Annotated in this window: 115 protein-coding genes, 8 pseudogenes and 1 riboswitch (2 of these 124 running past the window's edge); of the genes and pseudogenes, 91 read left to right on the forward strand and 32 right to left on the reverse strand. The window is 36.5% G+C overall.

What is annotated here, in order from left to right; translation table 11 throughout:
- A protein-coding gene (gene leuS, locus ACIQZI_RS00610) for a leucine--tRNA ligase (protein ID WP_403068075.1) crosses the window boundary here: on the forward strand, positions 1-950 show its 3' portion. Its footprint begins 1,465 nt before the window's first position; only the last 950 of its 2,415 coding nucleotides appear in the window; its start codon lies off the left edge, out of view; the stop codon is at positions 948-950.
- A 416-nt stretch (positions 951-1,366) separates the two neighbouring features.
- Here the strand turns inward: leuS and ACIQZI_RS00615 are convergent, their stop codons facing one another.
- Complete coding sequence (locus tag ACIQZI_RS00615; RefSeq protein WP_403068078.1) at positions 1,367-1,783, reverse strand: GyrI-like domain-containing protein; 417 nt, start codon at positions 1,781-1,783, stop codon at positions 1,367-1,369.
- 414 nt (positions 1,784-2,197) lie between these two features.
- Here ACIQZI_RS00615 and ACIQZI_RS00620 point away from each other — a divergent pair, with 414 nt between their 5' ends.
- The 4 genes from ACIQZI_RS00620 to ACIQZI_RS00635 all read left to right on the forward strand — a co-directional run bounded on the left by ACIQZI_RS00620 (position 2,198) and on the right by ACIQZI_RS00635 (position 6,211).
- A complete protein-coding gene (locus ACIQZI_RS00620; RefSeq protein WP_403068081.1) occupies positions 2,198-2,887 on the forward strand; it encodes a response regulator transcription factor in 690 nt (229 codons plus the stop codon).
- A 3-nt stretch (positions 2,888-2,890) separates the two neighbouring features.
- Positions 2,891-4,240, forward strand: coding sequence for a sensor histidine kinase (locus tag ACIQZI_RS00625; RefSeq protein WP_403068084.1), 1,350 nt, complete (start codon positions 2,891-2,893; stop codon positions 4,238-4,240).
- 77 nt (positions 4,241-4,317) lie between these two features.
- Positions 4,318-4,968 (forward strand): PepSY domain-containing protein, encoded by a 651-nt coding sequence (locus ACIQZI_RS00630; RefSeq protein WP_403068087.1) that lies wholly within the window; start codon positions 4,318-4,320, stop codon positions 4,966-4,968.
- 469 nt (positions 4,969-5,437) lie between these two features.
- Entirely contained in the window at positions 5,438-6,211 is a 774-nt protein-coding gene (locus ACIQZI_RS00635) for a PepSY domain-containing protein (protein ID WP_403068090.1), read from the forward strand.
- Positions 6,212-6,510: 299 nt separating this feature from the next.
- Here ACIQZI_RS00635 and ACIQZI_RS00640 read toward each other — a convergent pair whose 3' ends face one another.
- The gene (locus ACIQZI_RS00640) at positions 6,511-7,455 is read right to left on the reverse strand and encodes an urea transporter (RefSeq protein ID WP_403068093.1); all 945 of its coding nucleotides are present in this window, start codon (positions 7,453-7,455) and stop codon (positions 6,511-6,513) included.
- A gap of 894 nt (positions 7,456-8,349) precedes the next feature.
- On the opposite strand from ACIQZI_RS00640, the gene ACIQZI_RS00645 reads away from it, so the two are divergent.
- The 8 genes from ACIQZI_RS00645 (at position 8,350) to ACIQZI_RS00680 (ending at position 14,301) form a co-directional block, all read left to right on the forward strand.
- On the forward strand, positions 8,350-8,652 hold the full coding sequence (locus tag ACIQZI_RS00645; RefSeq protein ID WP_028392544.1) for an urease subunit gamma: 303 nt from the start codon (positions 8,350-8,352) through the stop codon (positions 8,650-8,652).
- Between the two features lie 85 nt (positions 8,653-8,737).
- A complete protein-coding gene (gene ureB / locus ACIQZI_RS00650) occupies positions 8,738-9,058 on the forward strand; it encodes an urease subunit beta (protein ID WP_062175856.1) in 321 nt (106 codons plus the stop codon).
- Positions 9,058-10,770, forward strand: coding sequence for an urease subunit alpha (gene ureC, locus ACIQZI_RS00655; RefSeq protein WP_403068097.1), 1,713 nt, complete (start codon positions 9,058-9,060; stop codon positions 10,768-10,770). The genes ureB and ureC overlap by 1 nt, the downstream gene beginning before the upstream one ends.
- Positions 10,771-10,780: 10 nt before the next feature.
- A complete protein-coding gene (ureE, locus tag ACIQZI_RS00660; protein ID WP_062175860.1) occupies positions 10,781-11,239 on the forward strand; it encodes an urease accessory protein UreE in 459 nt (152 codons plus the stop codon).
- Positions 11,229-11,915 carry an urease accessory protein UreF gene (locus ACIQZI_RS00665; RefSeq protein ID WP_403068101.1) on the forward strand — a complete coding sequence of 229 codons (687 nt, stop codon included), beginning with the start codon at positions 11,229-11,231 and terminating at the stop codon, positions 11,913-11,915. Before ureE ends, ACIQZI_RS00665 begins: the two co-directional genes overlap by 11 nt.
- 27 nt (positions 11,916-11,942) lie before the next feature.
- On the forward strand, positions 11,943-12,554 hold the full coding sequence (gene ureG / locus ACIQZI_RS00670; protein WP_403068104.1) for an urease accessory protein UreG: 612 nt from the start codon (positions 11,943-11,945) through the stop codon (positions 12,552-12,554).
- Entirely contained in the window at positions 12,555-13,379 is an 825-nt protein-coding gene (locus ACIQZI_RS00675; protein WP_403068107.1) for an urease accessory protein UreD, read from the forward strand.
- A 298-nt stretch (positions 13,380-13,677) separates the two neighbouring features.
- Positions 13,678-14,301, forward strand: a complete 624-nt coding sequence (locus ACIQZI_RS00680; RefSeq protein ID WP_403068110.1) for a PadR family transcriptional regulator — start codon at positions 13,678-13,680, stop codon at positions 14,299-14,301.
- 241 nt (positions 14,302-14,542) lie between these two features.
- Here ACIQZI_RS00680 and ACIQZI_RS00685 read toward each other — a convergent pair whose 3' ends face one another.
- Complete coding sequence (locus tag ACIQZI_RS00685) at positions 14,543-15,763, reverse strand: cation:proton antiporter (protein ID WP_403068113.1); 1,221 nt, start codon at positions 15,761-15,763, stop codon at positions 14,543-14,545.
- Between the two features lie 486 nt (positions 15,764-16,249).
- On the opposite strand from ACIQZI_RS00685, the gene ACIQZI_RS00690 reads away from it, so the two are divergent.
- The 8 genes and pseudogenes from ACIQZI_RS00690 to ACIQZI_RS00725 all read left to right on the forward strand — a co-directional run bounded on the left by ACIQZI_RS00690 (position 16,250) and on the right by ACIQZI_RS00725 (position 25,167).
- Complete coding sequence (locus ACIQZI_RS00690; RefSeq protein ID WP_062175872.1) at positions 16,250-16,537, forward strand: putative quinol monooxygenase; 288 nt, start codon at positions 16,250-16,252, stop codon at positions 16,535-16,537.
- 591 nt (positions 16,538-17,128) lie between these two features.
- The gene (locus tag ACIQZI_RS00695) at positions 17,129-17,980 is read left to right on the forward strand and encodes a helix-turn-helix domain-containing protein (RefSeq protein WP_403068117.1); all 852 of its coding nucleotides are present in this window, start codon (positions 17,129-17,131) and stop codon (positions 17,978-17,980) included.
- Between the two features lie 308 nt (positions 17,981-18,288).
- The gene (locus ACIQZI_RS00700) at positions 18,289-19,008 is read left to right on the forward strand and encodes a YebC/PmpR family DNA-binding transcriptional regulator (protein WP_403068120.1); all 720 of its coding nucleotides are present in this window, start codon (positions 18,289-18,291) and stop codon (positions 19,006-19,008) included.
- A gap of 742 nt (positions 19,009-19,750) precedes the next feature.
- Positions 19,751-20,092 (forward strand): annotated as a pseudogene (locus ACIQZI_RS00705) (malic enzyme-like NAD(P)-binding protein); the annotation flags it as partial.
- Positions 20,093-20,481: 389 nt separating this feature from the next.
- The gene (locus tag ACIQZI_RS00710) at positions 20,482-22,044 is read left to right on the forward strand and encodes a spore germination protein (RefSeq protein ID WP_403068122.1); all 1,563 of its coding nucleotides are present in this window, start codon (positions 20,482-20,484) and stop codon (positions 22,042-22,044) included.
- A gap of 15 nt (positions 22,045-22,059) precedes the next feature.
- Positions 22,060-23,229 carry a Ger(x)C family spore germination protein gene (locus ACIQZI_RS00715; protein WP_403068126.1) on the forward strand — a complete coding sequence of 390 codons (1,170 nt, stop codon included), beginning with the start codon at positions 22,060-22,062 and terminating at the stop codon, positions 23,227-23,229.
- A 10-nt stretch (positions 23,230-23,239) separates the two neighbouring features.
- Entirely contained in the window at positions 23,240-24,325 is a 1,086-nt protein-coding gene (locus ACIQZI_RS00720; protein WP_403068129.1) for a GerAB/ArcD/ProY family transporter, read from the forward strand.
- Between the two features lie 713 nt (positions 24,326-25,038).
- The gene (locus tag ACIQZI_RS00725) at positions 25,039-25,167 is read left to right on the forward strand and encodes a tyrosine-type recombinase/integrase (protein ID WP_403071927.1); all 129 of its coding nucleotides are present in this window, start codon (positions 25,039-25,041) and stop codon (positions 25,165-25,167) included.
- A 225-nt stretch (positions 25,168-25,392) separates the two neighbouring features.
- Here the strand turns inward: ACIQZI_RS00725 and ACIQZI_RS00730 are convergent, their stop codons facing one another.
- Positions 25,393-25,788 carry a LysR family transcriptional regulator substrate-binding protein gene (locus ACIQZI_RS00730; protein ID WP_403068132.1) on the reverse strand — a complete coding sequence of 132 codons (396 nt, stop codon included), beginning with the start codon at positions 25,786-25,788 and terminating at the stop codon, positions 25,393-25,395.
- Positions 25,789-25,994: 206 nt separating this feature from the next.
- On the opposite strand from ACIQZI_RS00730, the gene ACIQZI_RS00735 reads away from it, so the two are divergent.
- The 5 genes from ACIQZI_RS00735 (at position 25,995) to ACIQZI_RS00755 (ending at position 31,349) form a co-directional block, all read left to right on the forward strand.
- Positions 25,995-26,957 (forward strand): S8 family peptidase, encoded by a 963-nt coding sequence (locus ACIQZI_RS00735; RefSeq protein WP_403068135.1) that lies wholly within the window; start codon positions 25,995-25,997, stop codon positions 26,955-26,957.
- Positions 26,957-27,763, forward strand: coding sequence for an endonuclease I family protein (locus tag ACIQZI_RS00740; RefSeq protein WP_403068138.1), 807 nt, complete (start codon positions 26,957-26,959; stop codon positions 27,761-27,763). The genes ACIQZI_RS00735 and ACIQZI_RS00740 overlap by 1 nt, the downstream gene beginning before the upstream one ends.
- Positions 27,764-27,884: 121 nt before the next feature.
- Positions 27,885-28,373: an SRPBCC family protein gene (locus ACIQZI_RS00745; RefSeq protein WP_403068141.1), complete on the forward strand. Its 489-nt coding sequence runs from the start codon at positions 27,885-27,887 to the stop codon at positions 28,371-28,373.
- Positions 28,374-28,711: 338 nt separating this feature from the next.
- A complete protein-coding gene (locus tag ACIQZI_RS00750; protein WP_403068144.1) occupies positions 28,712-30,382 on the forward strand; it encodes a ribonuclease J in 1,671 nt (556 codons plus the stop codon).
- Positions 30,383-30,680: 298 nt separating this feature from the next.
- On the forward strand, positions 30,681-31,349 hold the full coding sequence (locus ACIQZI_RS00755) for a C40 family peptidase (RefSeq protein WP_403068147.1): 669 nt from the start codon (positions 30,681-30,683) through the stop codon (positions 31,347-31,349).
- 425 nt (positions 31,350-31,774) lie between these two features.
- Here ACIQZI_RS00755 and ACIQZI_RS00760 read toward each other — a convergent pair whose 3' ends face one another.
- A complete protein-coding gene (locus tag ACIQZI_RS00760) occupies positions 31,775-32,101 on the reverse strand; it encodes a thioredoxin family protein (protein WP_403068150.1) in 327 nt (108 codons plus the stop codon).
- 424 nt (positions 32,102-32,525) lie between these two features.
- Between ACIQZI_RS00760 and ACIQZI_RS00765 the strand changes: the two genes are divergently transcribed.
- From ACIQZI_RS00765 to ACIQZI_RS00790, 6 genes are all read left to right on the forward strand, one after another.
- The gene (locus tag ACIQZI_RS00765) at positions 32,526-35,753 is read left to right on the forward strand and encodes a DEAD/DEAH box helicase (protein ID WP_403068153.1); all 3,228 of its coding nucleotides are present in this window, start codon (positions 32,526-32,528) and stop codon (positions 35,751-35,753) included.
- Between the two features lie 273 nt (positions 35,754-36,026).
- Positions 36,027-36,239 carry a hypothetical protein gene (locus tag ACIQZI_RS00770; protein WP_403068156.1) on the forward strand — a complete coding sequence of 71 codons (213 nt, stop codon included), beginning with the start codon at positions 36,027-36,029 and terminating at the stop codon, positions 36,237-36,239.
- Between the two features lie 245 nt (positions 36,240-36,484).
- On the forward strand, positions 36,485-36,946 hold the full coding sequence (locus tag ACIQZI_RS00775; protein WP_403068159.1) for a GNAT family N-acetyltransferase: 462 nt from the start codon (positions 36,485-36,487) through the stop codon (positions 36,944-36,946).
- Positions 36,947-37,401: 455 nt separating this feature from the next.
- Positions 37,402-37,956: a nucleotidyltransferase family protein gene (locus ACIQZI_RS00780; protein WP_403068163.1), complete on the forward strand. Its 555-nt coding sequence runs from the start codon at positions 37,402-37,404 to the stop codon at positions 37,954-37,956.
- Positions 37,957-38,667: 711 nt separating this feature from the next.
- Positions 38,668-38,796 (forward strand): hypothetical protein, encoded by a 129-nt coding sequence (locus ACIQZI_RS00785; protein ID WP_403068166.1) that lies wholly within the window; start codon positions 38,668-38,670, stop codon positions 38,794-38,796.
- A gap of 175 nt (positions 38,797-38,971) precedes the next feature.
- Positions 38,972-39,385, forward strand: coding sequence for a YbaN family protein (locus ACIQZI_RS00790; protein ID WP_403068169.1), 414 nt, complete (start codon positions 38,972-38,974; stop codon positions 39,383-39,385).
- A 535-nt stretch (positions 39,386-39,920) separates the two neighbouring features.
- Here ACIQZI_RS00790 and ACIQZI_RS00795 read toward each other — a convergent pair.
- From ACIQZI_RS00795 to ACIQZI_RS00825, 7 genes are all read right to left on the reverse strand, one after another.
- Positions 39,921-41,423, reverse strand: a complete 1,503-nt coding sequence (locus ACIQZI_RS00795; protein ID WP_403068172.1) for a sodium:solute symporter family protein — start codon at positions 41,421-41,423, stop codon at positions 39,921-39,923.
- Entirely contained in the window at positions 41,420-41,698 is a 279-nt protein-coding gene (locus ACIQZI_RS00800; RefSeq protein ID WP_062175919.1) for a hypothetical protein, read from the reverse strand. Before ACIQZI_RS00800 ends, ACIQZI_RS00795 begins: the two co-directional genes overlap by 4 nt.
- A 140-nt stretch (positions 41,699-41,838) precedes the next feature.
- Positions 41,839-43,221: an LLM class flavin-dependent oxidoreductase gene (locus tag ACIQZI_RS00805; protein ID WP_403068176.1), complete on the reverse strand. Its 1,383-nt coding sequence runs from the start codon at positions 43,219-43,221 to the stop codon at positions 41,839-41,841.
- A 160-nt stretch (positions 43,222-43,381) separates the two neighbouring features.
- On the reverse strand, positions 43,382-44,050 hold the full coding sequence (locus ACIQZI_RS00810; protein ID WP_062175923.1) for a carboxymuconolactone decarboxylase family protein: 669 nt from the start codon (positions 44,048-44,050) through the stop codon (positions 43,382-43,384).
- A 207-nt stretch (positions 44,051-44,257) separates the two neighbouring features.
- A complete protein-coding gene (locus ACIQZI_RS00815) occupies positions 44,258-45,550 on the reverse strand; it encodes an O-acetylhomoserine aminocarboxypropyltransferase/cysteine synthase family protein (RefSeq protein WP_403068179.1) in 1,293 nt (430 codons plus the stop codon).
- Between the two features lie 25 nt (positions 45,551-45,575).
- A complete protein-coding gene (locus tag ACIQZI_RS00820; RefSeq protein WP_403068182.1) occupies positions 45,576-45,776 on the reverse strand; it encodes a hypothetical protein in 201 nt (66 codons plus the stop codon).
- A gap of 1,160 nt (positions 45,777-46,936) precedes the next feature.
- Positions 46,937-48,313, reverse strand: a complete 1,377-nt coding sequence (locus tag ACIQZI_RS00825) for an aminotransferase-like domain-containing protein (protein ID WP_403068185.1) — start codon at positions 48,311-48,313, stop codon at positions 46,937-46,939.
- Positions 48,314-48,473: 160 nt separating this feature from the next.
- On the opposite strand from ACIQZI_RS00825, the gene ACIQZI_RS00830 reads away from it, so the two are divergent.
- The 3 genes from ACIQZI_RS00830 to ACIQZI_RS00840 all read left to right on the forward strand — a co-directional run bounded on the left by ACIQZI_RS00830 (position 48,474) and on the right by ACIQZI_RS00840 (position 51,745).
- Complete coding sequence (locus ACIQZI_RS00830) at positions 48,474-49,376, forward strand: DMT family transporter (RefSeq protein ID WP_403068188.1); 903 nt, start codon at positions 48,474-48,476, stop codon at positions 49,374-49,376.
- Positions 49,377-49,571: 195 nt separating this feature from the next.
- On the forward strand, positions 49,572-50,183 hold the full coding sequence (locus ACIQZI_RS00835; RefSeq protein ID WP_403071931.1) for an FMN-binding negative transcriptional regulator: 612 nt from the start codon (positions 49,572-49,574) through the stop codon (positions 50,181-50,183).
- A 365-nt stretch (positions 50,184-50,548) separates the two neighbouring features.
- The gene (locus tag ACIQZI_RS00840) at positions 50,549-51,745 is read left to right on the forward strand and encodes an ABC transporter permease (RefSeq protein ID WP_403068191.1); all 1,197 of its coding nucleotides are present in this window, start codon (positions 50,549-50,551) and stop codon (positions 51,743-51,745) included.
- Positions 51,746-52,107: 362 nt separating this feature from the next.
- On the opposite strand, the gene ACIQZI_RS00845 is transcribed toward ACIQZI_RS00840, so the two are convergent.
- The gene (locus ACIQZI_RS00845; RefSeq protein WP_403068194.1) at positions 52,108-53,292 is read right to left on the reverse strand and encodes an acyl-CoA dehydrogenase family protein; all 1,185 of its coding nucleotides are present in this window, start codon (positions 53,290-53,292) and stop codon (positions 52,108-52,110) included.
- Positions 53,293-53,880: 588 nt separating this feature from the next.
- Here ACIQZI_RS00845 and ACIQZI_RS00850 point away from each other — a divergent pair.
- From ACIQZI_RS00850 to thiE, 8 genes are all read left to right on the forward strand, one after another.
- Positions 53,881-54,756, forward strand: a complete 876-nt coding sequence (locus ACIQZI_RS00850; protein WP_403068197.1) for a transporter substrate-binding domain-containing protein — start codon at positions 53,881-53,883, stop codon at positions 54,754-54,756.
- Between the two features lie 351 nt (positions 54,757-55,107).
- Positions 55,108-55,815 carry an amino acid ABC transporter permease gene (locus ACIQZI_RS00855; protein ID WP_403068200.1) on the forward strand — a complete coding sequence of 236 codons (708 nt, stop codon included), beginning with the start codon at positions 55,108-55,110 and terminating at the stop codon, positions 55,813-55,815.
- Between the two features lie 12 nt (positions 55,816-55,827).
- Positions 55,828-56,541 (forward strand): amino acid ABC transporter permease, encoded by a 714-nt coding sequence (locus ACIQZI_RS00860; protein WP_403068203.1) that lies wholly within the window; start codon positions 55,828-55,830, stop codon positions 56,539-56,541.
- A gap of 22 nt (positions 56,542-56,563) precedes the next feature.
- Positions 56,564-57,319 carry an amino acid ABC transporter ATP-binding protein gene (locus tag ACIQZI_RS00865; RefSeq protein ID WP_062175951.1) on the forward strand — a complete coding sequence of 252 codons (756 nt, stop codon included), beginning with the start codon at positions 56,564-56,566 and terminating at the stop codon, positions 57,317-57,319.
- Positions 57,320-57,501: 182 nt separating this feature from the next.
- Positions 57,502-57,606: riboswitch (TPP riboswitch) on the forward strand.
- A 154-nt stretch (positions 57,607-57,760) separates the two neighbouring features.
- Positions 57,761-58,282, forward strand: coding sequence for an energy coupling factor transporter S component ThiW (gene thiW / locus ACIQZI_RS00870; RefSeq protein WP_403068206.1), 522 nt, complete (start codon positions 57,761-57,763; stop codon positions 58,280-58,282).
- Positions 58,251-59,048: a bifunctional hydroxymethylpyrimidine kinase/phosphomethylpyrimidine kinase gene (thiD, locus tag ACIQZI_RS00875; RefSeq protein ID WP_403068209.1), complete on the forward strand. Its 798-nt coding sequence runs from the start codon at positions 58,251-58,253 to the stop codon at positions 59,046-59,048. Before thiW ends, thiD begins: the two co-directional genes overlap by 32 nt.
- A gap of 13 nt (positions 59,049-59,061) precedes the next feature.
- The gene (gene thiM, locus ACIQZI_RS00880) at positions 59,062-59,883 is read left to right on the forward strand and encodes a hydroxyethylthiazole kinase (RefSeq protein WP_403068212.1); all 822 of its coding nucleotides are present in this window, start codon (positions 59,062-59,064) and stop codon (positions 59,881-59,883) included.
- On the forward strand, positions 59,864-60,502 hold the full coding sequence (thiE, locus tag ACIQZI_RS00885; protein ID WP_403068215.1) for a thiamine phosphate synthase: 639 nt from the start codon (positions 59,864-59,866) through the stop codon (positions 60,500-60,502). Before thiM ends, thiE begins: the two co-directional genes overlap by 20 nt.
- A 559-nt stretch (positions 60,503-61,061) precedes the next feature.
- Here the strand turns inward: thiE and ACIQZI_RS00890 are convergent.
- Positions 61,062-62,282, reverse strand: a complete 1,221-nt coding sequence (locus ACIQZI_RS00890) for an ATP-grasp domain-containing protein (RefSeq protein WP_403068218.1) — start codon at positions 62,280-62,282, stop codon at positions 61,062-61,064.
- Positions 62,283-62,444: 162 nt separating this feature from the next.
- Between ACIQZI_RS00890 and ACIQZI_RS00895 the strand changes: the two genes are divergently transcribed.
- The 12 genes and pseudogenes from ACIQZI_RS00895 to ACIQZI_RS00950 all read left to right on the forward strand — a co-directional run bounded on the left by ACIQZI_RS00895 (position 62,445) and on the right by ACIQZI_RS00950 (position 71,043).
- Positions 62,445-63,488 (forward strand): YheC/YheD family endospore coat-associated protein, encoded by a 1,044-nt coding sequence (locus tag ACIQZI_RS00895; protein ID WP_403068221.1) that lies wholly within the window; start codon positions 62,445-62,447, stop codon positions 63,486-63,488.
- A 580-nt stretch (positions 63,489-64,068) separates the two neighbouring features.
- Positions 64,069-64,428, forward strand: a complete 360-nt coding sequence (locus tag ACIQZI_RS24265) for a hypothetical protein (protein ID WP_483878411.1) — start codon at positions 64,069-64,071, stop codon at positions 64,426-64,428.
- Positions 64,397-64,477, forward strand: a pseudogene (locus ACIQZI_RS00905) (VOC family protein); the annotation flags it as partial. The gene ACIQZI_RS24265 and the pseudogene ACIQZI_RS00905, both read left to right, overlap by 32 nt.
- A gap of 156 nt (positions 64,478-64,633) precedes the next feature.
- Positions 64,634-65,404 (forward strand): isocitrate lyase/PEP mutase family protein, encoded by a 771-nt coding sequence (locus ACIQZI_RS00910; RefSeq protein ID WP_403068224.1) that lies wholly within the window; start codon positions 64,634-64,636, stop codon positions 65,402-65,404.
- 22 nt (positions 65,405-65,426) lie between these two features.
- Positions 65,427-65,999, forward strand: coding sequence for a bifunctional transcriptional activator/DNA repair enzyme AdaA (locus tag ACIQZI_RS00915; RefSeq protein ID WP_403068227.1), 573 nt, complete (start codon positions 65,427-65,429; stop codon positions 65,997-65,999).
- Positions 65,999-66,907, forward strand: coding sequence for a DNA-3-methyladenine glycosylase family protein (locus ACIQZI_RS00920; RefSeq protein WP_403068230.1), 909 nt, complete (start codon positions 65,999-66,001; stop codon positions 66,905-66,907). The genes ACIQZI_RS00915 and ACIQZI_RS00920 overlap by 1 nt, the downstream gene beginning before the upstream one ends.
- Positions 66,900-67,376, forward strand: a complete 477-nt coding sequence (locus ACIQZI_RS00925; RefSeq protein WP_403068233.1) for a methylated-DNA--[protein]-cysteine S-methyltransferase — start codon at positions 66,900-66,902, stop codon at positions 67,374-67,376. The genes ACIQZI_RS00920 and ACIQZI_RS00925 overlap by 8 nt, the downstream gene beginning before the upstream one ends.
- Positions 67,377-67,823: 447 nt before the next feature.
- Positions 67,824-68,277: pseudogene (locus ACIQZI_RS00930) on the forward strand (IS5/IS1182 family transposase); the annotation flags it as partial.
- A gap of 238 nt (positions 68,278-68,515) precedes the next feature.
- Entirely contained in the window at positions 68,516-69,244 is a 729-nt protein-coding gene (locus tag ACIQZI_RS00935; RefSeq protein ID WP_403068236.1) for a metal-binding protein ZinT, read from the forward strand.
- A gap of 261 nt (positions 69,245-69,505) precedes the next feature.
- Positions 69,506-69,660 (forward strand): annotated as a pseudogene (locus ACIQZI_RS00940) (tRNA 2-thiouridine(34) synthase MnmA); the annotation flags it as partial.
- Between the two features lie 98 nt (positions 69,661-69,758).
- A complete protein-coding gene (locus ACIQZI_RS00945) occupies positions 69,759-70,043 on the forward strand; it encodes a DUF3219 family protein (protein WP_403068239.1) in 285 nt (94 codons plus the stop codon).
- 19 nt (positions 70,044-70,062) lie between these two features.
- The gene (locus tag ACIQZI_RS00950) at positions 70,063-71,043 is read left to right on the forward strand and encodes an LLM class flavin-dependent oxidoreductase (RefSeq protein WP_403068242.1); all 981 of its coding nucleotides are present in this window, start codon (positions 70,063-70,065) and stop codon (positions 71,041-71,043) included.
- 182 nt (positions 71,044-71,225) lie between these two features.
- On the opposite strand, the gene ACIQZI_RS00955 is transcribed toward ACIQZI_RS00950, so the two are convergent.
- Positions 71,226-71,591 carry a hypothetical protein gene (locus tag ACIQZI_RS00955; RefSeq protein WP_403068245.1) on the reverse strand — a complete coding sequence of 122 codons (366 nt, stop codon included), beginning with the start codon at positions 71,589-71,591 and terminating at the stop codon, positions 71,226-71,228.
- An 86-nt stretch (positions 71,592-71,677) separates the two neighbouring features.
- Positions 71,678-71,869: pseudogene (locus ACIQZI_RS00960) on the reverse strand (DUF3311 domain-containing protein); the annotation flags it as partial.
- A gap of 286 nt (positions 71,870-72,155) precedes the next feature.
- On the opposite strand from ACIQZI_RS00960, the gene ACIQZI_RS00965 reads away from it, so the two are divergent.
- The 13 genes and pseudogenes from ACIQZI_RS00965 (at position 72,156) to ACIQZI_RS01025 (ending at position 81,765) form a co-directional block, all read left to right on the forward strand.
- Positions 72,156-73,343, forward strand: coding sequence for an amidohydrolase (locus ACIQZI_RS00965; RefSeq protein ID WP_062176003.1), 1,188 nt, complete (start codon positions 72,156-72,158; stop codon positions 73,341-73,343).
- Between the two features lie 678 nt (positions 73,344-74,021).
- Positions 74,022-74,411, forward strand: coding sequence for a VOC family protein (locus tag ACIQZI_RS00970; protein ID WP_403068249.1), 390 nt, complete (start codon positions 74,022-74,024; stop codon positions 74,409-74,411).
- A 127-nt stretch (positions 74,412-74,538) separates the two neighbouring features.
- On the forward strand, positions 74,539-74,928 hold the full coding sequence (locus tag ACIQZI_RS00975) for a YybH family protein (RefSeq protein ID WP_403068252.1): 390 nt from the start codon (positions 74,539-74,541) through the stop codon (positions 74,926-74,928).
- A 340-nt stretch (positions 74,929-75,268) separates the two neighbouring features.
- Positions 75,269-75,847: a histidine phosphatase family protein gene (locus ACIQZI_RS00980; RefSeq protein ID WP_403071938.1), complete on the forward strand. Its 579-nt coding sequence runs from the start codon at positions 75,269-75,271 to the stop codon at positions 75,845-75,847.
- Positions 75,848-76,204: 357 nt separating this feature from the next.
- Positions 76,205-76,483, forward strand: coding sequence for an ArsR/SmtB family transcription factor (locus tag ACIQZI_RS00985; protein WP_403068255.1), 279 nt, complete (start codon positions 76,205-76,207; stop codon positions 76,481-76,483).
- A gap of 100 nt (positions 76,484-76,583) precedes the next feature.
- Positions 76,584-76,967 (forward strand): VOC family protein, encoded by a 384-nt coding sequence (locus ACIQZI_RS00990; RefSeq protein ID WP_062176008.1) that lies wholly within the window; start codon positions 76,584-76,586, stop codon positions 76,965-76,967.
- A gap of 213 nt (positions 76,968-77,180) precedes the next feature.
- Positions 77,181-77,339 (forward strand): annotated as a pseudogene (locus tag ACIQZI_RS00995) (sugar O-acetyltransferase); the annotation flags it as partial.
- Between the two features lie 329 nt (positions 77,340-77,668).
- The gene (locus ACIQZI_RS01000) at positions 77,669-78,166 is read left to right on the forward strand and encodes an SRPBCC family protein (RefSeq protein ID WP_403068259.1); all 498 of its coding nucleotides are present in this window, start codon (positions 77,669-77,671) and stop codon (positions 78,164-78,166) included.
- Between the two features lie 163 nt (positions 78,167-78,329).
- Positions 78,330-78,782 carry an SRPBCC family protein gene (locus ACIQZI_RS01005; RefSeq protein ID WP_403068262.1) on the forward strand — a complete coding sequence of 151 codons (453 nt, stop codon included), beginning with the start codon at positions 78,330-78,332 and terminating at the stop codon, positions 78,780-78,782.
- 397 nt (positions 78,783-79,179) lie between these two features.
- The gene (locus ACIQZI_RS01010) at positions 79,180-79,917 is read left to right on the forward strand and encodes an extracellular solute-binding protein (RefSeq protein ID WP_403071941.1); all 738 of its coding nucleotides are present in this window, start codon (positions 79,180-79,182) and stop codon (positions 79,915-79,917) included.
- 14 nt (positions 79,918-79,931) lie between these two features.
- Positions 79,932-80,402, forward strand: coding sequence for a COG4315 family predicted lipoprotein (locus tag ACIQZI_RS01015; protein ID WP_403068265.1), 471 nt, complete (start codon positions 79,932-79,934; stop codon positions 80,400-80,402).
- An 85-nt stretch (positions 80,403-80,487) separates the two neighbouring features.
- On the forward strand, positions 80,488-81,042 hold the full coding sequence (locus ACIQZI_RS01020) for an RNA polymerase sigma factor (protein ID WP_403071944.1): 555 nt from the start codon (positions 80,488-80,490) through the stop codon (positions 81,040-81,042).
- Positions 81,043-81,765 (forward strand): anti-sigma factor domain-containing protein, encoded by a 723-nt coding sequence (locus ACIQZI_RS01025; protein WP_403068268.1) that lies wholly within the window; start codon positions 81,043-81,045, stop codon positions 81,763-81,765.
- 90 nt (positions 81,766-81,855) lie between these two features.
- Here ACIQZI_RS01025 and ACIQZI_RS01030 read toward each other — a convergent pair whose 3' ends face one another.
- The 4 genes from ACIQZI_RS01030 to ACIQZI_RS01045 form a co-directional block, all read right to left on the reverse strand.
- Positions 81,856-83,802, reverse strand: a complete 1,947-nt coding sequence (locus ACIQZI_RS01030) for an FtsX-like permease family protein (protein WP_403068271.1) — start codon at positions 83,800-83,802, stop codon at positions 81,856-81,858.
- Positions 83,789-84,553, reverse strand: coding sequence for an ABC transporter ATP-binding protein (locus ACIQZI_RS01035; protein ID WP_062176037.1), 765 nt, complete (start codon positions 84,551-84,553; stop codon positions 83,789-83,791). Before ACIQZI_RS01035 ends, ACIQZI_RS01030 begins: the two co-directional genes overlap by 14 nt.
- A 102-nt stretch (positions 84,554-84,655) precedes the next feature.
- The gene (locus ACIQZI_RS01040) at positions 84,656-85,660 is read right to left on the reverse strand and encodes a sensor histidine kinase (RefSeq protein ID WP_403068275.1); all 1,005 of its coding nucleotides are present in this window, start codon (positions 85,658-85,660) and stop codon (positions 84,656-84,658) included.
- Positions 85,653-86,348, reverse strand: a complete 696-nt coding sequence (locus ACIQZI_RS01045) for a response regulator transcription factor (protein ID WP_062176044.1) — start codon at positions 86,346-86,348, stop codon at positions 85,653-85,655. The genes ACIQZI_RS01040 and ACIQZI_RS01045 overlap by 8 nt, the downstream gene beginning before the upstream one ends.
- Positions 86,349-86,688: 340 nt before the next feature.
- On the opposite strand from ACIQZI_RS01045, the pseudogene ACIQZI_RS01050 reads away from it, so the two are divergent.
- Positions 86,689-86,775, forward strand: a pseudogene (locus ACIQZI_RS01050) (hypothetical protein); the annotation flags it as partial.
- Positions 86,776-86,909: 134 nt separating this feature from the next.
- Positions 86,910-87,479, forward strand: a complete 570-nt coding sequence (locus ACIQZI_RS01055) for a hypothetical protein (protein WP_403068279.1) — start codon at positions 86,910-86,912, stop codon at positions 87,477-87,479.
- Positions 87,480-87,581: 102 nt separating this feature from the next.
- Here ACIQZI_RS01055 and ACIQZI_RS01060 read toward each other — a convergent pair whose 3' ends face one another.
- Genes ACIQZI_RS01060 through ACIQZI_RS01070 form a run of 3 tightly spaced genes read right to left on the reverse strand, consistent with a single transcriptional unit; the run spans position 87,582 to position 89,124 of the window.
- Complete coding sequence (locus tag ACIQZI_RS01060; protein WP_403068282.1) at positions 87,582-88,373, reverse strand: DUF817 domain-containing protein; 792 nt, start codon at positions 88,371-88,373, stop codon at positions 87,582-87,584.
- Between the two features lie 45 nt (positions 88,374-88,418).
- Positions 88,419-88,637, reverse strand: a complete 219-nt coding sequence (locus tag ACIQZI_RS01065) for a helix-turn-helix domain-containing protein (RefSeq protein WP_062176053.1) — start codon at positions 88,635-88,637, stop codon at positions 88,419-88,421.
- A 10-nt stretch (positions 88,638-88,647) separates the two neighbouring features.
- The gene (locus ACIQZI_RS01070; RefSeq protein WP_403068286.1) at positions 88,648-89,124 is read right to left on the reverse strand and encodes a DUF2975 domain-containing protein; all 477 of its coding nucleotides are present in this window, start codon (positions 89,122-89,124) and stop codon (positions 88,648-88,650) included.
- 450 nt (positions 89,125-89,574) lie between these two features.
- On the opposite strand from ACIQZI_RS01070, the gene ACIQZI_RS01075 reads away from it, so the two are divergent.
- Positions 89,575-90,567 carry an NADPH:quinone oxidoreductase family protein gene (locus ACIQZI_RS01075; RefSeq protein WP_403068289.1) on the forward strand — a complete coding sequence of 331 codons (993 nt, stop codon included), beginning with the start codon at positions 89,575-89,577 and terminating at the stop codon, positions 90,565-90,567.
- A 271-nt stretch (positions 90,568-90,838) separates the two neighbouring features.
- On the opposite strand, the gene ACIQZI_RS01080 is transcribed toward ACIQZI_RS01075, so the two are convergent.
- The 6 genes and pseudogenes from ACIQZI_RS01080 to ACIQZI_RS01105 all read right to left on the reverse strand — a co-directional run.
- Positions 90,839-91,168, reverse strand: a complete 330-nt coding sequence (locus ACIQZI_RS01080) for a tRNA-binding protein (RefSeq protein WP_403068292.1) — start codon at positions 91,166-91,168, stop codon at positions 90,839-90,841.
- A 294-nt stretch (positions 91,169-91,462) separates the two neighbouring features.
- Positions 91,463-92,374, reverse strand: coding sequence for a DMT family transporter (locus tag ACIQZI_RS01085; RefSeq protein WP_403068295.1), 912 nt, complete (start codon positions 92,372-92,374; stop codon positions 91,463-91,465).
- Between the two features lie 330 nt (positions 92,375-92,704).
- Positions 92,705-92,923 carry an EamA family transporter gene (locus ACIQZI_RS24270; protein ID WP_454212817.1) on the reverse strand — a complete coding sequence of 73 codons (219 nt, stop codon included), beginning with the start codon at positions 92,921-92,923 and terminating at the stop codon, positions 92,705-92,707.
- 33 nt (positions 92,924-92,956) lie between these two features.
- Positions 92,957-93,103 (reverse strand): hypothetical protein, encoded by a 147-nt coding sequence (locus ACIQZI_RS01095; protein WP_483878412.1) that lies wholly within the window; start codon positions 93,101-93,103, stop codon positions 92,957-92,959.
- 41 nt (positions 93,104-93,144) lie between these two features.
- Positions 93,145-93,318 (reverse strand): hypothetical protein, encoded by a 174-nt coding sequence (locus tag ACIQZI_RS01100; RefSeq protein WP_403068298.1) that lies wholly within the window; start codon positions 93,316-93,318, stop codon positions 93,145-93,147.
- Between the two features lie 243 nt (positions 93,319-93,561).
- A pseudogene (locus ACIQZI_RS01105) lies at positions 93,562-93,681 on the reverse strand (hypothetical protein); the annotation flags it as partial.
- Here ACIQZI_RS01105 and ACIQZI_RS01110 point away from each other — a divergent pair.
- Positions 93,646-93,828 carry a pyridoxamine 5'-phosphate oxidase family protein gene (locus ACIQZI_RS01110; RefSeq protein WP_403068301.1) on the forward strand — a complete coding sequence of 61 codons (183 nt, stop codon included), beginning with the start codon at positions 93,646-93,648 and terminating at the stop codon, positions 93,826-93,828. The pseudogene ACIQZI_RS01105 and the gene ACIQZI_RS01110 overlap by 36 nt on opposite strands.
- Before the next feature lie 407 nt (positions 93,829-94,235).
- Here the strand turns inward: ACIQZI_RS01110 and ACIQZI_RS01115 are convergent, their stop codons facing one another.
- Entirely contained in the window at positions 94,236-94,937 is a 702-nt protein-coding gene (locus ACIQZI_RS01115) for a Crp/Fnr family transcriptional regulator (protein ID WP_062176070.1), read from the reverse strand.
- A gap of 289 nt (positions 94,938-95,226) precedes the next feature.
- On the opposite strand from ACIQZI_RS01115, the gene ACIQZI_RS01120 reads away from it, so the two are divergent.
- The 11 genes from ACIQZI_RS01120 to srtB all read left to right on the forward strand — a co-directional run bounded on the left by ACIQZI_RS01120 (position 95,227) and on the right by srtB (position 106,627).
- The gene (locus ACIQZI_RS01120; protein WP_403068304.1) at positions 95,227-96,174 is read left to right on the forward strand and encodes an ABC transporter substrate-binding protein; all 948 of its coding nucleotides are present in this window, start codon (positions 95,227-95,229) and stop codon (positions 96,172-96,174) included.
- 39 nt (positions 96,175-96,213) lie between these two features.
- On the forward strand, positions 96,214-97,287 hold the full coding sequence (locus ACIQZI_RS01125) for a FecCD family ABC transporter permease (RefSeq protein WP_082674929.1): 1,074 nt from the start codon (positions 96,214-96,216) through the stop codon (positions 97,285-97,287).
- Positions 97,272-98,081: an ABC transporter ATP-binding protein gene (locus ACIQZI_RS01130; RefSeq protein ID WP_403068309.1), complete on the forward strand. Its 810-nt coding sequence runs from the start codon at positions 97,272-97,274 to the stop codon at positions 98,079-98,081. The genes ACIQZI_RS01125 and ACIQZI_RS01130 overlap by 16 nt, the downstream gene beginning before the upstream one ends.
- Position 98,082: 1 nt before the next feature.
- Positions 98,083-98,412: an antibiotic biosynthesis monooxygenase gene (locus tag ACIQZI_RS01135; RefSeq protein WP_403068312.1), complete on the forward strand. Its 330-nt coding sequence runs from the start codon at positions 98,083-98,085 to the stop codon at positions 98,410-98,412.
- Positions 98,413-98,438: 26 nt separating this feature from the next.
- Positions 98,439-99,389 (forward strand): ferrochelatase, encoded by a 951-nt coding sequence (gene hemH, locus ACIQZI_RS01140; RefSeq protein ID WP_403068315.1) that lies wholly within the window; start codon positions 98,439-98,441, stop codon positions 99,387-99,389.
- Between the two features lie 109 nt (positions 99,390-99,498).
- On the forward strand, positions 99,499-100,272 hold the full coding sequence (isdC, locus tag ACIQZI_RS01145; protein WP_403068318.1) for a heme uptake protein IsdC: 774 nt from the start codon (positions 99,499-99,501) through the stop codon (positions 100,270-100,272).
- 18 nt (positions 100,273-100,290) lie between these two features.
- Positions 100,291-102,591: an NEAT domain-containing protein gene (locus ACIQZI_RS01150; protein ID WP_403068321.1), complete on the forward strand. Its 2,301-nt coding sequence runs from the start codon at positions 100,291-100,293 to the stop codon at positions 102,589-102,591.
- Positions 102,592-103,121: 530 nt separating this feature from the next.
- Positions 103,122-104,015 carry a heme ABC transporter substrate-binding protein IsdE gene (isdE, locus tag ACIQZI_RS01155; protein ID WP_403068324.1) on the forward strand — a complete coding sequence of 298 codons (894 nt, stop codon included), beginning with the start codon at positions 103,122-103,124 and terminating at the stop codon, positions 104,013-104,015.
- Positions 104,016-104,039: 24 nt separating this feature from the next.
- Complete coding sequence (locus ACIQZI_RS01160; RefSeq protein WP_403068327.1) at positions 104,040-105,017, forward strand: FecCD family ABC transporter permease; 978 nt, start codon at positions 104,040-104,042, stop codon at positions 105,015-105,017.
- Positions 105,007-105,780: an ABC transporter ATP-binding protein gene (locus ACIQZI_RS01165; RefSeq protein WP_403068330.1), complete on the forward strand. Its 774-nt coding sequence runs from the start codon at positions 105,007-105,009 to the stop codon at positions 105,778-105,780. Before ACIQZI_RS01160 ends, ACIQZI_RS01165 begins: the two co-directional genes overlap by 11 nt.
- Positions 105,781-105,886: 106 nt before the next feature.
- Complete coding sequence (srtB, locus tag ACIQZI_RS01170; RefSeq protein ID WP_403068333.1) at positions 105,887-106,627, forward strand: class B sortase; 741 nt, start codon at positions 105,887-105,889, stop codon at positions 106,625-106,627.
- 279 nt (positions 106,628-106,906) lie between these two features.
- On the opposite strand, the gene ACIQZI_RS01175 is transcribed toward srtB, so the two are convergent.
- Together ACIQZI_RS01175 and ACIQZI_RS01180 are read right to left on the reverse strand one after the other, a co-directional pair.
- Positions 106,907-107,038, reverse strand: coding sequence for a hypothetical protein (locus tag ACIQZI_RS01175; protein ID WP_403068336.1), 132 nt, complete (start codon positions 107,036-107,038; stop codon positions 106,907-106,909).
- 104 nt (positions 107,039-107,142) lie between these two features.
- A complete protein-coding gene (locus ACIQZI_RS01180; RefSeq protein ID WP_403068339.1) occupies positions 107,143-107,838 on the reverse strand; it encodes an AraC family transcriptional regulator in 696 nt (231 codons plus the stop codon).
- Positions 107,839-108,027: 189 nt separating this feature from the next.
- On the opposite strand from ACIQZI_RS01180, the gene ACIQZI_RS01185 reads away from it, so the two are divergent.
- The 8 genes from ACIQZI_RS01185 to ACIQZI_RS01220 all read left to right on the forward strand — a co-directional run.
- Entirely contained in the window at positions 108,028-108,723 is a 696-nt protein-coding gene (locus tag ACIQZI_RS01185) for a FadR/GntR family transcriptional regulator (protein ID WP_062176099.1), read from the forward strand.
- Positions 108,720-109,931: a CynX/NimT family MFS transporter gene (locus ACIQZI_RS01190; RefSeq protein ID WP_403068342.1), complete on the forward strand. Its 1,212-nt coding sequence runs from the start codon at positions 108,720-108,722 to the stop codon at positions 109,929-109,931. The genes ACIQZI_RS01185 and ACIQZI_RS01190 overlap by 4 nt, the downstream gene beginning before the upstream one ends.
- Before the next feature lie 177 nt (positions 109,932-110,108).
- The gene (locus ACIQZI_RS01195; protein ID WP_253722313.1) at positions 110,109-110,378 is read left to right on the forward strand and encodes a hypothetical protein; all 270 of its coding nucleotides are present in this window, start codon (positions 110,109-110,111) and stop codon (positions 110,376-110,378) included.
- Positions 110,379-110,839: 461 nt separating this feature from the next.
- Complete coding sequence (gene abc-f / locus ACIQZI_RS01200; protein ID WP_403068346.1) at positions 110,840-112,471, forward strand: ribosomal protection-like ABC-F family protein; 1,632 nt, start codon at positions 110,840-110,842, stop codon at positions 112,469-112,471.
- Positions 112,472-112,810: 339 nt separating this feature from the next.
- Positions 112,811-113,371, forward strand: a complete 561-nt coding sequence (locus ACIQZI_RS01205) for a YdhK family protein (RefSeq protein WP_403071950.1) — start codon at positions 112,811-112,813, stop codon at positions 113,369-113,371.
- Between the two features lie 84 nt (positions 113,372-113,455).
- Positions 113,456-114,001, forward strand: a complete 546-nt coding sequence (locus ACIQZI_RS01210; protein WP_403068349.1) for a hypothetical protein — start codon at positions 113,456-113,458, stop codon at positions 113,999-114,001.
- A gap of 271 nt (positions 114,002-114,272) precedes the next feature.
- Entirely contained in the window at positions 114,273-114,773 is a 501-nt protein-coding gene (gene tpx / locus ACIQZI_RS01215) for a thiol peroxidase (RefSeq protein ID WP_403068352.1), read from the forward strand.
- Between the two features lie 509 nt (positions 114,774-115,282).
- On the forward strand, positions 115,283-115,343 hold the 5' end (the start) of the coding sequence (locus ACIQZI_RS01220; protein ID WP_403068355.1) for a methyl-accepting chemotaxis protein. It continues 1,925 nt past the right edge of the window; 61 of the gene's 1,986 nt are visible here — the first part of the coding sequence; its start codon is at positions 115,283-115,285; its stop codon lies beyond the right edge, outside the window.

The following is a 115,343-nucleotide window of genomic DNA, read 5'->3' on the forward strand; positions in this document are numbered from 1 at the left end:
TGCCACAATGGGCAGGTAGCAGCTGGTACTTCCTACGTTATATCGATCCGAACAATACAGAAGCGATTGCTGATCCGGAAAAGTTAAAAGAATGGATGCCAGTCGATATGTATATAGGTGGAGCTGAGCATGCGGTCCTTCATTTATTGTACGCCCGCTTCTGGCATAAATTCTTGTACGACATTGGCGTTGTTCCAACATCTGAACCATTCCAAAACCTTTTCAACCAAGGAATGATTCTTGGAGAAAATAATGAAAAAATGAGTAAATCAAAAGGGAACGTAGTAAACCCAGATGATATCGTCGATAGCCATGGTGCTGATACTCTACGTCTATATGAAATGTTTATGGGACCTTTGGAATCATCGATTGCTTGGTCTGAAAATGGACTTGATGGCGCCCGTCGTTTCCTTGACCGTGTTTGGCGTTTGCTTGTTAATGATGACGACACAATCACTAACAAAATTGTCGATACAGATGACAGCGGCAAGCTTGAGAAAGTGTATCATCAAACGGTGAAGAAAGTTACAGAAAACTACGAGACTTTGAAATTCAACACAGCTATTTCACAATTAATGGTCTTCATCAATGAGGCATACAAAGCGGACACACTTCCGAGACCGTATATTGAAGGTTTCGTGAAAATGTTATCACCGGTTGCCCCACATATTGCTGAAGAACTTTGGGAAAGACTCGGGGCTACAGAAACAGTCACATACGAAACATGGCCTGCTTATGACGAAGCAAAAATGATCGACAATGAAGTCGAAATTGTGATCCAAATTAACGGAAAAGTGAAAGCAAAACTAATGGTACCAACAGACACAACGAAAGAAAAGTTAGAAGAAATCGCTATGGGCGACGGCGCAATTAAAGAACAAATTGATGGAAAAACCGTACGTAAAGTCATTGCGGTACCGGGTAAACTTGTTAATATCGTTGCGAATTAAGTAAAAACTGACTCACTTTCAGACTGTATTTAGTCTGGGTGGGTCGTTTTTTTGTTTTTATATGATTAAATCATCGGTGATGGTTTTTCTTAAGGGGGCATAAAAACATCCATGAGCACCTGCTCTAAAACTAAAACAATGAAAAAAGTTCAGGTTCTCACATTGTATCACCTTATGAAGGTGGCGGCGGGAAGTTGATTTTGCGAAGCCCCGCCCCTTTTCCACAGAAAAAAGCATCCCGTAATAGACGTGAATGGAATGCTTTTTAAATGAATGTTTTAAGCGCTTCTTCGTAAAGTGATAACCTTGAATTTAAAGTGTGAAGGGAATCATCTGGTAGCTAGTGAAGATTGAAGATATAAATAAGATGAGATTTTTATCTTATAGGGCGTATCGGTTTCATAAAATTGACAAGACTATTCAATCGGCATCCAAACCTCAATCACATTTTCTGTTGCTCCTACTGGATAAATATACTTCTCAAAGTTTGGTGAAAATCTAAATTGGATATCTGATCTTTCATGCAAAGCTTGGAATGTGGGTTTGATTCCTGGAATGCCGCCCTCCACTGTAGCAACGATATAGCGTCCTGCCTCTATTTTCACCTTTTCCCTATTGGAATCTTCTGCTAAATCTTGAATGCCTGCAAGATAGTGTAGTTTCCCTTCACGATCAAAATCGATGCAGACACCGTAAAACGTATCAACTGGAATGTTATCTGTTTTTAAGGTTGCATTTAACTTGTCCCATATTTGCGGGATTTCAGCGGTAGTACCTACGTGTTTATAGCCTATTACCCAAAAACTTTCAATCGTTTCAATCCTCGTTTTCATCACAATCTCCTCCTTATTCCTTATGCAACTTTCCAATCTCTATGGTATACTTCCCATTTTAGCATAACAAAAAGCTGAGGACATGGGGACTTGGTCTTCGCTACTTATTAATAAAATCAGTCTACTTAAACAGGTATACTGATAAAGCATCTAAAATTCTAGCTCCGCACCGCCACCATTGTGATTAAGCGAGTGTAGCGTGCTACAGGGTGGATCCTTCATAGTAAATGGTGGCGTTTTAACGCCATATTCGTTTTGTAGGAAATGTCCGTCAGGTAAGTTTTGGAAGTTCATTTAACTTGTCATACGACAAATAATAAATCAGGATTCATTATGAAATACTAAAAATCAAAGGTGATAAAATGTATGGTTTTCCTTTTTATCTTACGAACCTTTGAGAGCAGGAGGATACCAATGAGTAAAGGGAAAATATTGATCGTCGAAGATGAAAGCAAAATTGCCCGTCTCATTCAATTAGAACTCGAGTATGAAGGATATGAAACAGGAACTGCGTATACAGGATTAGATGGGTTCAACATGTTTCAACAAGGACAATGGGATCTTCTTTTATTAGATGTAATGTTACCTGAATTAAATGGACTTGAAGTGTTAAGGCGCATTCGAGCAACCGATGACCAAACGCCCATTATTATCTTAACGGCACGTGATGCACTGCCTGATAAAGTAAGCGGATTAGATTTAGGCGCCAACGATTACATTACAAAGCCGTTTGAAATTGAAGAATTACTTGCACGTATTCGCGTCTGGCTGCGTCTTCCATCGGCATCACCAGAAGACATGACTCCTACATCTCTTAAAATTGGCGATTTAACGATTGACCCAAAAACACGTGAAGTACGACGAGAGAATCAATCGATTGAGCTAACGCCAAAAGAATATGATTTACTTATCTATTTAATGGAAAATAAAAATCAAGTCTTAACGTTTGACCAATTGTTAACGAATGTATGGGGATTTGATTATTTCGGTGATTCCAATGTTGTCTATGTATACATTCGATATTTACGAAAAAAGATTGACACACCATTTCCAACTCCTTATATTCACACAGTTCGTGGTGTTGGATATATGTTAAAGGAATAATATATGAAGCTGCAAACTAAAATCATTCTCACATCAACCCTTTTAATATTTATTCTTTTGGTCGTTGCTAATAGTTCGGTTTATTTTATTTTTAAAAAAACGATGACTGATAACGCCATTGAACGGCTTCAAGTGGAAAGTAAAAATATTGTAGAAGGATTAAAACCAGCAAGTAATCCAGCGAGTAATCCAGCCACTTTATTACGAGCGTATTTACCTCCTAATGGAATGGTTCGTATACTTCCGCCAAAAGGTAAACCGTTGCTTATCGTTATTAGAGACCAAACTGAACTTAATGTTCTGCCCTATTCATACAAGTCATCTGAACAAACAACCGTAGAAAACATTGAAAATCATTTATACGCCATTTCACACTCACCGATTATTTGGACAAATGGTGATGTCGTGACGCTTGAAGTGACGGAACCATTAGAAGATGTTGAGGATTCTTTACAAATTTTAAAATTCATTTTATTTGTCGCTTCTCTTGTTATTTTAATCCCAACTATCTTGGGCGGTCGTGTATTAAGTCAAGTCATCTTACGGCCGATTAAATCCCTTATTCAGACAATGGAAGAGATTCAGGCATCACGGACTTTCAAAAAAATCAGACGTGATACAAAATCAAATGACGAACTAGATAAAATGGCGAATACATTTAACAATATGATGGATTTATTGGAGGAAAATTATAAAAAACAGGAGCAATTCGTATCAGATGCTTCCCATGAATTAAAAACGCCACTTACCGTTGTAGAAAGTTACGCAAATATGTTAAAGCGTTGGGGAATGAAGCGCCCTGATATTTTGGAAGAAGCAATCGAAGCCATTCATTCCGAGGCCATTCGAATGAAGCAGCTAACGGAACAAATGTTACTCCTTGCTAAAGGCGATGAACAATGGGAGATGCATATAGAGGAAGTGGATGTAAGTTTAGTCTGTAGGGATACAGCAAAGCATCTACAGTTTGCCTTTAAGAGAACGATTTCGATTGATGTACAAACAAATAATCCGATCATTCGTGCAGATGAAAAAAAGATCAAACAGTTACTCTATATTTTAGTAGATAATGCAATTAAATATAGCGAAAAATCCATTGACATTACGATTACTCGCCTTGCTTCTTCCTTATTTATCGCTATTAGGGATTATGGTATTGGGATTCCGAAAGAAGATCTAGCACATGTATATGAACGATTTTTCCGAGTAGATAAAGCAAGGACGAGAGAAACAGGTGGAACAGGATTGGGATTGCCTATTGCAACAAGAATTGTCGCTGCTCATAACGGGAAGATTCATATGGATAGTGAAGAAGGAAAAGGTACAACAGTCACAATTGAATTACCACTTTAAATTTTTTAAGGGGATTCTCAGACTTCTCTAAGAATGCTATGTTACACTATGTTTCAATAACATTTGGAGGTGAAAGAATGAAGAAGAGCGCATTGATAATATCCTTCATTCTAATCATTGGTTTAGGTGGCTGGTACGGTGTTAAAGAAGCATTTACTACTCCGAGTTCTATCCTTCCAGAAGAGAATGTCAGTCAGATGATCCAACAGAAATATGGAGGAACAATTGAGAATATTAGTGTTTTTCAAGAAAAGGATAAGCTCAATTATTCCATTAAATTGCTAAAAGATCAGATTTCATATCAGGTAATTGTCAATGGACAGACAGGTGAAGTACTTGCAATGGTAAAACAATCGACTTCACAAAAGCCTACGGAGCAAATTCCTACAGAGCAAACGCCGGTAGCGCAAAACCCTGCAACACCAAAAATAAATCAGCAGGCACCGATCGCTAAATCAAATAAAAACAATCAAACAAGTCCTTTTTCAAGCGATGCTGTTCAAATTACAATAGATCAAGCGATAGAGATTGCTTTAAACAAATTTCATGGAACGATTCATGAAGTCGAATTAGAGGAAGAAGATGGCCAGCTTGTTTACGAAGTTGAAATCAAGCAATCGGAGAACAAGAAAGTAGAAGTTATAATTAATCCTTACTCTGGGAAAATTGAGTCCATTTCAGTTGATACGAACAATGACAAGGACAAGGACAAGGACAAGGATGATTAAACGTGTAGCGTTCTGCTACACGTTTTTTTGCGGGAGAAAAAAATACTCTTTTTAGTTAAACTCTTCTGTTTTAAGGGATTTTTAAACTTGTTCTTTAACAGAAGATAAAATGGTTTCTAAATATAAATCAAGCAAGTCGGTGATCGACAAAACTTCATTGATTTTAGATAAAGATGTTTATCAGCAGCAGTTTGGCAACTATTAGACATTTAATAATAAAAACTATGAATGCCGTTTTTCTGTGGAAAAGGGGCGGGGCTTCGCAAAATCAGCTCCGCACCGCCACCTTCATCAGGTGATACAGTTCTTAGATCCTGAACCTTTTTCATCGTAGGGTTTGGACCAGACGCTCATGGTTGTTTTTTATAAAATTTTTTTCTTTTCTAAGGGAATTCTAAGATTCTCTTTCATAATCTTTAAACTTGAGACGTTATGATATAACTAACAAACAAGCAGGAGGTTTTAAACGATGAAATTAGCAACAACGATATTAACTGGAGTTTTAGTTGTAGGTGGATTAGTAGGAGGAGCTTATGCAATGGCAGCAAACCAACCGTCAACTGAAAATATGAATAGAGTATCGAAAACAATTAGTATAGATAATGCAAAAGAGATAGCTTTAGGCGTATCTAAAGGAGGTCAAGTAACGCAGATTCATTTAGATCCAGATAACGGAAGAAAAGAATACGAAGTAGAGATTCTCAATCAAGATACAGAATATGACGTGGATATTGATGCATTGACAGGAAAAGTATTAAAAGTCGAACAAGATGTTCAGGATAAAGCTGATATTGATGACGAAGATATAAGAACACTTCAAAATGTATCGGCAACAATTTCAGAAGAAAGTGCAAGGAAAACAGCGTTACAAAGCGTGAAAGGGACTGTAACTAAAACAGAATTGGATAACGATCACAATCGTTTAGTCTACGAATTTGAACTTATGACAGACGGCAACAATGAAGCAGAGGTTAAAGTAGATGCAACTACTGGAAAAGTAATAAAAGTTGAAATTGATGAAGATATAAGCGCACTTCAAAACGTATCGCCAACAATTTCAGTAGAAGATGCAAAAAAAACAGCGTTACAAAAAGTGAAAGGGACTGTAACTAAAACAGAATTGGATGGCGATGACCATCGCATAGTTTACGAATTTGAAATAATTACAGACAATAGCCGTAAAGCAGAAGTTAAAGTAGATGCAACTAGTGGACAAATTTTAAAAGTTGAATTTGATGATTAAGTGATCAATGTGTATCCTAAACAAAATCATATAGGGAATTATTAAAGAGAGGAAATATTGAGGAGCTTCATATGCTGGGGACAAAATGCATGAATGACATTTGTTTTCTCGAACTATACTAGGAGATATTTGTAGGAGACATCACCTTCCTAAAAGAAATAAGAGGGAGATACCAATAGAATAGATAAGAATTTATCCTCAAAAAAAAGGGTGTCTCAAAGTGGAAAGGCAGACCCTTTTGAGACACCCTCTTTTTAGAGGAAATGAATGAGTTATTTTAGTAACAGGATTCTTCTTTATTACAATTTAGGGAGAACTTTCTTTGCCCCTAAGAACATCCAAGTAGTGAGAACGAAAGGCATTGTCAGTGCTGGAAGTCCATAAGGTAATAGCCAAGTCGTTACACTTGCTGTAATAGGTACGGTTAAACAAGCTGCGCATATACCTGATATGGATGCAACATGTTTACCTTCATGTTTAAATACAATCGCTACGGCTAAACTAGTTAAAATGGCATTATAGCCATAAAGACCCATGAAAATTAAGGAATGTTCTCCACCTAGCCAATATGATGTGAGCAAAGCAACGGCATTACCTAAAATGGCAAAGAGACCAAATTTCCAACCAGCCCAAAATACGGCAATAAATAATAGGGCACCACAATAGGGATTATCCAGGAAAAACACTTGTCCAATTCCAGTAAAAGTCCCTTCCAACCAATTTACCTTTCCTGCTATATTTAGTTCCCAGTGTGCTAAATCTTGAGGCACTAATGCGGTACTTAATTGGATCGCCTCAAATCGATAAGAAACAAGGAGTGTAAACCAAGTCACTATTATAAAAGGGAACGTAAGAATTGGAATCCCTGTATTTCTCATAAAATGCATCATGGCAGCTGTTAAAATCGCCGCTACAGCAGCACCAATTAAAACGATAATCCATTGATTGGCTCCTGTTAAAAACAATGTTAGTGCAAGCCCCGTTAGTACAGAATTATATCCAAATAAACCTTGATTCACACTAGCCTCATCGGCTCCTCCCAATTTGCCAATCAGGGTACCAATAATGGCGGATATTAGAGCAATCAATCCCAAATAATACGAATAAAGTGTAAGGGATAGTAGAATGATTAATCCAGTAATAACATTCTCAATCAAGATAACTTGAGAAATTCCTTTCAATGATGCCGAAATTAACGAAAGAAACGTTCCCTCTGTTAATGTAGCATTGTTGTTCTTTTGCATAATACTCACCTCTCGCTGGAATTTTTGATCGTTTTAAATCCACTTGAATCTTTTTCATAAACTTTAAGAAAAACCATTATCCTCTGACACATAACATGTTTCTGTCATGTATCAATATCGATTCAAAGAGAGGGCTAATGTAAAAAAGTACGAACTTACATAAAAACGATTGATAAATCTCATTTTTTTAAAAGATTTTCTGAGATTTTATCATTATATCAGAAAAATAATCTAGCGATCTTCCATTTGAAAAATTTTCGAGTTAAAAAATCTTCCATTTTTCTTCAATACCTTCTTTTTTCTTCAATACCTCCTAACCAAAGTCCATGATTTTTTCATATGAATAATCAATAAAAGAGCAAGCGTCTAAGAATGACTAAGTTCCTTACTTGTCTAGTATTTATCCCGCATTAACGGGCAGTCAAGACCCCACCTCAAGGCTTAGAGGAATCGTAGGTGGGGGACAACTGCCGTAAAACCCTTTCACTTTATTTGCCCGTTCTTCCCTCTCAGTCTAATGAGTGGTTGCTAGTGTGAGAAATTAAAAATACATAAAAAAAATATATGAAACTTGATATATATATAAATTATGATATATGATTGCATCAAGGGAATCAAACATTTATCGACAACAAACGACAAAATAATCAGATAATTTCCGAATGTTTTACTTTTTTTAACAAAAAATGTATGGTATTTGGTTTTTTATTACATTTGAAAATATAGTAAAAAGATGGAAAATCTAAGGGTTTCAACAACGAGAACACAGAATTATCGGACAACGTTATTAAGAATGTTCGATTCCCTTTTTTTGCATCAGAACAAAAGTGGTTCTTTATTAAGGGGAGCTTTGCCCTCGGATGAGTCACTACATAATATCAAGGAGGTTTTACTATGAAATTATTACCACGTGAGATAGACAAGCTCATGATTGTGGTGGCTGGTGATCTTGCTAAGAAACGAAAAGATAGAGGATTAAAATTAAATCATCCAGAATCAGTAGCTCTTATCACGTACGAAGTGTTAGAGGGAGCAAGAGATGGAAAAACGGTGGCTGAATTGATGGAATATGGAGCAACGATTTTGTCACGCGAAGATGTGATGGAAGGTATCCCTGAGATGATTCACGATATTCAAGTAGAAGCGACTTTTCCAGATGGAACAAAATTAGTAACGGTTCATAATCCTATTAGATAAAGTGAAGCCTCCATCCGTGAGGTTTTTTCATCGCCGACTGATGATCAGTTTAACTAGGATAGAATGCGACAGGAGGAATCATAGAATGATACCAGGACAATACATTTTAAAAGAAGAAGACATTATGATCAATGAAGGTAAAACATTAAATACACTTTCAGTCATCAACACAGGCGATCGTCCAGTCCAAATTGGATCTCACTTTCATTTTTATGAAGTAAATGAGGCGCTTCAATTCAATCGAGAAGAAGCATTCGGAAAACGTTTGAATATTCCTGCAGGTGCAGCGGTTCGTTTTGAACCAGGCGATGAAAAAGAAGTAGAATTGCTTAGTTTTGCTGGGGAACAACGTGTGTATGGATTTAATAATAAAGTGGATGGATCTGTTCGAGGAGGGCGTAAGTAATGAGTTACAAAATGTCTAGAAAGCAATATTCACAAATGTATGGTCCGACTACAGGGGACTCAATTCGTTTAGCAGATACAGATATCTTAATTCAAATTGAGAAAGATTATACAACGTATGGAGAAGAAGTCGTGTTTGGCGGCGGAAAAGTAATTCGTGATGGAATGGGACAACATCCTCTTGCAACGAGAGCAGATGGTGTGCCAGATCTAGTGATTACAAATGCAGTAATCCTGGATTATACAGGGATTGTTAAAGCAGACATTGCCATCCGTGACGGGAAAATCGCTGGAATCGGGAAAGCAGGAAATCCTTTAGTGCAAGATAATGTGGATATCGTTATTGGTGCTTCCACAGAAATCATCGCTGGAGAAGGATTGATTGTTACAGCTGGTGCGATCGATACCCATGTTCACTTTATTAATCCAACGCAAATCGAAACGGCATTATCTTCTGGTACGACGACATTAATTGGCGGCGGAACAGGTCCAGCCGCTGGATCAAAAGCGACAACTGTTACTCCTGGAGAATGGAATATGCATCGTATGCTTCTTGCAGCGGAAGGAATGCCAATCAACGTTGGGTTCACAGGTAAGGGACAAGCGGCATCCGAAGAGCCTCTTATCGAGCAAGTTCGCGCTGGCGCAATCGGCTTAAAAGTTCATGAAGACTGGGGTGCAACAGCTTCAGCCCTTGATTATGCATTACGCGTAGCTGATAAATATGACGTTCAAGTAGCGGTCCATGCAGATACACTGAATGAAGGTGGATTCATGGAAACGACAATGGCTGCCATTAAAGATCGAGTGATTCATATGTACCATACGGAAGGTGCAGGTGGCGGACATGCTCCTGACTTAATCAAATCAGCAGGCTATGAGAATGTTCTTCCATCTTCTACGAATCCTACTTTACCTTATACGGTTAATACGGTCGACGAGCATTTAGATATGTTAATGGTCTGCCATCATTTAAATCCATCAATTCCTGAAGATCTTGCATTTGCTGATTCACGGATTAGAAAAGAAACGATTGCAGCAGAAGATATTCTTCATGACATGGGGATCATTAGTATGGTCAGCTCAGATGCACAAGCGATGGGACGAATTGGCGAGGTTGTTTTACGTACTTGGCAAGTAGCAGACAAAATGAAAAAACAACGCGGAATCTTGGAAGGCGACAGTGAGTTTTCTGATAACAACCGTGCAAAACGTTATGTGGCTAAATATACGATCAATCCTGCCATTACACACGGAATCTCTGAATATGTTGGTTCAATTGAAGTCGGAAAAATTGCCGATCTAGTTCTTTGGTCACCAGCATTTTTCGGTGTGAAGCCTGAAATGATCCTGAAAAATGGCTTTGCTGTAGAGAGCTTAATGGGAGATGCAAATGCATCCATTCCAACACCGGAACCGGTGATTTACCGTCCGATGTATGCACAGGTTGGAAAAGCATTAGCGAAAAGCTCGATCACATTCATTTCTCAAGCAGCATTTGATGATAAAGTGCATGAGAAACTTGGCTTGGAAAAAATGGTTCTTCCAGTTCATGGTATCCGAAATTTAACGAAAAAAGATATGAAACATAATTCTGAAACGCCTACTATCACTGTTGACCCACAAACATATGAGGTAACCGTAAACGGTGAACTTATTACTTGTGAACCTGTTGACACTGTACCGATGGGGCAACGATATTTCCTATTCTGAGGTGAAAGCATTGATTATCGAAAAAATTGTGACCAATATTGAACAAATGGCAAAAGAAGATTTAGACAAGCGCCATAAAGAAAAGGTCTATCTTGAAAGTGCTCATTTAGTGAAAAGAATTCAAAGAGTGACAACAGATCATGGCACGGAAATTGGGATTCGTTTAAAAGACCCTCGTGATCTTGTTGCTGGTGATGTTTTATTTATGGATGATAAAAACATGATTATCATCGACGTCTTATCGGATGATTTAATCATTATTAGTCCACGTTCATTGCAAGAAATGGGAACCATTGCTCATCAATTAGGGAATCGTCACTTACCTGCTCAATTTGAAGAGGATGAGATGCTCGTACAATACGATTATCTTGTAGAAGAATTGCTACAAGAACTGAAAATTCCTTTCAGACGGGAAGACCGGAAAGTGAAACAGGCATTTCGTCATATTGGACATAGCCATGAATCCTAATATTCTTTCCTTATTTCAATTATGCGATTCAAACCTTCCAACTGGTGGCTTTAGTCATTCATATGGTTTGGAGACGTATATTCAAGAAGGTAAAGTACATGATCAAGCAACGTTTGCAAAATGGCTTCATGTTTACTTGAACGAGCAGCTCATCTATTCAGATGGGCTTGCTTCTCATCTCGTATATGAGGCTTTAGAGAATAATGACTTCCAAAAAATATGGAAGTTAGACCGAATGCTGACCGTTCAAAGTTTGCCGCGTGAAACTAGGGATGGTACCCAAAGAATGGGTGAACGTATGTTAAGTCTTGTGGAAGCTTTATATGATGTGCCTGTACTATCCGAATATAGAAATCGTATCAAGGAGAAGAAATCCTTTGGACATTCTAGCATTGTCTTTACGATCATCGGCCATCATCTTGGTGTTCCAAAGTCTACGACTACTCTCTATTATTTATATTCCGCTATTTCAAGCTTGATTCAAAATGCGGTTCGGGCCATTCCGTTAGGTCAGACTGCAGGTCAGAAAACAATTCAAGAGTTTCAAAAAGAGTTAGTGAAGGCAACTGAGAAAATTCAGGATCTGGATGAAGCGGATTTTGGTATTACTTCACCAGGTTTAGAATTAGCTCAAATGAAACATGAACGTGTAAATATTCGTATTTTTATGTCTTAATTATTGAAAAAAAGGAAGTGTGTTTTAATGGAACCCATTAAAATTGGCGTAGGCGGACCTGTTGGAGCAGGGAAAACGATGTTAGTAGAAAAACTGACTCGACATTTAGACGGTGAAATTAGCATGGCGGTTGTGACGAATGATATTTATACAAAAGAAGATGCTAAATTCTTAATGAATAATGGAGTCCTGCCACAAGATCGTATCATTGGCGTTGAAACAGGCGGATGCCCGCATACAGCGATTCGTGAAGATGCATCGATGAACTTTGCAGCGATTGATGAATTAAAAGAGAAGCATCCAGATGTTGAACTTATTTTTGTTGAAAGTGGCGGCGATAATCTTGCAGCGACGTTCAGCCCTGAATTGGTTGATTTCTCTATTTATATTATTGATGTGGCTCAAGGGGAAAAAATTCCGCGTAAAGGTGGACAAGGTATGATTAAATCTGATTTATTCATCATTAATAAAACAGATTTAGCGCCATACGTTGGTGCAAGCCTTGATGTTATGGCGTCAGACACGAAGGTTAACCGTGGGGATAAACCGTTTGTTTTCACCAATTTAAAAGATAATTCGGGCCTTGACCAAGTGATCGATTGGATTAAGAAGAATGCACTTTTAAAAGGATTGGAATAAATGGAAAACTGGACAGGGACTCTGCGTTTAGATGTGGAAGAACGTCAAGGTAAGACCGTTGCTAAAAATGTGTATTTCCAGGGCGCGTTGAAAGTCATGCGCCCGATATACCATGATGATTCTGGACAAGCCTGTTACTATATATTAAATCCGGGCGGCGGCTATTTAGATGGAGATCGCTATCAATTGCAATTTTCGTTGAAAGAACAAGCGAAACTAACCTTGACCACACAATCAGCTACAAAAGTTTATAAAACGCCTAATCAACATGCCTATCAGGAAACGGAATTTATTCTGAAAAAAGGCAGTTATCTAGAATATATTCCTGATCCACTTATCATGTATCGTAATGCTCGATATAAACAAAAAAATGTGATTCGGATGGAGCAAGGTGCTACGCTCATTTATTCAGATATTATTACACCAGGATGGTCACCTGATGGCGACCAATTTAGCTATGATCAGCTTCAATTAATGAATGAAGTCTATATGGATGATGAGTTAGTGATGTATGATCATATCAAATTGAATCCAGCTGTTCAAGATATGAAGGAGATTGGCTTCATGGAAGGATACACCCATTTAGGTTCGATGATTGTAATTGGTGAACAAACAAACGCCGAATTACTTGACCGGCTGTATCAGTCAATGGACCATAACGAACAAGAATATAAGCTTGGACTATCCATGTTATCAGTAAAGGGCTTTACCATTCGTGTACTAGCAAACAAAACGCAAACGATAGAAAGAATATTTACTGAATGCCATCAACTGATTAGTGAAGAATGGTTTAACACGAAACCTTCTTTTTTAAGGAAGTATTGATTATTAGGACTCGGCAATCAAAAAGGTTGCCGAGCTTTTTTAGGTAGATCAAAGGATTTTAAATGGTAGAATATGAACGCCATGTGATTAGTCGTTGGTAAGTTTGGTAGTCACGATTCGTGTATGAACGAAAGAATGTACCGAACGCTTAAATGAACTGCGGGTGTCATAAGTAAATTATTTGGTATATACTATATGTGTATTTTAGAGAATAATGAAAGGGTTTTTAATCTCTGGATCAAACAAATAGTTTTAGTTGTGCAACATTAAGGTTGCTCCTATTTATGAATGGGGGGATATGATGAATACTCTTGGATATGCAATACTCAGTGCACTCGGTAGAAAACCATGCTCGGGATATGAATTAGCGCAGTATTTAGATGCGGTATGGCCTGCAAAACATAGTCAAATTTATCCTCGTTTAACCAAAATGGAACAGAACGGGCTTCTTATATTTGAAGAAGTTATCCAAACTGGGAAACCGGATAAAAAAATATTTTCGATTACAGATAAAGGTAGAGAAACGTTAGAAAAATGGGTTATAGAATCTCCATCTGATCCAATTATGAGAGATGAGTTTCTGATTAAGGTAAATTCCATTTGGTTATCGGATGAGGAAAATGCGAAAAAATTAATTCAGGATCGAATTTCAGATCTTGAACAAAAAGTTGCTTTTCGAACAGATACAATAACAGAGTTGGAACAAAAGCATCGGGGAGATACGATGTCTAAGCATTTTGGCCGCTATCTACTCTTTAATCGACGGAACATGATGGACAAAGAGGAGATTTCTTGGTGTCAATGGGTTTTAAATCTAATTGAAAAATCAAATTTTAATATGAGCAAACTAACGTTATGGATGCTCGGTGCTGGCAAGCTTAATCTAATCATTCAAAACATGATTTTTGTCAGTGAAATCTAAATGCCTCATGTAGGAAGTGTTCAAGTCATTTATGTAACCATTCATTTTAAATCTATTTGTTGAACTAACAGGTGCTTAATTTGAATAAGGTTTAAGCAATGATCTTCTACTAAATTACCTACACTTAATAGAAACTAATATGTTATTCCATTAAAGAGAGCAATTCCAGTATAGAAATTGCGCTCTTTTTTTATGTGTAGGATTAGAATCTTGATTAAGAATACCGTTTGTTACTAACTCTTTATACCTGAACCTTTGTTTTACGGTATAAAGACCATTTTACTAATGGGGAAGTAAGGGCAGTGGTAATAACCGCAATAAGGAACAAAATACTATAATCCGTATTAGAAATTAATTTACTACTTAAACCTATGTTGGCAAATATTAAGATCATTAATCCCCGTGCATTCATTAAAGCCCCTATAGCACTGGATTCCCCCCAACTATAACCTATTATTTTTGCATAAATCATACAGGCAAAATATTTGCTTATAAATGCCGTCCCAATAAACATTAAAACGATGACTAAATGATTACTACTTGTAAAAGAGCTTAGGTCAACATTAAAACCAGAACTTACGAAGTAAATAGGAACCAAAAGTGTATTTACAAAATCTGAGATTTTAGTATCTAACTCTTTGGTGACTCTATCTAATCTAGGTACGATTAATCCTGCTATAAATCCTCCAAAAATAGCATGAAGTCCAATTTTTTCTGATACAAGACTGCTACATAAAAAAATAAAAATAAATAATGCAAAAAATTCATTATTTAAGGTATTGTACTTATTTGAAACAATATATTTTAAAATGGGCCTGATAACAAAAAACATGACTAAAAGGTAAATAATCATATAAATGCTCATGCTCATACTGTTAACTGAAAAATTTAGGCTAGCAATGGAAAGGATAATTGGCAGCATGATCCATGCTAGACAATCATCTATACTTGCACCTAAGACAACAAATCTCCCTAACTTTGTTCTAATCATCTTTTGTTGATCTAAAATCCGTACTAGTACGGGAAAGGCAGTTACAGAGATACTAGCTGACATAAACAAAGAATAGATTAATTGAGTGGTAAATGTTTGTTCTAAATAAGGATAAATATGCCAACCGATTATAAATGTCATAAAAAAAGTAGGAATGATCCCCACCAGTGCAAGTTGTATAGCGTTTTTTATTAGCTTATCTTCTATCTTTTCTTTACCTACTTGAATTCCTATTATAAACATATATAAAGATATTCCGAGCTGACTTAATAGGAACAAATGTTCTTTTGTTTCTTTATTGAACAACCACTCTTGGACCCCAGGGAACAAGGCACCTAAAAATGAAGGACCTACTAAAATACCGCCAATCATCTCCCCAACTACTTTGGGCTGGCCAACCACTTTTGCTAGAGTACCAAATAACTGAGAAATAATTATTACAATCAATAAACTCAATAAGAATTGAAACAAAACAGACACTCCTTTTCCTTACTATTGAAAAAGTATATCTGGACTAGTCCAAAAAGTCTATCAAACTTGGGCATGCTCAAAAAGTGAGCATTTGGTAGAACTTTTCAATGGGCACAGAAAGCTCGATCTGTAAGGATACTTTCGAGAAAGTGCGTTTGGTCATAGCAAGAGCAATCGATTGTTCCCGCGTTCTTCCTTATATGGCCACCACAAGGTATATGTGAACTTGGGTATATATCAAACGATTAAATCTTTTCTCATCAGATTACATATTGTAAAGCTGTATCGAAAATCATGTTAAAATAATGAAGATGAGCTAGATTCTGTAATAAGACAATCATAAAAAAACATTCATAAGCATCTGATTTAAAGCTCAAAGATGAAAAAGGTTCAGGTTCTAAAACTTGCATCACCTAATGAAGGTGGCGGAGCTGATATTGCCAAGCCCCGCTCCTTTTCCACAAAAAAAGAGGAGGCGTTAATAAAATGATTAGAGTTGTATGTAAAGCCAAACTAAAACCAGGTGTAAAGGTTGAGGAATATTTAATAATGGCTAGTGAAGTTGTTTCAGAAACCAGAAAAGAAAAAGGTTGTATAACGTACACACTTCATGAAGATATCAATGATCCGACCATCCTTACTATGATCGAAGAATGGGTGGATGAAGAAGCTATAAATCAACACAATAAAAGTGAACATGTTTTGAAAATTGTTCCAGAGCTTAGAAAACTTCGAGAAAGTACAGAAATCAACCTTTATAGAGAAGTGAAATAATTTTCATAATCATTTATTTTTAACTATGGTCATAAGAACTACTAGTTTACTCTATTAAAGGAGCTTGAATAGAACAAAGATCACAGAAATTATCAACTTTTTTATAAAAATCAAAACGTAAAGCTGCTAGACATGAATCCATTTTGATAAAAAGATTTTTCAAAATGGATTGTTTTTATCCCGGTTTAACAGGCTGTAAACCCCCACCTCAATTTTTGTGAGAGAATTAAGAAATAAATAGGTGGGGGATAAACAGCCTGTAAATCCCCGATTGGTTCAACTAACCATCAGTGGGGGATGAAAAAAGCCCCCACTGATGGAAGTTTCACTTTATTCATCAAAAAATATGGATTTGCAAGGTATTTTGGATCAAACTTTATTTCAAAGCAACAGCCGGCTTATAAATAAATAGCGAGGACGATGCAGATGCAATTGTGTATTTGGACCAAAGCCAAGTGCTTTATAATAGCCTTGGCTATTTGCAATTCTTTCATATTATTAGAAAAACTTTAAAAAATTTTTTAGACGATGCTACTTTTTTTGTTTTTGCCCTTATAAAGAGAGTGACAACATAAAAAAGGGGCGAGAATAATGGAGAGACTAAATTTTGAAACGATTAAACATTATCAATCATTCGAGACGATTGAAGAAATGGATCAATCCGTTCGGGGATTCTTGTATAAGCACAAAGCTGAATTATCAGAAGGCACTAACAACGTCTTAACCTTCATTTGGAGACATTCCGTGAAGGTTATTGGTGTAAGCTTTGCTAAATACGATTATATCGCAACAAACGTTGAGCTAAGTCGAAGAACAGTCATTCGCGCCGTTAACAAGTTAGAGCAATTAGGAATCATTAAAAAAATTCCGACAGCGAAAATGAATGGTAAACAAGGCGTGAACATCATTGTCATCCAAACTTTTCAACAACTAGATGATTTGAAAAATAATATGTCACCCCAAGCTGTCACCGTACCTGTCACTCCTAATAAAACAGAGAATAAGCAAAGCTCACTCTGTGAGATTAAAACAAAACCTAATAACGTAACCGAACAGGGGAATCGATCACAGCAGGCTGAAGAATCTATCTCTCAAGAAAAAGTAGATCCAAGCATCCAACAAGAGTTAGACGAAAGCTATTTACCTGAATCGGTTCATAAGGAATTTGTCCAAGCTGCCAAGCCCTTTTTCAGTGCATCTGCCATCTATAAACTTTGGAACCGAGTGCTTATTGCCTATAAAAAAATCAATCTCGATTGCCCGTTAGAAAATGTGATAGAAGAAGTCGTCAACGCCTTTAAACAAACAATTTTTGCGAAACAAATTGGGAAAATTCGCACCTCGTTTGAAGGGTATTTCTATGGGGTTCTTTATGCCAAACTGATTGTAGAAAAAAGACGTGAAAACAGACATCTGCTGCTTGATTTTATAGGGGAAGAATGAATGAATAGAAATCAAATCTCCATACAACCTGAATATTTTTAGTAAGATAAAACGATTCCAGCATCATGAACGAAGAGATTCTTTTCTGTGGAAAGCCTCATGTTTTTTTCATTAAAACTCGAAACAACTTATATAATTGTTGTATAATATAAGCTGGTAATAAGGCATAAACTTCTATTAGGATGGTTCGTCAGCAATAGGAAAGCGTAACGAACATCTTATCGTTATTTTGTAAAAATGTTTTAAGCAGTCGCATAGTTCATATGTATAATTTAGTATAGATTCAAAGTAGAAAGAGAGTGGTCATCATGGGCCGTAAATGGAACAATATTAAAGAGAAAAAAGCGTCAAAGGATGCAAATACGAGTCGTATTTACGCAAAGTTTGGGCGTGAAATTTATGTAGTAGCTAAGCAAGGTGAGCCAGATCCAGAATCGAATCAGGCTTTAAAAGTAGTACTTGAGCGTGCCAAAACGTACAATGTGCCAAAAGCGATTATTGATCGTGCCATTGAAAAAGCCAAAGGTGGTTCTGATGAAAATTATGACGAACTTCGTTATGAAGGTTTCGGACCTAATGGTTCTATGGTTATTGTCGACGCACTGACAAATAACGTGAACCGTACTGCATCAGATGTTCGTGCTGCATTTGGTAAAAACGGCGGTAATATGGGGGTCAGTGGATCTGTAGCTTATATGTTTGATGCAACAGCTGTCTTTGGCCTTGAAGGGAAAACAGCAGATGAAGTGCTTGAACTATTAATGGAAGCAGATGTAGATGTACGTGACATCGTAGAAGAAGATGAAGCGGTTATCATTTATGCTGAACCTGATCAGTTTCATGCTGTGCAAGAGGCGTTCAAGAATGTTGGAATCACTGAATTCACTGTTGCCGAACTAACGATGCTTGCGCAAAATGACCTAACGCTCGAAGCAGACGCACAAGAGCAATTTGAAAAAATGATTGATGCATTAGAAGATTTAGAAGACGTTCAGCAAGTCTACCATAATGTAGATTTAGGTGAATGATACATGAAAGCAGAGGCTGTCCCATCATAAAGGGTTCAGACCCCACATCTATTTTATATCGTTTAAATGAATGACAACGGTATATAGAATGTGAGGTCAAAACCTTTTTGGGCAGCCTCTGCTTATTTAATTTGGATAGACCTCGTTTTTAATACAAGGTACATAATGCAGAGTTATAACACTTTGAATATTAAAATAGCGTTAACATGTCTCTTTAGGAAATCCCTAACAATTAAAAATGGATAACACCGCTAATAATCTCCGAAATGAAAACTTGATTCGAAATAAATTTTACACATACTTACCTCATTTTAATGTTGTCAACTTGGTACCAAGTTAGGATAAAGTGAAACTTCTATCAATGGAGTCATATTGCCCGTTAAGAGTGGGGTAACCCGAGTCAAGCAATTTGAATGGGGGAGAATTAGCAATGAAGGTTGAATTACATTGTCACACGAATATTTCAGATGGGTCTTGTTCGTTTGAAGAGGTATGAGAATTTGCGGCAAATGAGGGAATTCTCCATTTAGCAATTACGAATCATGATACAACGTATGGTTTGTAGGAAATGGTGGAAAAGGGAAAAGAAACTGGGCTAGAAATCATCCCTGGTATCGAAGTTTCAGGTTATGATTTTGCAAGAGGTAGACGTGTGCATCTATTAGGCTATTATGTGAATTATGAACATAAGGCGCTTTTCGAGCGTTGTCAGCCATTGATCGAAAAGCGACATGCAGCATCCGAAGAAATGGTTCGTTCCATGAATCGTGATCCTATAATATTTGCTATGGCTAACCCCACGCCTGAAATTATGCCGGATCGTGCAAAAGCTGCTGGAGCATTAGTCGTAGGTACAGGACGTTCGGATTTTCCGAATCAGGTGAACAACGTACTCGCATTCCCTGGTATGTTCCGAGGTTCTTTAGATGTACGAGCTAAGGAAATTAACGAAGAAATGAAACTGGCAGCAGTTTTTGCAAACGATGCAATGGAAACGGGTGTTTCGCAAAAAAATATAGATGTAGCTGAAATTAAAAAGCGCCTATTAGCCTTAACGGAAGAAAAACAAAATGACCTTGTATAAAACTAGTAGAAATTTCAACCTGATCCACTTACTTAATTAATTGTTATAGTAAATAAGGTGTTACTCCGAGTAATGAATTAGATATACAGATTGTTATTTCGAAATGTGTTCCTCTTTTTAGACTGTTGAGAAAATTTTTCTCAACAGTCTATTTGTGTTTATCGAACATTATAAGACAGAAACTCGGTGTTTCCAGTTTGTGTACTAAAGATAACAATAATAGCATTGTCCATTCTCACCTTATCGAGGCGTTCTTAAACGGTTCGCAGTGTTTTCCAACTGAAAGATAATTTATAAGAATGGTAACAAAATTACAGTTACAGGGTCTTAATGTGTATACGTTGTCACTGATTGGGAAAATTACATTGTGAAGCAAGGGAGGTTAGAGAATGAAAAAAATGGGGAAATGGGAAAAAATACAAAAAAATAAAAAAATAGATTCTCTACCTGCTCATATTAACAAAGATATGTTAAGCTCAGAAATTTCAACAAACGAGAAAGTGTTAAAAGAAAGTTTTCAAAACTGTTCTGATTTTGTCATACGACCAATTTATATATCCGGAGAAACTAAAATCTTTGTGATATATGTGGATGGATTAAGTGATGCAAAGACGCTTGACGAATTATTTTTAAAACCAATGATGTTTGAAGGACTTCCGGAAGGAATGGGAGAAGTTCATCAAATTGGACAAATTTTGAAACAACACCTTGTCGCGATCTCTCAAGTTACCACTGTTTCGAAAATGAGTGAACTTGTTGATGGTGTGTTGAAGGCAAATGTCGGGATAATAGTTGATGGAGAAACAGATGCTTTACTGGCAGAATTGAAAGGATACGAAAAACGAGGTATTGAAGAACCATCGACCGAAGTCGTTATTCGTGGGCCGAGAGATGGATTTATTGAAAATTTAAGGACTAATACAAGTCTTTTACGTAGAAGGATACGGAGTACAAGCCTAAAAACGGAACCAATCACGATTGGTGAATTCTCACAGACTGATGTAATAATTGCTTATATTGATGGTATTGTTCAGGATTCCATTTTGGATGAAGTTCGTACGAGATTAAAGAGAATACAAATAGATGGGGTGCTGGAGTCGGAGTATATTGAGGAATTTATTGAAGATAATCCTTATTCTCCATTCCCGCAAATCCAAAATACCGAAAGACCAGATATTGTAGCAGCGAGCTTGTTGGAAGGGAAAGTTGCCATACTCGTGGATAACACCCCATTTGCCTTGGTGCTACCGATGACATTTTGGAGTGGGTTCCAAGCTGCGGGGGATTATTATGAACGGTCTATGTATGCGACTTTCATAAGGATTATTCGTTTTATATTATTAAATGTATCCATATTTTTTCCATCAATCTATGTTGCCCTAACCACATATCATCCAAAACTCATTCCGACCAGTCTACTTATCAGCATTGCTGCTTCCCGTGAATCTGTTCCGTTTCCAGCCGTAATTGAAGTACTTCTCATGGAATTTATGTTTGACGGTCTTCGCGAAGCAGGCATTAGGTTACCCAAACCCGTTGGTTCAGCTGTCAGTATTGTGGGAGCGCTCGTTATCGGTCAGGCAGCTGTACAAGCCGGGATTGTTTCTGCCCCGATGGTGATTGTTGTAGCCACGACTGGTATAGCTGCGTTTGGCATACCACGCTATAGTTTCGGAAATGCTTTTCAAATGATTCGGTACGTCATGCTGATTCTAGCAGGGTGTCTTGGCTTTTACGGAATTGTCATAGGTTTTATTGCTCTTACTATTCACCTTGTCAATCTTCGGTCGTATGGTGTTCCTTATTTCAGTCCGGTTGCTCCACTCATTCCAAGGGATTTAAAGGATATCGTGGTAAGGGCACCTAGATGGGCATTTAATTATCGTCGTGAATTTTTTTCTGGTCGAAATAAAAAGCGCATTCCAAAAGGACAAAAACCTAGTCCAAAATAGGGGGAGGAATAGTAAATGAACAGACGACTGATTTGTTTTGTAATCTACTCTTCCCTTTTGTTCACATCAGGTTGTTGGGATCGGGTTGAGATAAATGATCGTGCCATTTGGATAGCAACAGGATTGGACGCTATAGAAAAAGAGGGCATTCAATTGAGCGGTCAAATATTAATTCCCTCCAGTATGAATCCCCAAAATGGGGGAGGAGGTAATGGAGAAAAAAACTTTTTATTAATTTCAGCCATAGGGAAAAATGTAACCGATGCAACACAGAATATACAGATGAAACTTTCAAGGAAAGCATTTTATGGACAACGTAGGGTTCTTTTATTTGGGGAGGAATTTGCGAAACTAGGCCTCAAAAATCAGCTTGACTTTACTATCAAGGACTCGAATGCCAGCTTGCGGACCGATGCATTTGTTGTGAAAAAAGGTACAGCAATAGACATGCTTAACCTATCCTACCCATTAGAAAATATTCCTGCTGAAGCGCCATTAAAGGAACACGTTCAAGCTGGGGGGATGAATGATACTTCATATTTACATTTCCTCAAAGCAGCGAACAGTAAGGGGATACGCCCAAACCTACCTGCGATTGAAATTGGGAATTTTCAAGATGGTGAAGGCGTAGGTAAAAAAGGTGAAAAGTCCTATCAGTTGACAGGAAGTGCCATTTTTGATCAAGATCTTAAATTGTGTGGGTATTTAAACATGGATGAATATAGAGACCAGCTTTGGATCATGGAGATCCTGAAGAAACGTTCGCTTACTATTCTAATAGAGGATGGCAATGTCAGTTTGGATTTAGACAAAATGGGAAGCAAAGTCATACCAGAAATCAGCAGAAATAAAAAAATAAAATTTACCATTGTATTGACTGGAGAAGGAGCTGTGATCGAAAATAATACAAATTTAGACTTAACGCAACCCAAAAACCTTGAGTTCATACAAAACGAATTTAATAAACAATATAAAAAGCAAGTTGTTCATACCATTACAAAAGTTCAAACGGAATACGGAACAGATATTTTTGGGTTTGGTGAGGTAATTCATAAACAGATACCGCACCAGTGGGGAGATTTAATGAATGATTGGGACAAAAAATTTTCAGATGCTGATGTCACTGTGAAAGTAAACTTGACCATTCGACGAGTAGGAATGTCAGGTCCATCCTTAAGAAAGTGAGATCAAAAAAATGAAGATCTCAGGAGTCCAAATATTTTGGATAATGTTCACTTTTGTTTCAGGAAATATGCTTATAACGACCATGGGTACAGCAATTAGAGACGCGAAACAAGACGCTTGGATTTCCTATCTAATCGCCATTATTTTCGGGGTATTGATTGTCTTTGTCGCAACCAAAGTGAGCCTTTTGTATCCCAATCAAACCTTAATTGAATACAGTAAAACCATTTTAGGTAAGTGGATAGGAAACATTGTTGTGATTACATATCTTTTCCAATGGTACTCGGTGATTGGCTATAATTTAAGACAATTTGCTGATTTCACAATCACAATGTTGCTCCCAACAACACCTTTATGGGTGTTGATCTTGACAATGCTTTTGTTAGTTATCTATGTCACTGCAGGCGGAGGAATAGAAGGAATTGGCCGATGTAGCGAAGTTTTCGGGATAATACTGGTTTTTTCAGGAGTAATAACATTCATCCTAGCTGTTCCAAATCTCGATTTTAGCAAAATACTACCTTTATATTCAGATTCAGGATTGCGTCCGATACTTAAAGGAACTTTGTACCTTGATTCTTATTTGGGGGAGTCTGTTATGATGATGATGTTTGTTTCATTCATGGCTCAACCACAGCAAGGACCCTCAAGAGCAATATGGGGAGTTGCTCTTTCTGGATTGGCGCTATGTGCAAGTTCAATGGTTGTACTTATGACTTTAAGTCCTGAGGTAGCAGATAAACTAAAATATCCTGTTATAGATGCGATTGGATTTATCTCCGTAATGGGGTTTATCCAAAACGTAGATCTTTTAGTCCTATTAATCTGGATGCTAAGTAGTTTTATTATAAATTCATTGTATTTCTTTATGGCCAGCTACGGAACAGCTCAATGGCTTAAAATCAAAGAATGGCGAAAAACTATTTGGTTTGTGGCTGCTTTTTCATTCGTATATGCCTTAATCTTTCCCAATGTCACAATAACTGAAGTGGAATATATAAATAAGTATTGGATTCCTTTGGTGTTTCCAGTCAATATTATCGGAATTCCTCTTTTATTATGGATTGTGGGAAGTATACGAAAAAAGAAACAGTAGATTCCCCTAATTCATTCTTATAGATCAGATTAAAGTCTTTTTAAAAAGTCGAAGAAAGCACCGCTCACTTATGCGGGCCAAGATGTGGAAGTGAGTCTTTTTAGGATCATTCTTAAATAAGAATTTGCTTTTTGAAATGAAAGCTTAAATGACATTGACCATTCTCCAACAATGGACTGTAACTACTAGTGTCAGAGGGATAATTACAAGTTCCTATTACCTGAGGTGTGATCATTGGAATTACGTTCGGGGTACAGTGGATTATTAAGGTGGATGAAAATATGTTAGGGTCCAAGGGTTTTATAAAATTTTTGATAGAAGGAAAGACGTGTCTGATAGCAGAGAAATCGTTTATATGGACCCAGTTGATGGAGAATACGAAGGCACGATTTAACTAAACTATCCGAAAAGAGGATTACCTGTATACGACATTCTCTATCGAATTTATAAGATACAAGTGGATTACGGAAATCCGATGTTCCAATTAAACAATTAATGTTTTATCTTTGAAGTATTCTCGCTGCTCCCTGTGGCTATATGATACTAAGACGAATGAGACAATGAAGATCCTTGCTTGTATATCACTGAAAGAAGATCCAAAATAAGTATGAGCTTCGACTCCTTTTGAGTTATATCGTTAAGCGTATATCAAGTTGTGCAGGAATAAAAAAGAGTATTCATTTGCTCAATTACGACGTACAGATGCGACTCACATGATCAAAAACGGTGCAACTATTGAAGTAATCCAGAGCTTACTTGGACATGAGAACAGTGAGACCACAAAAATATATGCGCAGCTAATCGGTAAGTTGAGAAACGATTTTTATAGTAATAATTTTTGAAAGCTACTTAAATTAAACTAAATCGAAATCGAGGCGCCCATGTATATATGCGCGTTTGGGTGTATTGGGCCATTTTCCATAAGAAGTGGTTGATAAACCTCCCTTTACCACTTAGCCATTAACCACGTTTGAGTGCGTCATAAACGAATTTGTTTCAACGATGAATAAAATCCTTCATAAAAAGAAACTTAAAGATTAAAAAAACTCACAGATAAAGTGTTCAATTTAACTTTGTTTTTCATAAATTTCTATTAAAGCTTTCTCATTCATACTAAGATAACGTTTCCTGTTATATGTAAACACTAATGTACGAGTAGGATTTGAATCTAATCTCATATAAGCAAGGGAGGTTAGATAAGCACTCCAATGAATAATCATTTCAAGAACTACTGTTAGACCGAGCCCATGCCCGACAAGAGACTGAGCTGTTTCAATACTACTTGTTTCATAAGCAATCTGTGGTTCAAATTTACCCCTCGCACATAATTCTAATACTGTACGACGAAAACCATATTCTTGTTTCAATAAAATAAATGGACAATTTGCAAAAAACTCAATAGGTAAGGCATTTTGTTTGATCAATTTAGTAGAAGACATTCTCTGTTTTATTTTTTCTGGCATCCATTGTTGTGGTTCTTTTGGTAATACAAGATAAAGTGTCTTTTGTATGTATTTTTATATTTTCTATAATGTAGAAAAATATCCCTGAAATAGAAACGTTTGTTCTTAAATGAGCCGAAAGACTCTTTTTTAAAATTTTGTAATTGTTAAAATAATGGTAACAACCAAGATAATGCTACGAATTCATCCTATCAGGAGGGGTAATAATGGAGCGAAAAGTACGATTGATTCCGTATCAGGTAGATGCATTGGTTGAGAAGGTTGCAGAGGTGCCAAAGGGAATTGAGCTTATTCAGGCTCCAAAGCTGTGGGAGAAGTCAAAAGGAAAGGGCATTACGGTTGCAATTTTGGACACCGGTTGTGACGTGGACCATCCAGATTTGCAAGGGCGGATTATTGGCGGACGGAATTTTACGGGAGATGATCATAGCAACCCTGATATTTTCACCGATTATAATGGTCATGGGACGCATGTAGCAGGTACAATTGCGGCTGTTGAAAATGGAGTGGGTGTCGTTGGTGTTGCGCCAGAAGCGAATTTATTAATTTTAAAAGTACTAGATCATCAAGGTTCTGGTCAGTATGAGTGGATTATTAACGGAATCAATTATGCAGTAGAGCAGAAAGTGGACATCATTTCTATGAGCCTCGGTGGTCCAGATGATGTACCTGAATTGCAGCAAGCGATTCAGAATGCTATCGCAAAGCAAATCCTCGTTGTTTGTGCAGCAGGAAATGAGGGAGATGGTCTAGATACAACGGATGAATTAGGCTATCCTGGTTGCTATAATGAAGTAATCAGCGTAGGTTCTGTAGATTTGAATCGTCGTTCTTCTGATTTCACTAACTCGAATAAAGAAGTAGACTTAGTGGCACCTGGCGAAGAGATACTATCCACCTATTTGGATGGGAAATATGCAAAGTTGAGCGGAACATCAATGGCTACGCCTCATATATCAGGAGCACTGGCGTTAATCAAGGAACTTTCGAATAAAAGCTTTGAACGAAATTTGACTGAGCCGGAGCTCTATGCACAACTCATCAAGAGAACTGTTCCGTTAGGCCATTCACCAAAGCTTGAAGGGAATGGGTTATTGTATCTAACAGCTGTGGAACATTTAAAGGAAGTCTTTAGTGAAAAATTAACTTCACAAGTGTTGAGTAGCTGATGGGGGAGTTAACCCTGCTAGCCCATGAGTGGAAAACGATTCAAGCGAATTACTTTAGGAATCTAGAAAATCGACCGTACTATGATGATGAGACAGATAATGAAATGAAGAAAGACTATTATTCTCGCATAGCCTTTGATCATTATTTGAAAAAAAATCTAATTATGTTGCTTCAAGAAACACATAGCAATGAACTCAGGTACACCCCGCATCGTTTTTTATATCCTTGGGTAGATCTTCAGGAAAATGGTGAGCTGAAAAGCCTCTATTCAGGAAAAGGAATGAATCCGCTATCTGTCATAGAAGAGGACCTTATCCTTCATGAAAACCGGGAGAAAGGCCGGATCAGCGTATTTTCAGGAGTAAACCTATTAAACTGCGAGCATGTTGTTCCACAATCTTGGTTCCTTAAGAAAGAGCCAATGCGTGGAGATTTGCATCATCTATTTGCCTGTGAGCCAAGCTGTAATAGTAGCCGTAGCAACTATCCGTATGATGATTTTCAGGATTATGTACCTGAGGCAAGAATTTCAGGTGTGAAGGACGGATGCGGTAAATCAGATTCAGGCAAATTCGAGCCTGAATACGGAAAAGGCATTGTCGCTAGGGCTACGCTCTATTTTCTAACTCGCTATCCAAATACGATTCAGCAAGAGCTGACGAATCTTCCACTTTTGCTAGAATGGCATAATCGATTTCCAGTATCACGATACGAAATGCATCGCAATCAAGCTATCCAAGAACTACAGGGGAATCGTAATCCGTTTATTGATTATCCTGAATTGGCGGAGCAGATCCTAAAGTGAAACTTCAAACAGTGGGGTTTTCTTCATTCCCCACTGCTTTTTGTTATGGAGCATTCATTTTAGTGTATGATAGGCTGTATAGGTTTCTAAAATGTAAATCGAGCAAAAGGGAGGAAGAAAAATGTTAGCTAACTTACAAAAAGGTGAACATGGGTATATTGCTCGATTTGAGCGACATGAAAAACACTCCGTTGAAAAGGTTTGGTCAATGTTGACTGAAAACGAGAAGTTAGCAACTTGGTTTTCCGAGCTTCGAATTGATGAGCTTCGTAAAGGTGGTATCATTAAATTCGATATGCAAGATGGCACTTTTGAAGAGTTTACGATTATAGATCTTAAGCTGAAATCGGTATTGGAATTTACGTGGGACAAAGATCTTGTTCGGTTTGAATTGTATCCGGAACAGGATGGTTGTAAATTAGTATTGATTGAAAAAATTGAAACCATCACGGATCATACGCCAAGGGATCTTGCTGGCTGGCATGTGTGTCTTGAGGTTATTCAGGCATTACTGGACGGTAAAGAAATAAAATCTCGAGGAGAATTATGGAAACAGTGGCACGAGAAGTATGTAGTGGCTATAAAAGAAGTATCTGAAATTCAAGTATAAGTGATATTAATTAATAGTAGATTATACATCTAACACTGGCCGTGTCTTCGGTTGGTGTTTTTTATTGCGAAATGCTTCGTTTTATTTACAGACTGAAAGTTGGTATGAAATGTATGCGTTCTAGCTTGTAAATCATAAATCAGGCTCGTAAAATGCTGATTCTGGCACGTAAATCGGAATTCAGGTGGATAATTTTAATCAGCCGGTACCGAAAGCAACTGTTTTAGTGGACAAGTCTAAAGTTTCCTTTATTCTAGGAAGCTCGAGCCTTCAACCCACTGATAAAGGAAAACCAAAGGGGCATACTACGTTTATATTTAATATGGGAGGATATAAATGTGAGTACAAAAGAGAATGCATTATCTATCTTCGCCTTAGGCGGCTTGAATGAAATCGGGAAAAATATGTATGCAATCGAATATTCAAACGATATCGTGATTATCGACTGTGGTAATAAGTTTCCTGATGAAAGTTTATTGGGAATAGATTTGATTATCCCTGATATATCTTACTTAGTAGATAATAAAGATAAAGTCAGAGCTTTAATTGTCACACATGGACATGAAGATCATATCGGCGGGATCCCCTTCTTTTTAAAAAAGTTGAATGTACCCGTTTATGCCACACGCTTCACACTAGGATTAATTGAAATCAAATTAAAAGAACATAAACTTCTAAGAGAAAGCGAACTTGTTGAAATCAACTCAAACTCAAACTTGAAAATCGGTGAAATGAGTGTAAGCTTTTTCAAAGTGACCCATAGTATTCCTGATTGCTTGGGAATGGTCTTTCACACACCAGAGGGTAATATAGTACATACGGGGGACTTCAAGTTCGATTTAACCCCTGCGACTAATGAGCATCCGGATATTCATAAGATGGCTGAAATCGGCAAAAAAGGAGTCTTGCTTCTATTGTCTGAGAGTACAAATGCAGAACGGCCTGGTTTGACCCCATCGGAGCAAATGGTAGGTGATCATGTGGAAGCTATTTTCATGAAAGCTGACCGCAAAGTTATTATTTCTACCTTTGCTTCAAATATTAGCCGCGTTCAGCAAGTCGTGAATGCAGCCCAAAAAACAAATCGAAAACTTGCACTGCTTGGACGAAGTATGGTTAATGTCGTAGAGGTTGCTATGAAACGTGGTTATTTAACAGTTCCTGATGGAATGTTAATTGACCCGCGGGAAATCAATGAAATGGCTCCTGAAAAAGTGGTTATTTTATGCACAGGGAGTCAAGGAGAACCATTGGCTGCTCTTGCCCGCCTTTCCACTGGAAACTTTCGCGGTGTCGACATTTTACCTGAAGATACGGTTATCTTTGCAGCAGGTCCAATCCCTGGAAATGAACGAAATGTCACGAGTATCGTCGACAACCTGTTTGCACTTGGAGCTAAAGTGATTTATGGATCAGGAAGTACATCCGGAATGCACGTTTCTGGCCATGGGTATCAAGAAGATTTAAAACTAATGCTCACATTAATGAAACCAAAATATTTTATTCCTATTCATGGTGAATTTAGAATGTTACATCATCATCGTTTGTTAGCTGAATCCGTTGGAGTAGAGCAAGGAAACACGTTTATTATCAATAACGGCGATGTCGTTGATATTGAACATTCCATCGCCCGTCATACCCGGAAAATCCCGGTTGGGAATACCTTCGTAGACGGAGGGGACGTCGGTAATGTTGGGGAATTTGTGTTACGTGACCGCAAACAGCTTTCAGAGGATGGAATGCTCATGATTGTTTTAACTATGAGCAAAGCAGAAGGAAAACTGATTTCTGAACCCGATACCATTTCTCGTGGATTTATGGATAAGGATTTCTCGGAACTCCGAAAAGATGTTAATCGACTTACTACAGAAATTGTTAACGAGTTGCTAGAAGCAAATCGAATTTCAAAGAATGTATTGAAAAAACAAATAAAAAAGTCAATCCGACAATATGTATATACACAGACTAAGAAAAATCCAATGATTGTTCCTATACTTATTGAAATTTAATTGGGGGAAGTTTAAAAAAAGAATGAATTGATCTTCAACAATCGGGCGCATTTCTCAAATGAGGAATGCGTCTAGTTTCATTAAAGAAATTATAAGATAGATAACAATAAAATATGTCGAAAGTTTGGAGTGACGCATAGAAATTGTAGTAATTTCGAATACTCTTTAGTCTTATATAGAGGGAGTTACGCGTATTTTGTCATTTTTGCAATGAAAATGTAATCTTAGTTAAATATGTCTGTCACTTTAGGATGATAAAATCAAAGAAAAAGAGATTTTATCGGAGGAAAAATAGTAAATGAAAAAAATTATTGCATCATTTGTTGTGACCGGCATATTGCTTTCAAATCCAATAGCTAGTCATGCTGCATTGGGTGATCAAACATTAAAACGCGGAATGACACATACAGAAGTTAAACAATTACAAGAGGTTTTAAAGAATAAAGGATACTTCACGAATCAGAAAACGACAACATATTTTGGAACAGCTACTGAAAGTGCAGTCAAAAAGTTTCAACAAAGCAAGGGAATGAAAGCGGATGGCATTGTCGGTGCAAATACATATAAAGTATTGGGAGTAGCAAAACAGCCTGTAAAAGCAGCTCAAGTGAAATCCGGCGAATTGGTTAAAGTAGCGAAAAAACAGTTGAATGTCCGGTATGTATGGGGAGGAACTACGCCTAAAGGTTTTGATTGCAGCGGATTCCTAACTTATGTCTTTGAAGAAAGTGCGGATGTTAAGTTACCAAGAACTGTCTCAGGTATTTATAATAAGGGAGTAAAAGTATCCAAACCACAAGTTGGTGATTTAGTCTTTTTTGAAACCTATAAGTCTGGTGCTTCACATGCGGGGATCTATGTCGGGAATAACCAATTCATTCATAGCTCCTCATCAAATGGAGTGAGTATTAGCTCTATGAATAATAGTTATTGGTCTAAAAGATATATAGGAGCCAAAAGAATATAATGAAGTAGATATTGATGCTAGTCTTTTTATAATAAAGACTAGCTTTGTTTAATTTATTGTTTGTTTTTAATTTGTCCTCGTATTCAGAAAGATTGCCTATTATAGGCGGGAGAATACTTCGAGCGTTTAGGACACAGGGTTCGTTTCATTAAGTCAATCTTCTTCAATTGGACACATGATGAGGGCTTTATTCCTTTGCAGGGCTCAATTCCCCTATTCTTAATGGGAAAAGCACGGTTAACCCTGCCGATTATTCTACAGTAGGTTTTCTAAAACATTAGTATTCAAGTACCTTTAATATCTATGTATAAACTAAGGTAAACGTACTAACATAACTTTTAAACCAAGAAAAAGAGTTTATAGTTTCAAATGCCAATGGCAAAAGGAAAGCCAGGGCAAGGTTCACTAGAAAGGTAATTGTGAAATTACCGTTTCAATTCCTTTTCATATAACTGAAGTATACGCTCTATTTCATCGAATCGAACAAATCGAGAAACTCTGTATATTTCCTTACCTTCCACAAACAGAAGTAGAGTAGCAGCAGAGAAAATCATATATTCGGATGTAATTTCTGGCACATCTTCATTAAATACATATACCCCTTTGACACGGGAGTGTGATTTCAATAGTTCAATCACCTTACATTGAACAGACTCACATACACCGCAATTGTCTGTCTTAGATAACAGAATCACCAATGGTTTTTCTTGAATAGCTTCCTTAATTTGATTTAAATTCATCATTTTTTCCATACAATCACCTAACGCCCCTAAACAATTTGAATAGCACTGATTATATCTACTAACTACAAGAAATACAAAACTTAGCCATCCACATGTTTGCCTCTAATGGATTTTCACAAAGCAAAGTTCTCAATTTTTCTTTGAAAGAGTAGCAGGCTTTAGATGTTACCGCTTCCTTATTTTTTACGATATGAATGGGTGAGTACTGTTAATCACTCCTTAGATATAAAGTTAGATGTGGATTTTGGTGGTATCTTAATAAACTGTAGTTAAAAAATTTTACCTTATGATACAATCGTGATAATTAGATTTTTTTCATAATCATGAACGCATGCAAAATTTCAAACATGTACAATAATTACTTATACAAAAATACCAAATTCACATAGTTAAGATAACAGAAGCGGCATATCCTTAGGAAGGGGCACAGCATTTGAATATAAAAGTAAGTCAAAAAATGATTAAAGAAATGTGTGGTATGGTCTCCTTCAAAAGAGGAGACTCTTTTTATCGAGCTAAAAAAGTAATATTTGAACAATATAGTCCCGAAGTTTGTGAAGCAACGGTTACAGGCATGGAAGATTTTCATGTCACCATTGAAAAAGGTAAGCATGGTGAGCTGCACACGAAATGCAGCTGTCCAACGCTAGCTTCCTTTCAAAAGGATTGTCAACATATTGCAGCTGTTTTACTGTCGATTAATGAACATCAGCGTCAAGGGACAATGCCCATTGTCCCGAGCGAGCGTCCATCTGACACGTCAACAAATCAAGCGCTGGCAGAAGATTTAATGACGCTTTTCAATGATCGATCTAAACCATTAAGTGGCCATCAGCTTCACTTTGAAAAAAGAAAAATGCTCGATGTCGAAATTACCTGTCAACCCGTCGTGATAGGAAAGGGTGGATACATGTTTGGAATAGAAGCCAAGATTGGTCCGACCCATGTACAAAATATTCGGGACTTTTTGAAGCAAGTGGAAGCGTGTAATCCATGCTGGCTTTCCGATGCATTCACATATGATCCAAACCTACATTGCTTTCAAAAAGAGACAGATGCTGTAATTTGGCAGCTCATTCAAGTAATCGATGATGAAAAGGTGTACTTGGATGCAGCGCCTGAGAAAGTAGATTCTGTAAGCAATCATCATCTATTACTGATTCCTCCATCTTCTTGGGACAGGATTTTGCCAATTCTAGAAAGAGCACCATTGGTGAAACTAGCGTATGACGGGAATACGTTTGACGATCTTCGCTTAGTGAGTGAACCTGAACCTCGTTCTTTACAGTTTGACTTTGCAGAAACGGAGGGCAAAGGCTATCAACTGAAAATCAAAGGCTTGGATCAGATGATTGTGTTGAATTCGTATCGGTCTGTATTATCTGATGGAAAGGTCATCCAATTGGAAAGTGAAGATTGCAAACGTCTTTCGGATCTAAAACAAATGCTAGAAGAGCAAGGGACGAATCGAATTCCGATCCTTAGAGAGCAATTAGACTTTTTTCTGGACAAAGTGGTTCCAGGTTTAAAAAAACTAGGTGATGTTCAAATAGCTGGAGCGATTTCTGAACGGTTTGTGAAGAAACCACTGATTGCCAAGTTATACTTGGATCGTCTGAAAAATCGCCTGCTTGCTGGGCTAGAGTTTCACTATGAACATATTGTATTTAATCCATTGGACAGTCGGGAACTCCAGGCAGTTTCCATGCTTATAAGGGATGTTGCGAAGGAGGAAGCGATACTAAAGCTGATGGAGGATAGTTCGTTTGCTAAGACCGACGGTGGATATTTTTTACAAAATGAAGAGTTAGAGTATGAGTTTTTGTACCATGTCGTACCCAAACTTCAAAAATTGGTTCAAATTTATGCAACTACGGCAGTGAGAAATCGGATTTCTAAAGAGAATGTTCGTCCTCAAATTAGGGTAAAGGTCAAAAAAGAACGGACCAATTGGCTGGAATTCAAATTTGAAATGGATGGTATTCCCGAGAAACAGATACGTGAGATTCTAGTGGCCTTAGAGGAAAAACGGAAGTATTATCGTTTGCGAAACGGCTCGCTACTCTCATTGGAAACAAGGGAATTTGCAGAAATTAACCGCTTTTTGCATGCACTTCCGATTCAGAATGAAGATCTGGAAAGTGGCTTGAATGTACCAATCGTTCGGGGACTTAGGCTTCTTGATTCAGTTGATGATAGCCATGCGTTCACATATGAGGAGTCATTCCGACAGTTCTTGGCAAATATCCGTGATCCTGGCAGTCTGGAGTTTGAGGTGCCAAAGCGTTTAGAGTCCATCCTGCGAGACTATCAAAAAAGCGGCTATAAATGGATGAAAACTCTTGCCAGCTATGGATTCGGCGGGATTCTCGCAGATGATATGGGATTAGGTAAAACGCTGCAAAGCATCACATTTATTTTATCGGAGCTATCTAACATTCGTAAAAAGAAGAGCCCAGCGCTTATTGTTTGCCCATCATCTTTGACGTATAACTGGCTAAGTGAAATCATGAAATTTGCTCCGGATGTCCAAGCTCTTGTCGTTGATGGGAATAAAAAAGAACGTTTCAATATACAACAAGATATAACGGCTATGGATGTGATCATCACCTCGTATCCATTGTTGCGTAAGGACATTATGTGGTACGAGAAACAATCTTTTCACACCGTGTTTTTTGATGAGGCTCAAGTTTTTAAAAATCCTGTAACACAAACTGCGCGGGCGGTGAAGAAGATACAAGCAGATTATCGCTTCGCCCTCACTGGCACACCTGTTGAAAATTCACTAGAGGAGCTGTGGTCTATTTTTCACGTTGTTTTTCCTGAACTATTCTTAGGGTTAAAGGAATACAGTAACCTCTCAAGAAAAACGATTGCCCGACGGATTCGACCATTTATGCTTCGTAGGTTGAAAGAGAATGTACTTCCAGAGCTTCCTGAAAAGGTCGAGTCGATGGAATCCGTGGAATTACTTCCAGATCAGAAGCAATTGTATGCAGCCTATTTGGCGAAGCTCAGACATGATACATTGAAGCATCTGGACAAGGACACACTTCGGAAAAATCGAATGAAAATCCTGGCTGGTCTGACTCGGTTACGCCAGATTTGTTGTCACCCAGCTTTGTTTGTGGACGGATATAAAGGGAAATCCGCGAAATTTGAACAGTTGATGCAGCTTATTGAGGAATCAAAGCTTTCTGGCAGAAGGGTGCTGATTTTCTCGCAGTTTACGAAAATGCTTGAGCTTATAGGTAGAAAATTAACGATTCAAGACCTACCGTTTTTCTATCTTGATGGGCAAACTCCTTCAGAAGAGAGAGTGGGAATCTGCAATCGATTTAATGCAGGCGAACGAAACTTTTTCCTTATTTCCTTAAAGGCAGGCGGTACAGGACTCAATCTAACAGGGGCAGATACCGTTATCCTATATGACATTTGGTGGAATCCAGCAGTCGAAGAACAAGCGGCAGATCGCGCCCATCGTATTGGTCAAACAAATAGTGTACAGGTTATCAAACTTGTTGCTCGCGGCACAATCGAAGAAAAAATGAATGAACTGCAAGAGAAAAAGAGACATCTGATTTCAGAGATCATCGATTCTGAGGAGAAAATATCGTCTACACTTACTGAAGAGGACATTCGGGAGATATTGGCGATATAGAGGAGATCGGCTCTATAAGAGCTCCTACCGACAAAACGCGGATATTAGATCGTAATTACATTATTTAGAAGATAAAACCCTGATTTTTCTACGCTAAGGAGAAAAATCAGGGTTTTATCCCGGTTTAACAGGCTGTAAAACCCCCACCTCAATTTTTGTGAGAGAATCAAGAAATAAATAGGTGGGGGATGAAAAAAACCACTGATGGAAGGTTCGCTTTATGACTTTCTACAATAAATGATAATTCTTATAATATGAAAGGAGCGCTCATAATTGAATAAAAATAAACGAAATATGCTTATCGCAATATCTGTAAGCATCGTTATTCTAATAATAGGTGGTGTACGGATTAATCAAATTGAAAGGAATTACCAAGCGAACAAACCTATATTAGAGGCGTGCATAGATAATGGAGGTACTGTGGTGATACGGCAGAAACATTTCTGGTCACTCACCTCAGCTACTTGTGATGGTTATGAACAATAAGGTTGTCTGAAAAATAATATAATCGTTTAAAAAAACAAAAAAACTCTTTAAAAATGAAGACCCGATACTCACTATTGAGATTGTGAATAAATGTACTTAAAGTAATGTTGCAGAATAGTTGAAGAAGAATATCCATAAATAAGTAAAAATTATTGAATATCATATAATAATTACAATTAACTTATGTTGTGAATTCAGTTAGCATAGAAATTAATAAAAGGTTTACTAATAAGAGAGGGATTTGATTGAAGACAGAAATAAGGTTTAGAATGGCTACTAAAAAAGATTTAGATAGTATTGTTGAAATGCTTGCTGATGATGTTTTGGGAAGTAAACGTGAGCGTTATGAGCATCCACTTCCTAATAGTTACATAAAAGCATTTGAGGCTATTACATCTGACCCTAATAACGAGTTAGTAGTGGCTTGTGACGGCAATGAAGTGATTGGGGTACAACAAATTACTTTTACACCTTATATAACACATCAAGGTGGATGGAGAGCTACTATCGAAGGAGTGAGAACATCAGCTTCTGTAAGAGGTAAGGGTGTAGGTACTGAACTTATAAAATGGGCAATTCAACGTGCAGAAGAACGTGGATGTCATTTAGTACAACTGACAACTGATAAAAAAAGACCAGATGCGTTAAGGTTATATGAACGGTTAGGTTTTAAAGCAACGCATGAAGGTTTAAAGTTGAAGCTTTAATAATTTTTTTAAAATTATCGGTGGCGTATCTACAATAAGCAGATACGCTTTTTTACTTAATGCTAAGTATTCTTTAATTGAGGAAATTGCTTCTTACCATCCCAAATCAGTGAAAGAAGAATTTGCATAAAACACCCCTTTTTTATGAAGCTACCAGGCTTCTTCAGAAACCGAAAATGCTGACTCATCAACAATGTATAAAACCATGTATAAACGATAAATACGAACACAAACAAACCTCTTGAGCACCAAGGGGGTTTATATTTCGGAAGTTCCGAAAATTGACTTTATGTAAACTAGTTTTGTATAGAGTATTCATCTAATAATTTGAGATCTTTTTCAAGTAACGGGCAGGATAGTTGAATATGATGTTTCTAATTTATAAAGCTAAATTCACAAAAAGTTTTACGGTATAATGTTCAAAAAAAAGTAAGTATGAATAAAGGAGAACTAATGTGACCAATTACGAAAATCGGTTGATAGAAATTATAAAAAATGACGACTACATAATATCTTTATTAAAAGCCGTTGAAAAGTTAAATTTAAATGATGCTTGGATTTCTGCGGGACTCATTAGAAATAAAGTATGGGACGTTTTACACAACATTAATACACCAATAAATGACATTGATGTTATTTATTTCGATAGCACGGATACATCGTGGGAAACAGAAAAAGATTTAGAAAAAAAATTAGAAATTATAGTGCCTAACCAGCCTTGGTCAGTAAAAAATCAAGCAAGAATGCATTTGAAAAATGGATTTGAGCCTTATAATTCTTCCTTTGATGGCGTTGCTCATTTTACAGAAATACCTACTGCAATAGCTGTGAAAATGTGTAATAGTGAACTTAAAATAATGGCTCCATATGGACTAGAGGATTTGTTTGAAAAGATTGTTAAACCTACTCCATACTATCAAAATGAAAGCGAGTTACGTTCAATATATACTGAACGTATGCAGGAGAAAAAATGGGATACAATTTGGATAGATTTATCTATAGAAGCTTAATGTTATTCTTCAGAATGGAAACTAGGTAGATTTGTGAATTATTACACTTAAACTATCGGGTGCTTTAATTCAATAAGCAGCTAAAAGGATCCTCCAGTCGAAGATCCTTTTTTAATACCCATAAGGGTGATTATGTAAACTTTTCTTGAAATAAAATAAGAAGAGTTTTTTAATCTAGCTTATTAAGCTAATGGGTGACATCAGTTCAAGAAGAAGACCCTTTTGGTGGTCTTTTCAATGTGCGAAAATATGCAAAATCATACATTCAGAAAAATCCCTTCTTCAACTAAAGTAAGCAGGTTAGCTTAAGTAGAATCGGTAATTTTTAGGGATTAAATATAAGAGGAATAAATGGTAAAATTATTATAAAGTTAAGAAAATATTTAAGGAGAATAATTTGATACCTATCATGAGCCAATTTATAAACAGAATATTTAAAGACAGAATTAAAAAAATAGTAATTATCCAATTTATTTTGCTGATTCCATTATTGGTGGTTTATTCCTTTATTACTAATAGCATTAATTATCTCTATAATGGACTATTTCAAATTATTTTTGCTTTAATTATTATTTTAAATAGTGTTGAACAATTCATTTTGAAAAAGAAAGGTTTGAGCATCTCTTTTTTCATTTTAGGTATCCTTTTCGTTTATATATCAATTCAAAGTTACAATTTATACCTTTTGAGAAATTAGGTATTGACGAGGATATGGATGATACAGAACTAAATAAAGTAATAGACGAAATTTTTCAAGCTTGGGTTTGGGATAAACTTAATATTTCTTATAGTATAGTTATAGGTGAGGAAAATGCCCATAGTACAGATGATACTCAGTAACAAAAGAGCAATTACATATTTAACTAACAGGGGCAATTGTGAAACAATGGTAGTCGCTTCTTGTACTATTGGTGCAGGTTAGTTCAATAAGAAAATGGTAAGATACTAATCAGTGATGTTGAATCAATTGGACTATCTCTTTACGTTATAAGGGAGTAGAATATAAATAAAAAAGGTGATTACAATTAAAAAAGTAAAAAGTATCCTGTTTTTGTTTCTTGGATTTATATCCCTTGTGATTGGGGTTGCAGGGACTGTGTTACCTGTTCTACCGGGTGGTCCGTTTTATTTATTCGCTGCTTTTTGCTTTGCAAAAAGTTCTAAGTCGATTGAAAACTGGTTCAAAAGCACCTCATTATATGAGAAATACGTTGAAGCATTCCTACAAAAAAAAGGGATGACTCGAAAAGAGAAAATCAGAATCAATTTAATTGCCGATTTCTTCATCGTAATTTCTGTATTTTATGTGGACATCCTGTTAGTGAAAATCCTGTTGGTAGTGAGCGCCCTTTATAAACATTATTATTTCATTAAAAAAATTAAAACAATTAAAACAATTGACCGAAACAGGACGAAACAAAGAGCATGAAACTAGTTTTCTTACAGGGGCAGTAAAAAGAATTATGGCCTAGGGTTACCTTTCAATCCTGATTATTTGGACAAGGATTTCTCAGAAGTGAATGTAGACGGATAAATACCCCCGTGTTTGAAGAAATAAGGTAAGTAGATGAGAAGACTAGCAAATATGAAAGTCCATGATATGTTACAGGCATATGAACGGCTAACAGGCTCACAGGAAGCACCTAAGTTCATTCTATACTGATAAAATGAGAGTGCATCTGTAAACCTCGCTTGTTGTTGGGCGGTACTTTCAACTATAGAGGATACAGATGTTTTTTGTATTTTTTTATTGGTCAAGAACAGATTTACTTTGGTGTTGAGTCATTAATTTAACCATATAAACCTTGTTAAAAGAGCAAATAGAAAAAACGTGTTTTGAAAGAAGATTGATCAAAACACACTTTTAATATATTTCAATTGGTTCATTCTTTATAAAAAGTTGATCGAAACTTAAATAATTATTCTCATTTTAATCTCTTTATTTTGAAATATGTTTGTTATTTCTATAAAACAACGGAATTTGGCTTTGATGAAGGATCGCTTACATTTTTTGTGTAGGTGACCTCTGTGTCTTCCCATAATTTTTCCACAAAAACACTTGGGCTTTTCATATATCCGGCAACTATCATTATGATAAAGCTTAGAATTAAGCCATAAACACCCGGCTGCCAACCCCAACTATCAATAAAGATTGGATTAAAGAATCGAAGGAACATAGATAATGCCGTACCTGCAATCAAGCCTATTATTGCTCCTTCTTTATTAGCGCGTTTCCAGAACAATCCCAAAATAACAACTGGAAAAAGCAAGGTTATTCCATCATAAGTGAATAACGCAAGAAAAACCATTAACCCTAAATCAGCGGTACCGAAAAGTAAAGAAATAAGTGAAATAACAACAACAGATATCCTTGCTATATTTACTGCTCTTTTATCTGAAATGTTACTATTTATTACTTGTGCCATATCTCTCGACACAGTTGTGCTAATTGCCTGTAGTATACCACTAACGGTTCCAACACTACTTGCCATAATTATTACACCTAGCGATCCGAGTGCTATAGGACCGGATTCACTAGCTATCCATAAAAAAGCACCTTGCACATCAGAAAGAGCTTGATCGTAAGAATGAATAAATATAGCAGTAATGACAAAAATAGAAAAGAATATTGCATATATAATTGGTGCGAGCAAAGCAGAAACCTTTATTGTCCGTATGCTATCACTTGCAAATAACTTATTGTATGCCCATGGCCATAAAAACCCACCTAAACCGCTTAAAATCACAATTGATGTCCAATATGGAGTTGGTGGGTCCCAACTAGGACCAGGATAAGTAAGCATCTCAGGATACTCATTAGCTACCATTTCAAATCCTGACGCAAAACCACCAAAATATTTATATACGAAGTAAATCATCAAGGCAGTACCACCAAATATTAATAATAAACCCTGAAAAACATTCGCTGTTATTACGGACCTCATACCACCCAGTGAAACAAATACAGTAACTACTACTATTCCTATGACCATACCCCAAAACTGACTAATCAGGCCATCGGTAGCATATGCAAAAACATACCCCTGAGTTACTATTTCAACTATCAGCCAAGGAATCGTAAATACAATACCCCAAATTCCAGTCAGCATTTGTATAGACTTACTTTGATACCTAAATCCTAATAATTCAGATTGAGTTTTAATTCCATACTTCGCCCCCCATATATATGTTTTGGGTGCAACGTAATACATGACAATCATTGTTATTATTGCATATGCTGCACAATATAAAGCGGTATATCCATAAGTGATAGCCATTCCCGCCCAAGCCGTATACATAGCTCCAACAACCCATGTTGCTAAAACTGAAAAGGTTAAAGCAAAAAAACCAAAAGACCGGTTTGCTGTTGCATAATCTTCAAAAGAACGAACACCTAAATTTTTCCGAATGATGAATAGCATAACTGCAAAGAAAAGAAAAATCATTAATAAAGGAATTATATTCAACGTTTCTCACCACCACTAACGTTACTATGATCTATCGGCGTAACTTCAATATCTAGTTCACCTAATTTACTCTCAATAAAAAATTGTATACCTAGCCCTGTACATAAAAGAGCAATACATAAAAAAAGATAAAATAGTGCAAACGGTAATCCGAGGGTCCACGGCTCGATTTTATTGGCCAAATCAAATAGTCCTGGGAATGTCATACAAATAGTTATTAAAGAGTAGTAAATTAAAAATATGATATTTTTTCTTTTACTAATGATATCGAGCATTTAAATAATCCTCCGAGGAAATAATATTCTTACTATTAAAAAGTTAATTTAAGAGGGGATTATGGTAGAAAACTGTAATCCCCGCTATTTTCATTTGTATGGCTTAATAAAATGCTTATTCTAATTCTCTATACACATTCTTATACTTCTATTTTCGAGTGAATCTCTCGATATTGAGCTGCAGTATGATGGTCTGGTAAACGGTCATATCCAAACAGATTGTTACGGAAAGTGCCTTCTTCGTACTCTTTTCTTACGAGGCCACGCTCTTGTAAAATAGGAACGACGCCATCCACAAATTCTTCAAAGGTTCCAGGTGTGATTGCATAAGAAATATTAAATCCATCAATCCCAACTTCATCGATCCACTTTTCCATTGTATCTGCGACTTTTTCTGGCGTACCTACTTCAACATGACCGACAGAACCAATACCTACGAAATTAGCTAATTCTCTTACTGTCCATTGTTTATTCGGATCAACTTTTGTAAAGTTTTCAACTACAGACCTCATTGCATCATTATCTACATATTCAATTTTGTCATCTGGGTCATATGCTGAAAAGTCAATGCCCGTCCATCCACCTAATAGTGCCAAAGCGCCTTCGTAACTTATATGTTTTTTGTAGTCCTCAAATTTTTCTTCTGCTTCTTTCTGTGTGCGACCTAATATTGGTGTAAGTGATGAAAGGATTTTGATTTCATGTGGATTACGTCCGGCACGTTTTGCTTCTTCTCGTATGGAATCTACAGTTTTTTTCGTAATTTCTGCTGTCGGAGCACTAATAAATACAAGCTCAGCATGTTTAGCTGCAAACTTTTTTCCTCGGCTTGAAGCTCCAGCCTGAAAAATAACTGGTGTTCTTTGAGGAGAAGGCTCACTTAAATGTGCTCCAGGAACATTAAAGTATTTTCCTTCATGTCTAATGTCATGTACTTTTTCCGGATCTGCATATATTTTTCTTTCCTTGTCTACGAGAACAGCATCTTCTTCCCAACTACCCTCCCACAGTTTATAAACTACTTCCATGTATTCATCCGCAATTTCATAGCGTTCACTATGACTTATTTGCTGATCTAACCCGGTATTCACAGCAGCACTATTTAAATAAGAAGTAACAATATTCCAACCTATACGACCTTTCGTTAAATGGTCTAGTGTCGACATACGTCTTGCGAAAATGTATGGATGTTCATAACTTGTAGAAACTGTTAAACCAAAACCTAAATGTTTTGTCACTTGAGCCATAATAGGAACTACAAAAGCAGGGTCGTTAACTGGGACTTGGGCCCCTTGTCGAATTGCTGCATCACGTGAGCCTTGATAAACATCATATATCCCTAAAACATCTGCTAGAAAAATAGCATCAAATCGACCCTTTTCTAATACTTTAGCCAAATGTGTCCAATAATCAGTATCTTTATAGGTTGAGGATTTATCATTAGGATGCGTCCATAATCCTGGTGAATAAAGTCCAGCACAATTCATATCAAATGCATTTAAATAAATCCTTTTTTTTGTCATGTTATTAGTTCCTAACTTTTTAATTTATGATCACTGTCTTTCTAAGTAGACCTTAGGTGTTTTTCCTGGCATTAATTCTTTCCTGATTAAAAGCTGCTTTTTTTATGCAGATCTAACCCTCTATATCACTCTAATAAACGAATGTACATGATAGGAACGATTAATATGAATTTTCTGAATCAAATGCATTTAAAGCATTAACACTGTGAGCCAATGCTGAACCTGCTTTTAAAGCTGTTGCGACCATAATGGATTCAGCGACTTCTTCTTTAGTTGCATTTGCACGCTTTGCTCCTTTTGTATGAACGTCAATACAATATGGGCATCCTGTTGTGTGAGCAACTGCAACGGCGATTAATTCCTTTTCTTTAACGCTTAATCTTCCTTCTTTCATTGATTTTTGATCAAAATCAACAAATGAGCTAAAAATATCTCCATTTAGTTTTGAGAATTCTTTTAATCTGCTAAAGTAAGAGGCTTTGTATAAATCTTCGTCACCATTTCCATCATAAGCGTTTAAAGCATTTACACCATGAGCTAGTGCTGAACCTGCTTTTAATGCAGTGGCAACTAAAATCGCTTCTGACAGTTCTTCCTTAGAAATATCTTGTGATTTTCCGTTTTTTACATGAACCTCGATGCAGTATGGACACCCTGTTGTATGAGCTACGGCAATGGCGATTAATTCTTTTAACTTTTTTGTTAATTTCCCTTCTGATAACGCAAGTTTGTCAAATTGTACAAAGGCTTTGAATACTTCTGGTGCTAGGTCGCTTAATTCTCCAAGGCGATTGAAATAAGACTTATTATATAATCCATCATTACTCATCATTAATTCCTCCTAATATATATCTTAGTTGATGAAACTTTCTTTATTTTTTTCATTATTTGTAATAGAATGCAATCTAGTAACTGGGGTCACCATATATATCTACTAAGGGTCGGCTCTATTTTCAGTTCATCAAAGAACCGACATTAAAATCATACTAAAGCTAGGGCTTGTTATATTTAACAAAATATTAATAAAGTCTATTATCTATAGTATTAATACCTGTTGTGCTTTTACAATTGCTTGATCTAAATCAGAAATAATATCTTCTACTGCTTCTAGGCCAATAGATAAGCGAATGAGCTCTTCAAATACGCCTGCAACTTTTAATTCTTCAGCAGATAATTGTTGATGGGTCGTAGAAGCCGGGTGGATAATTAACGATCTTGCATCCCCTACGTTTGCTACATGTGAGAATAACTCTACGCTATCAATTAAGCGACTACCTGCTTCACGACCACCCTTAATGCCAAATGTCAAGATAGAGCCGTAGCCATTTTTCAAGTATTTGTTGGCAAGTTTATGTGATGGGAAGTTTTCAAAAGCATTATAGTTTACATATTCCACCGATGGGTGATCTTGTAAATATTTAGCCACTTTCAGTGCATTATCGTTTTGTTTGGTAACACGCAAATGAAGGGTTTCTAAACCTTGTAGGAAATTAAATGCTGCATCCGCACTTAATGTTGGACCGAAATCACGTAATAATTGAACACGCAGTTTTGTGGCAAATGCAGCATCCGCTGTGTCTATTCCATAACGTAAACCATGGTAGGATTTATCTGGTTCTGTAAAGCCGGGGAAACGGCCTTGTGTCCAGTCAAATTTACCCGCATCTACAACTACCCCACCAATTGTTGTACCATGTCCGCCAATCCATTTTGTTGCTGAATGTACGACTACATCTGCTCCAAAGTCAATTGGGTTTGAGCCATATGGTGATGGAAAAGTATTATCGATAATTAACGGTAAGCCATACTCATGTGCAATATTTGCTACTGCTTCAATATCTAAAATATTTAAACTTGGGTTACCAACTGCTTCTGCATAAATAGCTTTTGTTTTTTCCGTAATTGCTGCACGGAAGTTTTCTGGATTTGTTTCATCCACGAATGTTGTTTTAATACCATAATTAGGTAATGTGTTCGCGAATAAATTATATGTACCGCCGTAAAGTGAGCCAGCTGCAACGATTTCATCGCCTGCTCTAGTAATGTTTAAAATAGAAAATGCGATTGCAGCCATCCCTGATGAAAGTGCTACTGCAGCAGTTCCTTTTTCTAATAATGCTACACGTTTTTCAAATACGTCCACTGTTGGATTCATAATACGTGAATAAACATTACCTGGTTCCTGTAATGCGAAAAGACGTTGCGCATGGGCAGTATCTTGGAACTCATAAGCCGTTGTACGGTAAATCGGTACAGCGATTGCTCCTGTTACAGGATCAGGCTGTTGCCCACCATGTAATAATAGAGTTTCTGGTTTAAAATGTGTCATTGAATAAATCCTCCTAGTTAGATATTTAAGATTTGACATTACGGTAGCTAATTAATTTAATTGTTTCATTAAGACCTTCTTGATTAATATTTGTAGCTACTATTTTTGCCCCATGTTTTTCAAATAAAATAGCGTCTTCTCTACCTCGCCCATTCGCAGCTTCAGTAATAATAGCCACCTTATTTATTAATCTACTCATTCTTGTATTCCATACAATAAATTTCATAATTCGCTTTAGCCCCATGAAATACAAAACGATTATAAAACACTAAGTTAATATATCCTATAATTCATAGTTGAAAACTTTGTTTAAGGATATAACAATTCTATTGTTCGACACAATAATTATCAATTAATTTTAAATATTCCACCACTTAATAGTTTTGTTAATCTTTAAAATTATAGAGCCGAGGTGCAGCCCGATTTACCACGTCTGGATATCTCGCAGCCCATTCATACGTTTGTTATGCTCCCATGGATCAACCGCAAACAAATTATAATTCAGAAATTATTAACTTTTTCAGTATATTTAATCTCCCTTCGCGTTAAACAAAATTCAAAATTCAAATATTTATGTACCCAAGAAGAGAAGTAATTACAATAAACGATTCTCTTCTTAATTAGATGTAAGTTAAGTATGACATTGGTAAATCGATATAGCATAATACCTGAATTCTATCTCTTGGTATAGCTTTAAACTATATCTATAATTATTATTCTGCGATCACTTCATAAATATTGTTATTCCTCCTATTAAAAATAACTTTTCAACAATCTCCCTTTAATTGAATAATACAGTTGGAGTTTAAGGGTCAAAAGAAAACCCTATATTAATGCAGGGTTTATCAAATTTTGTTTTAAATTATCAAACAAAGAAGATAGGTGGGGGGACAAACTGCCCGTAAAGGTCCGATTGGTGAGATATAGTGAAACTTCCCTTTGTGTTTTTCAAAGGTTTAGTTGAGGCCCACAGGATGTGGGGCACACAGACGTTGCCGCAGGACGCGGCGCACTTAGTCTGTGATTCATTGAATCGGGTTCGTAGTGTCGCTTTATCTTTGCTGCGCGAAGGTATTAGCGACACTAGAACGGGATTAACAATCAGTGGGGAATGAAGAAAACCCTCACTGATTGAAGTTTCACTTTATCTATATTCTGAGTGGGCGTAGGAAATGGATCGAGTTTGAAATCGCTGGTTTAAATGAAAATTTACCTAGGGAGTGAACGTGTTCCTATCCTGTGGGAGGATTTTATTTAAAAGTTTGGAGATTTGGAGAGTAAATCTCCCTCAAATAATTCCTCAAATTCTTAGCCACATAAACAACTGTTTTGAGAATACTTTCTTAGCGTTGGAAATGCAGAGTCCTGATGCTACCCTTACCTATACTAAAAGAGTAAAAAGTTATTTGGAGCAATATGATTTTTTCTACTGTCAATTAAAGCAATGCAGTGAGCCAATTGCTCTACCCCTCGTTTAATTTGACTCTCGTCCACTTGAGAGATGCTTAATCGAAGGAGATTTTCCTTTTTATATTCTGGTAAAAACATTCTAGAGGCATCATCAACATATATATGCTGCTCGTTTAGCATATGAACTACCTGTTTTGCTGTCACATGCTCGGGCAAACTGATGGATAGATAGAACCCGGAAGTCGGTTTAGAAAAATGAGTATTAGCTGGTAGCAATAAGTCACATGCTTCTTTTAGGGTTTGCATTTTAGTACGGTAGACCTCTTTTACTTTTTTGAGATGGCTAGTAAACATCCCACTTTTTAAATAGATTTCTAGCGCACCTTGAGAAAGTGCTGAACTATTAAAATCCGAACTAAATTTATATCGTAAAAAATTGTTAATCATTAATGTAGGAAGAACGACAGTAGCAATCCTTAACCCTGGGAGAAAGATTTTCGAAAAGCTTTTAATATAAATGACTCTCCCAGAAGGATCAAAAGAAAATAAAGGATCTGATTTTGCATTTGGATCAAGGTCTCCTAAAAAATCATCTTCCACTATATATACATCGTATTTTTCAGCTAACTCAACGATTTTTTTCTTTTCGTTATTCGAGTAACAATGTCCAAGTGGATTGTGAAATCTCGGAATAATATAGAAAAATTTTATATCATTATTTCGAAAAATGTATTCCAGACGATCAAGATCAATGCCTTCCATCGATAACTCAATTCCAAAAGTATTGGCTTGTTGTAGATTGATGGACTCAATGAAGCCGAAATAAGTAGGCTGTTCAATTAGAATATTGTCTTTTCCATTTGGAAATGGCATGGAAACTAATAAATTAAGGGCTTGCTGTGATCCAGATACAACGACTACTCTTTCAGGTTGAGTGAACACCTGTAAATTCTGCAAATATTTCACGACCTGTACGCGTAGTGAGTACAGCCCTTGTTGATCGGAGTATGTAAAAAGCTCTTCTTTATATTGTTCAATTGCTTGATTCATACAATGTTGAAATTCAACATAAGGCATAATGCTTTTATCTGGACCAGCAGATAAGAAATCAATTACCTCATTTTCATTCTTCGCATTTTGAAATTCATTTACAACATAGTAGCCGCTTTTAGGAACAGAATAAATTAAATGCTCTTTTTCTAGTTCACTGTAAGCTTGAATGACCGTATTTTTGCTACATGAAAAATACTCAGATAACTGACGAACAGAAGGGAGTTTACTACCTGCGATGAGCGAGCCATCTGCTAGTCGAAGCTTAATTTCTTCCATTATTTTTATATATTTGGGGCTCATATATGGATTCTCCTTTAACTGAACCAGGACAGATGGGTAAAAGAATGGTTTATTTTATAATGTGTACCTATTAGTATTTTAATTATATTAGAACCATTTTTCAAGAAAAGTAAAAAATGGTACAGCTGTAATACAACATAAAGAGATAGGGGTAGGACAGATGCAAAGAGAAACCAGAGAGAAATTTGGATTATTGTTAGGATTAGTCGGTGTCATTTGTTTTAGTCTAACGCTTCCGTCTACAAGTATTGCAGTAGAGTATTTTGGGACTACGGTTGTCGGTTTAGGAAGAACAGTTGTTGCTGCTATTTTAGTAGCTGTGGTATTAATTGTTCGAAAAGAAAAGCTCCCTTCTTCTCGCCAATTCAAAAGTCTACTTATTGTTGCTGTGGGTGCAGTTTTAGGGTTTCCTCTTCTCACTTCTTGGGCAATGGAATCCTTGCCTGTTTCTCATGGAGCTGTGGAATTAGCCCTGTTACCATTAGCAACAGTCGGATTTGCTATGTTTAGGGCAGGTGAAATCCCTTCTCGCAAATTCTGGATTTCCAGTATAATCGGCTCTTTAGCTGTTATTATGTATGCCCTTCATCTTGGATTCGGTCAATTGCAATTTGCTGATTTAGCTTTACTCGCAGCAGTGATTATACTTGGACTTAGTTACGCAGAAGGTGGGAGATTAGCGAAAGAATTAGGTAGCTGGCAAGTGATTGCTTGGGCAATTATGATAGGTGCTCCATTTTTTATTATTCCAGTTGGGTTAAACCTTACAACCGAAATGCTCCATGCCCCAATACATGCTTGGATTAGTTTTATTTATCTCGCAGTGGTGAGTCAATTTCTAGCATATGTTGCCTGGTATAGCGGAATGGCTATGGGAGGAATAGCAAGAATTAGTCAGCTTCAATACTTACAACCATTTTTGATGATTCTATTTGCAACAGTATTTCTAGATGAATCCATCACAGTGTTCACGCTTGTAATAGCAGTGATTGTTGTCTTTTCTGTTATATTGGGCAAAAATGCTCCGGTATCAAAAAAAGGAGCTGTATTAGAGAAAAACTAACTGCCTGTTCAATTGGGATAGCTAAATAATTAAATATGAAAAGATATGAATCGTATGGCATATAGATTATGGAATGACCGAATTGTATTAGATGAAGAAGTTGTGATTGATAAAGAGGATCGTTGTAAAAAACGGTTATCTTATAGAATAATAATAAATTTAATGATAAGAAATGATTCTGAGAGGAGAAAAAACATGTATATTCCTGCACAATTTAAAATTAAAGACGAAACACTTGCTTTTGACATTATGAAGGAACATAGTTTTGCGACTCTTTTTTCTCAACATAATGGAAAGCCTTTTGCGACTCATTTACCGTTAATTTTGAACAAGGATCATTCATACTTATATGGACACTTTGCTCGTCCTAATCCTCAGTCGAAAGATATCCAAAATCAAACCGTTTTAGCTGTTTTTCATGGTCCGCATTGTTATATCTCCCCATCTTGGTATGAGACGAATAAAGCAGTACCAACATGGAATTATGTGACTGTTCATGTTTACGGAGAAGTCGAACTATTAGAGGATGAACATGAGTTAATGAACTCCTTAGATGATATGGTATTGAAGTATGAAGCTCCTGACAGTTCATACAGTTTACAAGATGTAGATGCTGAGTTTCTCGCTGGTATGAACAAAGGAGTTCAAGGATTCAAAATAAAAATCAACAAAATAGAAGGAAAAGCAAAGTTAAGTCAAAACCATCCATTGAAGAGAAAAGAGTTAATTGTTAATCAACTGGAACAGATTTCAAATACAGATGAGCAACAGATTTCATTATTAATGAAAGCAAACCTAAAAAAATAAGGTTGAATGTTACTACACGAACGGGAGTGTTGATCCAATAAGGATTAACGCCCTTTTTGTTGAACTTCTTTAGATCAATTCGTTGACGGAATATATGAGGTAATAAAAGTTTATGACGGAGATGTGTTTACATTAAAGGGACACTTATAGAACATTTTTACTAAAAGTACAGAGAAAATCAAACTAGTTTTAACAAGCCAAACTAAAAAGTCGGTTCCTTACGCGTAAGGAATTCGACTTTTTTTAGATTGAAATCTGCTTAGCGTATATCTCCGCGTTTTGTCGGTAGGACCCTTAATAATCATATTCAATATTGCGCATAACTAAGTGTAAATAAGTGAATGCGAAATATGGGGGATGAAATCGTGAAGCAATTATACAAATTAAGTTCTACTTGGTTTCCAATTTGGTTAATTTCATTACTCATGTTCATTATGGTAAGTGTTTACTTACCTGTTTTTAGTGGGGCGAATCAAAATTTAATAGATGTTCCTTTAATCGTTGTGAACGAAGATAGAGGCCATATGGGAGACGCTATTTTATTAAAACTTATAGAAAAGCAAAATGGAAATTCTTTTAAATGGGAAATCGCTAATAATAAGCAAGAAGCATTGAATGATTTAAAAAATGACAAAGCTTATGGTGCATTAATTATTCCTGCAAATTATTCAAAGGGTCTTTCTCAAGTACAAGAATTACTACTTTCAGGCAATGGCAATGGGAAAGCAGCAACGTTAGAAATTTTATTAAATGAGGGGGTTGGTCAATCAGCATCTATGATTGCTAGTAATACACTTCAAGCAGTTGCTTCTGCCACTTCTGAGGCGCTCAGCAGGAACTTTAAGAATGAATTAAATGAAAAAGGGATTACTCTATCCCCTGACAATGCCTTACTATTAGATACTCCTGTTAAGTTTACTATGAAAAATGTACTGGGGCTTCCGGTTAATCTAAATAAAGGAATGACTCCATTCGTGATGGCCCTTATTATTTCTATTACAGGGCTCATGGGAGCAAATATGATTCATGGATATCTTATGAGGGGAAACGGTATTCTAAAAAAGAATGAATCTTCATTAAGTGAATCAAAAATTCTGACGTCCGAATTGATATTTGGTGCAATTTTATCCTTTTGTGTCTCAGTTATTTTGCAATTATCGGTATTCGGATTTTTTGGAAGCTCCCATGCTACTAGCATACGGATTATTTTCTTGTTCACCTTTTTCTGTTGTATAACCATGTTCTTCTTATTTAAATCGCTTGCCCTGTTATTCGGTGGTTGGGGAATGTTGGTGATGTTCCCGGTAAATATTATGGGGATTTTTTCAAGCGGTGGAGCAATCCCTCTGTCAACCTTGCCAGTTGTTCATCGAATATTTAGTTCCATTCTACCTACTAGATATATGGTAGATGGAATGAGGGCGTTGCTTTATTATAACGGCAGAATGCAAGCGGGACTCGGAACAGCGTTATGGGCACTATCGATTTACTTTATTATTACTTTGGCTATCGTCATTACATTCATTAGAAATACGAATAGAAGACAAGGGCAAATAAGCTGATGAAAAGTCATTTGTTTATCATTCAAGGTTTCCCAAGTTGGTAGTAATGGTTTGCCTTAGCTTGACCTATAAAAGTAAATCTTTTAACAGCTGGTCTTACTGTCCTATAATCCAGTATCGATCCTTCCATTAAAAAATAATAGAAAGATCCCTCTGAATCGAGTGAATCAGGGGGATAACTTTTGCGTGAAAATAGTGATTAAGCGTATGTAACGGTTTTCTGTGAGGTATCCATTGCATGCTTTTTCTGATAACGCTGAAAAAACCAGATTGTACTAGCAAGCCAGAATCCATTAAAAAAAGAGCCTGGGGCCCCAATTGCAAAAGCAATTATGTAACTGATGCCAGACTCTTCCTACTAGTTATTTTGATGGTACATGTTGACTAAAATTAGCTTGATCTTGTTCAATAGCGGATAGTGCTAATCTTTTTATTGTTGCGTCATCCATTGGCGGATTGTGCAGTCCAGCTCTTACATCTCGATAGTATCTTTGTAAAGGATTAGTACGTTGAAGGCTTTTTGCACCGACAATCCGCATGGCTTTATCGACAATCGTAATCGCTGAATTTGTAACAATATGCTTAGCAGCCCCAAGCTCATTTGTGAGATGAACTCTTCGGGCTTCATCATCATAAGCCTCTGCAACGCTATATAAGAAATGTCTTGCTTTCATTAATTCTAAATCAATTTCTCCTAGAAGTTGTTGGACATTCGGTAGCTGGCTAATTGGTCCGTTTAGACTATTTGGCGAGTGAGATTTTGCAAATTGTACTGCGTAGTCACGAGCGGCTTGTGCAATTCCAAGATAACAAGCCGGAATGTGAAGAATCCAACCATTGATTGGACCTCCACTTGGCGTTTCGGGAAGCTCAACAAGTTTGGCATCATCAACTTTAACATTTTGAAGAACAAGATCATGGCTACCTGTCCCTCTCATGGAAATTACGTCCCATGTTTCATCAATGGTTAGTCCTTCTAAATCCTTATGAAGGAGAAAGAATCCAACCTTTTGTTGTTCTTCAATCCATGCAGATACAAGAAAATAAGTTAATACCGGAGACATCGTTGTGAACGTTTTCCGTCCAGTAATAACCCAAGAACCATCTTTTTTGACTGCGGTTGTTCCAGGGCGACCTCCTCTAGTTGGACTTCCTGTTTGCGCTTCACTGACAGAACGATTCACTAATGCACCGTTTTGAACTTCCCCAGCAAAGAAGGACAAGTTCTCATCATTCCAAAGTTTTTTCTCAAATAGTTCTCCAACAGCCCCCAGATTCCAGCCGATAGATAGTCCTGTGGTCGCATCAAAACTGGCCAGTGTTTCCTGAAAAAGGATCATGTCATAAACGGTTATCCCTTCTCCACCGTAAGCTTTTGGTAGCGTAAGACTTGTGTACCCCATATTCACTAAGTCTTGAATATTTTCTTTCGGAAACATTGCCAATTCATCAATTTGTGCAGATTTACTTTTAAACGTTGCTGCTTTGTCATGTAGTTTTTGTAACCATTTGTTTTGAAAGTCAGTTTTTATAAATAAATTAATCATGCTTTCCCTCCTGCTGGGTCTCATTAGATAAGTAGTCAAGGCGAAGTTTTTTATTAGTTGTCTATGTAAATAGATTAATTCGTATTATTCCTATTGGTTTAAATGATAACTTTGCAAAATTATACTGTCAATAAATTTAAAAAGCTTTATCAACATTCTAAATTTAATATCTCGTAAAAACTATACATCTAGGACTCATGGAAGTTTCATTTTATAGAAAATTCAAATAACTGATTGACTTTCAAATAGTATCAATCTATTATGTAAATAACTCATTTTCATACTTTACACACCTAAATAGTATGAATTAAACGGTAAAAGGTGGTGCGGCTATGTGCGGACAAAAGGTATGGCAAAACCTTCATATAAAATTAACTAGCTATGAAGAACGATGTTGTAGCTAAAGTTCGATGCAATAGTAAGATCATGAATAAAAAACATCGATGAGCGTCTGCTCTGAAGCCCGACGATGAAAAAGGTTCAGGTTCTAAAAACTGTATCACTTTATGAAGGTGGCGGTGCGAAGCCCCGCCCCTTTTCCACAGAACAAGCAATCATATAACAAATGATAAAAAGGGGATTTATATTATGAAAAATAAAAAGTTTTTACAAATAGTAGCAACAGGTTTAGCGGTGGTAACTCTATTAGCGGGATGCGGATCAAATGCATCATCTGGTACAGAATCTGACACTACAGCAGGCAATGACTCAAAAGTCAAAAAAGTAAAAGTAGCCTATGACCAAGCGTCAAAACCAATGACTTGGTTAGATGAAAACGGAAATGCAACAGGATATGATGTAGAAGTTATGAAATTGGTGGATGAATTACTACCAGAATACGAATTCGAATACGTTGGAACGTCAAGTGACGACTTATTAGTAGGGGTAGAACAAGGTAAATATCAAGTAGGTGTTAAAAATGCTTTCTGGACACAGGAAAGAACGGAGAAATTTATCTTTCCGAAAGAATTCATAGGGTTGAGCAGTGCAGGCCTTGTGTTAACGAAAGAAAATGAAAAGATTAAAACTCTATCAGATTTTGCAACAGCTGGCTATTCGCTAGCACCCATTGCCGCTAACAACGCGCAATATACAATTGTGGATGAATATAATAAAGCCAATCCAGATAATCAGGTGAAATTGAAAGCTGGAGATGCATTTACAGTGGACGTGGTTCAATGGGTAAATGAAGGTCGTGTAGACGGTGGTGTAATCATTGAGAGTGCATTTGAAAAGCAAGTAACAGCTGAAGATGGTCCTTATCATAATCTAGTAAATGACGTTGTTTACAATGAGTTCGCAGTCATCAAAACTTGGCCATTGTTCAATAAAAAAGAACAAGAATTTGCAGATGCTTATGATGAAGCAATTAAAAAGCTAAAAGAAGAAAAGAAGACAAATGAGTTAAGTTCAGAATTCTATAGTAGAGATTTGTTCGAGGTATTAGATACTGTAGAAAGATAATAACAGTGTGATCGAACATAGTCTTAAAAAAATTCAATCATTCAGACTAAAACTTGTCACTTTCTTATTTTAGGTTGTTGGGTGTGATACCCAATAAATCTTACTAATTAAGAAGTGACAAGTTTTTGTTTGCAGACATGGGGACTTAGGCTTCGCGACTTATTAATATATACAATCTACCTCGTAAATATACTTACTTTATTAAGAAAGTATTACAAAATCCAGCTACGCACCGCCGCCATTGTGATTAGGCGAGTATAGCGTGCTATAGGATTAATCCTTCACGGTAAATGGTGGCGTTTTAACGCCACTCGGGTTTTGTATGTAAGAAAAAGAAGAGGGTGGTAGAGCATGGAAAAGTATTTTGATGTTACATACATAGTAGAATCATTACCAATGTTACTTCCATTTCTTAAAGTGACATTTTTGGTAGCTGGTCTATCGGTTCTTTTCGGGACCCTCTTAGGTTTCATTCTAGCAGCAATGAAAATAGGGAATAGTAAGATTGCTAAGAAAATCGCCTATGGATATACAACCATATTACGATGTACCCCGTCCATTGTTCTGCTATTTCTAACGTATTATGGGATTCCAGCCATTGCAGGTAATTTTGGGGTCAACTTAAATGATGTTGATAAGATAGTCTTTGTTGTCATAACCTTCTCGCTTCAATTTGCAGCTGCTATGTCTGAGGTAATTAGAACCTCGTATGAATCAATCGACAAAGGGCAATTTGAGGCGGCAGTAAGTGTAGGCTTAAGTCCTTCACAAGCGTACAGAAGAATTATTTTTCCACAGGCTTTTGTCGTCGCATTACCGAACTTTGGTAACAGCTTACTTGAGTTGATGAAAGAAGGGGCTTTAGCTTATACAATCGGGCTGATCGATATCATGGGAAAAGCAGAGCTTATTATCGGTGCGAACTATAATACGCATGCCTTAGAAATCTATCTTGCCTTAGCGGTGATTTATTGGATCCTTTCGATTGCGATTGAACAACTATTTTTAAAATTAGAAAAGGTGTTTAGTAAAGGAAAACAAGTGATTAAAACTACATAAGGGGGTGACAGTGTGTCGGAAGGTCTAAATTATCAGTTTTTAGTGGATACATTTTTTGTTGCCTTATCTGGGGTGCCTATAGCACTGATTATTACGATTGTATCATTACTGATTGCTTTGCCATTAGGTTTTTTACTTGCCTTAACAAGAATCAATCGGATTCCGGTTTTAAATCGTTTTGCACAAATATATGTTTCATTTGTAAGAGGAACACCTGTCATTATTCAAATATTTATCATCTATAGCAGTGTCCCTTTATTGCTTGCTTCGATATTTGAAAAATATAACATCAACATGAATGTGTACGATGTCAATCCAATTTGGTACGCTTTCATTGTTTTCTCATTGAATACGACAGCGATTCTTATCGAAGTGTTCCGTTCAGCTTTAAGCACAGTAAGCAAGGGACAATTGGAAGCAGCTTATTCTGTTGGATTAACGAATGTGCAAGCATTTAGAAGAATCATCATTCCACAGACATTAGTTGTCGCCTTACCAAATATTTGTACAGCAACAGTCAATTTAATTAAAGCAACATCTTTAGGGTATGCCATGTCTCTGCAAGAAATTACATTAAGAGCCAAGGTGGCAGCCAATGTCGGCTACAATTATGTTGAGGCTTATATTGATATCTTCCTTGTCTACTTGATTTTATGTAGTTTAGTAGAGTATTTATTTAAGGTATATGAAAAACGATTAAGAAGGTATAAAGCAGTAAATGTCTGAAATGAAATAGGAGGTGGATATGATGTTAGAGATTACAAATATCCATAAATCGTTTGGTAATAATGAGATTTTAAAAGGCGTGGATTTACAAATAGACAAAGGGGATGTTGTGGTAATCCTTGGACCAAGTGGCTCCGGAAAAACAACATTACTTCGCTGCATTAATTTTCTTGAAAAAGCAGACCAAGGGCATGCCATTTTTGGCGATATTGATGTCAATCTTAAAACAGCGTCCAAAAAGCAAATTCATGAAATTAGGCAGAAAGTGGCCTTTGTATTTCAAAATTATAATTTATTTAATAATAAAACGGCATTGGAAAATGTAACAGAAGGGCTGATTATCGGAAGAAAAGTGGCAAAAGATGAGGCGATTGAAATTGGCAAAAAAGCATTGGATAAAGTAGGCCTGGCAGAAAAGTATCATGCATACCCGAGTGAATTGTCAGGTGGGCAACAGCAAAGGGTTGGTATAGCAAGAGCGGTCGCTTTAAATCCAGATATCATTCTATTTGACGAACCAACCTCTGCACTAGATCCAGAACTAGTCGGTGAAGTGTTGACCGTCATGAAAAATATTGCCAATGAAGGAACAACGATGCTAGTCGTCACGCATGAAATGTCGTTTGCGAAAGATGTAGCCAATAGAGTGATCTTTATGGATGCCGGCGTTGTAGTAGAAGAAGGAACACCTAAAGATATTTTTGTGAATCCAAAAGAAGAACGAACAAAGAAGTTCTTAAAAAGGGTTTTGCCGGAGGATTATATCTTTTACATTTAATAACATTATTTGTAGGGCTTTTTCTGTTGAAAAAGGGGCGGAGGTATTACTGCCCGTTAATGCGGGATAAATAAGCGCTACATGAATCCAATTTTCCTATCTCGCCTTAAAAAAATATCAATTTCAAATTTTCAGGCATTGCATTTTTGTTCCAGCGTGGTATGATGACAGTAATTAAATATACATTGCACTAGGGGAGTCTTTAAGAGGCTGAGATGGAACGTTGTTCTAGACCCTTTGAACCTGAACCGGATCATGCCGGCGGAGGGAAGTGGAGATATTAGCTCAGTTAGTTTATATGTGGATATCTACCCCTTTCCTACTTTCAGGAAGGGGGTTTTTGGTTTTATTTCAGAGTGTGTGGCTTTTTAAAACAAATCACTTAAAATGCTCCAAACTATTTTGGCCAATGTATGGGGCACACAAAAAGGAGATGAAACGATGAATTCTATTAGAAAGCTCACACTTACTGCCATGATTACAGCATTAACAGCACTGACTAGTTCCTTTGTCTTTATTCCGATGGGCTTTGCCAAAATCTTTCCGATCCAACACTTAGCGAACGTATTAACGGCCGTTATGTTAGGTCCTGGCTATGCCATTGGTCAAGCTTTGCTCGTCTCTATTATTAGAAACATGGCTGGAACGGGTTCTATCTTTGCTTTTCCAGGGAGTATGATGGGGGCTTTGCTTGCAGGACTATTATTCAGGTATACAAATAAGATTGGTTTCGCTTGTGTAGGTGAGGTCATAGGTACCGGGATTATCGGAGCGCTTGCCTGTTATCCACTTGCCCTGTTGTTTTTAGGGAAAAAAGTGGCTTTGTTTGGCTTTTTACCAGCGTTTTCAATTAGTTCTTTAGCAGGAGCAAGTATTGCGTTTATTTTATTAAAAGTGTTCTTGAAAAATAAATATTTGGAGGGGTTACTCTATGAAAACAGCACTTACAATCGCAGGCTCTGATTCAGGAGGAGGAGCGGGAATTCAAGCCGATTTAAAAACATTTTCTGCCCATCATGTGTTTGGCATGTCGGTTATCACAGCTGTCACCGCCCAAAATACGGTAGAGGTTCGTTCGATTCAAACGATGAGCCAAGAAATCATTCGCGACCAAATATCTGCCGTTTTTGACGATATTGAAGTTCATGCTGTGAAGATTGGGATGCTCGGTTCGGCCGAAACGATCGAAACGGTTGCCGAAATGCTTGATACATATAAACCTCAGTACATTGTCCTTGATCCAGTCATGATTGCTAAAAGTGGGGATCAACTTCTGGAGGAGGATGCTGTAGAAGCGTTGAAAAAGCGCTTGCTCCCAATGGCTACGCTCGTTACTCCTAATATACCAGAGGCGGAAATGCTAGCGGGAATAACGATTCAATCTAAACAAGATTTATATGAAGCATGCCAGATTATCGAGCAATTAGGAGCGAAGGCCATCTTGTTAAAAGGAGGACACTCTGCCGGAGATCCAAATGATCTTTTTTATGATGGGACAAATTATTCATGGTTGAATGGTGAAAGAATTCATACGAAAAATACACACGGGACGGGCTGTACCCTTTCATCAGCCATTGCGGCAAACTTGGCAAACGGACTTGAAATCGAGGATGCCATCCGTCAATCAAAAGAATATATTACGCAAGCTATCCGTGACAGCTTTGCCATTGGGAATGGCCATGGTCCAGTCAACCATTTCTATCAATTTCAGAAAGTACACCAATCATAAAAATTTGGAGGGAATGACTGTGCAAAATAGAATCGAATTATTATTCAAGAAAGTCCGAAGTGCCAATCCGCTTGTTCATCATATAACCAATTCGGTCACAATCAATGACTGTGCGAATAGTACCCTTGCCATTGGCGGCTCTCCTGTTATGGCATCTAGTGTCAATGAGGCCGCAGATATGGCGAAAATTGCAAATGCACTTGTCTTAAATTTAGGGACGCTTAACGCCGATTCCTGTGAAGCAATGATTTTAGCTGGAAAAGCTGCTAACTCTGCACATATCCCGGTCATTCTTGATCCTGTTGGCGCTGGGGCAACACCTTATCGAATCGAGATGGCTGAGAAGATTCTTCATGAAGTGAGGATGAGCATTATTAGAGGGAATGCCAGTGAAATTTATAGTTTAATAGGAGGGAAAAGTCAGACGCGAGGTGTTGATTCAGGTACGGTATCTCTAGCAGGAGCGGACCTTGCTGCGCGGGCAGCGGTAGAACTAAACAGTACAATCGTTGTAAGTGGTAGAACAGATGCAATTAGTAACGGTGAAACGACTGTTTTAGTGAACAATGGCGATCCGATATTGACGAAAGTGACAGGAACAGGCTGTATGGCGACTTCATTAATTGGTTGCTTTGCAGGGGTTACAGATCAGATGCTTGATGCAGCAGTAGCGGGAATTTCCGTCATGAGTATTGCTGGTGAATTAACTGCAAAGAAGCTATCAGAAGGAGAAGGAACTGGGACTTTCCGAATGAAATTAATTGATACGATCTCGCTGATGAACGGAGCGACTTGGATGAAGGAGGTACAATTACATGAGTATGCTACGAGATAATCTTAGCCTCTATCTTGTCACAGAGGAATCGATCCCGCTTGGAAAGCTTGAGCAAATTATTGAAGAGGCCATTCTTGGAGGAGTTACAGCTGTTCAATTAAGAGAAAAAACAGCCGATGGAAAAGTCTTTTATGAAAAAGCGTTAAAAATTAAACAATTACTTGCGGCTTATTCCATTCCACTTTTCATAAATGACCGCGTTGATATTGCGCTTGCAGTAGAAGCAGAAGGCATTCATATTGGGCAAAGTGATATCCCTTTATCTGTCGTAAAGAAACTAGTTCCTGTGTCTATGAAGATAGGTGTCTCTGTTAAAAATGTCCAACAAGCCTTGATTGCTGAAGCAGAGGGAGCTGATTATATTGGGGTAGGTTCAGTCTTCCCAACTGTAACAAAAAAGGATGCTTCAATGCTACAGCATGGAGCACTGAAAATGATTTGCCAAGCTGTTGCCATTCCAGCTGTCGCGATTGGAGGCGTAACCTCTGCCAATCTTCCACAAATTCTCGATAGCGGTATTTGTGGTGCAGCGATTGTATCGGCGATTATGAAAGCAGATGATCCGAGAGAAGCAGCGGAAATTTTAAAAAAACAAATGATGACAGCAATAGTTCTCTAATAATTTGGCAGTTCGATTATATATCGTTTATATGACATGGTAAACGATGTATAGAGTGTGAGGTCATAACCTATAAAATAACTTTTGTCTCTTTTGCATTTCACCAAGTTAAAACAAGCTGATAAGAATCACATGTATATGATCCCTTTCGCTGTAACGCCAGTGCTATTACTATTACTGAAGAAATCACTAAAAATAAAAAATGCGAAAGTCTATGAAAATGACTTTCGCAAAAGGATAAGCTTTTACAAACATAGGTATGATGCTCATGTCTTTTTATATTTTACATCTACTTACTATTTTTTTTAGTACTAGAATAAACCGATCATAACCTCTAACTTCATTTACATTAGAAGCACGGAGTAAATCCTAGACGTTTTAATCATTATGAGACAATTTAATTTTCATTTGATTCATAGGGATTCATGTGAAAATTGAAGCACTATATTTTGAATAACTCCAGTTAGACGTTTTAGTGGCCTATATAGGCTGTCCAATTTGTAAAAGAGAAATGGAACTAAAGGCGATTCTTGTTTCTTTCAGGTTTTGCCCGTAATCATTATAGTTTTTCAATATTAAAACGAATCTCTTTAGCTGCTGCTATCGCCATTTGTTTCGCTTCTTCTTTATTATATGAGGAGGCTAACACGTATCCATAACGATCTCCCATCGATAAAGGGGGCCGTAATATCTTTCCTTTGCGTGGTTTTATAAACACTTCTTGCACCCCTGGATATTTACTAGCACGATTTTTCCCGGTAACACTAACCAATTTACCCTCAATATCTACAGTTAGATACTGTACATACACGTACTTACGATGTTTGATTGTAAGATTCGGCTGATTACCTAAAAATAACTGAATGGTTTCTTCTACTAAATTAATGCCATATCCCACCTCAATCAAGCGATTCATGGCACCGCCAGAAATTCTAGGGTTAATCTCGATTAATTTCCATCTCCCTCGAACGAGACGCAATTCGAGGTGACACGCACCGTTTTTCATGTCAAAAGCTTCTACAATTGTACAAACTGTTTCATAGAGATGATCAAAAAACTGTTTGTCCATATAAGCTAACAAGCTATATCCTGTTACGATAAAACGTTCTTGGAACGTAATTTCTTGTTCAATAACAGCTACGATAGTAATAGTTCCATCGTGTACTAATGTTTCAACTAAATACTGAGGGCCTGTTAAAAATTCTTCGATTAAAATAGGTGTATCATTATACTTATTTAATAGTTTATTTATTGCTAAGTTTAGTTGAAAGATGTCATTTGCCAGTAAGACATCTTTCGATCCAGCTGAAATAGGAGATTTCACTATTAATGGTAGATGATTTTTTTGTTCCTTAAGGAAATCTTTTGAGGAATCTTCTGGTGTATAAACGGTAAAGTAAGGTGAAGATCGGAGGCTTTTAAGAAGATTTCTTGTTAAAACTTTATCCTCCATATTCAGGATTGGATTTGTAGAAACAACGCTTGTACAGAATTTTTCTTCTAAAGCTGCTGCGATGTTTACATAGGGATCTACGAAACTTAAGATTGCCTGTATCACTAGTCCGCGATTTTGTAATTTTTGAATCCCTTTTGTTAACGCCTCAAAATCAGATAGCTCTGTGAAGATCATTTGATGAACATCGGGAAATTCCAATCTTTGATCAATAAAATGCTGTCTATTTGTAAATAGCACGGTTAAATAGCCAAGACGCTCTGCAGCTTTTATAGCTTCTCTGCTGGATCCTGATTTATTAGAGCTAATAAAGATAATCGTATTCATAAAGTCATGTTACCCCACCTGTCTCTGCTGTTTTAAATCTATACTCATAGAATATATAAGTTGGTCTAATATTGTTCTCAATAATTTGAAAAATAGGAATAAAGATTAGCCCTGTTTTATATTTTTAAAGAACAGCATTTTATAAAGGTGGGATAAACGGTTATGACATTAATTGGCATGCTTCACCATCGGGAGGATCCGCAAAAAGTGAGAAGAGCTTATGCTTACTCAGCAGTAGCTAAAGCGGAAGGAATACCCTTCTTTTACTTCACGCCTGGGAAAGTAAATATGAAAGACCGAACGATTAATGGGAAAATATATGAGAACGGAATTTGGCAGGAAAAGCAGTTCCCTTTCCCTGACGTTATCTATAATGCCAGCTATCCTTTAACGGATAAAGCAGAAGAAATCGTGGATTTTTTAGCAGAAATCATTCCTTTTACAAGTCATTCAGTTGGTGATAAATCATATGTTAATAAGCTGATAAAAAAAGGGGAAATGTTTGCACAATATCTTATCCCTTCTATGGATTTAATAGACGCTAAACGATTTATGCAAATGGTCCGTCTTTATCCAAAAGTAATTATGAAACCAGTATCCGGGAATCAGGGAAAAGGGATCGTTTTTATTGAAAAGGAAGGAAATGATAAATACAGAGTGAATGAAACTGGGGACATATCTATTTATACTAAGCAAGAATTGGTCGAATTCACAATTCGAAAGATTCAAGAACAACAGTATCTAGCTCAACAGTTCATTTCCTGTCAAATTAAAACGGGCCAAGTATATGACTTCCGATTGCATGTACAAAAAAATGGCGAAGGAAAGTGGGTCATTACCTCAATATATCCACGCATAGGAACTATAGGAAGCATTGCACCAAATATCGGAAGTGGGGGGTATACTGGTTATCTGGATATTTTTTTACAAAAAGAATTCAATGATTCTTGGTATAATATAAAAAAAACACTTGAATATTTCGCAATAAGTTTTTCGAACCACTTTGATTCTTTGTATGATGATGTGTCATTGGATGAATTAGGGATTGATGTTGGAATGGATGAAAATCAAAAATTGTGGTTATTTGAAGTGAATTGGAGACCAGGTGCGCCAATCATATTTAATTGCGAATTAGATGTAGCGAGAAATACGGTTCAATATGCTAAATATTTAGCTGAAAATAGCCAACGTAATGTAAATGAATGACCATTATAACTTCTTAAGAAGAATCAAGATTGCTTGATGTTCTTATATACTTTTGTTAAAGCATTTATCTTCTGGATAGATGTTTTTTTACATGGCCGTTTACATAAACTTCGTTGCTTTTAAATTATATTTATACTACTATCCTGGGATGATTTCCGTTACAGGTACTCGCTTCCTGTAGGAGTCTCACTCCTTTCACTCCAATCAATGGTAGTGCCAAAATCAACAACGAGCATTTAAATAAAACCGCCCTTTATTATCAAATAATTCCATTTTGGTGCTCTTTTAAAAAATGGCTTGATACAACAGCTTATTTACAAACGATGGCAATTTAAATGAACAATAAAAATGAAAAAAGCACCCATTCGTCGTAAAAAGCGTTCCTACCTATTGAAGAATATTCGGGGTTTATTTAAGTATATTATTTTTTAAAATTTATTTAATAATATATATGAATCAATTTCATAACTCTGAGCCCTTGTAACTTAAGTGTTTTAATGTAATAAAAAAGGAGAACCTCCCCAAATGACGAGATGAGTAAGTGACTAAATTAACTCTCGAATCAAGAGGAGGTCTCCCTTTGTCCCTTATACGACAACAATCCTTATTTGACATGCAAGTTTTATTCGATTTAGAACCTACCCAACGTTTTAATTCGGTTTTATCAGGCATTGGTATTCATCCAATCCTTGATATTGTGATGAAAAAGTCTCGATTCGGACCTAAACAATCACTTAATTACTTCGCGATGATCTATTCGTTAATCATTCGAATCCCCGAGCGCATTCCTTTCATAAAGGACCTAGTAAAGCGTTTCTCTACAGATTTACGATTTAAGGTTGATTGTGGATTCCGGGTATCAGATGAGATTCCATCTGAGGCTTCCTATTCGAGAATGATCACATTGATTGGTGACAATACCTTCTGGCAGAGTGTTTAACTTTGCGGATAATGAAGGCAATTACTTTGCTGTTTTGGAGAGAAAGTGAATGTAATCAAATAAAAAGTGCCAGTACTCATCGAATTTAGAATCATTCGAGTACCTGGCATTTTTTTCTTTGTAGACCATAAGCGCAAGAATGAGGACGCAATAGGCGTAGGCTCCTTGTTAAAATAGAGGTAAACAACCATTAGGAGGAGTTAGAATGACTACCATTCAGGAATTCAATAAATTACATTCGTCAAAAGAAATGTTATTTTTAGGAAATGCATGGGATCTGTTATCTGCTTTAACGCTCGAGAAGGCAGGATTTAAAGCAATTGGTACAACAAGTTGGGGAATTGCGAACTCGTTTGGATATGCAGACGGTGAATTAATTGATTTTGAAAGACATCTTGGAGTCATCAAAACGATTACAGCAAATGTGAAAATACCTGTTTCCGCAGATATTGAGGCAGGCTATGGGGAAGACAAGGAAACGATTATTGAAAATGTTTTAAGGACGGCTGATGTTGGGGTTGCTGGCATCAATATTGAGGATTCATGCAAGAAACAAATGGGGCTCAGAACAATGAAAGAACATTGTCATCTTTTATCAGCAATCAGAATGGCATTAGATAATCATGGATATCAAGATTTTTATATTAATGCTAGAACCGATACATACTTTCAAACAGAAAATCCTTTCTTTGAAACGGTAAATCGTGCAAAGGCCTATGTAGAGAGTGGAGCTAGTGGAATATTTGTCCCTGGGTTGATTGACTATGATGAGATAAAAGAAATCACTTTGACAGTACACGCTCCAATTAATGTATTGTCTTTACCAGGACTTACAAATTGTCATGTGCTGCAGGAATTAGGCGTGCAACGTTTTAGCTTTGGTAATGCATTATCTGATAAAATTATTTCCTTTTTAGACAGCAATGCTGCACAATTAATGGAGTCAAAAGATACCTCATTGTTATATGAGGACTGACTTAGAAAGGGCGGGGAATTCAATGGAGGATACACTCAATCTTTCTTTTGATGAAATGTGGGATAAAGTCATGGCTTGCGATCAAAAGTATGATGGATTATTTTTTACGGCAGTGAAAACCACAAAAATATACTGTCGACCATCGTGTAGATCTAGAAAGCCGAAAAAGATAAATGTGGATTTCTACTATGATATCAACAAAGTTGAGCATGCTGGTTTTCGTGCTTGTAAAAGATGTCGGCCAGAAGTCGATCATTCCCCGCATGCTGAACTGGTCAGAAATGTAATTGCCTTCTTAATCAATCACTATAAACAAAAGTTGGTGTTACAGGATATTGCGAATCATGTCGGTGTAAGCCCTTTTTATCTTGAACGCTTGTTTAAGCAGGAAACGTTAGAAACTCCGCGTACTTATTTGGAGAAAATAAGAATTGATAAAGCAGCCTATCTTCTTTGCAGTGCAAATCGATCAAATCTTGAAATTTGCTATGAAGTTGGATTTCAGAGTCCCTCAAGTTTTTATAAGGCGTTTCGTCGTTTGAAGAATTGTTCACCAAGTGAATATCGTATTCTCGCCGAAAAGGAGCTACTGTAATGCAATGGAGCAATCACGGATCATTTATTGAGATACATCCACCGAAGGAATTCAATTTTGAAGAATGCCTAGTATTCTTGGGCAGGTCTCATAAAGAAGTGTTACATCAAATTAGAGATGGTTTATTATATAAGCTGATAAAAGTAAATGGAGAATTAATCTTGTGTAGAATTGGTTTCACTCAAGATGTAATTCATGTAGACTTTCCCATTCATCCATTGTCTATCACCAGTCATGAAGAAGTAGTAGCGTATATATGGGAATGGTTTGATTTGGATCAAGACTTGAGCCTTTTTTATGAAGTAGCTAACCAAGATAAGATATTGCAACAAATTCACAAGAGATATTATGGATTACGGATGATGTGTATACCAGACTTATTCGAAGCGTTGACTTGGGCAATAATGGGGCAACAAATAAATTTAACATTTGCGTACAAATTAAAGCAGCGCTTTGTTGAACACTTTGGGGAATGTCTTACTTTTGAAGGAAATCCTTTTTGGCTATACCCAACATATGAAAGAATCGCCACCTTAGGGATAGAGGAGTTAAGAACACTTCAATTTACTGTTAGGAAGGCTGAATATGTTATTGGAGTTGCCAAGGCCATGAGAAATGGCGAATTAACAAAAGAAATGTTGCTGCAAGAACCAGCGTATCAGCAAGCACAAAAGTCTTTACTGGCGATAAGGGGAGTGGGAGCATGGACGGCGGATTATGTGCTGATGAAATGTTTACACCATCCATCTGCCTTTCCGATAGCAGATGTCGGTCTTCATAATGCTTTAAAGCTTCAATTAGGGCTTGAGCGTAAACCGACAATAGCGGAAATTAAAGAAGTGGCAACAAATTGGGAAGGTTGGCAAGCGTATGCTACCTTTTATCTCTGGAGGTCTTTATATGAATAAATTAGATTACAAATCTCCGATTGGCGTAATAGAGATAGTGGGCTCAGAGGAAGTGGTTAGTTCTATTATGTTCGTTGAGAGGGATGAAATCATCAATACGGTAAACTATGAAACACCCAAGGTCTTAGTGGATTGTTTTAATCAATTGGATGAATATTTTAAGGGTGAGCGTCATGTATTTACATTCTCTTATAACTTTGAGGGTACAGAATTTCAAAAAACGGTATGGAACGCTTTGACAACTATCCCTTACGCCGAAACAGGGTCCTATAAAGATATTGCTGTTGCCATTAAGAATGAAAAATCCGTCAGAGCAGTAGGAACTGCCAATGGCAAAAATAGATTAAGTATCGTCATTCCTTGTCATCGAATTATCGGTTCAAACGGGAAATTAACAGGCTATGCAGGTGGTTTGTGGAGAAAAGAATGGCTGCTTCAGCATGAGAAGTCTTTTAAAAAGGTAGATTGAAGTTAGGTAATATAACCACAAAAACGACTAAGAAAATACTTTTTAGTCGTTTTTGTATTGGATGAATGGTCCATATGCAGAATGGCCAAACATTACGAATGTCATTGAAAAAGCAAAACATACATTAAATGAATCAATTTCATAACTCTGATTCCTTGTAACTCAAGTGTTTTAATGCAATAAAAAAGGAGGACCTCCCCAAATGTCGAAATGAGTAAGTGACTAAACTAACTCACCAATCAAAAGAAGGTCTCCCTTTGTCCTTTATATGACAACAATTCCCATTTGACATGCAAGTTTTATTCGATTTAGAACCTACCCAACGTTTTAAATTGATATTCATCCAATCCCTGATATTGTGATGAAAAAGTCTCGATTCGGACCTAAACAATCGCTTAATTACTCCGCGATGATCTATTTGTTAATCATTCGAATCACTGAGCGCATTCCATCATTACCTATAATAAAAAGAACGAGCCGGAGTCAATGGGATTTGATAAGTATTTCGTACCGACATGCGTGCGGGAACACTCCTATCGGTACGAGAGCTTCGATGCGAAGTACAAAATGCTGAAATACACACGACCAATTGAATGTCAGAAGTGTCCATTAGCCAACGACAGTCTATGTCAGAAGGTCTATAAAAAGGAAATCACAGATGATCTCAGACGTTATACAGCACCTGCAAGAGGGTCGGTGAAATGGGATGAAAAAATCTATAGAACGAAGTTCCATTGAACGTGTAAATGCTTATCTCAAAGGCTACATTCTACTAGATCAGATATATCCTTGTACAGGAGAGAAAGCCAAAGTTCATTTCAACTTGGTTCATATTGCGTACAATGCCAGTAAACTTGCAGTTGATCGACTCAACCATCTTCAACTATCCACAACGGCGTAATCGGAAATTTCATTCGTTTTTTTAAGAAATCATTTCAAATTCTATTTCTTTATGATTTTTTAAAAGTACGCATTATGAAATCGATTCATATCGATCTTTTATTAAATAAAAAACACAAATCAAAATCATTTCGTTTTATATTGACGGAATATTTTAAACGTAGTATATTCATAAAGTATAAATAGTAATTGTTACGATTTATATCGATTATTAAAATGGAAAAGGAGATCGTTTATTTATGAAAAAGGAACTTATCAAATCAATACTTGTGTTTTTCTTATTAGGTATAGTCCTTACAGGCTGTCAAGAAAAAGTAGATACACCTGTCGAAAATGCTTCCTCAGATTCTGAACCTACTTCTTCTGATTCTAATTCTGGATCTACAGAAGATACCAATCATAACCATCATCACGATGATGAAAAGCAGAAAGAAGTATATTCAGGAATATTTGAAGATGACGAAGTTGAAGATAGAGAATTATCAGATTGGGAAGGAGATTGGCAATCAGTCTATCCATACTTATTAGATGGAACTTTAGATGAGGTCTTACAGAAAAAAGTAGAAACAAACAAAGATAAAACCTTTGAAGAGTACAAAGAATATTATAAAGTTGGGTATGAAGCAGACATTGAACGAATCGTGATAAAAGATGATACGATGACATTTTATAAAAATGGAGAAGGAAAAGCAGGAGAATATAAGTATCATGGATACGAAATTTTGACTTATGAATCCGGAAATAGAGGTGTTCGTTATTTATTTGATTTAGTTGGAGAAGTAGATGGTGTACCAAAACATGTTCAATTCAGTGATCATAGTATTTATCCAACAAAAGCAGAACATTACCATATTTATTTTGGAGATGTAGATCATAGCATTCTTTTAAATGAATTAGACAATTGGCCAACCTATTATTTTTCTAACCTAAGTGGAGAAGAAATTGCAGAAGAAATGAATGCACATTAATTTTTTTCGTTATTTTCCTATTTTAGTTCGATAGAATAAAATAGAGCTTTAGAAAAAAGCAATATTAACAGTTTCTCTCAAATACATATTTAACAGCAAATGAAGAAACGTCATTTTAAAAAAGTTAGATTAAAATGGCGTTTTTTTATTTGCTCAATTTTTATATCGATCTCAACTTAAAATAGTTATTTTTTTCAATTCCTCTTGGGATTTTTTCTCATACAGATAGGTAATGATGTGAAGAAGCTAAGGGCATAACAAAAAGTCTTTACTTATTTTCTTGAAGAATATGATGTGGGATAACATCCAATCCGGATGTTATGTGCAATAAAGAAATAAAAATTAAAGTTTTCCTCGATTATGGGCTAAGTCTTGGAGCAGGTTATATAGCAACTGGTCAATATGAGCGTGTAGAAAACGACAAATGCATATCACACGCTTCATTTCTAAGCTATAGAGTTCATTAACTGGTTAAGGATGTGTTATTATTTTTTGGGAAAGGGATGATGATGAAATGGTTAAGGAAATTCAACTAAATGATACGAAAATCAAAATCACACAATACGAAGAGGAAAAAGAAGAAAATGGAATTCGAATTTCGGTAACTTTTAATGTTACAAGTGACGACTACCATGACATAACAACACTTCTTTATAAAGGAACATTTGATGTAATAGTACCCGAGAAACATCTTGAGTTCCGCGGAACGATCCAAGAATATTCAACATCTATTACAAATCTATACGAAAAAGGACAAATTGGCGAATTTAAACTGACTTTAAAAGAAGGAACAAAATAGAAAAGGGGAATTTCATTTTATGAAATTAAGCATTTTAGATCAATCTCCCATTTCAACTAATCAAACGGCACATGACGCACTACAGGAATCAATGAAACTTGCACGAATAGGGGAGACATTAGGATATTCACGTTATTGGATTGCTGAACATCATGCATTGCCAGGGCTTGCATGCTCCGCACCCGAGGTGATGTTAGGTTATATTGGAGCTAACACAAAAAATATACGAATTGGCTCTGGGGCGGTTTTATTGCCATATTATAAGCCATATAAAGTGGCAGAAACCTATCACTTGTTATCCACTCTATTTCCAAATCGAATTGATGTGGGAATCGGGAGGGCACCGGGTGGTCCTGCTGAAGCATCAAATGCATTATCAGACAACTTTTTGGAAAATGTTTATAAAATGCCCGATTTAGTAAAAGAATTAATTAAATACATAGATAATGAGGAGTCCATATTACCTGCTTCTCCGTTACCGCAAATTAGTCCTGAACTTTGGATGTTAGGAACGAGTAAAAAAAGTGCAAATTTTGCAGCGGAAAATGGTTTAGCTTATTGTTTCGGACAATTTATGAGTGATGAAAACGGGGAAGAAATCATCCAACAATATCGTCATTCATTTCAACCAAGAAAAAAAGGCCAAAAACCTTACGTCATTATGGCTTTATCAGTAATTTGCGCAGAAACTACTCAGAAGGCAGAAGAAATTGCCTTAAGTTCGATTACTTGGCAACTACAAAACGAGAATAGGAAAGGGAGCCGGGGTGTTCCTTCTGTCGATGAAGCTAAAGAATTTCAATTAAATCCACGTGATCAAGAGTCAATTGAAAGAATAAAAAAGAAAATGATTATAGGCAATCCGAATGAGGTGAAAAGTAAGCTAATAAAGATTCAATCCCATGTATTAGCAGATGAAATCATGATTGTAACCATCACTTATTCACCAAAGGATAAGCATCAATCATATCAATTAATCGCAGAACAATGCATCAAATGAAATAGTTGAACAATATAGAAAGGAGGGTGCTCTTTTATAATATCTGTCCCCCTTAATTAATGGTTAACTTCTCATTTCATGATTAATTATCGAATAAATAATTTTCTTACTTGGACTGTTATCACCATTTTATTAATAAATTGAACAGTTCCACTTAAATCATTGAATATCCAATCTATTCATCAAGCGGATTGTGAATTTTCTTTTCTGGTATCTGCTGTTACTTTTTTGTTTGTAAAAAGACTGACAATGACTGTTATGACAATATTTATTGTTAAAGCAATTATCCCAACGTTTAAATCTTGAATCACTTGTGGGAATGATGGAAACATCGTCGCGATCGTCCCTTGTTTAATGGTAATGTATGCCACGGTAATAACGCCAAAAATCATCCCAGTTGCAGCACCTTGTTTGGTTACAAAGTTATTTTTCATAAAGCTAAAAACAATCGCTGGGAACAATTGAGTGATAAAGCTGTATGCCATTAACAGAAAGACAAAGATCGTCCCAAAACCACGTCCCCCAACAGACCATTGCTCCAAATCCATGTTTTTTCCTTTTCTCGCTTGAATACCTAAAACAATTGAAAATAGTAGAAAGTCGAAAATAATGAAAATAGCTGCATTCGTGATGTATCACCTTCTTTATTATTTGGGTCAAGTTTAAAGATAATGGCCATAATGACAGATGTAAGGACGACCCACATGACAATCCAAAATAAAATGAATGGCATTCCAAGCACATAAGGTTCGATTTTGTTAACAAACGGTAACATACCTAACATCCCGATAAACGGTATGAGAGATAGTAGATGGATAAATTTCATGCACATTTCCTCCCTGATTTTTTTGATAAGTAATTCATCTACTCTACTATATTATCAATACTATAAAAATATTATATCGATAAAAATTCTGAATTATTCAAATACATTTGCGGTAAATATTATTTTAAAATATACTTTACGTAGAGTCATGATCTTCCAATTGGATGTAGTAGGCTAAATCACTGTGTAAAAGGGTTTTACTTGCTTACTTTTGATTGTCATTCAAACAATGAAAAGTTTACTAGGAAGATCATACTGAATCATACATAAGAAGGAGAAGGCGAATATGAAAAACGATTTAATGAAAATGTTAGAAGCTCGTAAAGAAGAAATGATCCAAATTCGTCGTTATTTACATGAAAACCCAGAGTTGAGCTTTAAAGAACAAAATACGGCTCAATATATTATTGATTTTTATCAAGGGAAAGACGTCGACATCCAAACGAATGTGGGGAATGGGTATGGCATCATCGTGACGATTAAAGGTGAAAAACCAGGAAAAACGATTGGATTGCGAGCAGATTTCGATGCACTACCGATTATGGAAGAAACGGAACTTCCGTTTAAATCGAAAAATGATGGTGTCATGCATGCATGCGGCCATGATGGACACACAGCTTATATGCTAGTACTTGCCGATTGTCTCATTCAATTAAAGTCATTGCTTTCAGGTACGATCAAAATTATCCACCAACATGCTGAAGAAGTACCACCAGGTGGAGCAAAAAGTATCATGGAATCGGGATTACTAGATGACTTAGACGCAGTTTATGGAGTCCATTTATTCCCGGATAATCCAGTGGGCCATATTGGATATCGAAGTGGGTATGCGATGGCTGGGAGAACGTATTTCAAATTAGCTATCCAAGGTGTTGGCGGTCATGGCTCCTCACCTCATTTAGCAAATGATGCGATCGTTGCTGGTGCTCATTTTGTTACTGCTGTACAAACCGTCATTAGCCGTCGATTAAATCCTTTCGATATGGGAGTCGTGACCATTGGTTCATTTGATGGCAAAGGTTCTTTTAATGTCATAAAGGATCGGATCGAATTAGAAGGTGATGTCCGCTACATGACAGAAAAAACACAAAAGTTGATTGAGCAAGAAATTCACCGTCTTGTCCGCGGTATCGAAACTGAATTTGCTGTTCAATGCGAACTTACTTATACAGCTGATTATCCGCCTTTAATCAATGATCCAGAAATCACCAAAGCTGTTGTGACAAGTCTTCAAAACAGTAAAGAACCAGAAATTAGGGAAATAAGCGAATACCCAATGTTCTCTGGCTCAGAAGACTTTTCTTATTATGTAGAAAAGATTCCAGGTACTTTCTTTTACATTGGCTGTAAACCTCAAGGAGTAGAGAAGGTGTATTTCAACCATCATCCGAAATTCGATATCGACGAAGATGCCCTTCTCGTTGCAGCAAAATCTGTTGGGGAAGTAGTTTGTAGTTATTTTGAATTAGATTAATATAAAGTCATTTAAAAATCTAGATGTTCACAAAGTCACAGACTAGACTTCATGAACGTCTTTTTCTTAGAGGAATGTTTGTAGGTACTATGATCTTACTTTCGCAATCTTTTCATGAATATGGGACTGATAACAACGCCAGTTATGTTACTTCGTTAAAGGACCATTTAATAGAGTAACTTCTATTGGATAGAGCAAGCACTTTTTTTATCTTCACGAAACATATTATTATATGTGTTCTTGAATAACGGATACTTGCGACCAGACTATCAAACTAACCTAGAAAATAGACATAGATATTAGTCGGGATAAGAGATAATTATATAGAATCTAACCAGTTCATCAGAAGCGTTTATATAGGTGCGTTCAGTATTTGCGTTAAATTTAATAGTTTCATCAGTGTTTAATACAAACTTCTCACCTTAAACATTGAGCGTAAGTATACCACGTTGTATAAGTACATATTCTTCACCTATATGCTTTTCGGATATATGACTAAAACAAGGTTTAAGGTCTATAGTGAAAAGTTCAAATTTTTTTTCTGAATGAAAGGGGAAAACGGAATATACAAGATAATTTCCATCAACATCAATCAATGGGTTCAGTTGATTGATGTTTACTTAGCCACAAAACGACTAAGGTAAAAAAAAAATTGGTGAAATGAAAGAAGTGAAGATTTTGATTAAATATAAATGCCTCCATCATGTTAGTCTTACTGTGACAGATTTGGAAAGAGCAAAAGAATTCTATGGTAAAACATTATGTTTAAAAGAAATACAGCGTCCTGATTTTGATTTTCCAGGTGCTTGGTATGAAATAGAGGGACATCAACTTCACTTGATAGTCGATCCCTCTTCACAGACGATTCGTAAGGATAAAAGCTTATCCAGCAGAGAAGGTCACTTTGCTCTTGGAGTTGAGAACTACTATGACACTCTTAAATGGTTAAAACAGAATGAAGTTGAAATCCTTGAAAAACCAAACGGAAAAAGTGGATACGCACAAATTTTCTGTGCCGATCCAGATGGTAATTTGATTGAACTAAATGTTAATCAAAAAGATCGATAAGTAGGCAAAGATAAAGGATGCCATTACTGGCTCTTTTCTTATTGAAGTAACGGGGCAGTTTAGTGGAACAAGGATATTAGAACTTAATTGGAGAATTTAAAATTATAAAGATAAGGAGTGGTGTAATTTGGAACACGAATTAAAGGAGTTTATCAAGAAGTGTGATAAAGCAATAAAGCAGGAAGATTTTGATACTCTGAAGAATTACTATACTGATGATGCGATTCTGGTAGTAAAACCAGATATGATTGCACGAGGAAAAGAGGAAATCAAACAAGCATTTATTAAAATTGCGAAATATTTTAATAACAGTCTTGTCCCAGCACAGGGAGAAATGATTATTTTAGAAGCTGGAGATACTGCATTAGTTATTTCCCAAACGCTACTTGAGGCTGATAAAAATGAAACGGAATATTCTATGGATAGAAGGTCAACCTATGTGTTTAAGAAAAATTCACAAGGCGAATGGCTTTGTGCAATCGACAACTCATATGGTACAGACTTAATCAATATGTAGACTTTTATGCTATTGTTTATGCGTATAATCTGCATTTTTGTTATGTCGAAAAGTTCCTTTTATATGTAGCAAAGATAGTTTATCTCGTTTAACTAACGGGTGATTCGTATTATAAGGTTAGCCAGTTTTTACTGGTTGACCTTTTTTAAATAGAATCTATTATATCAGTAGCCAGGGAAGGACATACGGGTGTGTGGGGCATTCGTTCAGTTAAGAAAGTCTGCTACGGTAGCTTTTTTCTTATTCGACTAACGGAGCAGTTTAGTTAAAGAAGGAAAATATAAACATTAAATAGGAATATTCAAGGATGAATTTAAATATAGGGAGTGGAAATCTATATATGACTAAAATTGGGATTATTCGTCACGGGAGTACACCTTGGAATAAGGGAGGTAGAGCACAGGGGAATTCTGATATACAATTGAATGAAGAGGGGTTATCAGGTGCACATCAGCTTGCAGAACGATTAAGAACAGAAGAGTGGGATATAGTTTATTCTAGTAATCTATTAAGAGCTCAACAAACGGCTGAAATTATAGCAGATAAAATTGGGATACAAATACATTTGGATTCTAGGCTCCGCGAAGTAGGTGGAGGATTAATTGAGGGAACCACTGAAGAGGAAAGGGTTTTAAAGTGGGGGGGGAAATGGTGGGAATTAGATTTAGGAATTGAAAGTGATGATAGTGTTATTGCTAGAGGTCTTTCATTAATTGAAGAGGTTAGCAACAAACATATTAATCAAAATATATTAATCGTTAGTCACGGTTCATTCATTAAACAGATTTTAAAAGTGCTAGTACCTCATTTTAATATTGAAGAATCTCTAAGTAACACGTCTTTCACTTCTCTGGTAAAGTATGAGAATGGATGGGATTGTGATTTGTATAATTGTACAAAACATTTAATTGAAAGCTAATTCTTAACTTAGTATTTACCTATATGTTAAGAGTTTGTAGTTCAACTAAAGGGTACTATAGCATGATATAGGGGTGCTACGGCAGACTTTTCTTATTTAAGTAGCGGGCAGGTTAGTTGAAGAAGAAACGTGTAAAAGATTAAAAAACATACAAAGTGCTTATTAATTTAACTAGTGTGTTGATCCAACGAGGATTAATGCACTTTTTTGTTGAAATTCAGTTTATATTACTTTAATGGTACAACTACAAATATGTGACTTTAACTTGTTAAGATTGTATGATACAGTTCCTTTATCACGCAACCATACAGTTGCGTATGTTTGACAAGCAACCATACAGTTGCTTATACTCAATATATGAATGGGAACAAAGACGCTATATTCAAAGCACTCGGCGATTCGACTCGGCGATTGATATTAGACGAACTATCTGAACGTAACGAGTTGACATTGTATGAACTTACGGTACGTCTTATTATGAAGCACGACCTTTCCATTTCCCGACAAGCGATTGCTAAACATCTTTCTGCATTGGAAGATGCAGGACTCGTAAAATCAAAACGAAAGGGAAAATATAGAGTACTAATGTTCAACAACGAACCACTTAAAGATTTGCTAAAAGGATGGATAGAGTAATTTATTTAAAAACTTCTGACGAATGTAGGGGTTTTTCTGCCTGGAGCTAAATTGTTTGCAGAGCACCAACGTGGTAAATATCAAAGGAGGCAAAAGAAGTATGAAAATCATTGTTACCAGTCTATTCGTACAAGACCAAGACAAGGCACTGGAATTTTATTCAGAAAAGCTGGGATTTGTAAAAAAGCATGACGTTCCCATGGGGAAATTTAGGTGGATTACGCTTGTTTCTCCCGATGATCATGACGGTACCGAGCTTTTACTCGAACCGAATGAGCATCCTGCTGCCAAAGAGTATCAAAAGAAGATATTTGCGGAAGGCATCCCAGCAACAATGTTTGGCGTTGCAGATATTCATAAAGAGTACAAACGATTATTGGAAAACGGTGTGAAGTTTACTATGGAGCCGACAAAAATGGGCGAAGTCACAATAGCTGTCTTCGACGATACATGCGGCAACCTTATTCAGATAGCGCAGAAGTAACTTTGTCGAAATAGATATAACTTAGTTCTAAACGACTTTATTGTTATATTTTAAATTCGGTGAAGTGTTATTATCAACAATTAAACAACTTTATCCCGGTATTACAGCCTGTAAATTCCCGATTGGTTCAACTAACCCCCACTGAGGGAAGTTTCACTTTATGTAAACCCTGTCCTAATATAGGACGGGGTTATATATTTTTAAGGGTTAAAAATAAATGATATTGTTGTCATTGGCGGTAGTTGTGTGATCCTGCCTGGTGTCAATATTGGTGATAACCCAATTGGTGCTGCTGGTTCTGTTGTTACAAAAGATGTTCCTGCTAATACGATAGTAGCTGGAAATCCAGCAAAAATCATAAAAAATATTTAATTTACAGACTTCCCATATGAGAAAGCCCACTTCTTTAGAGGTAGGATGATAGTGAGGTCGAACCAGGCGTTTCTTAAGATACGTAAGTGGTTCGACCTTTTTTATTTTATGTTGTGTTAAGCAAAAATCAATAACTTCCTATTATATAGCCAATCTTTTTATGCATATTTATTGCGTACGGAACATTTGTTCTGTTATAATCATCCTATAAACATAAAAAGCTGAAAGAGCTCGTACCAGAGTCGCTAAAAGGTTTGGAATGAATGGTAAAGATTAAAGAATTGGAAGCAAAAAAGAAAGAACATGATATTACATAAAGGAGTATGAATATGAACAACTATTCAACAACCACTTTAACAATGGTAAGAAATTTTGATGTAGTATCTGAAAGCGTTTTTGATGCATGGTTAAATCCTGACATGATGAGAAAATGGTTCTTTACATTGGAAGGGACAAATAAGGTGGCACAAAATAATCCCAAAGTAGATGGTACTTGGGAAATTGTTGATCAACGAGGTGGAAAAGACTATCGAGCGATCGGGGAGTATCTTGAAATTGACGCTCCAACAAAATTAGTGTTTACTTTTAAAATGCCACAGTTTAGCGATACAGTAGACACGATTACAGTTGAGCTAAAAGAACTTCAACAAGGTTGTGAAATGACATTTTCACAAAATATGGTCGTTCCACATGAAGAAAATTGGACAAAATCTGATATCGAAAAAGCGCTTGGAGAGTATCACGATCAAACTGAACATGGCTGGAATTTAATGTTCATGGGACTTAAGGAATTAGTTGAGACAGGAAAAGTTAGCTATACAGGCTAAAAATCACTGAAAGGTGTGTCAGTGAACTAGATTATGGATAAATGGAAATGGGTGGCGTTTCTACAAGATGTGGAGACGCTTTTTTATGGTAGAGTTAATCTATTATAGAAATTTCGATGTAAATCGATTGAAGTGTATAGAATGTTGATAGAGGTGATTTTCAATGAAAAAATGGACAAAAGACATAGAAATAAACGCTCCAATTGAACAGGTTTGGAAGTTTCTTGATGGTTCTTTAGAGAATATGCAAGAAATCATGCCTCAAGTAGTTGAGAACAAACCTATTAAAATAACTGAAGAAGTGGTTGGCAGTGTATATCGCCAAAGTTATAGAGAAGGAAAACGAATAGAAGAGTATGATGTAGAAACATTAGAATATTCGAATGCACCTAATAAGAAAAAGCTAAAAGTAGGTTTTACACTTGCTAATATGTTTGAAATTACCGCTTTTTATGAATTAAATAGAATGAATGATAATCAGACTTCCTTTAAATATACAGTAACTAATCGTCCGTTAAAGTGGTTTGTGAAAATATTTTTATTGTTTGCTACCGAAAAAGTGGTCGTTGAATTTTTAGAACGTGTTAAAAATGTAGCTGAAGCGAAAAACTTGTAAATAACCTGACATTCATCCCCCCTTATCATTGGGCTTGCCCCTTCAGAAGATAAGAGGGGGTCTTTTTTTTTCAAAACAATATGATGTTAAAGCGCGACCTTTTACCATGAAGGATTAATCCTGTAGCACGCTACAATCGCCTAATCACAATGGTGGCGGTGCGGAGCCGGATTTTGAAGCTTTCTTAGTAAAGTACGTATATCTGAAAAGTAGGTTGTCTAGATTAGTAAGTCGCGAAGCCGGGTCCCCATGTCCTTTATACAAAATAATAAAAAATTCATTTTTTTTCAAACCGTTTGGAAGTTTGTCTCGTTACCTATAGTATAAACAGATTTTTCTGAAAGGAGAGTAGAAAGGCGTGAAGAAGAAGGTTATCTTTCTTGGATGTATAGTATGTATGCTTATGTTGTTAGGCTTTTCAGCAGTCATGGATTCTAAACGGAGTCTTGCAAAAAACGATGTTGTAAAAGTATATGGACCAGGTGGGCCCCTTGGACCAATGAAGGAGTTGGCGGATCGGTTTACGAATGAAACGGGGATAAAAGTTGAAGTAACTGCGGGGCCTGAAGCAAAATGGATTGATCAAGCCAAACAGGATGCCGACATGATTTACGGCGGGTCTGAGTATATGTTGACGGATTTCATACTTAAACATCCGGGCATTGTAAATGAAAAAACCCGTACTGAATTGTATCCGCGAGCAGCTGGAATTTTAGTTAGAAAAGGAAATCCTAAACAGATACACTCTTTGGAAGATTTAACGAAAAACGGTGTAAAGATTGTCGATGTGAATGGAGCGGGTCAACTTGGCTTGTGGGAGGATTTAGCAGGAGGAAAAGGGCTTATCTCTGGAATTAGCAAGAATATTAGGGTATCAGTTAAATCGAGTGCTGAAGCGATCGAACTTTGGGAGAAAAATTCTAAATATGATGCCTGGATTACATATGAATCTTGGCATTATCGTCTTGCAGATGTGACTGAACTGGTTCAGCTTCCAGATGAAGAAAAACTTTATCGAGGAACGCCAATTAGTATAACAAGTAAGACGGACAACAAGAAAGAAGCCAAACTATTTATTAAATATTTAAAATCAGAAGCCTCTCATCAAGTGTTTCAAAAATGGGGCTGGAAGTGAAGGAGTAGAGTTAAATGAAGAAATGGATGTTTATGTTAACGTTAGTTGCAAGCGTACTGTTTTTAGCAGCATGTGGAAATGATACGAAAGATTCTACTAAGGAGGATCAAGCGGTTGCCACCACAGCTGATGAGACTACTCCGAGTCTAAAAGTATTGGAAAATGAAAAAGTAGGAAAGTATTTGGCTGATTCTAAAGAAATGGCACTGTACTATTTTAAAAAGGATGAAGCAGGAAAAAGCAACTGTTCGGGTGAGTGTTTGGAAAATTGGCCGCCCTTCTTGGGGCAGGATTTTAATGTACCAGAAGGCTTTGACAAAAAAGACTTTGGAACAATTAAAAGAGAGGACACTGGTGCAGAACAGGTTACTTTCAAAGGAGTCCCGCTCTACTATTTTGTAAATGATCAGCAAGTAGGAGATGTCAATGGAGAAGGAGTCAAAGATGTTTGGTATATTGTAAATAAGGAAACGGTTTTACCATAATACGAAAACAGGGGGAACGATCAGACTCGTGATTGTTCCTGTTGTTCGTTTTCAAAAATTATTTGGCGAGGAGTTGCAGGTGCGATTGAAAGAAAAACTTGATCAAGAATTAATGGCATTAGTAATTAAAAAGCATCGTCCTGCTCTGGAGGAACTTTATGACCGATATATTAAATTAATCTATGGCTTCGTTATTAAATTTACTAATGGAAATGAAGAAAAAACAAAGGAGATCGTGCAGCTCGTTTTTTTAAAGCTTTGGACGACAAAAAGTAGTTTTAGCCCTGAAAAGGGGAACTTCGTGAATTGGCTGTTAACGGTTACACGGAATGTATGTGTCGATTATGTTCGTAAAGACAGTATTCATGTTCAGAATAACCAACAAATCGGGATGAGTCAGTCAATTGACATAGAAGATCCAAATAATGATATCGAAAATGGACTGATTAACAGTGAAATTACGAAAGCCAAAAATAAGTTAAGCAAGCCACAAAAAAGACTAATTGATTTATTATATTGGAAAGGGTATTCGCTTACGGAAATTGCTAAAATTGAAAATGAACCGATTGGAACGATCAAGAGCAGACTTCATCAGTCACTCAAGCAGTTGAAGAAGTATTTGGAAGTAGGTGATTTGTAAATGAAAATAGAATGTGATAACCTGCTTTCATTTTTAACAGATGAATTGGAAGAAAAAGAAAAAATAGCATTCAGAGAACACTTAATGAACTGCCCAGAATGCGCCAGGGAGTATGATCAAATGACGGAAGCCTGGAAATCATTAAAATGGGATTTTGAAGAAATTGCTCCCCCTGATACGCTTAAATCGGATGTGATGAATTTTGTTTTTGAGGGAGCTAATGAAAATCCTGTGCGCAAGGTGAAGAAATGGGGCCATTTTTTCAGCAGGCAGTTCACACCAGTCACTTCAGGACTCTTCTTGGCTACTCTAGTTTTAGCGATTATCCTGTTTTATTCCAATATGCAATTAAAAAAAGAACTCCTAGCGACCGATCGACCGGTAAAGGTTGAAACAACATTTTCTTTACAGCCTACCGATCAGACTGCTGTAAATATGAAAACTGCCGGAGCTGCATATATCTTGCAGCAAGGTCATGAAAAAAGTTTAGTCGTCCAGATTCAAAATTTACCTGCATTACAAGAGTCTGAGGTTTATCAAGTGTGGCTTTTGAATAATGGTGAACGGACGAATGGCGGCACATTTAAGCCTGATGAAGCTGGTACAGGGTCATTGACTTACAAGCTTCCAGCAAATGATCGATTCAATCAAATCGGCATTACGAAAGAACCCGATCCAAACGGTACACAGCCGCGAGGGATAAAAATAGTTGGATCTTCTTGATCATGAAAGAAGGGTTGACTACACACTCTATACATTGTCTATTGTGTCCATATAGTAGAGGTGGAGATCAGCCCTTTTGTTTTTGACCTATTAGAGTGCGTCTTTAATGACCTTTTTGTAATAAAAAACGGATAGAATGCCAAAAATCGAATACAAGGCGGTATAAAGGACCATAACGATAATCATCGGTGTCCAAACTTCAGAGCCAAATAAAAACCAACCCGATTGAACGGCAAAATAGCTATGGAATAACCCAATGACTAAAGGAATGCCGAAATTAAAGATTTGTTTAGCTTGGATTCCTTTTAATAAGTCTCCCTCTGTGAAACCAAGTTTTCGTAAAATCGTGTAATTTGGTTTTTCATCTTCACTTTCATCCATTTGTTTAAAATACAGGATACATCCCGAGGTAATCAGAAACGTTAATCCTAAGAAGCCAACGATAAACATGATGAGCCCCATATTTTGTTTCTGATTGTTACTTGTTTCAAGGCGAGAATCATTTTCACGATTATCGCTAAATTTCATTTTTTGAAAAATTTCGTTTGCTTTTTCAATCGTTGCTGAATCTTTCATATCAATTCCGATATAAATCGTAGATTCTTTTTGAATGTCTGGATTTATATCATGTTTTAAGCGCTCGTATACCGTTTTGTCGACAATGGCAGTAGGTAGCCCGCCATTGGTGAAATATGTTGAAACGATCGTATCTTTATTTAATCCGATATAGTTTTGCGGTATGATTTCATGTTGTCCCTTCAATTCAATGGGACCAGAGTCTTTTAAAGACATAAATTTCTGTAGCAGATCACTAAACCCGCTAAAACGAACTTCTGTAGCTGACAAATCGATATCTTTCACGTCCTGGTCACTAACAACAGGTAGGGTCATGACATTCGGATCAAAGTCCATTCCCTCGAGACCTGTCTCCAATATTTGCTTAATATTTACATCCACTTGAATAACATCCACGATTTTTTCGCTAAACTTCATTTTATTCGCCTGTAATGCTTCTTTAAATTGTCCTGCATCTTTTTGATTCGCAAATGAAAAGTCGTTAGGGACATAGTTCTCGGCCATTTTTTCTGCAGAGTAGTAGGAAATGTAACTTAACGATAATAAACCAATCGCAAGGGCAGATACGACCGTAATAATAGTCAATAATAAAGCGTTTGATTTCATGCGAAACATAATCGATGATAGGGACAATACTTCATTAATAGTTAAGTAACCGTTTTTCTGTTTGCGAATGATATTGAGAATAAAACGGACAGAACCTTTATATAAAAGATAGGTTCCGATAATGACCGATGCTAGAATGATGGTCATAACAAGAAATAGTTCATTCATCGTTGTGAAGTCGCCCTCAAATAATTTAGATGAAAGATAATAGCCGATTATGATCAAAATCATGCCCGTGATCCCGATGAACATTTCAAGAAAAGACACTTTTTTTACTTTGCCTTCTGTCATGGAAATGGTTCTAAATAAAGATAAAATGGTCTGTCTTTTAATAAATGCATAATTCATCAACATAATAAAGCAATAGATGACACCAAACACAACAAGTGTTTGGATGAGTGCTTGAACAGAAAACTGAAGGGTTGCGATTGCTTCAACACCGGTAATTTTAAATAAAATCATGATGATTAATTTAGATACGGAAAAGCCAAGAAAAATTCCTACCATTAATGAACCGAAATAGAGGATAAAGTTTTCCATACTAAGGATGCGGAATATCTTGCTTTTCGTCATGCCGATTAATTGAAATAAGCCAATTTCTTTACTGCGTCGTTTAATAAAGATGCTATTGGCGTACAAGAGAAAAATAGAAACAATCGCGACAAGTAAGATGGAAGCTGTTCTGATAGCAGCTGCTCCTTTAATCGATCCTTTTGTTTGATCCATCGATGGGTCATATTGCAATGTGACAAAGGCGAAATAGAGTGCGGCACTAAAGATTAAGGCAAAAACATACAGGTAATAATTCTTAAGATTCTTCTTCAGATTTCGAAAGATGAGTTCATTGATGTTCATGTTGCACCCCGCCTAATACACCTTGTGTCCTCATGATGTCATGAAAGAAGGTCTGTCTTGTTTCTTCGCCTTTATTTAGTTGTGTATAAATTTGTCCATCTTTGATAAAGATGACTCGACTGCAATAACTAGCGGCAACAGGATCATGCGTAACCATAATAATCGTTGCTTTGCGTGTTTGATTTAATTCGCTCAATTTGTTTAATAAGTCGGAAGCGGATTTTGAATCGAGTGCACCAGTCGGTTCATCAGCAAAAATAATGCTCGGTTCATGGATAAAGGCTCGCGCGGCGGAGGTACGCTGTTTTTGACCACCGGAAATTTCATTGGGATATTTATCTTTCAATTCATAAATACCTAGTTCTTTTGCAAGTGTAGTAAATTTTTGCTCCGCTTCTTTCTTCGGTGTCTTTGTAATCGATAACGGTAATAGGATATTTTCTTTGACCGTCAGTGTGTCTAATAAATTGTATTCTTGAAAGATAAACCCTAAATGGTGCTTGCGAAACTCGGCTAACTGTTTTTCTTTCATACTACTAATTTCTTTACCTTCAATTTTAATCGTCCCGTTGCTAATCTTATCAATGGAGGAAAGAACATTAAGCAATGTCGTTTTCCCTGAACCGGATGCTCCCATAATACTTACGAATTCGCCTTGCTGAATGCGAATATCCACGCCTTTTAATACTTCTTGTTTATTAAATTTAGTGCCGTAGCTTTTATGGATTTTAACAGCTTCAAGAATATGCATATGTATCCACTCCCTGTTCTTTTAATAAACTTAGTATAATGCGCTTAAGCTTACTTTGCCTTCGATTGAGCGAACAAAGAATAAAAGCATATGACATTTTTGTCACATGCTCGTTATGTTTAAGAATTCATTTCTTTTTGGAAAGGTTAACGTAAAAGTCGTTTCAGCGTAAAGTTCTGAATTGACATGTATATGAATGAGTAATGACTGTGCTGCTTTTTTTGCTAAATATAGCCCCATTCCTGTTGCAGCACGATCTTGATGAGTGGTCGTTGATGTAAAGCCCCTATCGAATATACGTGGTATATCTCTAGGATCAATACCTCGTCCGAAATTTTTTACCTCAAGGATGGTTTGCTCAGCTTGCTCATAACTTGTAATCATGATATCGCTTGCCGTACTATATTTTACTGCATTTGTTAAGAGCTGTCTGATGATAAAAGCTAGCCATTTGGCATCACTAAGTACTTCTTCAATCTCTAATTGGATTTCAAAGCCGATTCCTTTTTGAATACACCATGATTGTAATGTTTTAATTTCAGTAAAAATGAGCATTTCTAAGTTAGTATTTTCTATGTATAAATCATTTTCGATGGATGGAATACGCTTTTGGTGGAGCTGTTGGTCAAGTAGAAGATGAATTCGCAACCATTCATAAGTCAAATGAGTTTTCATCATTACGTCGTCTAAGCGATCAATCATTAAATGCATCGCTGTCAGCGGTGTTTTTACTTCATGAATCCAAGCTAATAATTCATCTTTCTCTTGCTCTAAAGTGAGTAGATTTTGTGAAGCTACCTGTTTTAGTAATTCGGCTTGGTTTGCCATACTATTTTCTATTATTTGTTCAAAAGGACTTTCTGAAGAGGCGATGCTTGTTAAATCAAGATTATTTTCTCGTTCTACTAAACTTTTATAAAATTTCGTTTCTTTGTGATAGCGAAAGATCAAAAAGATAGTAAAAAAGAGTATCGATAAAAAGACAAGATAGAGGATGGGCATAAGTGGAATCGCCGAATCGATATAAGCGACAAAGATCGTTAATACTTGCAGGAGGATAAATAAAATGATCCAGCTGCTTCTTTCGATGAAAAATTTTTTAATCATAGATAGTTGCCTCTTCACTAGCCATGTACCCTTGCCCAACTTTCGTTTCGATAAAGCTTCCTAAACCAATTTCATCGAGTCTTTTTCGTAAACGATTTACATTGACTGTAAGGGTGTTATCGCTGATAAAGCGCTTATCATCCCATAGGCTATTGATTAATTGTTCTCGGCTTACGATCTTATTTTTCTGCTCAATCAGCAGTTTTAAGATATAAATCTCATTCTTAGTCAGTTCTACTGAAGCAGCAGTAGTGGTAACCGTATTTTTCTCATAATCCACCGTTGCACCACACCATGTTTTGAGCTCAATTTTTTCAGTATTGTAATTATAGACACGCCGAAGAATCGCCTGCACCTTTGCAATGAGCACATCAAAATGAAAAGGCTTTTGAATATAATCATCCGCTCCAAACTGCATAGACATTACGATATCAGTCGGATGATCGCGAGAAGATAAGAAGATAATCGGAATGTTGGAATGGGATCGAATCATTCTACACCAATGAAACCCATCGAATTTTGGCAATTGAATATCAATAATCACTAAATCAGGCTTTATTTCTGTAAATTCTTGAATCACTCTACTAAAATCAGTAATCCCATAAACCTCATAAGACCATTGGGCTAATCGATCTTTTATCTCATTAAATAGAGTCGTATCATCCTCAATTAACAAAAGTTTAAACAACTGAATTCACCATGCCTTTAGCTTAACTTTACAATAATTGTATAGTAAATCCTTGGTGTTTGCTATTGTGTTATGCAATCGAGTGCGAAATGTTCCTGGCTCAAATGAAATGTGGTTACACAATTTAGATAAAGGTCAGGTAGTTTTAGATTTCTAAAATCAAAAGTAATGGAATTCAATCCGGAATCATTATCATCATCTGAGCAAGTATTGTACATTTTGCAAAAATTCCTAACTATAGTACAAGCCATTTCATATAAAAGTCATATCATGTTACGAAGAGAAGACCCTAAGGACATGTTGGCCGGAAGCCCTATGACGATCTTTCACTGCAAACGCTCTTTCCTGGACATTATTTTTGCTTTCTCAGCATCCAAAAATTGAGAATATACTGTTCGAAGAAATCAATCCGGTTATCGGTAACTGACCGCCTTCGTCAGGGAATTCGTGAAAGTAACCTATACTTAAAATGATCTGGGAATAAAAGCGCCATATCCCTCCTACATTTGTCACGGGGCGTGAAGTGGAAGTATCAATTTTTTTTAAAAGGATGTTTAGCGAATGTGCCCAATTAATAATGGGAATGAAAGGATACAGTCGAATAAAAGTTCTATGTTGTCCCGTGAAGAGATAAAAGCCATTGAATCCTGGATATCTCAAATAGGGGACTATCATATTTTTACAACGACACAACAACGAATAGTTACTGCTAAAAATACGCTGAAATTCAAGTATAAAATAATTGGACATGGGTTTAACCGAATCGTCTATGATCTCAATAATGGTTATGTATTAAAAGTAGCACTGTCTGAAGTAGGATTAATAGGCAACGCAAATGAAGCCTATCTTTATAATAACTGCACTGAGGAGGTCCAAAAGTATCTTTGTCCGGTTAAGGAGTTTGGGACCGGCTGGCTTATTATGAAGAAGATGGCCACTAATATACCGCAAGCAATCATGGAATATCCGAAATTAATCGAGTTGCAATTCATATTCCTGAGTTACGGCATTATTCCAATCGATTTGCGGTTAGCTAATGTCGCCTTTTCCGAGGATAATGAAATGGTTGTCATTGATTACGGACTATTCACCATGGATCTCAAAAGCCCTGTGTTGCGATGGGGGTTTTAACGTCATATTAGTTTTGTATGCTAGGAGAACTTCAACCTAAAAAAAGTCGAATTCCTTCCTAATAATAAGGATCCGACTTTTTTTTATGGGGGTTCTTAACAGTTATAAAAATTGACTAGTATCTATCCTAGTGGAACTTTTCCCCTTAACCTGTTTTAACGTCGCTACTATAAGAAAGCTAACAATCACTAATAAGAGCCATGAACTCACCTTTCCTAGATGAACGAGACTCCATGCATCGGTTTGGTTTGGATATTCCCAAGCTCCAAAGAACGTTGCGATATTTTCGGCTATCCATATAAAAAATCCGATGAGCACAAAAGACAGTGCGAGTGGCATACGGTAACGAGTACCATCAACCTCGTATGTAACCCATGATTGCCAAAAGACGATAATTACAAGTCCAGATAACCACCATCGAACGTCAATCCAATAATGATGGGTGAAAAAATTCAAATAAATCGTAGATGCAAGAGGGACAACTACCAAAAACGGTGGCCATTTAACCAGTTCAACCGCAAGCCTCCTCCACGCCTGGCAAAGATAACTCGCTACACTTGCGTACATGAATCCGCTATACAAAGGCACTCCAAAAATTTTGAAATATCCTTCCTCTGGATAAGACCAGGAGCCCATATGTACCTTGAAAAGTTCAAGAGTAAGTCCAATAAGGTGGAACAATGTGATAACCTTTAGTTCATCCCGTGTTTCAAGCCCAGAACGCACCATCCACCACTGCATCAGAAGGCAGATGATGAGCAGCCAGTCATACCGTGATAGGAAGGGAAGTGGCATGATTTGTGTAATAGCCAAAGAGGCAAAAATAACGACAGGAAACAAACATGATAGGGCCTGCTCCCAACCAAAACGAACGAGTTGTTTTAGTGCTCTCATGATTTGTGCCTCCAAAGGTTTTTTCTGAATATAGTTAAGTCCTGCTTATTGGGTGTCTTCATCATTTCGGTATTCTAAAAGATCTCCAGGCTGACATTCTAAAGCCTTACAAATCGCCTCTAAAGTTGTTAATCGGATCGCTTTTGCCTTTCCATTTTTCAATATAGAAAGGTTAGCCATCGTTATTCCAACCCTCTCTGAAAGTTCTGTAACGCTCATTTTTCTTTTAGCCAACATGACATCAATATTGATTATAATTGCCATTGTTTTCACCTCAGACTATTAAGTCATTTTCTGATTTTATATCGATGGCTTCTTGTAAAAGCCTTTGAAGAACAGCAGCAAAGACTGCGATCACCATTGAAGCAAAAGCAGGAACCGTTCCGATTATGATGAGACCTGGTGCATCGTCTAGATCTGCTACGAGATAAATAAATGGCAAAATTACCACATACAAACCACTGATTGTTATTGCACAGAATTTGATATTCTTTAGAGATTTAATAGACAATTCAGAGAAAGCTTGGTTCTTGTCAATAGAGCTTAAAAGTTTAAAAGCTTGAAATAATGCAATGAAAAACGGTATCGCTGATACATATATACCTATTAAAATGGGATACAGTATATGGGCATAATCTGGATTTATTGGATTCTTAGGTAACCAAGTTAACCCAAATATACCCAAAGCAAGAACTGGAGTTCCAATGAGAAAAACAGCAATCCTTAAAAATAGTGTTGACCCTCGTTTCATAAAAAGCACCTCACATATTTATTGTCAAATTGAATTTAGCATATATTTTATCGTTTTACAATAAAACATTATTGTTTTTTATTATATTATTGTTGTTGTTAGCAAAAACAAATTCGAGCAGATGTTGATTGTAGTTGATATGCGAGACTCCTGCTTAGAGAATCGTGTTAAGGGAGACCCCGCAAGTGCAAAGCACTGAGAAGGCCTCTGGGTTCGCCACTACAACGGACATCAACCCCAGATTGCTCGTGTACATATAATTGAAAAGTAACTCGACCCAAAAGCTACGCTATTTTGCTAAAGGAAGTAGGCCTAAAAAGGACGACCTTTTTATATGCTTGTCAGGGAGTATGAAGATGTAGCACAAGAATAAATCCATGTAATTAGGAAGAAACTCGTCAAAAAAAAGCAATTGATTTATAATGAATTTGGTTGAAAGGAGATGCAACAATGACTCAAACATTTGATGCACTAGTTGTTAACAAACAAGACCAGCAATTTTCTGTTGGCATTCAATCGCTTTCACTGGAGGATTTACCAGAAGGCGACGTACTTATTCGCGTTCATTATTCAAGTGTAAACTATAAAGATAGCCTCGCTTCTATTCCTAATGGTAACATCGTCAACACGTATCCATTTGTACCGGGAATTGATTTAGCTGGCGTCGTTGTTTCATCTAAAAATCCACGTTTCCAAGAAGGGGACGATGTCATTGCTACTAGCTATGACATTGGTGTGTCACATTTCGGTGGCTATAGCGAATATGCTCGCGTACCAGCCGAGTGGGTTGTACCACTTCCAAAAGGCCTTACGTTAAAAGAAGCGATGACGATTGGAACAGCTGGATTTACAGCGGCCTTATCCGTTCAACGTCTGGAAGAAAATCATTTAACTCCTGACAAAGGAGCCGTTCTTGTGACGGGAGCAACAGGTGGAGTTGGTAGCTTCGCTGTCTCGATTCTCTCTACTCTTGGTTATCAAGTACAGGCAAGTACAGGAAAGGAGTCCGAACACGAATACTTAAAGCATCTTGGTGCACAAAAGATTCTTTCCCGTGAAGATGTCTACAATGGCAAGATTAGAGCATTAGGCAAACAAAAATGGGCAGCAGCTGTTGATCCTGTTGGTGGTGAACCTCTTGCATCTGTGTTAAGCCAAATTCAATATGGCGGCTCAGTAGCTGTTTCTGGTTTAACAGCTGGAACCGAACTTCCCACGACAATTTTTCCGTTTATTTTAAGAGGCGTGAACTTACTTGGAATCGATTCGGTCTACTGCTCAATGGAAACAAGGGTGAAAACATGGAATCGTCTAGCCACTGACTTCAAACCGGCAAACATAGAAGAACTTGTTCAACAAGAAGTAACACTTCAGCAACTTCCTAGTGTTCTTCCAACCTTATTAAAAGGGGAAGCACGTGGAAGAATACTTGTGAAATTGTAATAAAAAAGTTCCTCCACAATCTGGACATATTCTTAAATAACAGGTTAAATTGTGTAAGGCAAAGAAATTGTGAAAAAATGTACTTAGGCTAACGGGCAATTTAGTTAATTTATAACATTTACGGGGCGGTTCATTTTCTTAGTGATAAGCATGCTCTTGTTTTATATGTGACGCAATATAAACTTTAAATGGATACCCCAGGTTAGCGAAAAACAAAAAACACAAGTGAAGATTGATACCACTTGTGTTCTTTGTACGTTCAAAGTAGACCTTATCCTAATCGGTCTCCTTTTTTTACTTTTTGTTGAGGTTCTATAAGAACAACACCCTGCTCTGAATATACACCCATCACTAAAACCTCCGAACTGAAATCAGCAACTCTCATAGGAGGAAAGTTCACTACTCCTAATACTTGCTTACCAATTAGTTCATCCAAATCATAACAATCTGTTATTTGAGCACTACTTTGTTTAATCCCTATCACTTCTCCAAAGTCAATCCACAGTTTATACGCTGGTTTTCTTGCTTTAGGAAATGTTTCTGCTCTGGTAATTTCTCCAACACGTATATCTAGTTTTTGAAAATCGTCGAAAGTTGCCATAGTAATGCCTCCTAAAACTTGTTTATTTGTTTTCGCATTAATTATCCCGGTTTAACAGGCTGTAATACCCCCACTTCAATTTTTGCGAGAGAATCAAGAAATAAATAGATGGGGGATAAACAGCCTGTAAATCTCCGATTGGTGAAATACAGTGAAACTTACCTTTGTGGTTTTCAAAGGTTTAGTTGAACCAATCGGGTTCGTAGTGTCGCTTTATCGAAGATTTAGCGACAGTAGAACGGGACTAACCCTCAGTGGGGGATGAAAAAGCCCCCCACTGAGGGAAGTTTCACTTTATTGAGCTAAAGAATGGTTAGAATGGTTTTGTTCTTCTTGTTTATCTTTAATAACTATTAAGACCCCTAAGAGAATTAAAATAGAACCTATCCAAAAGGTTATACTAATCGTTTCACCTAGTATTAACCATCCTAATAATGTTCCAACAACGGGTTGAAAGAAAAAGAAAACTCCCCCACTGGAGGCATTTAGCATTTGTAATCCACGACTCCATAATAGAAATGCAGTACATGTCGATATTACACCCAAATAAATTAATCCTCCCCAAATGGTTGGATTAGTTAAATCGTTTATATCAATTTGTGGTAATTTTGGTATAACAAAAGGAGTTAAAACAACAACAGCAATTAAAGTAGCATAGGTTGTAACGACAATTTGTGAATAATCACTAGGTATACGTTTTATGAGTACAGACATTAACGCCCATGTTAATGCTGCGATAATAAGTGATACTCCACCAAGCATGCTAGACATATTAATATCATCAATTCCAACAATGGTAATCACACCAATAGTGGCTAAACTAACTGAAATAGCCTTCTTTAAAGTTAAACGTTCTTTAAGGATTAAACTAGCAAATAAAACCATAAATGCTGGTGTTGTAGAAGTTATAATAGCACCCATTTGTGCAGTAGAAAGCATTGTACCTGTTTCTTGAGTAACAATGGAAATGACGTACCCTATAATTGCAATAGCAATTATAATACCAAAGTGACGTCTGTTAATTCTCCAATTTTGTCTAGTCAAAAGGCTAATTATGACTAATGCAACTAGTGCTATTAAATAACGCATCCATACAAGTTCTAATGGTGGTATGACTGCTACTAATATTTTAACGACAACATACATACCTCCCCAGATACTCGAAGCTAATATTAAATATAAAGAACCAATCAGTGTATTTTTCATTTTTATACCCTCCGTTTTAATTTAGACCTTATATGCCCTAACGGAGAGAAACAGCTATTATAGTTTTCTCTCCATTAAGAGTGGGAGAGTGCTACTGGTACATCATTTTCGAATAATGGAGTCCAATACATTTTGAGTCACCTCTAGTCTAATCTAACTGTAGATCTGTCTTTTATTGTAGAAGAAAACTACTAATAATGATGCTGTTAAGGGTTCAGCTAATGAAAGTGTACCTGCCGTTGATGAAGGGACGTGGATAAGTCCTTTGGTAAAAAGAAAGTAGGTAATCTTAGTTGTGATAATCCCAAGATGGAGACTTATAGCGACACCTCAGAGCCCAATGATCCAAGACATATCATACATAAATAAAAATGGAGATAAAAAAATCGCATTCAGAGTGAAAACAACTGCAACGATTGATAGTGATGAATAGTTCTTAACTAATTTTTTACTTACAAAAGTATAATATGCAAACGATACCCCAGCCAAAAGAGCCATCAAGATACCAAATGGGTCTACCTTTACTGCTTGTTTATTTATAAAGAGCATGAAACAACCAAGAATAGATAAGAGGGTAGAATACTACCATCCTTTAGACGGACTCTTTTTTAATACCATCCATTCTAGTACACCAGAAAAAATCGGTGCACTACCAATTGCTATTACAGTCCCAATCGCCACGCCAGTAATAGTGACCGCAGAGAAAAATAATGGTTGGTAAAACGCCATATTTAATGAAGCTAGTATGATTGCTTTAATTGCAAAATGCTTTACATTAAGTTGTCCTCGTATGAGAACAAATAATAATAATGAACCCCATCTACTGCTATTCGAGTCGCCCCTATAGCAATTGGGTGTGCACTTTCAAGCGCAAAAGTCTGTACTGTACCAGTTGTTCCCAAAGAACTGCAGCGAGTAAATCCAAAACGAAGATAATTTTCCATTCATACGATTCACTCCAATAAAAAGAACGTTTAATCTCATAATAGAGAACTATTTATCATTTTTCTTTACTAAGATTAAGATTCTTTTTATCCAAACTTCATTTTTTTCGATACTTTTGTGGAGGGATCGCTTCGGATTTCACGAACCACCTTGTAAATGGGGACGAATTTTCAGTTGTTGCGGGGTCTGACCCTTGGATTTGGAATATCCCTCAAAACATTATACGAGCATGTTGAACCTAATTAAATTTCAATAATGATGGGGAGAATCATTGGCATTCTCTTCGTATGTGTGAACACATATTGACCTACTAATTTTCTAATCTTTTGTTTCATTACATTCCATTGAAGTACATTCTCTTCATTTTATTATTTCTATATTGGGATGACTCATTCAATAAATGGTTTGATGGTCCTGATGATCCGAATTATGTATTTTTGCAAATCCAACCTGAAACAATTCGAATTTTAAATAAACATGGTGAGGCACCAATAGAGCTTGAATTGTAATTGTTTTTAATCATGTTAGAGGCTAAAATGTTACAAAAAAAGTAGTTAATCTCCAATAGATGGAGCCACCCCTCCAATTTGTTAGACTATGGTAAACAATCGGAGGGGGTGTTCATCTTTAAACATACGACTATGTTAAACAAGATTGTTGTTAATAAGATTTTTGGGATTATTCGTGTGAAACCGTGGTTTCACACGTCTTTCAGCTGTGCTAAAATGAGCCCAAAATCAACAGCGTTATATAACATAGCCAAACATTAATAAAAATCTATCAAATAAAGAAAGTGCTTTCAGATAATCTCTTTAGCAAAGTTGAAAAAACGACAATAGATTATATATATATAATACCTGTGCAACAAAGGTAAATACACCTCAACTGGACATCGCCACTCATTCAATTGCAAAGATTATTGGTAGAAATCTTTAATTAACATTGGATTTAAAATTAAGCGTCCCTTTTCATCTTTTTCAATTAAATTTTGCATAATGAACTTGTTCATAATTCGACTCACTGTTTCACGTGAAAAGCCAATCATATTCGCTAAATCTTTGACTTGAAAAGAAGTTAAAAATAATATTTTCTGATTGGATAGTGTTACGGCGTAATTTCTGGCTAACCGTAGTAATAAGTTTATGACTTGCTCCTCACTCGTAAAAAAGATCTTATCTTCCAAACGAGATCGTAAATCAATAATTTGTTCACCAACCATCTTAAACAAAATAGCATAAAGTTTTGGATATTTTTCAAGTAATTGCTCGAAATAAAAAATAGGTATGGAAAGGACGGTAGCATCCTCTAAAACATAGGCGTTCGTTAGATAATGCGTATGATCTTCAAAGAAATAATCTTGTGGGAACAATTCTCCTTCCTTATAAATCCCGACAATTAATTCTCTCCCTTTACCATCAATTTTATATACTTTGATTTTTCCTCTACATAAAAAATAAAGTGATTGCATCGGATCGCCTTGCATAAAGAGGTGGTGATTTTTAACTTTATCTTTCAGGCTGCAATATTTAAGTAAATCATTAATTTGTTCCTCATATAATTCATAAAAAAATGGCAATAACCGCAATTGCTCGTCCAACTGTTTTTTTTCTTTCAACATTGTAAAGCGGCCCCCCCTAATTAACTACTATAAGTGATGTAAATCACGTATTTGAAAATGATTATCAATTATAATGAATCGTGATGTGAATTCCAATTTCGACATAATATGTAAAAATACGTTGATTCGTGATTTTAATCACACCTTATCTAAATGCTATCACCTATAATGACAATTAGTTGATAATGATATTCATTCTCATCTTAATGTAGTTTTCAGAATAAATCAAAACATTATTTGGAATTTTATTAGCTTACTGGATAAATGAGGAAATGTGGTGAGGGCTAGTTTGAGAATACGTGGTAGTTTAGTCATTATTTTTTGTTTGTTACTTATTGTGGGCTGTTCGAATCAGGTAGGTAGTATGAATGAAAACGAACAAGCACGCATTACGGTTACAGATCATGCAGATCGGGAAGTTAAATTTGCTGAACCACCAAAGCGAATTGTTTCACTTGTTCAAGGGGATATGGATATTCTCTATCAACTCGGTGCAGAAATTGTTGGCGGACCAACCGTTAGTAAAGATTTACTCCCAACGGAACTGGCGAATATAGAACAAGTAGGTACAGCACATGAAGCCGATTTCGAGAAAATTGTTAGTTTAAAACCAGATTTAATTATCGGTCACGCTGGGCTAAATATGAAAGATGTAAGTACAGTAGAATCATTAGGGTTGAAGATGTTTTTAACGAATAGCAATAGCTATGAATCCATTCTTGAAGTAATTGATCAATATGGGAAAATACTCGAACGTGAAAATGAAGCAAAGGAAATGATTGCTGAAATAGAAGCGAAGAAAAAGGAAATTGAACAGAAACCATTAACGAAGGATGTTCGCGCATTGATTATTTATGGAACAACCGATTTATTCTTGGCGGCATTACCAACATCTCTTTCTGGCGATTTATTGGCTACTGTTGGTGGAGAAAATGTTGCTAGTGATCTTCCGGGAATTGAAAGTTACCCAGATTATGCACAGTTAAGCATGGAACGGGTCATCGAAGCAAATCCGGATGTCATTTATTTTATTACACATGGTGAGCCAGAAGCTGTTAAAGAGAAGTTCGAGTCAGAATTGAAATCGAATCCATCATGGAAAAAAATAAAAGCGTTGGAAAATGACAATTTTGTCCTCCTACCATATGAATTGTTCGGGACGAATCCCGGTCCAAAACTTGCAGAATCACTAACTTACATAAGGGAGAATTTAGAAAGTATTGCAGCTGAGAATTAGAGTTGTTTTACATCTAGGACCGTAAGGAAGGAGAACGAAATGAAGGAAGCTGAGCAAATTGATGCTGGAAGTGAAGAAAAGATTTTAGATGCGAATCAAGAAGCGAAAAAAGTAGATCCAAGAAGAAAAAAAAGGCTGCGAACATTATGGATATTTACTTTACTATGCGTTTTAGCAATCATCTATGGGATTATGGCAGGTTCTGTACCGATTCCTTTAAAAGATGTTTGGGGCGCGCTATTTTCTACTGCTGATACGATGGAAAGGCAAATTGTTTGGGATTTACGATTGCCGCGATTATTAACAGGTTTACTTGTCGGCGCTTGTTTAGCTGTATCTGGCGCTTTATTGCAAGGTGTTATGCGAAATCCGTTAGCAGATCCGGGCATTATCGGTGTCTCGGCTGGAGCGGGTTTAGTTGCTGTAATTATGATGATCCTGTTTCCACAATATATACAATTTCTACCGTTAGGTGCTTTTTTAGGCTCACTTATTGCCGCATTAACGATTTACTTTGTTGCGTGGGATGGTGGTGTTTCCCCGTTGCGAATGATATTAGCAGGTGTTGCGATTAATTCCTTATTAGGGGCTGTTATGTCAACGATCATGATTTTATATAGTGATCGAGTTCAAGCTGTACTCCCTTGGTTAGTAGGTGGTCTTTCAGGTAGAAGTTGGCCGCATTTTCAAATTATTTGGCCATATGCAGTAATCGGTCTAATACTGTCCATTTTTGCTATCAAACAAGCGAATATTATGATGTTAGGTGATGAAGTGGCAAGATTAGTAGGAGATAAAGTAGAGCGAAGTCGCTTCATCCTTATTTTATTAGCTACTTTTCTAGCAGGAGTTGCCGTTAGTGTTGCCGGTTTAATAAGCTTTGTTGGACTAGTTGTTCCACATTTTATCAGGATGATTGTCGGCACTGACTACCGTTATCTCCTACCGATTTCAGCAATAGCTGGTGCTTTTCTCGTTATGTTTGCTGATACAATCGCCAGAAGTTGGTTTGATCCAATCGAACTTCCAGTAGGCATTCTGTTATCCGCAATTGGTGCTCCGTTCTTTCTTTATTTATTACGAGGAGGGATCAAAGGATGGAAAACATCTTAAAAGCGGATCAACTTTCTTATCGCTACACAGATACATACTGCATTAAAGATCTTTCGATTTCCTTTAACAAAGGGGAGAAGGTCAGTATTATTGGCCCTAATGGTTCGGGAAAGTCTACGATCCTACGCCTTCTAACTAGACTATTAAAATCTGAAACAGGAACCGTTTTGTTAGAAGGGGAAAAGATGAATCGAATGAAAGAAAAAGAGATTGCGAAAAAGCTTGCGATGTTGCCGCAAGTGAATAATCACAAATTAGACTTAACAGTGAGAGATTTAGTAACGCATGGCCGCAATCCTTATTTGAAATGGTTTGAAGAACCGAATGCAGAGCATCAAACACATATAGATTGGGCGCTCGCAGTTACTAATTTAACGAAGTTCCAACATCGGCCACTACTAGCATTATCAGGAGGTGAAAGACAAAGAGCATGGATTGCGATGGCAATTGCACAAACACCGCAAATCTTAATTTTAGATGAACCAACAAGTTATTTAGATATTTCTCATCAAATCGAAGTCATGGAGCTATTAGAAGATTTAAATCGTTCACTAGGTATGACCATTATTATGGTTTTGCATGATCTCAATCAAGCAGCCAGGTACAGTGCTCGCTTGATTGCTATGAAAAATGGAAAGGTGGTGAGGCAAGGTACACCTAGTGACGTATTTGATTCCGATTTTTTTAGAGAAGTCTTTGCTATAGAGGCAACCGTACACTTTGATGGAGATAAACCGATTTGCACACCGATAGGCTTAGTACAAAGAAAACAAAAAAAGATTGGAGAAATGTAAAATGTTTGTAATTACAAATACGTTAAAGGTGAAAAAAGGATTTGAAGAAAAAGTGTTAGCTCGCTTTGACCGACTAGGGGGAATTGAGGAAACACCGGGATTTATTTTGCTAAATGTATTTAAAACAAGAGGAACAAAGGATTATGACGAGTTTACAATTTTTTCGAAATGGGCGTCTAAAGAAGCGCATGATCAATGGACAAAAACAGAATCCTTTAGAAATTCTCATAGTGGTGAACGTTCTGAGTATATTCTTGATTTTAGCTTAGGTTTTTATGATGTAGTGGCAGAAAAAGTAGGCACAAATAAATCACCACAAGATGTTTTATAACAAATAAATTTAGCAAAAAATAAACGATGGAGAAAGAAGAGAATAGCCAAATGTATGGAATAATTTTAATGTCATATGGTGGCCCTGAAAGCATGGATGGAATCGAATCATTTTTCACTCATATTCTTCAGGGGAGAAAACCATCGCCAGAACAGTTAAAGCCAATAACTGCACAATATGTCGCACTAGGAACACCTGATCCATTAAGAACAAAGACAAAACGCCAAGCAGAGGCACTAGAATATGTTCTGAAACAAAGTGGGCTATCAGAAGTGAAAGTGTATCCAGCGTATAAGCATGCAGCTCCTTTTATCGAGGATACAATTGGTCAAATGATTGAAGAAGGTGTTACACAAATTGTCACATTGCCTATGACGCCATTTTATACAGAAAAGGGAGTTGGTCAATATCAAAGAACTGTCCAAGAAGAATTGGCCAATAGACAGCAAACAATCCCTGTTTACCACATTGATAATTGGCATTTGCACCCAGAATATATCACAGTAATTGCAAGTCGTGTCCAAGAGGCATTGAACTGGTTACCACAGTCAGCTCGAGAAGAATCGACGATCGTCTTTACAGCACATAGCCAACCAGGAACAGAAGAAAAGCATGAAGTATATGTGCGCCAGTTTACGGAATTAGCTGAACAAGTAGCTTTGCAACTACATGTAAATAATTGGAGAATTGCTTATAGAAGTGCAAGACACAAACAAAATTGGCTAGGACCTGATATTAAGGATGTCGTTCGTGAAGAAGCGGAAACGGGAAGTAAAGGAGTGGTAGCCTGTGAGCTGCTCTCTTTAACAAACAATATCGAAACGCTTCAAGAGATTGGCAAGGATTGTCAAGATGTTGCTAGTAAAGTAGGCATCCACTACGTGCGTACAGAGTTTCTTGATGATTCTTTCGATTTAATTTGTGCGCTAGCAAATATTACGAAAGAAAAATTAAGTCGATTAGAACTAAAAGTGTAAATAAAGAAATGAAGCAACAATCTAAATTTGGTGATACTTTTTGCTTCACCAAAAAATAAATTTATAAATGATAATGATAATCAAATTCAATATGGAGGCCCGATTAATTATGAAAAATAAAATGATTTTTTTCGTTCTATTAATTGCTGTTTTCTTTGCTTCAATTGCTGTTCCGAATGTAGAGGCAGCTGGTAAGTTAGCGGATGGAACATATAAAGCCAATTACACAATTTTAAAAGGGGATAACGATTCAGCATCAATGGCAAATGACTACTTTTTGAAACCGGCAACATTAAATGTTAAAAACGGTACGATCCAAGTTCAAATCAAAGTAAAACAAAGTGATTGGATTAAAGAATTATCCATTAATGGAAGCCCAGTCAAAGTCGTTAGTCAAGATAGCGCTTCAGATACAAGAGTCATTCAATTTAGCGCAACTGATTTATCAAAACCGGTCGAATCAAAAATGCACGTTCTAATCGAAGACTATAATTATGACAATAAATATACGGTAAGATTCTCATTCGATATGAGCGGCATTCAAGGAAATGCAGCAGCCCCTGCTGAAAAGAACCAAAATACAACAACAGAAAAAACAACAACTTCAGATAAATCATCAGCTTCTGATAAAACATCAAGCACAGACAAATCATCAACTACTGAAAAAACGAAAAATTCAGAAAAAACAACAACTTCTGATGGATCAAGCGATACAACAACTAAAGAAAATAATCAAGCAACAAAAAGTGATTCAAGTGACAATAGTCAATCTGAACCAGTAGCAAACCCAAAAACAGGAGATAACACAGGAGTTGGCATCCTAATCGTCTTACTTCTTTCATCTCTAGGATTAGCTTATAAATTGAAAGCAAAAAGAATTTAATTAAAGGGGATATGTCAGGTGAGTAAGCCATTTCATAAAATCATTTCAATTATAACGATGTTACTGCTTATTGTTAGCACACTCTTTACAACGTATGCACCAGCTAGTGCCGCAACACAAACATTAGCAGATGGTGAATACACAATTGATTTAAAATTTTTAAAAGATAAAACAGAAGATATTTCTGTAATGGATACTTATGTGGAAAAAACAGCAACATTAAAAGTTAAAGATGGTAAGAAATATGTTGAATTAACTTTAAAAAATAGCGATTGGATTAAAGTATTTAGAGTAGGCAGAGATGCAACTGGAAAAGACGTTGATGTAATTAGTGTAGATGAAGAAAAAGACACAAGATTGGTAGGCTTTGAAGTAGATAGTTTATCAGAGAAGCTAGACTTCTTTACTCATGTTGTCATCAATGGAATGCCAGGCCTCCCATCTTTTCAATATGACAGTGAATATACGGTACAATTAAAATTTGACGAATCAAAAATCGTTGCAGTAAATGTACCGGTTCTAGAAGATGGCGACTATATAGTTGATCTTACGGTGTTGAAGGATAAAACAGATGACGCTTCGTCAATGGCAAGATATGTAGAGAAACCAGTACTGATTACAGTTGAATCAGGGAAAAAATTTATTGACCTGACATTAAACACAGTGAGCATGATTCCACAATTTCAAGTAGAACAAGCGGGAGAATTTGTAGATACAGAAGTTGTAAGTGAAGATGCTAAAAATGACAAACGAACAGTAAGATTTGAAGTCGCTAATTTATCAGAAAAGATCAATGCAAAAGTATTTGTAGATACAAAAAGTCCAAAATATGGGATTATGATTCATGAAGTTCAGTTAAAGTTTAACGTAGACAGTATCACTGAGGTAGAAGAATCTACAGAACCAGAAACACCAACAAACCCAGAAACACCAACTAATCCAGATTCTGGAAACGAGCAAACGCCAACAAACCCAGAAACACCTAAAGGTTCAGAAGAATATACGATTGACTTTAATGTGTATAAAGAAGGTACAAATAGTATTTCTGTAATGGACGATTACACACAAAAACCAGCAAACTTAAAAGTGAGAGATGGCAAAAACTATGTTTCTGTAACACTCCTTAATAGTAGTTGGATTAAAACATTCCAAGTAGCAGGAAGCAGTACAACAGTCGTAAGCACTGATCATGCGGCGAACACAAGAGTTGTTGAATTCGAAGTTAAAGATTTATCAAAACCTGTTAATGCACAAACTCATGTATACATCCCTGCTAATGAATTTCCTGGCGGTATGGTATATGACAATCAATACATGGTTCAATTTAAGTTTGATCCATCAAGTAAAACAGAAATAACTGGATCTAATCCAACGCCAATTGATCCTACAGAAAATACGATTAAAGCGAATGATGGTGGGAAATATGAAGGAAATGGCGTTGTCATTCAATTCCCAGCAGCTTCATTTGCAAGTGATTTTAAAGTAACTGTAGAAAAATTAACAAATCCATCAAGTTTACCTTTGGAAAAACTGCAATCTTTAGTTAGTGATGTGCTAGAAATCAAAAAAGATCAATCAGGTGATTTCAAAAAGGCAATCACACTTACATTTAAATTCGATAAAACGAAGGTAGATAACAAAAAACAAGATGTAGCTATTTTCTGGTTCAACGAAACAACGAAAAAATGGGTGAAACTCGATAATATTAAAGCTGATTTTGCAACTGGAGTTGTAAGTGGTGAAGTAAATCATTTCACGAAGTTTGCTGTATTAGCGGTTGACAAGACTGAACAACCATCCGTTAATTTAACAGATATTAAAGGTCATTGGGCAGAAGAATATATTACGTCTCTTGTAAATACTGGAGCGATTTCAGGTTATTCAAATGGTGAATTTAGACCTAATAATCAAATAACTAGAGCTGAATTTACAACTGTTGTTGTAAAAGCATTAGGTTTGGAAGTTGTTAAAGGTAATGCTTTCGATGATACGAAAAATCATTGGGCGAAGGATTTTATTGCAACAGCTAAGGCCAAAGGCATTGTTAGTGGCTATAATAATACCCAATTTGGTCCGGATGATTTAATCAATCGTGAACAAATGGCGATTATGATTGTTCAGGCAGCAGGACTGAAAGCAAAAGCTTCTACTCTAACTTTCAAAGATGCTAAAGAGATTTCGCCTAGAGCGAAAGCAGCAGTTGCTACATTAGTACAAGAAGATATTATGAAAGGCTATTCAAATAATACGTTTAGACCTCATGGCAAAGCTACAAGAGCAGAAGCCGTTGTAGTTATTGGTAAAGCGTTAAAAAAATAATGAGAAGAATAGATGAGTATACCAAAGATCAGTGATAGTTTTCTACAAGAATCATAGATACAAAGATTTAAGATTAAAAAACTTAAATATACTATGCTGCGTGATGAAAACTGCTTTTGCAAGGTATTCTTACTACTCCTTAATATCCAGAGACGATGCTATATTTGGTTTTATTGGATTTTATTGAAAAATATTAAACGGCTGTACAAATCAAGTAAGGAACAACTTTGGTATCTGTTATCATGAGGTCAAAAATAAAGGCTGTTTTCTAAAAGATTGCTGTTATCGAAGTAAAACTAAAGTTTATACTACCTCACTAGCAGCCCGAGGAGGCTTGCCTCTCTCCCGCGGAAAGCGAAGTGTATTCGGGCTGCGGGATAAAAAGCAACAAACTATGCGGAAAAAGCCAAAACAAAAAAAGATTATGATTAAGAAATAAAAAGAAAGTTGAAAAAGGCATTCGTTGCCTTTTTCAATCTTTTTTTACTATTTAAGCAAGTATTTTTCTAATGAGTTAGGAGATGCATTAGATGAATAAAGGGATCATGAAGGCATTAGTATGTTGTGTAATCCTTTTACTTCTTATAACTGGCTGTTCATCTAGTCAGGAGATGGTTCAACCTAATACAGAAAGTGAAAGCAAAAGTAAAAGTGAGAATCGGATCGTCGCTTCAACTGTTGCGATTACGGAAATTATGGACGTACTTGAGCTTGACTTAGTCGGGATCCCAGATACGTATAAGAAATTGCCGGAAAGATATAAAGATGCAGCAAATGTTGGTTTTGTCAAAAATCCAGATCTTGAAGTGATTAAATCGCTACATCCGACCGAAGTTCTTAACGTTTCCACGCTAGAATATGATTTAAAACCGATTTATGAAAATGCTGGTATCGAAGCAACTTTTTTAAATTTAGACAGCCTTGGAAAAATGGAGCAAACGATTTTGTCATTAGGGGAGAAATATGATCGCAATGAACAAGCAAAAGGAATGGTCTCAAAAATGGACGATAAAGTTGAAGAGATCAAAAAGCTTGTAGCAGAAAAAGAAAAGCCAACAGTTCTAATTTTACTAGGAATTCCGGGGAGCTATCTTGTTGCAACGGAAAACTCCTATATCGGTGACATTGCCCGGATTTGTGGTGCGGTTAATGTTGTACAAGGTGAAAAGGTTGAATACATTGGGACAAATACGGAATTTCTGCAACAAACGAACCCGGATATTATTTTACGAGCTGCTCATGGTGTGCCTGATGATGTGGTGAAAATGTTTGATAAAGAATTTAAGGAAAATGATATTTGGAAGCATTTTGACGCAGTTAAAAATGGCCGAGTATATGATTTAGAAGAAGAGATTTATGGAACAACAGGAAATCTTGCGGCAACAGAGGCGCTAGATGAAATGATGAAGATGTTATATGAGTAAATCATAAAAAAAGGGCGTTACGACATGAAAAAAATCATATGGAGTTTTATCATTGTATGTAGTTTAATAGTTATCGTTTTCTTTATATCTGCAGTGTCAGGCAGTTTAAAAGTAACGATTGGTGAATTAATATCTGGATTACTTTCGGGGACGAATGAAAATGTAGCAATTATTAAAGATCTACGTTTCCCCCGTTTGATTATTGCTTTATTTACTGGTGCTGCCCTTGCCGTATCAGGTGTATTGTTACAGGCCGTGATGAAAAATCCGCTTGCTGAAGCTGGAATAATTGGGATTGCAGCTGGAGGAAGGTTTGTCTATATCCTTGTTGTTAGTCTACTCCCCCAATTGTTTTTTTGGACACCTTTATTTTCCTTTTTAGGTGGCGCTCTTGCATGCTTTTTAGTGTTTAGTTTATCTTGGAAATCAGGTTTAAGTCCATTACGTATTATTTTAGTAGGGGTTGCGATTAATGCAACATTTTCTGGATTAGGACAAGCTTTAACGTATTTCGTTGGATTCTCTAGTTTGACACATGCTACTGTATCGGGGCTTTCTTTAAAAACATGGAATGATGTTGATGTTATGGTACTTTACAGTTCAATCGGTTTAGTCATTTCCCTATTTTTAGCTTCTTGGTGCAATGTATTAGCATTGCAAGATAAAACGGCGATCAATTTAGGATTTAATTTAACGAAATTGCGGTTAATTGTGTCGGCTGTAGCTGTTCTTTTAGCAACTGTTGCAACCTCAATTGCTGGGGTCATTGCGTTTGTCGGCCTACTTATTCCGCATATCGGGCGACTAATTGTCGGGACAGATCATAAAGTATTAATCCCATTTTCTGCACTTAGTGGGGCACTATTAATACTAGTAGCCGATACTATAGGAAGAATGATTCTGCCACCAAATGATATTCCAGCGTCCATCATTATGATGATTATTGGCGGACCATTTTTAATAATCTTGCTTAGAAAGAGTGAGAGAATCCATGGAAATTAAAGGAATTTCATTTTCGTATAATCGTAAAACGAATATTTTAGATTCTGTGAATGCAGAAATTGAAGAGGGTAAAATAACAACGATTATCGGACCTAATGGTAGTGGAAAATCGACTTTACTCGGTGTCATGTCAAGAAACTATTTTCCACATATTGGCGAGGTCATCTTAGATGGCAAGGCAATTTCCCAATACAAACCAAAGGAGTTTGCCAAAAAGCTAGCTGTTGTTCATCAACAAAATGAAGCTCCCTGGGATATTACAGTAGAGAAGTTAGTTGCCTTTGGCCGCCTGCCTCATAAAGGTTTTCTATCGCAAAATCAGGAAGAAGATGAACAGGCGATTGAATGGGCATTAACATGTACAAAGTTACATGATAAACGGAAGAACACTTTGGAGCAATTATCTGGAGGAGAACGTCAAAGGGTTTGGATTGCTATGACATTGGCGCAAAGAACGCCACTGCTCTTTTTAGATGAACCAACGACTTATTTGGATATTTATTATCAATTAGAAGTGCTGGAATTAATTAAAGAGTTAAATGAGGAACATGGATTAACGATTGTGATGGTGTTACATGATATAAATCAAGCGATTCGCTATAGTGATAAAATCATTGTTATGAATGAAGGCAACGTTGTGGAAAGTGGTCATCCATTAGATGTCATTACGACAGCGATGGTTAAGCAAATTTATGGAGTAGATGTAATGATCCAATCTGATCCAAGTGTCGGACAATATATTGTGCCCTTAGGAATTAAATAAATTACTCGATTTGAGGTGATGAAGTTTGGGACTGATACGTAAACTACTTATTTTAATTTGTCTAGGAGTAGCCGTGTTCTCACTTTTTGAACTATCGAGAACTTATATGGATCAGAAGCGGAATAAGCAGTTAATTGCCAAGGCACAGGAATATTATATGAATGAAACGCTCATTCCGAGAGATGATACTGAGGAAACACCGATTTCGAAAGATCATAATTCGGAAACAGTCATTCCAAAAGGGGATGATGCTAAAACGAATAAACAAGAGGTTAGGTCTCAGTTTCACTCCTTATTAAATTTGAATACCGATATAGTTGGTTGGTTAGAAATTGATCATACACAAATTAATTATCCGATTGTACAAGCGGACGATAATACGTATTATTTACATCGCAATACTGAGCGGGAAGAAATGGCTATGGGCAGTATCTTTATGGACTATCGCAATGATATTTCTACAAATATGAAACATACGATTCTTTATGGGCATCGTATGAAAAATGGATCGATGTTTGGTGAATTAGATCAATATTTAGATAACGAATTTTTTCAAAAAAATCGTCATTTTCAATATGATACATTGTATGAAGGTTTTGAAGCTGAAATTTTTTCAGTATATATGACAACAACAGACTTTGATTATATTCAAACGGATTTTGCTGATCAAAAAGAGTATGCTTCATTTTTACAGATGATTCAAGATAAGTCGTTGTTTCCGACAGATACTGTCGTAGGTGCAGATGATTCCATCCTTACTTTGTCCACATGTGATTATACGTTAGACAAAGAAGAAGGTAGGCTTGTGATCCATGCGAAACTAAAGAAGAAAGATGATCATCTATAAAATTATTGTTCAACAAATTGAGTCAGTGACAAAGACTCAGTCGACGGGACTTCACAGTTACACTTTGTTGTTTTTGGTTAAAGCGTACTTTGTGGGCAAACATACGAAAGAGTCCCTTATTAACAGCCTGTAGGATTGTTTATGGAAGGGTCTTTCTGTATTTTTGTGACAGAAAGAATGAGACGACAATTATGTTAAGTTAACGAGATGATTGGATAAAATGATTCAGCTACTATAATAGACCTTGGATTAGTACATACAATAATAGTGATCCCCCTCCTATAGCCAGTCGAGAGTTGCTCCGATCGCGATCGGATGTGCATGATCAGGTGCAAAAGTCTGTGCTGTACCTGTTGTTCCCCAAAGGATTGCTGCAAGCAAACCCCATAATGAAGAAAATTTTCCTGTCAATTTCTTTCACTCCAATAAAAAAAGATAAGAAGAACGATTAAACATATCATAGAAAATGAAAGGACATTTTTCTTTACTAAGTTTAAGGTTCTTTTTATCCAGTTTTAACTTTTTCGATACTTTTGTGGAGGTTTTCCTTCGTATTTCACAAACCATCTTGTAAATGAGGAAGAATTTTCAAAGCCTAATTCTTCACTAATGCTTGATATCGACCATGATGTCTTTTTTAATAATTGTTTAGCATCGTTTAAGCGTAGCTCAGTGATATAAGCTTTTGGACTTTTACCTGTTTTTTGTTTAAACCATGATGAATAATAGACTGGATGGTAATGTTCAATGTTCGCTAATGTTTCAACTTTAATGGGCTCCTTATAATGTTTGTGAATAAAGTCAATAGAAGGAGATGTTGATACTCGTAACTTTTGGGCCACATATCTAGTCAAATCATCTAATGCAGCTGTTATGTTCTCCTGATCTTTTGCCTCTTCCAATAATAAAAACCGAATGGACGACCATTGTTTGTCTAACTTCATATACATACTCTCTGTTTTACTAGGTAAATAATGGTTTGGGATATCTAAGATTAAAAATTCATTCCTGTCAGTAGAACGGTACATATGATTGCACTCAGGAGGCAGATAAAAGCAGTAATCTGAGTTAAGGTTTATGTTTTGCCACTTCGTTTGTAAATCTAAGGAGCCTTGCAATGGAAAGAGGAATTGACCAAAATCATGTTGGTGAGAATCAAATTCTCTTGAATATGTTCTTTTCTCACAAATTACTTGTTTACCACTCTCCATCTTAATCCCCACCTCACTCCTATATATTAATTTAGATTATACCATTATCGATATGGATAAATAAGACTGATGGAATTTCAGACAAGTAGTTTATTTTTTTCAGAAGTTAAAAATTTACTTTCCGTTAATCCTATGATACATTAACCAATAAACCAAACATCCTACGTTTCGAGGAGGTCCGATTACGGAATGATAAAAAAGACTAAGCGTCTAACGTTAGTGGAACAAGTAGCAATCCAAATTGAAGATTTGATCGAAGCTGGTCAATGGGAAGTAGGAAGTAAACTGCCGGCAGAACCAGAACTAATGGCGAAGTTTGATGTTAGTAGAAATACGTTAAGAGAGGCAATTCGAGCTTTAGTTCATGCTGGTCTTCTTGAAACAAGACAAGGTATTGGGACAACGGTGAAATCATCGAGTAATCTCGGGATAGCTTTAGAGAGGAAAATTCAAAAAAGCGATCTAATTGAGACTTTAGAAGTTCGGTTAGCTTTAGAAAAAGAAGCTGCACAGTTAGCAGCAGAGAGAAGATCTAATGAAGATTTAAAGCGGATAGAGGAATGCCTTGAAAAATGCATCGAAGCTGCGAAAGATAAGGAACCTCAGCATTTTATTGACATGGATATTGCCTTTCATAAATCAGTAGTAAAGGCTACTCATAATCAAATGTTTATTGAACTATATGATCACATTACAGATTCTTTACAGAGTTCGATTCGCGACATCATGAGTGTAAGAGGTTCATTGAATGATGAATATGAAGTTCATTCAGATCTTTATGAAGCGATTCGATTACAAGATACTCAATTAGCTATTAAAAGCGTAAATGCTTATGTGAAGAAAGCAAACGACTCACTTTTTACAGTGATGGAGGGAAAAAATTGAATAAACCAGCTTCGCAAATATACACACAACCTTTAACAAAGGGTCGATATTGGATCTTACTATTGGGGATTATCTTAGTTGGCTCCAATTTGCGAGCGCCTATTACTTCTGTAGGCCCATTACTATCATCAATAAGGGAAGATTTAGGGTTATCTAACTTGGTAGCGGGTAGCCTTACGACCGTTCCGTTGCTAGCATTTGCGCTATTTTCACCATTTGCATCGAAAATAGCGAAAAAACTTGGAACTGAAATGACCATTTTTCTAGCATTACTTGTTCTAACAATCGGGATCGGAACTCGTTTCCTTCCAGGGACAAGTTTCTTGTTCATTGGTACGGTTTTAGTAGGACTTGCTATAGCGATCTGTAATGTATTGCTTCCAGGACTTATTAAAAATAATTTCCCTTTACAAATGGGATTAATGACTGGTATTTATGCAGTGTTTATGAATGTATTTGGAGCGTTGGGTTCTGGTCTAAGTGTTCCGATCTCTTCGATAGGAAACGTCGGTTGGCGAGGATCTTTAGGAGTTTGGGGCCTTTTATCATGTCTGGCTATCATCATATGGGCCTTTCAATTAAACAAAAATCAAGACATTCATTCAAACGTACGGAAGCAACCAACTAAAACGAAAAGCATCTGGAAATCTCCCATCGCATGGAAAGTTACCGTTTTTATGGGAGGCCAATCCTTCATTTTTTATACAATGATGACATGGATGCCTGAAATCATTCAGAATAATGGGTACAGTACAAGTGAATCTGGATGGATGCTCTCCTTATTACAATTCGCGATTATCCCCATAACGTTTATTATTCCAATCATTGCAGGGAAGTTGGAAAATCAACGGGTTCTGGCAGTATTTACGGCAGTCTTATATTTTATTGGTATTTTGGGATTATTACTAGGCGTTTTCTTGCCATTGTCGGTCATAGTTATTGGAATAGCTAGTGGAAGTGCATTTGGCTTGTCGATGATGTTTTTTACATTACGAACAAACGATAGCCAGCAAGCTTCTGAACTTTCAGGGATGGCTCAGTCCATTGGCTATCTTTTAGCAGCTCTAGGACCAATTGTATTTGGCTGGCTACATGATGTAACGAGCGGATGGAGTGCGCCACTTATCTTCTTATTACTAGTTATGCCGATCATTCTCTTGATTGCCGGACTGGGCGCGGGGAAAGGTTCTATCGAAGATAAGGCATAAAGATTTTGTAGGCTGTGAAGGATAAAAGGTAGAGAACACATGAATCATTGCGAGTTCTACAGGTGATTTATGTATCTTCACTACATGATTCATTTAATAAACCGCAAGAATAGTTGAACAAGAATGCTGTCCAACATTTTGTTATTGGTAGAATAAGAATGTAATAGGAGGATAAGTGTGAATAAATATCTTCAGTCGTTTTCTATGATTTTCTTTGGAATATGTGTACTTTTAGGATCTTGGTTTATTTCACAATCATTAAAATCAAATCAAGAAAAGATATCAAAAGAAGAGCCATACAGGTATGAACTCCTTTCACCCAATGAAAATAACCTGATCATTTTTGATAAACAAAGTGGGGATTATTGGAGAAAGTTCATTGAAAGCGATGGAGGACCTATTGAGTGGGAAAAGCAGCCTTCACCAATTTCTAAGACTTTAGAATAAAATATATTCATGAGCGTCTGCTCTTAAGCCCAACGATGAAATAGGTTTGCAAAAAAGGGGAGGGGCTTCGCAAAATCAGCACCGCACCGCCACCTTCATAAGGTTATCCAATTTGAGAACCTGAAATAAGGAGGCTATGCGCTTTTTCGTAATTGAAGAAGATTCGTTGGCTACGTTGACAGACTCAAAAGTTGATTGCTTTCTCTATAAATAAGTGCTACAATCACACTAATATAAATCGAAAGGGATGATGGGTGGACGATGGATAACTAATCTTATTTTTTAGAATTTGAAATTTTATATTTCGAATGATAATCATATAGGATTAGTCTACCCATTTTTCTACCATCATTAGAGCTATTAAACGCGATAGCTTATTTCAGTTCGGTAAAATGCGGCTAATCCTTCCAAATGAATTGGGAGGATTTTTTAATTCTCCCTAAAAACGAAGGGTGATTAGAATGAAAGAATTACTGCAATTACAACATATATGTGTTGAAATAAAAGATCAGACAATTTTTAGAAACGTGAATGAAAATGTGCAACAAAGGGATGTTATTGGGATTATTGGCAAGAATGGTGCTGGGAAATCTACTTTATTGCGGTTATTGAACGATGATGTTTTGCCGACAGAAGGACAAATTAAATATATACAGAACGATCTTAAAACCATTATGGTTGAACAAGAAACCGAATCGCATTCCTTTGAGGAGATTTCTCCAAAAGAAGTTACATTATTAGAGACGTGGCATGTTCCAACTCATGACTTCTCAAAATTAAGCGGTGGAGAAAAATTAAAAGCGCGACTAGCAAAAGGACTTGCACAAGATACAGACATCTTATTACTAGATGAACCAACAAACCATCTTGATGAGCAAAGCTTAGAGTTCCTCACTAACCAGATAAAAAATCATAAAGGTACGGTGATTCTTGTATCGCATGATCGTTATTTTTTAGATGCCGTTGTAACAAAAATTTGGTCCATTGAAAATAAAACGCTTATTAGTCACAAAGGTAACTATTCTAGTTATCTGAAATTCCGTGAACAGCAAAGGCTTACGCAACAACGAGAATATGAAAAACAGCAAAAAATGGTTGAACGTATTGAGGGGCAAATGAATGAGCTTACTTCTTGGTCTAAAAAAGCTCATACACAATCGACGAAAAAAGAATTCCCTAAAGAATATTATCGGGTAAAAGCAAAGCGCATGGATGCACAAGTAAAATCAAAACAAAAGCGTCTTGAAAAAGAACTTGAAAAAATAAAAGTGGAGCCTCTTGATTCAGAATATAAAGTGACCTTCTCAATGAAAACAAATAATAGAGTAGGAAAACGTTTCTTAGAAGTTCAAAATTTAACGAAATCGTTTGACGGACGAACACTTTTTAAGGACGCCAATTTTACGATTCAACATGGTGATAAGATTTCAATTTCTGGCCCAAATGGTAGTGGGAAAACGACGTTATTGAAAGTAATTCTCGGACAGGAAACCGCAAAAGGGGATGTGTGGCTTTCACCATCTGCAAAAATTGGTTATTTAACACAAGAAGTGTTTGATTTACCACTTGAACAAACACCAGAGCAGCTATTTTATCAAGAAACCTTCGAGGCAAGAGGAAAAGTTCAAAACTTAATGAAGCATTTAGGATTTATGGCTTCTCAATGGTCAGAACCCATTATGAACATGAGCATGGGTGAACGTGTGAAGTGTAAGCTTATGAAGTATATTCTAGAAGACAAAGATGTGCTTATCTTAGATGAACCAACGAATCATCTAGACTTAGCTTCGCGTGAACAACTAGAAGATACGTTAGCGCAATATAATGGTACGCTGTTGGTCGTATCGCATGATCGCTATTTCCTAGAAAAAACAACAACTACAAAACTTGTTATTTCGAACAGTCGTATACACAAGCAATTGAATGAAGTGGCGCCAAAAAAAGATAATAAGGAAGAAAGACGTTTACAGCTTGAAACAGAAAGGCAAGAAGTTTTAGGCAAGCTTAGTTTTATGACCCCAAATAATAAAGAATATGCAGAACTTGATCTGAGATTTAACGAGCTTACGAAACAAATAAAAGAGCTTTACTAACGAAAAAATGACTTCTCAAAAACGTCTCAATCAGATTGATCGAGATCTGCCATGTTGAAAGTATTACACATTGCTAAATAAGACGATTTGCTTTAATTAGCATTCGTCTTATTTATTTTGGCTTCATTCCATAAGTTCCAAACAATTGCTCGTTATTCGATGGTGGGAGCATAACCTTGAAACAAAATCTAAAAAGTGTATTGGGACAACTGGCCCGGTTTAATTAAGAGAAGCCAGATAAATTTTGTCAGATACCTCATGTTTTTGTTTGTTTTATACCCCTGGTGGGTATATTATATTTATAACAATAAATTTAAGAATTCGAGGTGTTTTATTATGATGAATAAGCAACTGATTTTTCTTAGTGTCGCTACGATTATTGGTTTAAGTGGATGTGGAAATGATACAAGCGACGAGAATCATTCCAACAACAATGAGCATGCCAAACATGAAGAGATGGATCATAGTTCCCATTCTAGTTCAGGTGAAGTTCCTAAAGATTTGAAGGAAGCAAAGAATCCAACGTATAAAGTTGGCAGTCAAGCATATTTGAAAACAGATCATATGAAAGGGATGGACGGTGCTAAAGCAACAATTGTAGGTGCTTATGATACGACGACTTATGCTATTTCATATACCCCGACAACAGGTGGGGAAAGAGTGGAAAATCATAAATGGGTTGTTCAAGAAGAAATTAAAGATGCCGGTGAGGAAACGTTCGCACCAAGAACGGAAGTCACCATAGAGGCAGACCATATGGAAGGCATGGATGGAGCTCTGGCTGAAATTGACTCAGCCGAAAAAACGACTGTCTATATGGTTGATTACACGCCAACTACTGGTGAAGAAAAAGTAACAAATCATAAATGGGTAACAGAAAGCGAACTATCAACTAAATAAAGAATCATCTCCTTTTTTTGTAAAGAAGTCCATCCTTTAGTAGACTAACAAATAGATATAATGCCAATATAAAAGGTGATGTAAATGGACCGTGACATTCAAGCATATTTTGAGAACTTAGAAGCAAAGGACAAAGAGGTTCAATTCGAAGCCTTTAATGTAATTTTAGCAGCTACAACTGAAAAAGTGGACTGGGCTTATGAAGTTTGGGATCAATTACAGGACTGGTTAACAAGCCCTGATAATCACAGAAGATCCCGGGCTGCCCAGTTCCTCTCTGGTTTAGCAATTAGTGATCCTGAGAAGCGGATGCTAAGTGATTTTCCAGCTTTATGGGGAGTAACCAAAGATCTGAAATTTGTGACAGCCCGTCACAGCTTGCAATCAATTTGGAAAGTCGGCTTAGCTGGACCGGAACAAAAAGAGATGTTGATGCAGCATATTGTTGATCGTTTTCAAAACGGAGCAAATGAGAAACATTACACGTTGATTCGCTACGATATGATTCAAGGCTTGAAGAATTTATATGATCGAGTAAACGATGAGCAAATTAAGCAAACAGCCATGGAATTAATTGAAACAGAAGAAGATAGCAAGTATCGCAAGAAGTATCTGTCTGTGTGGAAATAATGTGAGTACTGTTACTGGAACATAGAAGCTGTCTTTATGGCTTTCAGGACTTGAATTTGTCATTCAATCAATTAGACGAATGGTTGATTACTACAAATACGAACAATACTCATCTTGAAGTAATAAGCTATTCAACCTGTCATTTTTTCATTATTGAAGCAGTCATTTTGATAACAATGATAAAAAATTAAAATAATACACAGAATAAATTGATAACTCTAAATACTTGAGCTATATTTGCACTGTACATATTTTTAAGGGGGAAATGAAAATGGTTAATTTTACGTGGCAGGGAATTCCAGTAACACAGTTAGGAAACGACGTAAAGGTTGGAGATAAAGCTCCTGAATTTACAGTACTAGCGAATGACTTATCACCTGTTACACTCGCTGAGTCAAAAGGGAAAGTTCGTTTAATTTCTGTTATACCTTCTATTGATACTCCTGTTTGTGATACACAAACACGTCGTTTTAACGAAGAAGCTTCTAAATTAGGGAATGTACAGGTTCTTACTATTAGCGCTGATTTACCGTTTGCACAGAGAAGTTGGTGTGCAGCAAATGGTATTGAGAATGTACAAACATTATCAGATCATCGTGATCTGTCATTCGGCGAGGCATACGGTGTTGCTATCCAGGAACTTCGCTTATTAGCACGTGCTATTTTTGTTGTTGATACAAACGACAAAATAACATATGTTGAGTATGTTAATGAATCAACCGACCACCCAAATTACGAAGCAGCATTAGAAGCAGCTAGAGCAGTATTATAAACAAGTAGAATTATTTTGGTAGCTCATACATTTTTCAATATTTCGCAGGTAGGCACAATTCTTGTATAAGAAATTGTGTCTTTTTTTGTTATCGTCTTGAAAATGGTTTTGCAGCATATTTCACAAATTGCGACACTAGGAAAAACGACTAATGAGTGACAAAAGTAAGCTAGAGTCGGTCATATAAGAGCTTGAAAAACAACTATTGTTTCACTGGGCTCTGCCAGAAAAAGTAGATTGCTAGCCACCTAACAAGCATGAACTTGGTGGCTGTCAATCTTTTTTGTGAGAATAAGTATGTTGATAAATTGGATCACAAGCTGTAAATAATAAAAATTTTAGAAGAACGTTAGTTCGTAATAAACGATGAATCGGAATTGGAAATAGCCGACTAGTTATTTTCAAACTGCCCCTAAAAGTATTGCAAATGTAGACGATAATAATAAAGGAATTATTAAGTTGGTTTTTGAATATTTCAAAATACAACAATCAAATAGGGGGACATATATATGGAAAAAACTAGAGCTACCAAGTTTCGGTTTAGCTTGAGGAAGAAATTGATTTTGTCGT

This window comes from Peribacillus sp. NPDC096379, assembly GCF_044762875.1.
GTDB lineage: Bacteria > Bacillota > Bacilli > Bacillales > DSM-1321 > Peribacillus.

Excerpts from the sequence above, each read along its gene's own strand:
- ureB (WP_062175856.1), top strand. The coding sequence starts at position 8,738 with ATGATACCAGGACAATACATTTTAAAAGAAGAAGACATTATGATCAAT.
- thiD (WP_403068209.1), top strand. The coding sequence starts at position 58,251 with ATGAAAACAGCACTTACAATCGCAGGCTCTGATTCAGGAGGAGGAGCG.
- ACIQZI_RS00835 (WP_403071931.1), top strand. The coding sequence starts at position 49,572 with ATGTATATTCCTGCACAATTTAAAATTAAAGACGAAACACTTGCTTTT.
- ACIQZI_RS24270 (WP_454212817.1), bottom strand. The coding sequence starts at position 92,923 with ATGCTCTTTATAAATAAACAAGCAGTAAAGGTAGACCCATTTGGTATC.
- ACIQZI_RS01065 (WP_062176053.1), bottom strand. The coding sequence starts at position 88,637 with ATGGCAATTATAATCAATATTGATGTCATGTTGGCTAAAAGAAAAATG.
- ACIQZI_RS00675 (WP_403068107.1), top strand. The coding sequence starts at position 12,555 with ATGGAAAACTGGACAGGGACTCTGCGTTTAGATGTGGAAGAACGTCAA.
- ACIQZI_RS00850 (WP_403068197.1), top strand. The coding sequence starts at position 53,881 with ATGAAAAATAAAAAGTTTTTACAAATAGTAGCAACAGGTTTAGCGGTG.
- ACIQZI_RS00825 (WP_403068185.1), bottom strand. The coding sequence starts at position 48,313 with ATGAGCCCCAAATATATAAAAATAATGGAAGAAATTAAGCTTCGACTA.
- ACIQZI_RS00810 (WP_062175923.1), bottom strand. The coding sequence starts at position 44,050 with ATGAGTAATGATGGATTATATAATAAGTCTTATTTCAATCGCCTTGGA.
- ACIQZI_RS01075 (WP_403068289.1), top strand. The coding sequence starts at position 89,575 with ATGACTCAAACATTTGATGCACTAGTTGTTAACAAACAAGACCAGCAA.
- ACIQZI_RS00740 (WP_403068138.1), top strand. The coding sequence starts at position 26,957 with ATGGGGGAGTTAACCCTGCTAGCCCATGAGTGGAAAACGATTCAAGCG.
- hemH (WP_403068315.1), top strand. The coding sequence starts at position 98,439 with ATGGAGAAAGAAGAGAATAGCCAAATGTATGGAATAATTTTAATGTCA.
- ACIQZI_RS00985 (WP_403068255.1), top strand. The coding sequence starts at position 76,205 with ATGAATGGGAACAAAGACGCTATATTCAAAGCACTCGGCGATTCGACT.
- ACIQZI_RS01130 (WP_403068309.1), top strand. The coding sequence starts at position 97,272 with ATGGAAAACATCTTAAAAGCGGATCAACTTTCTTATCGCTACACAGAT.
- ACIQZI_RS00805 (WP_403068176.1), bottom strand. The coding sequence starts at position 43,221 with ATGACAAAAAAAAGGATTTATTTAAATGCATTTGATATGAATTGTGCT.
- ACIQZI_RS01135 (WP_403068312.1), top strand. The coding sequence starts at position 98,083 with ATGTTTGTAATTACAAATACGTTAAAGGTGAAAAAAGGATTTGAAGAA.
- ACIQZI_RS00830 (WP_403068188.1), top strand. The coding sequence starts at position 48,474 with ATGCAAAGAGAAACCAGAGAGAAATTTGGATTATTGTTAGGATTAGTC.
- srtB (WP_403068333.1), top strand. The coding sequence starts at position 105,887 with ATGGATCAGAAGCGGAATAAGCAGTTAATTGCCAAGGCACAGGAATAT.
- ACIQZI_RS00690 (WP_062175872.1), top strand. The coding sequence starts at position 16,250 with ATGATTAGAGTTGTATGTAAAGCCAAACTAAAACCAGGTGTAAAGGTT.
- ACIQZI_RS00620 (WP_403068081.1), top strand. The coding sequence starts at position 2,198 with ATGAGTAAAGGGAAAATATTGATCGTCGAAGATGAAAGCAAAATTGCC.
- ACIQZI_RS00910 (WP_403068224.1), top strand. The coding sequence starts at position 64,634 with ATGACTACCATTCAGGAATTCAATAAATTACATTCGTCAAAAGAAATG.
- ACIQZI_RS00755 (WP_403068147.1), top strand. The coding sequence starts at position 30,681 with ATGAAAAAAATTATTGCATCATTTGTTGTGACCGGCATATTGCTTTCA.
- ACIQZI_RS00630 (WP_403068087.1), top strand. The coding sequence starts at position 4,318 with ATGAAGAAGAGCGCATTGATAATATCCTTCATTCTAATCATTGGTTTA.
- ACIQZI_RS00965 (WP_062176003.1), top strand. The coding sequence starts at position 72,156 with ATGAAAAACGATTTAATGAAAATGTTAGAAGCTCGTAAAGAAGAAATG.
- thiW (WP_403068206.1), top strand. The coding sequence starts at position 57,761 with ATGAATTCTATTAGAAAGCTCACACTTACTGCCATGATTACAGCATTA.
- ureG (WP_403068104.1), top strand. The coding sequence starts at position 11,943 with ATGGAACCCATTAAAATTGGCGTAGGCGGACCTGTTGGAGCAGGGAAA.
- ACIQZI_RS00680 (WP_403068110.1), top strand. The coding sequence starts at position 13,678 with ATGATGAATACTCTTGGATATGCAATACTCAGTGCACTCGGTAGAAAA.
- ACIQZI_RS00615 (WP_403068078.1), bottom strand. The coding sequence starts at position 1,783 with ATGAAAACGAGGATTGAAACGATTGAAAGTTTTTGGGTAATAGGCTAT.
- ACIQZI_RS00945 (WP_403068239.1), top strand. The coding sequence starts at position 69,759 with ATGGTTAAGGAAATTCAACTAAATGATACGAAAATCAAAATCACACAA.
- ACIQZI_RS00925 (WP_403068233.1), top strand. The coding sequence starts at position 66,900 with ATGAATAAATTAGATTACAAATCTCCGATTGGCGTAATAGAGATAGTG.
- ACIQZI_RS00915 (WP_403068227.1), top strand. The coding sequence starts at position 65,427 with ATGGAGGATACACTCAATCTTTCTTTTGATGAAATGTGGGATAAAGTC.
- ACIQZI_RS01080 (WP_403068292.1), bottom strand. The coding sequence starts at position 91,168 with ATGGCAACTTTCGACGATTTTCAAAAACTAGATATACGTGTTGGAGAA.
- ACIQZI_RS00820 (WP_403068182.1), bottom strand. The coding sequence starts at position 45,776 with ATGAAATTTATTGTATGGAATACAAGAATGAGTAGATTAATAAATAAG.
- ACIQZI_RS01100 (WP_403068298.1), bottom strand. The coding sequence starts at position 93,318 with ATGGAAAATTATCTTCGTTTTGGATTTACTCGCTGCAGTTCTTTGGGA.
- ACIQZI_RS00990 (WP_062176008.1), top strand. The coding sequence starts at position 76,584 with ATGAAAATCATTGTTACCAGTCTATTCGTACAAGACCAAGACAAGGCA.
- ACIQZI_RS00865 (WP_062175951.1), top strand. The coding sequence starts at position 56,564 with ATGTTAGAGATTACAAATATCCATAAATCGTTTGGTAATAATGAGATT.
- ACIQZI_RS00640 (WP_403068093.1), bottom strand. The coding sequence starts at position 7,455 with ATGCAAAAGAACAACAATGCTACATTAACAGAGGGAACGTTTCTTTCG.
- ACIQZI_RS00635 (WP_403068090.1), top strand. The coding sequence starts at position 5,438 with ATGAAATTAGCAACAACGATATTAACTGGAGTTTTAGTTGTAGGTGGA.
- ACIQZI_RS01000 (WP_403068259.1), top strand. The coding sequence starts at position 77,669 with ATGAACAACTATTCAACAACCACTTTAACAATGGTAAGAAATTTTGAT.
- ACIQZI_RS01160 (WP_403068327.1), top strand. The coding sequence starts at position 104,040 with ATGAAAAAAATCATATGGAGTTTTATCATTGTATGTAGTTTAATAGTT.
- ACIQZI_RS00800 (WP_062175919.1), bottom strand. The coding sequence starts at position 41,698 with ATGCTCGATATCATTAGTAAAAGAAAAAATATCATATTTTTAATTTAC.
- ACIQZI_RS01210 (WP_403068349.1), top strand. The coding sequence starts at position 113,456 with ATGGACCGTGACATTCAAGCATATTTTGAGAACTTAGAAGCAAAGGAC.
- ACIQZI_RS00895 (WP_403068221.1), top strand. The coding sequence starts at position 62,445 with ATGACATTAATTGGCATGCTTCACCATCGGGAGGATCCGCAAAAAGTG.
- ACIQZI_RS00815 (WP_403068179.1), bottom strand. The coding sequence starts at position 45,550 with ATGACACATTTTAAACCAGAAACTCTATTATTACATGGTGGGCAACAG.
- ACIQZI_RS01010 (WP_403071941.1), top strand. The coding sequence starts at position 79,180 with ATGCTTATGTTGTTAGGCTTTTCAGCAGTCATGGATTCTAAACGGAGT.
- ACIQZI_RS00625 (WP_403068084.1), top strand. The coding sequence starts at position 2,891 with ATGAAGCTGCAAACTAAAATCATTCTCACATCAACCCTTTTAATATTT.
- ACIQZI_RS01205 (WP_403071950.1), top strand. The coding sequence starts at position 112,811 with ATGAATAAGCAACTGATTTTTCTTAGTGTCGCTACGATTATTGGTTTA.
- ACIQZI_RS00695 (WP_403068117.1), top strand. The coding sequence starts at position 17,129 with ATGGAGAGACTAAATTTTGAAACGATTAAACATTATCAATCATTCGAG.
- ACIQZI_RS01125 (WP_082674929.1), top strand. The coding sequence starts at position 96,214 with ATGAAGGAAGCTGAGCAAATTGATGCTGGAAGTGAAGAAAAGATTTTA.
- ACIQZI_RS01180 (WP_403068339.1), bottom strand. The coding sequence starts at position 107,838 with ATGGAGAGTGGTAAACAAGTAATTTGTGAGAAAAGAACATATTCAAGA.
- ACIQZI_RS01165 (WP_403068330.1), top strand. The coding sequence starts at position 105,007 with ATGGAAATTAAAGGAATTTCATTTTCGTATAATCGTAAAACGAATATT.
- ACIQZI_RS01015 (WP_403068265.1), top strand. The coding sequence starts at position 79,932 with ATGAAGAAATGGATGTTTATGTTAACGTTAGTTGCAAGCGTACTGTTT.
- ACIQZI_RS00980 (WP_403071938.1), top strand. The coding sequence starts at position 75,269 with ATGACTAAAATTGGGATTATTCGTCACGGGAGTACACCTTGGAATAAG.
- isdC (WP_403068318.1), top strand. The coding sequence starts at position 99,499 with ATGAAAAATAAAATGATTTTTTTCGTTCTATTAATTGCTGTTTTCTTT.
- ACIQZI_RS01115 (WP_062176070.1), bottom strand. The coding sequence starts at position 94,937 with ATGTTGAAAGAAAAAAAACAGTTGGACGAGCAATTGCGGTTATTGCCA.
- ACIQZI_RS00735 (WP_403068135.1), top strand. The coding sequence starts at position 25,995 with ATGGAGCGAAAAGTACGATTGATTCCGTATCAGGTAGATGCATTGGTT.
- ACIQZI_RS00760 (WP_403068150.1), bottom strand. The coding sequence starts at position 32,101 with ATGGAAAAAATGATGAATTTAAATCAAATTAAGGAAGCTATTCAAGAA.
- thiE (WP_403068215.1), top strand. The coding sequence starts at position 59,864 with ATGAGTATGCTACGAGATAATCTTAGCCTCTATCTTGTCACAGAGGAA.
- ACIQZI_RS00700 (WP_403068120.1), top strand. The coding sequence starts at position 18,289 with ATGGGCCGTAAATGGAACAATATTAAAGAGAAAAAAGCGTCAAAGGAT.
- ACIQZI_RS01025 (WP_403068268.1), top strand. The coding sequence starts at position 81,043 with ATGAAAATAGAATGTGATAACCTGCTTTCATTTTTAACAGATGAATTG.
- ACIQZI_RS00720 (WP_403068129.1), top strand. The coding sequence starts at position 23,240 with ATGAAGATCTCAGGAGTCCAAATATTTTGGATAATGTTCACTTTTGTT.
- ACIQZI_RS00645 (WP_028392544.1), top strand. The coding sequence starts at position 8,350 with ATGAAATTATTACCACGTGAGATAGACAAGCTCATGATTGTGGTGGCT.
- ACIQZI_RS01070 (WP_403068286.1), bottom strand. The coding sequence starts at position 89,124 with ATGAAACGAGGGTCAACACTATTTTTAAGGATTGCTGTTTTTCTCATT.
- ACIQZI_RS00710 (WP_403068122.1), top strand. The coding sequence starts at position 20,482 with ATGAAAAAAATGGGGAAATGGGAAAAAATACAAAAAAATAAAAAAATA.
- ACIQZI_RS01040 (WP_403068275.1), bottom strand. The coding sequence starts at position 85,660 with ATGATTAAAAAATTTTTCATCGAAAGAAGCAGCTGGATCATTTTATTT.
- ACIQZI_RS00855 (WP_403068200.1), top strand. The coding sequence starts at position 55,108 with ATGGAAAAGTATTTTGATGTTACATACATAGTAGAATCATTACCAATG.
- ACIQZI_RS00845 (WP_403068194.1), bottom strand. The coding sequence starts at position 53,292 with ATGATTAATTTATTTATAAAAACTGACTTTCAAAACAAATGGTTACAA.
- ACIQZI_RS00730 (WP_403068132.1), bottom strand. The coding sequence starts at position 25,788 with ATGCCAGAAAAAATAAAACAGAGAATGTCTTCTACTAAATTGATCAAA.
- abc-f (WP_403068346.1), top strand. The coding sequence starts at position 110,840 with ATGAAAGAATTACTGCAATTACAACATATATGTGTTGAAATAAAAGAT.
- ACIQZI_RS00935 (WP_403068236.1), top strand. The coding sequence starts at position 68,516 with ATGAAAAAGGAACTTATCAAATCAATACTTGTGTTTTTCTTATTAGGT.
- ACIQZI_RS01055 (WP_403068279.1), top strand. The coding sequence starts at position 86,910 with ATGTGCCCAATTAATAATGGGAATGAAAGGATACAGTCGAATAAAAGT.
- ACIQZI_RS01095 (WP_483878412.1), bottom strand. The coding sequence starts at position 93,103 with ATGGCGTTTTACCAACCATTATTTTTCTCTGCGGTCACTATTACTGGC.
- ACIQZI_RS01030 (WP_403068271.1), bottom strand. The coding sequence starts at position 83,802 with ATGAACATCAATGAACTCATCTTTCGAAATCTGAAGAAGAATCTTAAG.
- ACIQZI_RS00665 (WP_403068101.1), top strand. The coding sequence starts at position 11,229 with ATGAATCCTAATATTCTTTCCTTATTTCAATTATGCGATTCAAACCTT.
- ureC (WP_403068097.1), top strand. The coding sequence starts at position 9,058 with ATGAGTTACAAAATGTCTAGAAAGCAATATTCACAAATGTATGGTCCG.
- ACIQZI_RS00715 (WP_403068126.1), top strand. The coding sequence starts at position 22,060 with ATGAACAGACGACTGATTTGTTTTGTAATCTACTCTTCCCTTTTGTTC.
- ACIQZI_RS01005 (WP_403068262.1), top strand. The coding sequence starts at position 78,330 with ATGAAAAAATGGACAAAAGACATAGAAATAAACGCTCCAATTGAACAG.
- isdE (WP_403068324.1), top strand. The coding sequence starts at position 103,122 with ATGAATAAAGGGATCATGAAGGCATTAGTATGTTGTGTAATCCTTTTA.
- ACIQZI_RS01085 (WP_403068295.1), bottom strand. The coding sequence starts at position 92,374 with ATGAAAAATACACTGATTGGTTCTTTATATTTAATATTAGCTTCGAGT.
- ACIQZI_RS00950 (WP_403068242.1), top strand. The coding sequence starts at position 70,063 with ATGAAATTAAGCATTTTAGATCAATCTCCCATTTCAACTAATCAAACG.
- ACIQZI_RS00890 (WP_403068218.1), bottom strand. The coding sequence starts at position 62,282 with ATGAATACGATTATCTTTATTAGCTCTAATAAATCAGGATCCAGCAGA.
- ACIQZI_RS00920 (WP_403068230.1), top strand. The coding sequence starts at position 65,999 with ATGCAATGGAGCAATCACGGATCATTTATTGAGATACATCCACCGAAG.
- ACIQZI_RS01060 (WP_403068282.1), bottom strand. The coding sequence starts at position 88,373 with ATGAGAGCACTAAAACAACTCGTTCGTTTTGGTTGGGAGCAGGCCCTA.
- ACIQZI_RS00725 (WP_403071927.1), top strand. The coding sequence starts at position 25,039 with ATGATCAAAAACGGTGCAACTATTGAAGTAATCCAGAGCTTACTTGGA.
- ACIQZI_RS00955 (WP_403068245.1), bottom strand. The coding sequence starts at position 71,591 with ATGGATTTGGAGCAATGGTCTGTTGGGGGACGTGGTTTTGGGACGATC.
- ACIQZI_RS01035 (WP_062176037.1), bottom strand. The coding sequence starts at position 84,553 with ATGCATATTCTTGAAGCTGTTAAAATCCATAAAAGCTACGGCACTAAA.
- ACIQZI_RS01185 (WP_062176099.1), top strand. The coding sequence starts at position 108,028 with ATGATAAAAAAGACTAAGCGTCTAACGTTAGTGGAACAAGTAGCAATC.
- tpx (WP_403068352.1), top strand. The coding sequence starts at position 114,273 with ATGGTTAATTTTACGTGGCAGGGAATTCCAGTAACACAGTTAGGAAAC.
- ACIQZI_RS00785 (WP_403068166.1), top strand. The coding sequence starts at position 38,668 with ATGGATGATACAGAACTAAATAAAGTAATAGACGAAATTTTTCAAGCT.
- ACIQZI_RS00745 (WP_403068141.1), top strand. The coding sequence starts at position 27,885 with ATGTTAGCTAACTTACAAAAAGGTGAACATGGGTATATTGCTCGATTT.
- thiM (WP_403068212.1), top strand. The coding sequence starts at position 59,062 with ATGACTGTGCAAAATAGAATCGAATTATTATTCAAGAAAGTCCGAAGT.